At 65.1% G+C, this 111,405-nt stretch carries 115 protein-coding genes, 1 pseudogene and 1 riboswitch (2 of these 117 cut by a window edge); of the genes and pseudogenes, 61 read left to right on the top strand and 55 right to left on the bottom strand.

Translation table 11 applies throughout. The annotated features are described in order from the left end of the window. Positions 1–164, top strand: partial view of a DUF1127 domain-containing protein gene (locus tag QA642_RS18280; protein ID WP_283085872.1) — the 3' portion only. 73 nt of this gene lie to the left of the window's left edge; 164 of the gene's 237 nt are visible here — the last part of the coding sequence; its start codon lies off the left edge, out of view; the stop codon is at positions 162–164. A gap of 26 nt (positions 165–190) precedes the next feature. Here the strand turns inward: QA642_RS18280 and QA642_RS18285 are convergent, their stop codons facing one another. Genes QA642_RS18285 through QA642_RS18295 form a run of 3 tightly spaced genes read right to left on the bottom strand, consistent with a single transcriptional unit; the run spans position 191 to position 1,687 of the window. After that, entirely contained in the window at positions 191–652 is a 462-nt protein-coding gene (locus tag QA642_RS18285) for a hypothetical protein (RefSeq protein WP_283085873.1), read from the bottom strand. Between the two features lie 15 nt (positions 653–667). Beyond that, positions 668–1,093: a universal stress protein gene (locus tag QA642_RS18290; RefSeq protein ID WP_283085874.1), complete on the bottom strand. Its 426-nt coding sequence runs from the start codon at positions 1,091–1,093 to the stop codon at positions 668–670. A 57-nt stretch (positions 1,094–1,150) separates the two neighbouring features. Next, entirely contained in the window at positions 1,151–1,687 is a 537-nt protein-coding gene (locus tag QA642_RS18295) for a histidine phosphatase family protein (protein WP_283085875.1), read from the bottom strand. A gap of 195 nt (positions 1,688–1,882) precedes the next feature. On the opposite strand from QA642_RS18295, the gene QA642_RS18300 reads away from it, so the two are divergent. The 9 genes from QA642_RS18300 to QA642_RS18340 all read left to right on the top strand — a co-directional run bounded on the left by QA642_RS18300 (position 1,883) and on the right by QA642_RS18340 (position 15,608). Beyond that, complete coding sequence (locus QA642_RS18300; RefSeq protein WP_283085876.1) at positions 1,883–3,340, top strand: FAD-binding oxidoreductase; 1,458 nt, start codon at positions 1,883–1,885, stop codon at positions 3,338–3,340. 86 nt (positions 3,341–3,426) lie between these two features. Beyond that, positions 3,427–3,939 (top strand): peptide-methionine (R)-S-oxide reductase MsrB, encoded by a 513-nt coding sequence (gene msrB, locus QA642_RS18305; protein ID WP_283085877.1) that lies wholly within the window; start codon positions 3,427–3,429, stop codon positions 3,937–3,939. Between the two features lie 291 nt (positions 3,940–4,230). Continuing rightward, positions 4,231–6,528, top strand: a complete 2,298-nt coding sequence (locus QA642_RS18310) for a flagellar hook-basal body complex protein (protein WP_283085878.1) — start codon at positions 4,231–4,233, stop codon at positions 6,526–6,528. Between the two features lie 35 nt (positions 6,529–6,563). Further along, positions 6,564–8,447 (top strand): flagellar hook-associated protein FlgK, encoded by a 1,884-nt coding sequence (flgK, locus tag QA642_RS18315; protein ID WP_283085879.1) that lies wholly within the window; start codon positions 6,564–6,566, stop codon positions 8,445–8,447. Between the two features lie 20 nt (positions 8,448–8,467). Continuing rightward, positions 8,468–10,369, top strand: a complete 1,902-nt coding sequence (locus tag QA642_RS18320; RefSeq protein WP_283085880.1) for a flagellar protein — start codon at positions 8,468–8,470, stop codon at positions 10,367–10,369. Between the two features lie 71 nt (positions 10,370–10,440). Beyond that, positions 10,441–11,226, top strand: coding sequence for a hypothetical protein (locus QA642_RS18325; protein WP_283085881.1), 786 nt, complete (start codon positions 10,441–10,443; stop codon positions 11,224–11,226). Between the two features lie 10 nt (positions 11,227–11,236). After that, positions 11,237–12,859: a hypothetical protein gene (locus QA642_RS18330; protein WP_283085882.1), complete on the top strand. Its 1,623-nt coding sequence runs from the start codon at positions 11,237–11,239 to the stop codon at positions 12,857–12,859. A gap of 2 nt (positions 12,860–12,861) precedes the next feature. Next, entirely contained in the window at positions 12,862–14,115 is a 1,254-nt protein-coding gene (locus QA642_RS18335; protein WP_283085883.1) for a hypothetical protein, read from the top strand. Then, positions 14,112–15,608: an aspartate aminotransferase family protein gene (locus tag QA642_RS18340; protein WP_283085884.1), complete on the top strand. Its 1,497-nt coding sequence runs from the start codon at positions 14,112–14,114 to the stop codon at positions 15,606–15,608. The genes QA642_RS18335 and QA642_RS18340 overlap by 4 nt, the downstream gene beginning before the upstream one ends. A 70-nt stretch (positions 15,609–15,678) precedes the next feature. Here QA642_RS18340 and flbT read toward each other — a convergent pair whose 3' ends face one another. Then, positions 15,679–16,104: a flagellar biosynthesis repressor FlbT gene (gene flbT / locus QA642_RS18345; RefSeq protein ID WP_128932807.1), complete on the bottom strand. Its 426-nt coding sequence runs from the start codon at positions 16,102–16,104 to the stop codon at positions 15,679–15,681. A 323-nt stretch (positions 16,105–16,427) separates the two neighbouring features. Between flbT and QA642_RS18350 the strand changes: the two genes are divergently transcribed. The 4 genes from QA642_RS18350 to flaF all read left to right on the top strand — a co-directional run bounded on the left by QA642_RS18350 (position 16,428) and on the right by flaF (position 24,384). After that, positions 16,428–18,668 (top strand): DUF1522 domain-containing protein, encoded by a 2,241-nt coding sequence (locus QA642_RS18350; RefSeq protein ID WP_283085885.1) that lies wholly within the window; start codon positions 16,428–16,430, stop codon positions 18,666–18,668. Positions 18,669–19,000: 332 nt separating this feature from the next. Beyond that, positions 19,001–21,241, top strand: coding sequence for a DUF1522 domain-containing protein (locus QA642_RS18355; RefSeq protein WP_283085886.1), 2,241 nt, complete (start codon positions 19,001–19,003; stop codon positions 21,239–21,241). 242 nt (positions 21,242–21,483) lie between these two features. Further along, on the top strand, positions 21,484–23,724 hold the full coding sequence (locus QA642_RS18360; RefSeq protein WP_283085887.1) for a DUF1522 domain-containing protein: 2,241 nt from the start codon (positions 21,484–21,486) through the stop codon (positions 23,722–23,724). Positions 23,725–24,015: 291 nt separating this feature from the next. Then, positions 24,016–24,384: a flagellar biosynthesis regulator FlaF gene (gene flaF / locus QA642_RS18365; RefSeq protein WP_027560338.1), complete on the top strand. Its 369-nt coding sequence runs from the start codon at positions 24,016–24,018 to the stop codon at positions 24,382–24,384. 40 nt (positions 24,385–24,424) lie between these two features. Here the strand turns inward: flaF and QA642_RS18370 are convergent, their stop codons facing one another. From QA642_RS18370 to QA642_RS18385, 4 genes are all read right to left on the bottom strand, one after another. Next, a complete protein-coding gene (locus QA642_RS18370; protein ID WP_283085888.1) occupies positions 24,425–24,784 on the bottom strand; it encodes a hypothetical protein in 360 nt (119 codons plus the stop codon). A 159-nt stretch (positions 24,785–24,943) separates the two neighbouring features. After that, the gene (locus tag QA642_RS18375) at positions 24,944–25,441 is read right to left on the bottom strand and encodes a hypothetical protein (protein WP_283085889.1); all 498 of its coding nucleotides are present in this window, start codon (positions 25,439–25,441) and stop codon (positions 24,944–24,946) included. A gap of 11 nt (positions 25,442–25,452) precedes the next feature. Further along, on the bottom strand, positions 25,453–25,824 hold the full coding sequence (gene flgJ / locus QA642_RS18380; RefSeq protein WP_283085890.1) for a flagellar assembly peptidoglycan hydrolase FlgJ: 372 nt from the start codon (positions 25,822–25,824) through the stop codon (positions 25,453–25,455). Then, positions 25,824–26,948, bottom strand: a complete 1,125-nt coding sequence (locus QA642_RS18385) for a flagellar basal body P-ring protein FlgI (protein ID WP_283085891.1) — start codon at positions 26,946–26,948, stop codon at positions 25,824–25,826. Before QA642_RS18385 ends, flgJ begins: the two co-directional genes overlap by 1 nt. Positions 26,949–27,232: 284 nt before the next feature. Between QA642_RS18385 and QA642_RS18390 the strand changes: the two genes are divergently transcribed. Further along, on the top strand, positions 27,233–27,646 hold the full coding sequence (locus QA642_RS18390) for a flagellar assembly protein FliX (protein WP_283085892.1): 414 nt from the start codon (positions 27,233–27,235) through the stop codon (positions 27,644–27,646). Between the two features lie 196 nt (positions 27,647–27,842). On the opposite strand, the gene QA642_RS18395 is transcribed toward QA642_RS18390, so the two are convergent. Next, complete coding sequence (locus tag QA642_RS18395) at positions 27,843–28,214, bottom strand: helix-turn-helix domain-containing protein (RefSeq protein WP_283085893.1); 372 nt, start codon at positions 28,212–28,214, stop codon at positions 27,843–27,845. Positions 28,215–28,357: 143 nt separating this feature from the next. Here QA642_RS18395 and QA642_RS18400 point away from each other — a divergent pair, with 143 nt between their 5' ends. Beyond that, positions 28,358–28,969 (top strand): NAD(P)-dependent oxidoreductase, encoded by a 612-nt coding sequence (locus QA642_RS18400; protein ID WP_283085894.1) that lies wholly within the window; start codon positions 28,358–28,360, stop codon positions 28,967–28,969. A gap of 214 nt (positions 28,970–29,183) precedes the next feature. Next, on the top strand, positions 29,184–29,549 hold the full coding sequence (gene dksA, locus QA642_RS18405; protein ID WP_008554760.1) for an RNA polymerase-binding protein DksA: 366 nt from the start codon (positions 29,184–29,186) through the stop codon (positions 29,547–29,549). 284 nt (positions 29,550–29,833) lie between these two features. Here dksA and QA642_RS18410 read toward each other — a convergent pair whose 3' ends face one another. Then, positions 29,834–30,232 carry a helix-turn-helix domain-containing protein gene (locus QA642_RS18410; RefSeq protein ID WP_283085895.1) on the bottom strand — a complete coding sequence of 133 codons (399 nt, stop codon included), beginning with the start codon at positions 30,230–30,232 and terminating at the stop codon, positions 29,834–29,836. 94 nt (positions 30,233–30,326) lie between these two features. Here QA642_RS18410 and QA642_RS18415 point away from each other — a divergent pair, with 94 nt between their 5' ends. After that, the gene (locus QA642_RS18415; RefSeq protein WP_283085896.1) at positions 30,327–31,355 is read left to right on the top strand and encodes an aldehyde reductase; all 1,029 of its coding nucleotides are present in this window, start codon (positions 30,327–30,329) and stop codon (positions 31,353–31,355) included. An 81-nt stretch (positions 31,356–31,436) separates the two neighbouring features. Continuing rightward, complete coding sequence (locus QA642_RS18420) at positions 31,437–32,216, top strand: fumarylacetoacetate hydrolase family protein (protein WP_283085897.1); 780 nt, start codon at positions 31,437–31,439, stop codon at positions 32,214–32,216. A gap of 262 nt (positions 32,217–32,478) precedes the next feature. On the opposite strand, the gene flgH is transcribed toward QA642_RS18420, so the two are convergent. From flgH to flgF, 4 genes are read right to left on the bottom strand one after another with little or no spacing between them, the layout of a single operon-like run. Next, positions 32,479–33,240, bottom strand: coding sequence for a flagellar basal body L-ring protein FlgH (gene flgH, locus QA642_RS18425; RefSeq protein WP_283085898.1), 762 nt, complete (start codon positions 33,238–33,240; stop codon positions 32,479–32,481). Between the two features lie 3 nt (positions 33,241–33,243). After that, positions 33,244–34,383: a flagellar basal body P-ring formation chaperone FlgA gene (gene flgA, locus QA642_RS18430; protein WP_283085899.1), complete on the bottom strand. Its 1,140-nt coding sequence runs from the start codon at positions 34,381–34,383 to the stop codon at positions 33,244–33,246. A 10-nt stretch (positions 34,384–34,393) separates the two neighbouring features. Continuing rightward, complete coding sequence (flgG, locus tag QA642_RS18435) at positions 34,394–35,182, bottom strand: flagellar basal-body rod protein FlgG (RefSeq protein WP_283085900.1); 789 nt, start codon at positions 35,180–35,182, stop codon at positions 34,394–34,396. A gap of 16 nt (positions 35,183–35,198) precedes the next feature. Next, positions 35,199–35,960 (bottom strand): flagellar basal-body rod protein FlgF, encoded by a 762-nt coding sequence (gene flgF, locus QA642_RS18440; RefSeq protein ID WP_283085901.1) that lies wholly within the window; start codon positions 35,958–35,960, stop codon positions 35,199–35,201. 377 nt (positions 35,961–36,337) lie between these two features. On the opposite strand from flgF, the gene fliL reads away from it, so the two are divergent. The 6 genes from fliL to QA642_RS18470 all read left to right on the top strand — a co-directional run bounded on the left by fliL (position 36,338) and on the right by QA642_RS18470 (position 43,432). Next, complete coding sequence (fliL, locus tag QA642_RS18445) at positions 36,338–36,838, top strand: flagellar basal body-associated protein FliL (protein WP_027560323.1); 501 nt, start codon at positions 36,338–36,340, stop codon at positions 36,836–36,838. Between the two features lie 18 nt (positions 36,839–36,856). Then, positions 36,857–38,059 (top strand): flagellar motor switch protein FliM, encoded by a 1,203-nt coding sequence (gene fliM, locus QA642_RS18450; protein ID WP_027560322.1) that lies wholly within the window; start codon positions 36,857–36,859, stop codon positions 38,057–38,059. Then, positions 38,056–38,502 carry a DUF6468 domain-containing protein gene (locus QA642_RS18455; RefSeq protein ID WP_283085902.1) on the top strand — a complete coding sequence of 149 codons (447 nt, stop codon included), beginning with the start codon at positions 38,056–38,058 and terminating at the stop codon, positions 38,500–38,502. Before fliM ends, QA642_RS18455 begins: the two co-directional genes overlap by 4 nt. Before the next feature lie 9 nt (positions 38,503–38,511). After that, positions 38,512–39,273, top strand: a complete 762-nt coding sequence (locus QA642_RS18460) for a flagellar protein FlbB (RefSeq protein WP_283085903.1) — start codon at positions 38,512–38,514, stop codon at positions 39,271–39,273. A 103-nt stretch (positions 39,274–39,376) separates the two neighbouring features. Further along, positions 39,377–43,114: a tetratricopeptide repeat protein gene (locus tag QA642_RS18465; RefSeq protein ID WP_283085904.1), complete on the top strand. Its 3,738-nt coding sequence runs from the start codon at positions 39,377–39,379 to the stop codon at positions 43,112–43,114. 81 nt (positions 43,115–43,195) lie between these two features. Further along, positions 43,196–43,432: a hypothetical protein gene (locus QA642_RS18470; RefSeq protein ID WP_283085905.1), complete on the top strand. Its 237-nt coding sequence runs from the start codon at positions 43,196–43,198 to the stop codon at positions 43,430–43,432. Between the two features lie 206 nt (positions 43,433–43,638). On the opposite strand, the gene fliP is transcribed toward QA642_RS18470, so the two are convergent. Then, complete coding sequence (gene fliP, locus QA642_RS18475; protein ID WP_283085906.1) at positions 43,639–44,391, bottom strand: flagellar type III secretion system pore protein FliP; 753 nt, start codon at positions 44,389–44,391, stop codon at positions 43,639–43,641. Further along, positions 44,388–45,356, bottom strand: coding sequence for a flagellar biosynthetic protein FliO (locus QA642_RS18480; protein ID WP_283085907.1), 969 nt, complete (start codon positions 45,354–45,356; stop codon positions 44,388–44,390). The genes fliP and QA642_RS18480 overlap by 4 nt, the downstream gene beginning before the upstream one ends. 357 nt (positions 45,357–45,713) lie before the next feature. Between QA642_RS18480 and flgB the strand changes: the two genes are divergently transcribed. The 10 genes from flgB (at position 45,714) to QA642_RS18530 (ending at position 54,944) form a co-directional block, all read left to right on the top strand. Beyond that, on the top strand, positions 45,714–46,118 hold the full coding sequence (gene flgB, locus QA642_RS18485; protein WP_092213402.1) for a flagellar basal body rod protein FlgB: 405 nt from the start codon (positions 45,714–45,716) through the stop codon (positions 46,116–46,118). Positions 46,119–46,131: 13 nt separating this feature from the next. After that, complete coding sequence (gene flgC, locus QA642_RS18490; RefSeq protein ID WP_008142415.1) at positions 46,132–46,557, top strand: flagellar basal body rod protein FlgC; 426 nt, start codon at positions 46,132–46,134, stop codon at positions 46,555–46,557. A gap of 16 nt (positions 46,558–46,573) precedes the next feature. Continuing rightward, entirely contained in the window at positions 46,574–46,882 is a 309-nt protein-coding gene (fliE, locus tag QA642_RS18495; RefSeq protein WP_008142413.1) for a flagellar hook-basal body complex protein FliE, read from the top strand. Between the two features lie 128 nt (positions 46,883–47,010). Continuing rightward, the gene (gene fliQ, locus QA642_RS18500) at positions 47,011–47,274 is read left to right on the top strand and encodes a flagellar biosynthesis protein FliQ (protein WP_074123897.1); all 264 of its coding nucleotides are present in this window, start codon (positions 47,011–47,013) and stop codon (positions 47,272–47,274) included. Between the two features lie 17 nt (positions 47,275–47,291). After that, positions 47,292–48,062, top strand: a complete 771-nt coding sequence (fliR, locus tag QA642_RS18505) for a flagellar biosynthetic protein FliR (RefSeq protein WP_283085908.1) — start codon at positions 47,292–47,294, stop codon at positions 48,060–48,062. A gap of 7 nt (positions 48,063–48,069) precedes the next feature. Further along, positions 48,070–49,149, top strand: coding sequence for a flagellar biosynthesis protein FlhB (gene flhB, locus QA642_RS18510; RefSeq protein WP_283085909.1), 1,080 nt, complete (start codon positions 48,070–48,072; stop codon positions 49,147–49,149). Positions 49,150–49,303: 154 nt separating this feature from the next. Next, complete coding sequence (locus QA642_RS18515; RefSeq protein WP_283085910.1) at positions 49,304–51,892, top strand: cell cycle histidine kinase CckA; 2,589 nt, start codon at positions 49,304–49,306, stop codon at positions 51,890–51,892. A 324-nt stretch (positions 51,893–52,216) separates the two neighbouring features. Then, positions 52,217–53,224, top strand: a complete 1,008-nt coding sequence (locus QA642_RS18520) for a Tim44 domain-containing protein (protein WP_283085911.1) — start codon at positions 52,217–52,219, stop codon at positions 53,222–53,224. 145 nt (positions 53,225–53,369) lie between these two features. Then, positions 53,370–54,050, top strand: a complete 681-nt coding sequence (locus QA642_RS18525) for a lectin (protein WP_283085912.1) — start codon at positions 53,370–53,372, stop codon at positions 54,048–54,050. A 186-nt stretch (positions 54,051–54,236) separates the two neighbouring features. Beyond that, positions 54,237–54,944: a glutathione S-transferase gene (locus tag QA642_RS18530; protein WP_283085913.1), complete on the top strand. Its 708-nt coding sequence runs from the start codon at positions 54,237–54,239 to the stop codon at positions 54,942–54,944. 295 nt (positions 54,945–55,239) lie between these two features. On the opposite strand, the gene QA642_RS18535 is transcribed toward QA642_RS18530, so the two are convergent. The 5 genes from QA642_RS18535 to QA642_RS18555 form a co-directional block, all read right to left on the bottom strand. Next, positions 55,240–55,914 carry an isoprenylcysteine carboxylmethyltransferase family protein gene (locus QA642_RS18535; protein ID WP_283085914.1) on the bottom strand — a complete coding sequence of 225 codons (675 nt, stop codon included), beginning with the start codon at positions 55,912–55,914 and terminating at the stop codon, positions 55,240–55,242. A gap of 77 nt (positions 55,915–55,991) precedes the next feature. Continuing rightward, on the bottom strand, positions 55,992–57,083 hold the full coding sequence (locus QA642_RS18540; protein WP_283085915.1) for a helix-turn-helix transcriptional regulator: 1,092 nt from the start codon (positions 57,081–57,083) through the stop codon (positions 55,992–55,994). 20 nt (positions 57,084–57,103) lie between these two features. After that, positions 57,104–57,418: a hypothetical protein gene (locus tag QA642_RS18545; protein ID WP_283085916.1), complete on the bottom strand. Its 315-nt coding sequence runs from the start codon at positions 57,416–57,418 to the stop codon at positions 57,104–57,106. 98 nt (positions 57,419–57,516) lie between these two features. Further along, positions 57,517–57,690, bottom strand: a complete 174-nt coding sequence (locus tag QA642_RS18550) for a hypothetical protein (RefSeq protein ID WP_235545139.1) — start codon at positions 57,688–57,690, stop codon at positions 57,517–57,519. 262 nt (positions 57,691–57,952) lie between these two features. Further along, positions 57,953–58,426 carry a hypothetical protein gene (locus QA642_RS18555; protein WP_283085917.1) on the bottom strand — a complete coding sequence of 158 codons (474 nt, stop codon included), beginning with the start codon at positions 58,424–58,426 and terminating at the stop codon, positions 57,953–57,955. Positions 58,427–58,667: 241 nt separating this feature from the next. Between QA642_RS18555 and QA642_RS18560 the strand changes: the two genes are divergently transcribed. Beyond that, positions 58,668–60,323, top strand: a complete 1,656-nt coding sequence (locus QA642_RS18560) for a fumarate hydratase (protein WP_283085918.1) — start codon at positions 58,668–58,670, stop codon at positions 60,321–60,323. Between the two features lie 103 nt (positions 60,324–60,426). Here the strand turns inward: QA642_RS18560 and QA642_RS18565 are convergent, their stop codons facing one another. The 6 genes from QA642_RS18565 to QA642_RS18590 form a co-directional block, all read right to left on the bottom strand. Next, positions 60,427–61,347, bottom strand: coding sequence for an SH3 domain-containing protein (locus QA642_RS18565; protein WP_283085919.1), 921 nt, complete (start codon positions 61,345–61,347; stop codon positions 60,427–60,429). A gap of 16 nt (positions 61,348–61,363) precedes the next feature. Beyond that, complete coding sequence (locus QA642_RS18570; protein WP_092213418.1) at positions 61,364–61,660, bottom strand: hypothetical protein; 297 nt, start codon at positions 61,658–61,660, stop codon at positions 61,364–61,366. A gap of 106 nt (positions 61,661–61,766) precedes the next feature. Then, positions 61,767–62,321, bottom strand: a complete 555-nt coding sequence (locus QA642_RS18575) for a septation protein IspZ (protein WP_283085920.1) — start codon at positions 62,319–62,321, stop codon at positions 61,767–61,769. A 12-nt stretch (positions 62,322–62,333) separates the two neighbouring features. Further along, positions 62,334–62,909, bottom strand: a complete 576-nt coding sequence (locus QA642_RS18580) for a hypothetical protein (protein WP_283085921.1) — start codon at positions 62,907–62,909, stop codon at positions 62,334–62,336. A 76-nt stretch (positions 62,910–62,985) separates the two neighbouring features. Then, positions 62,986–63,249 (bottom strand): hypothetical protein, encoded by a 264-nt coding sequence (locus QA642_RS18585; RefSeq protein WP_283085922.1) that lies wholly within the window; start codon positions 63,247–63,249, stop codon positions 62,986–62,988. A 63-nt stretch (positions 63,250–63,312) separates the two neighbouring features. Continuing rightward, positions 63,313–64,710, bottom strand: coding sequence for a carotenoid oxygenase family protein (locus tag QA642_RS18590; RefSeq protein WP_283085923.1), 1,398 nt, complete (start codon positions 64,708–64,710; stop codon positions 63,313–63,315). Positions 64,711–64,816: 106 nt separating this feature from the next. Here QA642_RS18590 and QA642_RS18595 point away from each other — a divergent pair, with 106 nt between their 5' ends. Together QA642_RS18595 and QA642_RS18600 are read left to right on the top strand one after the other, a co-directional pair. Next, positions 64,817–65,560 (top strand): WHG domain-containing protein, encoded by a 744-nt coding sequence (locus tag QA642_RS18595; protein WP_283085924.1) that lies wholly within the window; start codon positions 64,817–64,819, stop codon positions 65,558–65,560. A 45-nt stretch (positions 65,561–65,605) separates the two neighbouring features. After that, on the top strand, positions 65,606–66,220 hold the full coding sequence (locus QA642_RS18600) for a DUF6321 domain-containing protein (RefSeq protein WP_283085925.1): 615 nt from the start codon (positions 65,606–65,608) through the stop codon (positions 66,218–66,220). A gap of 3 nt (positions 66,221–66,223) precedes the next feature. Here the strand turns inward: QA642_RS18600 and QA642_RS18605 are convergent, their stop codons facing one another. After that, positions 66,224–66,829, bottom strand: a complete 606-nt coding sequence (locus QA642_RS18605; protein ID WP_283085926.1) for a hypothetical protein — start codon at positions 66,827–66,829, stop codon at positions 66,224–66,226. Between the two features lie 156 nt (positions 66,830–66,985). On the opposite strand from QA642_RS18605, the gene QA642_RS18610 reads away from it, so the two are divergent. Then, on the top strand, positions 66,986–67,540 hold the full coding sequence (locus QA642_RS18610) for an SET domain-containing protein (protein ID WP_283085927.1): 555 nt from the start codon (positions 66,986–66,988) through the stop codon (positions 67,538–67,540). 163 nt (positions 67,541–67,703) lie between these two features. Here QA642_RS18610 and QA642_RS18615 read toward each other — a convergent pair whose 3' ends face one another. Both QA642_RS18615 and QA642_RS18620 read right to left on the bottom strand, forming a co-directional pair. Continuing rightward, positions 67,704–68,102 (bottom strand): hypothetical protein, encoded by a 399-nt coding sequence (locus QA642_RS18615; RefSeq protein WP_283085928.1) that lies wholly within the window; start codon positions 68,100–68,102, stop codon positions 67,704–67,706. A 37-nt stretch (positions 68,103–68,139) separates the two neighbouring features. Then, complete coding sequence (locus tag QA642_RS18620; RefSeq protein WP_283086922.1) at positions 68,140–68,370, bottom strand: hypothetical protein; 231 nt, start codon at positions 68,368–68,370, stop codon at positions 68,140–68,142. 101 nt (positions 68,371–68,471) lie between these two features. Here QA642_RS18620 and QA642_RS18625 point away from each other — a divergent pair, with 101 nt between their 5' ends. After that, positions 68,472–69,293: a helix-turn-helix transcriptional regulator gene (locus tag QA642_RS18625; RefSeq protein ID WP_283085929.1), complete on the top strand. Its 822-nt coding sequence runs from the start codon at positions 68,472–68,474 to the stop codon at positions 69,291–69,293. A gap of 80 nt (positions 69,294–69,373) precedes the next feature. Beyond that, positions 69,374–70,039, top strand: coding sequence for a DsbA family oxidoreductase (locus QA642_RS18630; RefSeq protein ID WP_283085930.1), 666 nt, complete (start codon positions 69,374–69,376; stop codon positions 70,037–70,039). Between the two features lie 5 nt (positions 70,040–70,044). On the opposite strand, the gene QA642_RS18635 is transcribed toward QA642_RS18630, so the two are convergent. Further along, entirely contained in the window at positions 70,045–71,214 is a 1,170-nt protein-coding gene (locus QA642_RS18635; protein WP_283085931.1) for a GNAT family N-acetyltransferase, read from the bottom strand. A 191-nt stretch (positions 71,215–71,405) separates the two neighbouring features. Between QA642_RS18635 and QA642_RS18640 the strand changes: the two genes are divergently transcribed. Further along, a complete protein-coding gene (locus QA642_RS18640; protein ID WP_283085932.1) occupies positions 71,406–71,834 on the top strand; it encodes a YeeE/YedE family protein in 429 nt (142 codons plus the stop codon). Positions 71,835–71,839: 5 nt separating this feature from the next. Next, positions 71,840–72,307 carry a DUF6691 family protein gene (locus QA642_RS18645; protein ID WP_283085933.1) on the top strand — a complete coding sequence of 156 codons (468 nt, stop codon included), beginning with the start codon at positions 71,840–71,842 and terminating at the stop codon, positions 72,305–72,307. Between the two features lie 57 nt (positions 72,308–72,364). On the opposite strand, the gene QA642_RS18650 is transcribed toward QA642_RS18645, so the two are convergent. The 4 genes from QA642_RS18650 to QA642_RS18665 form a co-directional block, all read right to left on the bottom strand. Continuing rightward, on the bottom strand, positions 72,365–72,688 hold the full coding sequence (locus QA642_RS18650) for a hypothetical protein (protein ID WP_283085934.1): 324 nt from the start codon (positions 72,686–72,688) through the stop codon (positions 72,365–72,367). A 117-nt stretch (positions 72,689–72,805) separates the two neighbouring features. Next, positions 72,806–73,276, bottom strand: coding sequence for a PaaI family thioesterase (locus tag QA642_RS18655; protein ID WP_283085935.1), 471 nt, complete (start codon positions 73,274–73,276; stop codon positions 72,806–72,808). 39 nt (positions 73,277–73,315) lie between these two features. Then, complete coding sequence (locus QA642_RS18660) at positions 73,316–73,873, bottom strand: Ada metal-binding domain-containing protein (RefSeq protein WP_283085936.1); 558 nt, start codon at positions 73,871–73,873, stop codon at positions 73,316–73,318. Positions 73,874–74,005: 132 nt separating this feature from the next. Then, the gene (locus QA642_RS18665; RefSeq protein ID WP_283085937.1) at positions 74,006–74,410 is read right to left on the bottom strand and encodes a hypothetical protein; all 405 of its coding nucleotides are present in this window, start codon (positions 74,408–74,410) and stop codon (positions 74,006–74,008) included. Between the two features lie 169 nt (positions 74,411–74,579). On the opposite strand from QA642_RS18665, the gene QA642_RS18670 reads away from it, so the two are divergent. Next, complete coding sequence (locus tag QA642_RS18670) at positions 74,580–74,810, top strand: hypothetical protein (RefSeq protein ID WP_283085938.1); 231 nt, start codon at positions 74,580–74,582, stop codon at positions 74,808–74,810. A 61-nt stretch (positions 74,811–74,871) separates the two neighbouring features. Then, positions 74,872–76,865, top strand: a pseudogene (locus tag QA642_RS18675) (pyrroloquinoline quinone-dependent dehydrogenase). A gap of 44 nt (positions 76,866–76,909) precedes the next feature. On the opposite strand, the gene QA642_RS18680 reads toward QA642_RS18675, so the two are convergent. Beyond that, positions 76,910–77,152: a PilZ domain-containing protein gene (locus QA642_RS18680; protein WP_283086923.1), complete on the bottom strand. Its 243-nt coding sequence runs from the start codon at positions 77,150–77,152 to the stop codon at positions 76,910–76,912. A 182-nt stretch (positions 77,153–77,334) separates the two neighbouring features. Between QA642_RS18680 and QA642_RS18685 the strand changes: the two genes are divergently transcribed. After that, positions 77,335–77,628 (top strand): HdeA family protein, encoded by a 294-nt coding sequence (locus tag QA642_RS18685; protein ID WP_283085939.1) that lies wholly within the window; start codon positions 77,335–77,337, stop codon positions 77,626–77,628. A gap of 115 nt (positions 77,629–77,743) precedes the next feature. Here QA642_RS18685 and QA642_RS18690 read toward each other — a convergent pair whose 3' ends face one another. Beyond that, on the bottom strand, positions 77,744–78,208 hold the full coding sequence (locus QA642_RS18690) for a PaaI family thioesterase (protein WP_283085940.1): 465 nt from the start codon (positions 78,206–78,208) through the stop codon (positions 77,744–77,746). A gap of 366 nt (positions 78,209–78,574) precedes the next feature. Here QA642_RS18690 and QA642_RS18695 point away from each other — a divergent pair, with 366 nt between their 5' ends. Continuing rightward, on the top strand, positions 78,575–78,874 hold the full coding sequence (locus QA642_RS18695) for a hypothetical protein (protein WP_283085941.1): 300 nt from the start codon (positions 78,575–78,577) through the stop codon (positions 78,872–78,874). Between the two features lie 107 nt (positions 78,875–78,981). Beyond that, positions 78,982–79,236 (top strand): hypothetical protein, encoded by a 255-nt coding sequence (locus QA642_RS18700; protein ID WP_283085942.1) that lies wholly within the window; start codon positions 78,982–78,984, stop codon positions 79,234–79,236. A 10-nt stretch (positions 79,237–79,246) separates the two neighbouring features. Here the strand turns inward: QA642_RS18700 and QA642_RS18705 are convergent, their stop codons facing one another. Continuing rightward, entirely contained in the window at positions 79,247–79,480 is a 234-nt protein-coding gene (locus tag QA642_RS18705; protein ID WP_283085943.1) for a hypothetical protein, read from the bottom strand. 199 nt (positions 79,481–79,679) lie between these two features. Beyond that, complete coding sequence (locus QA642_RS18710) at positions 79,680–79,868, bottom strand: hypothetical protein (protein WP_027560274.1); 189 nt, start codon at positions 79,866–79,868, stop codon at positions 79,680–79,682. Positions 79,869–80,185: 317 nt separating this feature from the next. Here QA642_RS18710 and QA642_RS18715 point away from each other — a divergent pair, with 317 nt between their 5' ends. Then, a complete protein-coding gene (locus QA642_RS18715) occupies positions 80,186–80,443 on the top strand; it encodes a DUF2798 domain-containing protein (RefSeq protein ID WP_283085944.1) in 258 nt (85 codons plus the stop codon). 780 nt (positions 80,444–81,223) lie between these two features. Here the strand turns inward: QA642_RS18715 and QA642_RS18720 are convergent. Both QA642_RS18720 and QA642_RS18725 read right to left on the bottom strand, forming a co-directional pair. After that, entirely contained in the window at positions 81,224–81,391 is a 168-nt protein-coding gene (locus QA642_RS18720; protein WP_283085945.1) for a hypothetical protein, read from the bottom strand. A 253-nt stretch (positions 81,392–81,644) separates the two neighbouring features. Beyond that, a complete protein-coding gene (locus QA642_RS18725) occupies positions 81,645–81,833 on the bottom strand; it encodes a hypothetical protein (protein ID WP_283085946.1) in 189 nt (62 codons plus the stop codon). A gap of 1,134 nt (positions 81,834–82,967) precedes the next feature. Here QA642_RS18725 and recA point away from each other — a divergent pair. Further along, on the top strand, positions 82,968–84,056 hold the full coding sequence (gene recA, locus QA642_RS18730; RefSeq protein ID WP_018642760.1) for a recombinase RecA: 1,089 nt from the start codon (positions 82,968–82,970) through the stop codon (positions 84,054–84,056). Positions 84,057–84,105: 49 nt separating this feature from the next. Continuing rightward, a complete protein-coding gene (locus tag QA642_RS18735) occupies positions 84,106–84,531 on the top strand; it encodes a hypothetical protein (protein ID WP_283085947.1) in 426 nt (141 codons plus the stop codon). 111 nt (positions 84,532–84,642) lie between these two features. Here the strand turns inward: QA642_RS18735 and gcvP are convergent, their stop codons facing one another. From gcvP to gcvT, 3 genes are all read right to left on the bottom strand, one after another. Further along, complete coding sequence (gene gcvP, locus QA642_RS18740; protein WP_283086924.1) at positions 84,643–87,507, bottom strand: aminomethyl-transferring glycine dehydrogenase; 2,865 nt, start codon at positions 87,505–87,507, stop codon at positions 84,643–84,645. A 183-nt stretch (positions 87,508–87,690) separates the two neighbouring features. Continuing rightward, positions 87,691–88,059: a glycine cleavage system protein GcvH gene (gene gcvH / locus QA642_RS18745; protein ID WP_283085948.1), complete on the bottom strand. Its 369-nt coding sequence runs from the start codon at positions 88,057–88,059 to the stop codon at positions 87,691–87,693. Between the two features lie 10 nt (positions 88,060–88,069). Beyond that, positions 88,070–89,215, bottom strand: a complete 1,146-nt coding sequence (gene gcvT, locus QA642_RS18750) for a glycine cleavage system aminomethyltransferase GcvT (protein ID WP_283085949.1) — start codon at positions 89,213–89,215, stop codon at positions 88,070–88,072. 146 nt (positions 89,216–89,361) lie between these two features. Next, positions 89,362–89,452: riboswitch (glycine riboswitch) on the bottom strand. A 223-nt stretch (positions 89,453–89,675) separates the two neighbouring features. On the opposite strand from gcvT, the gene alaS reads away from it, so the two are divergent. Both alaS and QA642_RS18760 read left to right on the top strand, forming a co-directional pair. Next, positions 89,676–92,354: an alanine--tRNA ligase gene (alaS, locus tag QA642_RS18755; RefSeq protein WP_283085950.1), complete on the top strand. Its 2,679-nt coding sequence runs from the start codon at positions 89,676–89,678 to the stop codon at positions 92,352–92,354. A gap of 5 nt (positions 92,355–92,359) precedes the next feature. After that, the gene (locus tag QA642_RS18760) at positions 92,360–93,586 is read left to right on the top strand and encodes a cyclic nucleotide-gated ion channel (RefSeq protein ID WP_283085951.1); all 1,227 of its coding nucleotides are present in this window, start codon (positions 92,360–92,362) and stop codon (positions 93,584–93,586) included. A 4-nt stretch (positions 93,587–93,590) separates the two neighbouring features. Here the strand turns inward: QA642_RS18760 and QA642_RS18765 are convergent, their stop codons facing one another. Further along, on the bottom strand, positions 93,591–94,091 hold the full coding sequence (locus QA642_RS18765) for a DUF3455 domain-containing protein (protein WP_283085952.1): 501 nt from the start codon (positions 94,089–94,091) through the stop codon (positions 93,591–93,593). A 98-nt stretch (positions 94,092–94,189) separates the two neighbouring features. Then, on the bottom strand, positions 94,190–95,404 hold the full coding sequence (locus QA642_RS18770; protein ID WP_235545178.1) for an NADP-dependent isocitrate dehydrogenase: 1,215 nt from the start codon (positions 95,402–95,404) through the stop codon (positions 94,190–94,192). A 340-nt stretch (positions 95,405–95,744) separates the two neighbouring features. Between QA642_RS18770 and QA642_RS18775 the strand changes: the two genes are divergently transcribed. Continuing rightward, positions 95,745–96,944, top strand: a complete 1,200-nt coding sequence (locus QA642_RS18775) for a TrmJ/YjtD family RNA methyltransferase (protein ID WP_283085953.1) — start codon at positions 95,745–95,747, stop codon at positions 96,942–96,944. Positions 96,945–97,097: 153 nt separating this feature from the next. Here QA642_RS18775 and QA642_RS18780 read toward each other — a convergent pair whose 3' ends face one another. Both QA642_RS18780 and QA642_RS18785 read right to left on the bottom strand, forming a co-directional pair. Further along, the gene (locus QA642_RS18780) at positions 97,098–97,481 is read right to left on the bottom strand and encodes a nuclear transport factor 2 family protein (RefSeq protein WP_283085954.1); all 384 of its coding nucleotides are present in this window, start codon (positions 97,479–97,481) and stop codon (positions 97,098–97,100) included. Between the two features lie 137 nt (positions 97,482–97,618). Then, positions 97,619–98,371, bottom strand: a complete 753-nt coding sequence (locus tag QA642_RS18785; protein ID WP_283085955.1) for a glucose 1-dehydrogenase — start codon at positions 98,369–98,371, stop codon at positions 97,619–97,621. 115 nt (positions 98,372–98,486) lie between these two features. On the opposite strand from QA642_RS18785, the gene QA642_RS18790 reads away from it, so the two are divergent. Continuing rightward, on the top strand, positions 98,487–99,380 hold the full coding sequence (locus QA642_RS18790; RefSeq protein WP_283085956.1) for a LysR substrate-binding domain-containing protein: 894 nt from the start codon (positions 98,487–98,489) through the stop codon (positions 99,378–99,380). A gap of 162 nt (positions 99,381–99,542) precedes the next feature. On the opposite strand, the gene QA642_RS18795 is transcribed toward QA642_RS18790, so the two are convergent. Genes QA642_RS18795 through mddA form a run of 3 tightly spaced genes read right to left on the bottom strand, consistent with a single transcriptional unit; the run spans position 99,543 to position 102,089 of the window. Next, positions 99,543–100,298, bottom strand: coding sequence for a hypothetical protein (locus tag QA642_RS18795; protein WP_283085957.1), 756 nt, complete (start codon positions 100,296–100,298; stop codon positions 99,543–99,545). 25 nt (positions 100,299–100,323) lie between these two features. Beyond that, positions 100,324–101,301, bottom strand: coding sequence for an NADPH:quinone oxidoreductase family protein (locus QA642_RS18800; protein WP_283085958.1), 978 nt, complete (start codon positions 101,299–101,301; stop codon positions 100,324–100,326). Next, positions 101,298–102,089: a methanethiol S-methyltransferase gene (gene mddA / locus QA642_RS18805; RefSeq protein ID WP_283085959.1), complete on the bottom strand. Its 792-nt coding sequence runs from the start codon at positions 102,087–102,089 to the stop codon at positions 101,298–101,300. The genes QA642_RS18800 and mddA overlap by 4 nt, the downstream gene beginning before the upstream one ends. Before the next feature lie 147 nt (positions 102,090–102,236). On the opposite strand from mddA, the gene QA642_RS18810 reads away from it, so the two are divergent. Together QA642_RS18810 and cynS are read left to right on the top strand one after the other, a co-directional pair. Further along, positions 102,237–103,808: an alpha/beta fold hydrolase gene (locus tag QA642_RS18810; protein WP_283085960.1), complete on the top strand. Its 1,572-nt coding sequence runs from the start codon at positions 102,237–102,239 to the stop codon at positions 103,806–103,808. Positions 103,809–103,879: 71 nt separating this feature from the next. Continuing rightward, positions 103,880–104,368 carry a cyanase gene (cynS, locus tag QA642_RS18815; RefSeq protein WP_142251064.1) on the top strand — a complete coding sequence of 163 codons (489 nt, stop codon included), beginning with the start codon at positions 103,880–103,882 and terminating at the stop codon, positions 104,366–104,368. Between the two features lie 201 nt (positions 104,369–104,569). Here cynS and purB read toward each other — a convergent pair whose 3' ends face one another. Further along, positions 104,570–106,009: an adenylosuccinate lyase gene (purB, locus tag QA642_RS18820; protein ID WP_349253856.1), complete on the bottom strand. Its 1,440-nt coding sequence runs from the start codon at positions 106,007–106,009 to the stop codon at positions 104,570–104,572. A 120-nt stretch (positions 106,010–106,129) separates the two neighbouring features. Continuing rightward, positions 106,130–106,942 carry an isocitrate lyase/phosphoenolpyruvate mutase family protein gene (locus QA642_RS18825; protein WP_283085962.1) on the bottom strand — a complete coding sequence of 271 codons (813 nt, stop codon included), beginning with the start codon at positions 106,940–106,942 and terminating at the stop codon, positions 106,130–106,132. 113 nt (positions 106,943–107,055) lie between these two features. On the opposite strand from QA642_RS18825, the gene QA642_RS18830 reads away from it, so the two are divergent. Then, positions 107,056–107,970, top strand: coding sequence for a LysR family transcriptional regulator (locus QA642_RS18830; RefSeq protein WP_283085963.1), 915 nt, complete (start codon positions 107,056–107,058; stop codon positions 107,968–107,970). Positions 107,971–108,119: 149 nt separating this feature from the next. Here QA642_RS18830 and QA642_RS18835 read toward each other — a convergent pair whose 3' ends face one another. Further along, the gene (locus QA642_RS18835) at positions 108,120–108,443 is read right to left on the bottom strand and encodes a DUF1476 domain-containing protein (protein WP_283085964.1); all 324 of its coding nucleotides are present in this window, start codon (positions 108,441–108,443) and stop codon (positions 108,120–108,122) included. A gap of 321 nt (positions 108,444–108,764) precedes the next feature. Between QA642_RS18835 and purC the strand changes: the two genes are divergently transcribed. Both purC and purS read left to right on the top strand, forming a co-directional pair. Next, on the top strand, positions 108,765–109,532 hold the full coding sequence (gene purC, locus QA642_RS18840; RefSeq protein ID WP_172782948.1) for a phosphoribosylaminoimidazolesuccinocarboxamide synthase: 768 nt from the start codon (positions 108,765–108,767) through the stop codon (positions 109,530–109,532). 13 nt (positions 109,533–109,545) lie between these two features. Continuing rightward, complete coding sequence (gene purS, locus QA642_RS18845; RefSeq protein WP_283085965.1) at positions 109,546–109,785, top strand: phosphoribosylformylglycinamidine synthase subunit PurS; 240 nt, start codon at positions 109,546–109,548, stop codon at positions 109,783–109,785. Positions 109,786–109,847: 62 nt separating this feature from the next. Here the strand turns inward: purS and QA642_RS18850 are convergent, their stop codons facing one another. Next, on the bottom strand, positions 109,848–110,864 hold the full coding sequence (locus QA642_RS18850; protein WP_283085966.1) for a magnesium and cobalt transport protein CorA: 1,017 nt from the start codon (positions 110,862–110,864) through the stop codon (positions 109,848–109,850). Positions 110,865–111,028: 164 nt separating this feature from the next. On the opposite strand from QA642_RS18850, the gene purQ reads away from it, so the two are divergent. Next, on the top strand, positions 111,029–111,405 hold the 5' portion of the coding sequence (gene purQ, locus QA642_RS18855; protein ID WP_283085967.1) for a phosphoribosylformylglycinamidine synthase subunit PurQ. 325 nt of this gene lie beyond the right edge of the window; the window shows 377 of its 702 coding nt (coding positions 1–377); its start codon is at positions 111,029–111,031; the stop codon falls past the right edge of the window.

A 111,405-nucleotide genomic window follows, 5' to 3' on the forward strand; every position in this document is an offset into this window, starting at 1 on the left:
CCAACGCCGCTTACGCGCTGTTCGACCGCCTGGAGCGCCGCTCCGCCGTCAAGACCCTGAACGAGCTCGACGACCGCGCCCTGCGCGACATCGGGATCAACCGCAGCCAGATCGAGGACGCGGTGCACGGGCAGGTCAAGGCCGAACTGACGCGGTATCTGTAAGCGCGGCTTCCAGATGACTTCGGGGCTCAGGCCATCGCGGCCTGATCCCACATCCCGCCGAAAGCTCGATCATCTTCGGGCTGGTTGGACTTGCGGCGACGCCTCGGCGCCGAACCCGCTCCGCGCCGCCGCCTGGGATCGATCCGCTGCATGCCGGTGCGAAGGCGCGCAAGCAGTACCGGGGCGCGCATCGCGGCCCGCTTCACGAGAAACGCGATCGTCGCGGCCCGGCTCAGTATGCTGAGCATCAGCACCACCGAGAAGATGTCGATATAGGCGACGAGGTCCCCGACCAGCATCAGCGCGGGAGGCAGCGGCACGCTGTGGTAATAGGCCAGCAGCAGGACGGCCACCGGGACGAGGGCCACCACCTTTCGCCAGGTCAGCCGGTCCAGCAGTGCCGCAAACTGCACGACCAGGATCTCCCACAACGCATCGCCGATCGCGAGCGGGATTTCATAGCTCCACTTGCGCCACAATTGCTTCACCGCATTGCTCCGCGTTCAGTGCCTCACCACCAGCACCGAGCACTTGGCGTAACGCACGACGTGCCCGGCATTGGAGCCGAGGAAATAGGTGCGCATCGCCGGCCGGTGCGAAGTCATGACGATGAGGTCGGCCTTCATCTGTGCGGCTTCCTCCAGGATCTCGTGATAGATGCCGCCCTGGCGGACCACGCTGGAGATGTGGGAGGGGTCGATGCCGGATTCGCGGGCGACGATGGCGAGCGCCTCTTCCGAGGTCTGGCGCTGCTGCTCGTCGAAATCGGCCGGGACGTATTCGGCGAGCATCACCGGCGTCATCGGCAGCACGTTGAGCAGCCGGACCGATCCGCTCCAGTTCTGCGACAGCGTTGTCGCGGTCGCGATCGCCGGCTTGGCGAGATCGGTGTCGGCGAGGTCGATGGGCACGAGGATGGACTTGAACATCTGCGCCTCCCTATGAACCAGGCTGGATCAACCGGTCGAGACGGCGCCCGCGCGTCTCTAGCCCGATCGAAGCAGCTTGGGGCTGACGAACAGCACCAGTTTGCCGCGGCGGTAGGCCACGTCGTTCCAATCCTTGACGTCAAAGTCGAAGATCGCAAGTCCCGCGGTGGGCAGATTGTCGGCAAGCGCCTTGGCGCTCGCGGGATCACCGCTGCCCATCAGCATCAGGGCGGTCTCATGCATGCCGGGATTGTGTCCGATCAGCAGCACACGCCTGGGGTCGGCGGGGGCGGTTGCAGTGCGAATGGATTCCAGGATCTGCGCGGGATCGGCGCCGTAGAGTTCCGGCAGGACCTCGATCTCAGGCGCCGCGACGCGGTCCTTCATCGCCTCCCAGGCGATGTCCCAGGTCTGCCTGGCACGGACGGCATGCGACACCAGCACGGTCTCGGGGAAGGGGGGATGCGCGGCGATCCAGTCGCCCATCTGGGCGGCGTCCTTGTGGCCGCGGTCGTCGAGCCGGCGGTCCTGGTCACGGCCGCTCGGCGCGTCAGTCTCTGTCTTGGCGTGACGCAGCAGCATCAAACGGCGCATGGCATTCTCGAATCGTTCCACGTCCAGAATAATCTACAGGCGCCCGTTGAGGACAAGGTGACAGGCGCCCGATCGGTCTTTAAAGCGCGACGAGCAATAGAACAAATCGTCATCACGATTTAAGTTGTTGTTTTGAACGTGATCTTTTCGGAAAACCGCTGCACACATGTCCGGATCATGCTCTAAGAAAACTGCATGAACGAGACTTTCACAAGCGTGTCCCAGCAGGAAGCCGGCTTTCGCGACCGAGTGCGGCTGTCGTTCGATCTCGATGCCGACATCTGCGTGATCGGGGCTGGGCTCGCCGGGCTCTCGATCGCGCTGGAGGCGGCCCGGCTCGGGGCCAGCGTCGCGGTGCTCGAGGGCCGCCATATCGGCTGGAACGCCTCCGGCAACCAACTCGGCACCGTGACGCCGGGCTTTGCCTTGCCGCTCACCGACCTGATCGAGCGGATCGGCTTCGAGGACGCCAGGGAATTGTGGACGCTGTCGAAGGAGGGCGCCGAGTTCGTCCGCGCCAACGCCAGCGAGGAGAACATGCCGGGCATCGGCCTCAGCGAGGGCGTGCTGGAGGTCTCCAATGTCGATGCGGGCGACCGGCTGATCAGCCGGTTGCAGATGCTGAATGAGGATTTCGACACCGAGGTCGAGGGCTGGCAGATCGATCGCGTCCGCGAGGCACTCAAGACCGATCGTTACTTCCACGGCGTGTACTATCCCAGGGCGTTCCAGGTCGACGGACGCAAGTATGTGAACGGCCTTGCGGCATTGGCGCGGCGGGCAGGGGCCCGCATCTTCGAGGACACGCCGGTGGTCAGCATCGATCATTCCGGCATCCGCAAGCGCATCGTCACACCGTCGGCGCGGCTGCGCGCGACCCACATCGTGCTCGCCGGCAACATCCATCTCGGCGCGCCCTTGCGGCGGCTGTCGGAGACGCTGCTGCCGGTCTGGCGCTATGCCGGCATCACCGCGCCGCTCGGCGAGCGCGTGCACGACATCGTCGCCTTCAAGGGATCGGTGATGGATTCCGACGGCGTCGACCATTTCCGGATCGTCGATGGCGACCGGCTGATGTGGGAGAGCCCGGAGACCACCTGGGCCGCGCGCCCGCAGCGCTTCACAGGCAGCGTCAAGCGGCGGATCCGCACCATCTTCCCCGCGCTCGGCGATGTCGAGATCACCGACATGTTCGGCGGCGCCACCGGCCAGACCGTGCACGGCATGCCGCAGATCGGCCAGTTGCGCAAAGGCCTGTGGGTGGCGAGCGGGTTCGGCCGCCACGGCATGAATACGTCGGCTATGGCCGGGCAGCTGATCGCGCGCAGCATCCTGTGGGGCGATGAACGCTGGAAGCTGTTCTCGCCGTTTGAACTGGTCTGGGCGGGCGGCGTGACCGGTCGTGTCGCGGGCCAATTGGTCGGGCTCTGGGGCAGGGCAAGTTCCGCCGCCGCGGGCTCACTCGCCCGCTACCGCGAGCGTGCCAGGGTCAAGGACCGGGAGCGCGAGGCCCGGCTGGCCGAAGCCAACCGCGCCGCCGGCACCGGTCCGCGCCGTCCGCCGCCGGGCGTGCGGCCTCGGCTGGCCCCGGTACCGAAACCTGCGCCGGAAGCCGTGGAACCGGCCCCGCAGGACGCCAGCGTCTCGCAATAACCCTGAGAAAAATTCCGCCCGGACGTGTAACGTCAGCCGTTAGAGCCCGTATCTCAGGGCGTGGACTCCCGCGCACGGAGAATGAGATGTTTGACCGCCGCATCCTGCTAACGACTGCCGCCGGCCTGTTCGGCCTTTCCGCCTTCCGCTGGCTGAGAGGATCCTCTGCCGAGGCCGGCGAGAAGGCCACGGAAAAGTTCGAGATCGAGAAGACGGAGGCCGAATGGCGCGCGCAGCTGACGCCGGAGCAATATGAGATCCTGCGCAATCACGGCACCGAGCGGCCGGGCTCCAGCCCGCTGCTGAAGGAGCACCGCAAAGGCATTTTCGCCTGCGCCGGCTGTGACCTGCCGTTGTTCGCGTCCGATACCAAGTTCGAGAGCGGCACGGGCTGGCCGAGCTTCTACCAGCCGATCGAAGGCAATGTCGGGAAGACCGAGGACCGCACCTACGGCATGCTGCGCACCGAGGTGCATTGCCGGCGCTGCGGCGGCCATCTCGGCCACGTCTTCGACGACGGTCCGAAGCCGACCGGTCTGCGCTACTGCATCGACGGTTTCGGGCTGGTTTTCCACCCGGCGGCGGCGTCGGCGACGTAGTGACTTGAGGTGTCATTCCGGAGCGATGCGTGAGCATCGAATCCGGAATCTCGAGATTCTCAGGTGCGCAATCGCGCACCAGAGTTCGGTCCTGCGGACCGCCCCGGAATGACGTCACGTCCCGGCAATTGTTGCCGGCCCGGCAATTGTGCCCCGGTCATCCGACCTGGGCTTGTCTATTTAAGTCATTGATTTCCTGAAGATACCCGCATTGGCATAGCCCTTGCGACTGTCTCTTCCGACTGCGGCCATGGTCGACCGGCCGCCGGGATCGGATTTGGAGACAAAGTTATGGGTATCTTCGATGCAATGAACACCTCGGTGGGTGGCCTGCAGGCGCAGTCCTTCGCGCTGCAGAACATTTCCGGCAACATCGCGAACTCATCCACCACCGGTTACAAGGGCATCGGGACCAGCTTTGTCGACCTCATTCCGGACGCCTCGGTGCCGAGCAAGCAGGTCGCGGGCGGCGTGACGGCCAACGCGAAAGCGACCATCACCACGCAAGGCACGATCTCGTCCTCGACCGTCGCGACCAACATGGCGATCACGGGCGACGGCTTCTTCTCGATCCAGAAGGCGACCGGCGTCGTCGACAACGTGCCGGTGTTCAGCGGTGTCACCTACTATACGCGCCGCGGCGATTTCCAGCTCAATGCCAACGGCAACCTCGTCAACGGCGCCGGCTATTACCTGATGGGCACCACGGTCGACCCCAAGACCGGCAATCCGACCGGCAACGTGGCGACGGTCCTGAAATTCCAGAACAACTTCATCCCGGCACAGGCGACGACCTCGATCCAGTACGCGGCGAACCTGCCGAGTACGCCGAGCACTGCGGCGAGCTCAACCGCGGCGGCCAAGACGCTGCTGGCGGCCGGCGGCCTGAACCCGTCCGATTTCGGAGCCAACCCGCTGCCGATCGGCACGCCGGCCCCGGGCTATACGAATGCGACGGTCTCTGGCGGCGCCGCGACCGGCAATCTGCGCTCGGCTTATACGTCGACGACTGGGGCGGGCTCGGTTGCGTTGCAGGACAACGCATCGGCGGTTGCAGGTACGGGCACCAAGCTCGATCCTTCCGCGGTCAACCATCTTGCCACGAGCATTCTCAACGCGCTCAGCAACGGTACGACCGGTACGACGCTGACTATCACCGGCGCCAGCGGCACCAACACGATTACCTTCGACCCCAATGTCACCACGATCACGTCGTCCGGAAACAGCACCACGATCGGATTGGCTCCGGGCAGCACCGCGAAGGTCTCTGATATCTTGAACGCGATCGCGACGGCCGCCGGCATCCCCGCCGCCAACGTGACTCTGAGCGCCAGCGGCAATATCCAGATCGCGACCGGCACCGCCACCGATGTGTCGGTCACCAGCGGCGCGGCGGCCACCGCGCTCGGCATCAGCACCGTCACGCGCGGCGGCAACGTGCTGTCGACGCCCGCGATCACCGCCTCCACCGTGCTGGGCGGCGCTGCGACCGCCGGCGGCGCCGAGGTGCTCTCCTCGGGCTTCGTGGCCAATGACACCATCACTGTCAATGGTCAGACTTTGACTTTCGTCTCGCCGCCTACTGTTCCCAGCGCCAGTCAGATCCTCACGACCGATAACATCGGGAACCTGCTCCAAAAGATCGACGCTCTTGTCGGTGCGTCGGGCTCATCGGTCAGCAGCAGCGGCGTGATCACGCTGAACACCGGTACCGGTAGCGCCACCCCCACTCTGTCGGTGTCTAGCAGTAACTCCGCCGCCTTCGCCGCGCTCGGCTTTACGTCGACCGTCACCAAGAATCGCGGCGGCGGCGGCACGATCGGCACGGGCACCGTGATGGGCGCCGATGTCGCGACCTTCACCAAAGAATCGATCAGCGGCGGTGCAGTGACCGCGTACAACGCGGCCGGCACGCCGGTGAACCTGCAATTGCGCTGGGCCAAGACCGACAGCGCGTCGCTGGGCAACGGTCACACTGATAGCTGGAACCTGTTCTACCAAACCGATCCCGCCGCAACGGGTGCGTCGCAGCCGGCTTGGGTGAACACCGGACAGACCTTCACCTTCGCCGCCGACGGCTCGCTGACCTCGCCGAGCGGCTCGGGCATCACCATCAACAATGTCAGCGTCAGTGGCCAGCAGCTCGGCTCTGTCGCCTTCAACATCTCCTCGGGAGGGCTGACACAATACGCCAGCACCAGCGGTGCGGTGACCATCAACACCATCACCCAGAACGGCTATGCCGCCGGTCAGCTCCGCTCCGTCGCCGTCAACAACAACGGCCTCGTGGTCGGCACCTTCTCCAACGGCCAGAACCTCGACCTCGCGCAGGTGTCGTTGTCGCACTTCAACGGCACCAACTACCTCAAAGCGCTCGACGGTGGCGCTTACGCCGTGACCGAGCAGTCGGGCCCTGCGATCGACGGCGCCTCGGGCACCATCAGCGGCTCGTCCCTGGAAGGCTCGAACACCGACATCGCCGACGAGTTCACCAAGCTGATCGTGACCCAGCAGGCCTATTCGGCCAACACCAAGGTGATCACGACGGCCAATTCGATGGTGCAGGACCTCCTGAACGTGTTGCGCTGATCGGCGCGTGACGTAACCAAAGGCGGTAAGTACACATGGGTTTGAGTTCAGCCCTTGCCAGTGCGATGAGCGGTCTGCGTGCCAACCAGGCCGCGCTCTCGATCGTCTCCTCGAACGTCGCCAATTCGCAGACGCCGGGTTACGTCGTCCAGACGGCGAACCAGATCGAGGTCACCACCGGCGACTTCGGCTCGACGGCGATGACGACCGGCGTGAGCCGGGAGCTCGACACCTATGTGCTGAACCAGCTGCGAACCGAGACCGGTGGCAGCGGTTACGCCGATCAGATGGCCAACATCCTGAAGCAGCTTCAGAGTGTCTATGGCACGCCCGGTAACAACGGCACGCTCGAAACAGCGCTGAACAAATTCACCACGGCGCTGCAGGCGCTGTCGACGAGCTCGGGCGCCTCGTCGGCACAGACCGTTGCGCTGGGTGCGGCGCAGGCGCTGGCGCAGCAACTCAACGTCACCACCAAGGGCATCCAATCGCTGCGCTCCAACGTCGAGCAGGATCTCGGCACCTCGGCGCAGGCCGCCAACGCGGCGATGCAGAAGGTCGCCGACATCAACACCAAGCTCCAGGGCCTGTCGGCTAACGATCCCTCCGCCGCGACGCTGATGGACCAGCGCGATCAGGCGATCAACACGCTGTCGAAATATGTCGACGTCCGCGTCACCACCGACGGTTCGAACCAGGCCAACATCTACACCACCACCGGCATCCAGCTCGTCGGCGCCGGGCTCGCCTCGCAATTCTCCTTTGCCTCCGCCGGCGCGCTGTCGGCGACCTCGCTCTACAACAGCGATCCCACCAAGTCCGGCGTCGGTGCGTTCAACATCAGGCTGCCGAACGGCTCGCAGATCGACGCCGTCGCCAACAACGTGGTCTCCTCGGGCCAGATCGCGGCCGACCTGAAGCTGCGCGACCAGACGCTGGTGCAGGCGCAGACCCAGCTCGACCAGCTTGCGGCGACGATGTCGAGCGCGCTGTCCGACAAGACCGCGGCCGGCAGCAAGGTCTCGGGCCCGCCGGCCGGGTTCGACCTGGACCTTGCCGGTGCGCAAGCAGGCAATACGGTCAACATCACCTATACCGACACCGCGACCAACACCCAGCGCCAGATCACGCTCGTCAACGTGACCGATCCGGCGGCGCTGCCGCTCCAGAACGCCACCAACGCCAACCCGATGCAGGTGGGCGTCAACTTCTCCGGCGGCATGGGTGCGATCGCCGCCGCGCTCAACACCGCGCTGTCGGGCTCGCATCTGTCGTTCTCCGCCGCGCCGTCGCCGGCGACCGCGACGACGCTGCGGGTCACCGACGACAACACCGGCCTTTCCAAGATCAATTCGGCCTCGACGTCCAAGACGATGTCGTCGCTGGCCTCCGGCAATCCGCAACTGGCGCTGTTCACCGACGGCGGGCAGGCGCTCTACACCGGCGCGATCACCGCATCGGGCTCGCAGATGACCGGCCTCGCCGGGCGCATCGCCGTGAACACGCAGGTGGTCGCCGATCCGACCAAGCTGTCGGTCTACAACACCTCGCCGGTGACGCCCCCGGGCGACACCACGCGTTCGGACTATCTCTATTCGCAGCTCACCAATGCGGTGTTCTCCTATTCGCCGACGACCGGCCTCGGCTCTGCCAACCAGCCCTTCACCGGCAGCGTCTCGAACTACCTCCAGCAGTTCCTGAGCATCCAGGCCAACGCCTCGACCCAGGCGACCCAGCTCCAGCAGGGCCAGAGCGTCGTGGTCTCGACGCTGCAGGCCAAGTTCGACTCGACCTCCAGCGTCAATTTGGACTCGGAGATGTCGAACTTGATCCAGCTCCAAAATGCCTATGCCGCCAACGCCCACGTTATGTCGGTGGTGCAGAGCATGATGAACACTTTGATCCAGGCTCAAGCGTAACCAGTACAGGGCTCTGAAACATGTCGATCAGCAGCATAAACTACTCCTCGTCGATCCTCGGCTCGCAGATCCGCAACATCAACCAGCAGCTCACCGACCTGTCGACGCAGCTCTCGACCGGCAAGCTGTCGCAGAATTATTCCGGCATGGGCACCAACGAGGGATTTGCGATCGCCGGGCGCTCGCAGCTCTCCAACATCGCCGCCTATACCGACACGATCACCAACGTCAACGTCAACATCAACCTCGCCAATACCGCGCTGCAGTCGCTGACGACGATTCGCACCAACACCAAGACGGGTTCGGCCAGCACGGCGCAGGATCTCAACGTCAACGGACAGACGGTGGCGCAGAACACGGCCGCAGCCCAGTTCGGCTCGATGGTCGGCGTGCTGAACACGCAGTCGGGCAACCGCTATCTGTTTTCCGGGACCGCGTACAACACCCAGCCGGTCGCCAATGCCGGGGACATCATCAACGGCACCACGACGCAGGCCGGCTTCAAGACCGTCATGGCGGAGCGCCAGGCCGCCGACCTCGGCGCCAACGGCATGGGGCGCCTGGTGCAGACGCAGCCGACGCCGAGCTCGGTGAAGGTGTCGGAAGACGCCGCCGGGTCGCCGTTCGGGCTCAAGGTCAAGGCGGTGTCCTCGACGCTGACAGGGGCGACCGTCACCGGCCCGAGTGGCTCGCCGGTGTCGTTCTCGGTCGATCTCAACGGCGTCAATCCGAACAACGGCGACAAGCTGAGCGTCCAGTTCACGCTGCCGGACGGCACCACCGAGCAGATCGACCTGACCGCGTCCACGGCGACGCCGACGCCGCTCGGCAGTTTCGCGATCGATGCGAGCGTCCCGGTCAACCCGAACAATACCGCGACCAATCTCAACACGGCGCTGAACACCGCGATCAAGAAGCTTGCCAACACGTCGCTGGTGGCGGCGTCCGCCGTGACCGCGGGTGACAATTTCTTCAACACGGCAAGCTCGGCGACCGGGACGACTGCGGTCACCAATCAAGTCGCCCCGCCAGCTTCGAACATCGCCACGGGCGCGACGGCGCTGTCCGGCGCAAGTGGATCGGACTCCATCACGCCGGGCTTCTCCGCCGGGGACACCATCACCGTCAACGGCACCACGCTCACTTTCGTCAACTCGGGCGCGACCGGCAACCAGCTCAATGTGACCGACAGCATCCAGACGCTGATGAGCAAGATCGACGCGATCACGGGCACCTCCAAGCCGTCGACGATTCATGGCGGCGTGATCACGATCAACACCAACGATGCGGCGAGCCTGAACATCACGGGCTCGACCCCGGGCGCGACCGCCGCGCTTGGCTCGCTCGGTTTCAGCACGACGCCCGTGACCGCCACGCAGCCGCCGCTACGCGTTGGCTCCTCGCCCGCGAGCTCGGCCACCACGCTGGTGAACGGCTCGGCCAACACCGTGAAATGGTACCAAGGCAATGACGGACCGGGCTCGGCGCGCTCGACCGCGGTCGCGCGCGTCGACGATTCCGTCACGGTGCAGTATGGCGCGCAGGCGAACGAGGACGCGATCCGCCGGCAGTTGCAGGCGATTGCCGTGTTCGGCACGTTTTCGACGACCCCGGGCGGGCAGTATTCCGGCGGGCAGGTCGCCGCGCTGAGCCTGCGCACGACCCAGGCGCTGACCCAGCAGCCCGGCCAGCAGCGCATCGAGGATATCCAGACCGACATTGCGATGGCCCAGAACACGATGAAGGACGCGACCACGCGCCAGACCCAGGCCAAGGCGCAGCTGCAGTCCATCATCGACCAGGCGGAGTCGGCCCCGCAGGACCAGGTGGCGAGCGAGCTCCTGGCGCTCCAGAACGCCCTCCAGGCGTCCTATCAGGTGACCTCGAAGCTCGCCCAGCTCTCGCTCGTCAAGTTCCTGTAAGGATGCGTTAAGGCATCGTTAACCATGCCTCTTTACCTCTTGGTGAGGATTGGAGCGGGGCAAAGCGGCCGATGTCGGACAGGATGCAGCTGGTGGTGGCGACGCCGTGCTTCGGCGGGCAGGTCTCGAGCATCTATGCGAGCTCGATCTTCGCGCTCCAGCGCGCCGTGCACGGCATGTCCAATCTCGACCTCAAGGTGCACATGCGCGACGGCGACGCGCTGATCACGCGCGCGCGCGCCAATCTGGTCGCGATGTTCCTGGACGATCCCAAAGCGACGCATTTCCTGTTCATCGACGCCGACATCGGCTTCAAGCCGGAGCAGGTGTTCCGGCTGATGGAGTGCGGCGCGGACGTCGTCGCCGGCTGCTATCCGATCAAGCGGGTCAACTGGAACAAGGCGAAACGCGCGATCGAGGCCCGCCGCACTGATGTGCCGGCCGCCTCGCTCGACTACGTGCTCGAGGTCGAGGACCCCGACCGCATCGTGGTCGTCAACGGCTTCACGCGCGTGCGCTATGCCGGCACCGGTTTCCTGATGATCCGCCGCCACGTGCTGGAAGCGATGTGCCGCCATCCGGCCTACGCAAACTTGCAATTCTTCCGCGAGCATTCGCACGATGCGCTGGCGGCGAGCCAGAACCGGTTCGCGCTGTTCGAATGCATGATTGATCGGGCGACCGGCACTTATCTCTCGGAAGACTTCGCCTTCTGCAAGCGCTGGACCGATATCGGCGGCGAGATCTGGGCCGACATCCAGAGCTCGCTCGACCATGTCGGGCCCTCGGTGTTCCACGGCGACATCGCCTCGCAATTCGCAGCCGCGCCCGCGGCGGCAGCGGCCGACGCGGCGTGAGCCTTTCGGGATGAGCACCGGCGCATCCCGTCTGTCAGCTTCGGAACGCGCGCCCGACGGCGGCTCGCGCTACCGTCTGCGCGATCTCTTCACGCCATTGGACACGCTGCTGGTCTGCGGCGGAGACCCGCGCCTTGCGCTCGATCCCAGGGATGGCGTCAACGCCTATGGCTGTGCGGCCTCGCCCGAGCCGGAGACCTGGAATTTCGCGTCCTCGACCGCATCGACGATCTCGCAAGCGGCTTATGACCGCGCCGCGCTGGCGCGCGAAGAGCTGATGCACAGGTGCCTGTTCGACGAGGTCGAAATCGCCTTCGACGCGCGCTGTGAGGGCATGCGCGAGGAACTGCGCGGCCATCTCCAGCTCTCGCCGCGGGTCGACGTCGTATTCTCGCCCTCCGGCACGGACTCCCAGCTCCACGCGCTGTTCCTGGCGAGCGCGGTGCTCGGCGCCTCGCCGGTGACGATCGTGGTCGGCACGGATCAGACCGGCAGCGGCACGGTTCATACCGCGCGCGGACATCATTTCAGCTCGATGACGGCGAGCGGCGTTGCGGTGCGCAAGGACGCCGCGGTCGCGGGTCTTGCCGGCGACAGCATCGCGGTGCCGCTGCTGGATGCCGCCTCCGGCATCGCGATGCGCGCGGATGCGGACGCTGCGGTGATGCGTGCCATCGAGACCAGCCTCGCGCAAGGCCGCTGCGTTCTCCTGCAAATCATGGATTCGTCAAAACTCGGCTGGCGCGCGCCGAGTGCTGCCTGCCTCGATGAGATCGCGCGGCGCTGGCCGCGCAAGGTACAGGTGGTCGTCGATGCCTGTCAGGCGCGGCTCGGCCGCCGCCGGCTGCGCTGCTATCTCGACCGCGGCTACATGGTGTTGATGACCGGTTCGAAATTTTTCGGCGGACCCGCCTTCAGCGGCGCGCTGCTGGTGCCAAAAGGCCTGTCGCGGTCGATCGACCGGATCGGCGCGATCGCGCCGGGCATTTTCGACTATGCCGGCCGCTGCGACTGGCCGACGGCCTGGACGGCGCTGCGCTCTCGGTTCGAGCGTCGGCCGAATTTCGGTCAGTGGCTGCGCTGGGAAGCCGCGCTGGCCGAGATCGGCCGCTACTACGCTGTCCCCGGGGCATTCCGCGCCAGGGCGCTGGCCGAGCTTGCCGCCGGCATCGACAGCATGCTCGCGCTGTCGCCGTCGCTGCGTGCCATTTCCGTGGCGACCGAGAAGGCCGGTGCGGATGACGAGGAATTCGCCCGCGCCACGATCTTTCCGTTCACGCTGCTGCGAGACGGCAAACCTGTCTCGCTCGCCGAGACCGGCGCCGTTCATCGGTTGCTGGCGTGCGACATGAGCGAGGAGCTCGGCGGCAGCGCGGCGGATCGGCAGGTCGCCGCACAACGCTGTCTGGTCGGCCAGCCGGTCCGGCTGGAGCGACAGGGCGAGGCGCCGCAGGCCGCGTTGCGGCTGTGCGTCGGCGCGCGGCTCGTCGCCGAAGCCTGGTCGGCGGATGCCGCGCAGGCGCAACGCAATTTGCAGCATGTGCTCGATCGCATCGCCCACGTCCTGGTGAAGATCGAACTGCTGCTTGACCGTGCCACGGCTGCGCCGGGGAAGTTTGTGCTCGAGGTCTGAAGATGCTGCATCCTGTTTCCGCGCCTGATAGCGTGACCACGCCGAACTATTCCGACCGCATCGGCTTTGCGCAGTTGACGCGGCGGGCCTTCGAGGGCGGCGATCTGCATCCGCTGCGCGAGCATCTGCTGGCGCGGATCGCGGAGGGAACGGCGGAGGCGGGGGAGGGCCTCGATCTGTCGCTGATTGCCCAGCTTCTCGGCGAGAAGGAGGCCGGGCTCGTGATCCAGACCGAGGTGCTCGCCTTCCACCAATTGTTTCGCACGCCGTGCGCGGTTGCCAAGCCGCGCCTGCGCGTGCTCGCGCTCGCCGCCGATATCGACATGGGCGGCAACACCCCGATCGAATTCCTGCTCGAGGGCTCCGACATCGAGCTGCTGACGCTGTATGTGGTCCACGGAGTCGGTCTGCCCGAGACGTTGCCTGATCACGACGTCGCCATCGTGGTCGCTTCCGATTCCGAGGAATGCCGCGAGGCGCTCGCCGTCATCGCAGCGGCCGCGCCGCGCTGGCCGCGGCCTTTGCTCAATCGCCCCGAGCTGATTGGCAATCTCGATCGCGACAAGCTCTATCGGTTGCTGGCTGATATCCCGGGTCTCGATATTCCCGTGACCGCCAACGCGACCCGTGCGCAATTGACGGCTCTCTCGGAGGGGCGGATCGCTTGCACGGAGATTACGGGCGAACTGCACTTTCCAATGATAGTACGGCCGCGCGGGACGCACGCCGGCGTCGGGCTTGCGAAGATGGACGATGCGGCTGCGCTCGAAGCCTATCTTGTCGAGCGGCAAGAACAGGACTTTTTCGTCGCGCGTTTCGTCAACTACGCGAGTCCCGACGGGCTCTTTCGCAAGATCCGGCTCACGATGGTCGACGGCAAGCCTTATGCCTGCCACATGGCGATCGCCGATCGCTGGGATATCTGGTATCTCAACGCCTACATGGCGTTCAGCGAGGAGAAGCGCGCTGAAGAGGCCGTCTTCATGCAGGACTTCGATCACGCGTTCGCGGCGCGCCACAAGAAGGCGCTCGACGAGATGAGCAAGCGCGTCGGCCTTGACTATTTCATCCTCGATTGCGCCGAGAACCGCGATGGCGAGCTCTTGGTCTTCGAGGCCGACAACACCGCCGTCGTGCACAACATGGATCCGCCGGCCGTGTTTCCCTACAAGCCGCCGCAGATGCGCAAGATCTTCGCCGCGTTCACCGCGATGCTGTCGCGGCACGCCAAGGCCGGCGCGGAGAGCGCAGCATGAACGAGATCATCCGCAACACGCAGAGCTCCGTCACGAACGGCTCGCTCGATCCGCAGGACTGGAGCGAATTCCGCGCGCTCGCCCATCGCATGCTCGACGAGACCATCGACGGCATCGCCAACATCCGCTCGCGGCCGGTGTGGCAGCCGATCCCCGACGGCGTCCGCGCGGCCTTGAAGAGCGACGTGCCGCGCGGGGCGAGCGAGCTCGCCGAGGTCTATCGCGAATTCGCAGAGCATGTCGCCCCCTATGCGACGGGCAACGTCCATCCCGGCTTCATGGGCTGGGTGCATGGCGGCGGCACCGCGGTCGGCATGCTCGCGGAGATGCTCGCGGCCGGCCTCAACGCCAATCTCGGCGGGCGCGACCACATGCCGATCGAGGTCGAGCGCCAGATCGTCGGTTGGATGCGCAGCCTGTTCGCCTTCCCGGACAGCGCGAGCGGCATCTTCGTCACGGGCACGTCGATGGCCAATCTGATGGCGGTGCTGGTGGCACGCACGGCTGCGCTCGGCACGCTGGCGCGGCAGCACGGCATCGGCAATGACGGCGCGCTGCTCGCCGCCTATACCTCGCGGGCCGCGCATGGCTGCGTCTCGCGGGCGATGGACATCGCCGGGCTCGGCGCCGATGCACTGCGCAAGGTCGATGTCGACGTCGATCATCGCATCGACGTCGCCGCGCTGCGCGCGCAGATTGCCGCGGACCGCGAGATCGGTTTCAAGCCGTTCCTCGTCGTCGCCTCTGCCGGCACGGTCGATATCGGCGCGATCGACGACCTCAGGGCTGTCGCGCAGCTCTGCCGCGAGGAAGGCATCTGGTTTCACGTCGACGGCGCCTTCGGTGCGCTCGCGATCCTCTCGCCCGAGCTCGCGCCACTGCTCGGCGGCATCGAGCTCGCCGATTCCATCGCGCTCGATTTCCACAAATGGGGGCAGGTGCCTTACGACGCTGGCTTCCTGCTGGTCCGTGATGGCGAGCAGCATCGGCAGGCCTTTGCGCAGCCGGCGGCCTATCTCAGCCGCGAGGCGAGGGGGCTTGCAGCGGGCACGGTCTGGCCCTGCGATCTCGGCCCCGACCTGTCGCGCGGCTTCCGCGCGCTGAAGACCTGGTTCACGCTGAAGACGTTCGGCACCGATCGCCTCGGCGCGGTGATCGCGCGAAGCTGTGCGCTGGCAAAATATCTCGAGGCGCGCATTCTGGCCGAGCCGCGGCTGGAATTGCTGGCGCCGGTGAATCTCAACATCGTCTGCTTCCGCTATCGCGCAGGCGACGCGGTCAACCGCGAGGTTGTCGCCGACATTCAGGAGTCCGGCATCGCGGCGCCGTCGAGCACGACGCTGGATGGCAAGTTCGCGATCCGCGCGGCGATCGCCAATCATCGCACCGAAGAGACCGACATCGATGCGCTGGTTGCGGCCGTGCTCAAGTTCGGCGCGCAGCGCAGCGGCGGCGTGACCGAGGTCGAGGCGCCGCCGCTCGCGGCGCAGTGACATCTTGCTCTCAAAAACAAAACGCCCCGGACCTAGTCCGGGGCGTTTTGTTTTCAGATGCGCGAAGCGCTCAAGCGGCCGAACTGACGTCGCCGTTCGGATGAGTGGCTTTGTACTGATCGCGCAGCTTGTCTTCATAGGCGATCAGCTTGCGGGCCTCCTTGAGGGCTCGGTAGAGGTCGCCGCTCATGATGTTGTTGTTGATGCCCTCGATGATCGGCCAGGAGCTCGGCACCGCGGTGACGATGTCACGCACGAGGTTGAAGTAGGTGCCGTGCTGGGTCTGCGGATCCGGCGAGATGTACATCAGCTGGACCGCCAGATAGACGAGCTTGGCGGGGGTGTCGGCGGTCTCCGGCGTGAGGATGTCGCGCTCGCGCAGGATCGGCACGTTCTCGCCGTCGATCAGAAGACGGGCGCGCTGGTCCGTGTTGGTGATTACGGAGTTGCCGACGATGATGCGTTCGTGCGGTTTGAGCTCGACCTTGAGAGCCATGCCTGTTCTCCATCAACCCTTTTGTAACGAGCGGCGCGCGTCCCAGTGAATGACAACCGCCAGCTCTGATTTGGGTCCAATCCTTGCCGAATGTGGTTAACGGGTCGTAAAGATTCGCGGTCGTGTAAAATAATATAACGAGGTCAATGGCTTGAACGATCGAAAAGACCTCCGCTGCAACCGTGCGGAAATGCGTTTTGGGTACGACGCGGACAAACCGGCGGTTTCATTTCACGGATTGTTAGAGGCTCGGAGGCACCGTCCGCCCGTCGTTTGATCAATTTCGGTCAAGCAGGACGCGTAGCTACCAGAAAGGTAACAGTATGTCCGGTATCGTTCTCTCCTCCTCGGTTCGTCAGAACCTGCTCTCCCTCCAGTCCACCGCCGACCTCCTCGCCACCACCCAGTCGCGTCTGTCGACCGGCAAGAAGGTGAACTCGGCGCTGGATAACCCCACCAACTTCTTCACCGCCCAGTCGCTCGACAACCGCGCCAGCGACATCAACAATCTGCTCGATGGCATCGCCAACGGCGTGCAGGTGCTGCAGGCTGCCAACACCGGCATCACCTCGCTGCAGAAGCTGCTGGACTCCGCGAAGTCGATTGCCAACCAGGCGCTGCAGACCACGGTCGGCTATTCGACCAAGTCGAACGTCTCGACCACGATTGCTGGCGCGACGGCCTCCGACCTGCGCGGCACCACGACCTACACCAGCACGACCGCGCTCTCGAACGTGGTGTTCGACGGTAGTGCGGGCGGTACCACCGTTGCGTCCGGAACAACCACGCTCGGCGGCGGGTCCGCTTCGCTGGTCGGATCCGCGGCGCCTGACGGTGCAGGAACTGCGGCCAAACTGGCTACGACCCTTACGCTCGCCGGCACCCCCTCAGCGACGACCATTGCCGCCAAGGGCGCGCCTTCGGACGGCGAGACGTTGACGGTCGATGGCCACACGATCACCTTCAAGGCGGCCGACGTTCCGACCGCGGCGCCCTCAGGCTCGAACAAGGTCGGCAACATCGTTACGGACGGCAACGGAAACTCTACCGTCTACACGGGTGCCACGGGTGCGACCGGCACGGTGCAGGACCTGCTCAATGCGATCGATCTGGCGACCGGAGCTGGGAAACTTAACGGCGCTGGTAATGCCGTCGTCGCCGGCTCGGGCACTTTGGCTTCCGTTAGCGCAGGTGGTGTTCTTACCCTCACGACTGGTACCGGTGCTGATCTCAGCATCAGTGGCCGGGCCGACCTCCTGAAGGCCCTAGGCCTGACCGGGGCAGGGGGCAGCGGTAGCGTGACTGTGACCCAGGCGCGCTCAACCGCCTCAGGCACACTCGGCACTTTGATCCAGGACGGCTCGACGCTGAACGTGGATGGCAAGACGATCACGTTCTCGAACGCGGTGACGCCCACCACAGTCGCAACGGGCTCCACCCTGGTCGGCAATTTGGTCACGGATGGAAACGGCAACTCGACCGTTTACCTTCAGGCCGGCAACATCAACGACGTTCTGAACGCCATCGATCTTGCGACCGGTGTGCAGACCGTCAAGACGGCGGGTGCTTCCGGTGCCCTGCAGACGACCGCAGGCGCCAAGAACTCGTCGATCGTGGCCGGCGCGCTCAACCTCTCGACCGGTGCGAACGCGGACCTGTCGATCACCGGCACCAAGAATGCGCTGTCGGCGCTCGGCCTGACCGGCTCCACCGGCACCGGCACCGCCTTCACGGCGAGCCGTTCCGCGGCGTCGGGTGGCATCTCCGGCAAGACCTTGACCTTCAGCTCCTTCAACGGCGGCGCGGCGGTCAACGTCACCTTCGGTGATGGCACCGGCGGCACGGTCAAGACGCTCGATCAGCTGAACACGCAGCTGCAGGCCAACAACCTGACGGCCACGATCGATGCCAACGGCCTGCTCACGGTCGCGGCCACCAACGACTATGCGTCCTCGACGATCGGATCCGCCACCGCTGGCGGTACCATCGGCGGCACGATCACTTCGACCCTGACCTGGTCGAACGCGACCGCGCCGGTTGCTGATGCTGTTGCCCAGGCCACCCGTACCAACCTGGTGTCCCAGTACAACAACATCATGACGCAGATCGACACGACCTCGCTGGACGCGTCGTTCAACGGTGTCAACCTGCTCAACGGCGACCAGCTCAAGCTGGTGTTCGACGAGACCGGCAAGTCCAACCTCAGCATCACCGGCGTGACCTTCAACTCGAAGGGTCTGGGTCTGGCCGGCCTGGTGCAGGGCACCGACTTCATCGACAACGCCGCGACCAACAAGGTGCTGACCAAGCTGAACACGGCCTCGAGCACGCTGCGCTCGGAAGCCTCGACGCTCGGTTCGAACCTCTCCGTCGTGCAGGTGCGTCAGGACTTCAACAAGAACCTGATCAACGTGCTGCAGACCGGCTCGTCCAACCTGACGCTGGCCGACACCAACGAGGAAGCGGCCAATAGCCAGGCGCTGTCGACCCGCCAGTCGATCGCGGTTTCCGCGCTGTCGCTGGCCAACCAGTCGCAGCAGAGCGTGCTCCAGCTGCTCCGCTAATAAGCGGCTGACATCGCAATCAAGTCATGGCGGCGGGGCTTCGGCCCCGCCGCTTTCTTTTTGCCTTTTTGCGCAGCCGATCGAGAGGTGGTCTGGCGGCTCTGAAAAAGTAACCGTTGGTTATGGTTAACAGGGAGCAAACGCCGAAAAAGCATGAGGAGTTTCAGGTCGATCGTCACCGATCTTGACCCGCTCTCTGAGCCTTATGGTGAACCGGCGCTTACGGCTCGTGAGAAGGTTTCACCCTTTGTTAGCCATGTCCGCGCAGGCTGTGCCCGTCACTCGATCCGAAGCGATCGAACGAAGACGCGTAAACCAGAAGGGTAAGAGTTATGTCCGGTATTGTTCTCTCTGCGTCGGTTCGCCAGAACCTGCTCTCTCTCCAGTCCACCGCCGACCTCCTCGCCACCACCCAGTCGCGTCTGTCGACCGGCAAGAAGGTGAACACGGCACTGGATAACCCCACCAACTTCTTCACGGCACAGTCGCTCGACAACCGCGCCAGCGACATCAACAACCTGCTCGATGGCATTGCCAACGGCGTGCAGGTGCTCCAGGCTGCCAACACCGGCATCACCTCGCTCTCGAAGCTGCTGGACTCCGCCAAGTCGATCGCCAACCAGGCGCTGCAGACCACGGTCGGCTATTCGACCAAGTCGAACGTCTCGACCACGATTGCTGGCGCGACGGCCTCCGACCTGCGCGGCACCACGACCTACACCAGCACGACCGCGCTCTCGAACGTGGTGTTCGACGGTAGTGCGGGCGGTACCACCGTTGCGTCCGGAACAACCACGCTCGGCGGCGGGTCCGCTTCGCTGGTCGGATCCGCGGCGCCTGACGGTGCAGGAACTGCGGCCAAACTGGCTACGACCCTTACGCTCGCCGGCACCCCCTCAGCGACAACCATTGCCGCCAAGGGCGCGCCTTCGGACGGCGAGACGTTGACGGTCGATGGCCACACGATCACCTTCAAGGCGGCCGACGTTCCGACCGCGGCGCCCTCCGGCTCGAACAAGGTCGGCAACATCGTTACGGACGGCAACGGAAACTCTACCGTCTACACGGGTGCCACGGGTGCGACCGGCACGGTGCAGGACCTGCTCAATGCGATCGATCTGGCGACCGGAGCTGGGAAACTTAACGGCGCTGGTAATGCCGTCGTCGCCGGCTCGGGCACTTTGGCTTCCGTTAGCGCAGGTGGTGTTCTTACCCTCACGACTGGTACCGGTGCTGATCTCAGCATCAGTGGCCGGGCCGACCTCCTGAAGGCCCTAGGCCTGACCGGGGCAGGGGGCAGCGGTAGCGTGACTGTGACCCAGGCGCGCTCAACCGCCGCAGGCACACTCGGCACTTTGATCAAGGACGGCTCGACGCTGAACGTGGATGGCAAGACGATCACGTTCTCGAACGCGGTGACGCCCACCACAGTCGCAACGGGCTCCACCCTGGTCGGCAATTTGGTCACGGATGGAAACGGCAACTCGACCGTTTACCTTCAGTCCGGCAACATCAACGACGTTCTGAACGCCATCGATATTGCGACCGGTGTGCAGACCGTCAAGACGGCGGGTGCTTCCGGTGCCCTGCAGACGACCGCAGGCGCCAAGAACTCGTCGATCGTGGCCGGCGCGCTCAACCTCTCGACCGGTGCGAATGCGGACCTGTCGATCACAGGTTCGGGCAACGCATTGTCGGCGCTCGGCCTGACCGGCTCCACCGGCACCGGCACCGCCTTCACGGCGAGCCGCGCCGCATCGGCCGGCGGTGTCTCGGGCAAGACCTTGACCTTCTCCTCCTTCAACGGCGGCACGGCGGTCAACGTCACGTTCGGTGATGGCACCGGCGGCACGGTCAAGACGCTCGATCAGCTGAACACGCAGCTGCAGGCGAACAACCTGTCGGCCACGATCGACGCCAACGGCCTGCTCACGATCTCGGCGACCAACGACTATGCGTCCTCGACGATCGGATCGGTCATCGCTGGTGGCACGATCGGTGGCACGATTACGACCTCACTGACCTGGACCAACGCGACGACACCGACTGTTGACCCGGTTGCCCAGGCGACCCGTTCCAACCTGGTGTCCCAGTACAACAACATCATGTCGCAGATCGACACGACCTCGGTCGACTCGTCCTTCAACGGCGTGAACCTCTTGAACGGCGACCAGCTCAAGCTGGTGTTCGACGAGACCGGCAAGTCGAGCCTGAACATCACCGGCGTGACCTTCAACTCGAAGGGTCTGGGTCTGGCCGGCCTGGTGCAGGGTGTCGATTTCATCGACAACTCCGCGACCAACAGGGTGCTGGCCAAGCTGAACGCAGCCTCGAGCACGCTGCGCTCGGAAGCCTCGACGCTGGGTTCGAACCTCTCGGTGGTGCAGGTGCGTCAGGACTTCAACAAGAACCTGATCAACGTGCTGCAGACCGGCTCGTCCAACCTGACGCTCGCCGACACCAACGAGGAAGCGGCCAACAGCCAGGCGCTGTCGACCCGCCAGTCGATCGCGGTCTCCGCGCTGTCGCTGGCCAACCAGTCGCAGCAGAGCGTGCTCCAGCTGCTCCGCTAGTAAGCATCTGAAATCACGGAACTAAAACCGGCGGCGGGGCTTCGGCCCCGCCGCTTTTTTCGTTCGTGCAAGGGCTCGATGGAGCCCGTGTTCCGGGCCGGGAAGGGCGCTAACCCGGCATTAACCCTATCCCTTAAGTCGCCGTTAACCATACTTTAAAGGACAGCCCCTAAAACTCGACAAAAGCCCGCTTTCCAGATCGGCGAGCCCGATTCGTATCCGGTTCAAAAGGAAGACCGCCAATGTCCAACATCGTTCTCTCGGCGTCAGTTCGCCAGAACCTGTTGTCGCTGCAATCAACGGCCGACCTGCTCGCCACCACCCAGTCCCGACTGTCGACCGGCAAGAAGGTCAACACGGCGCTGGACAATCCGACCAACTTCTTCACAGCGCAGGGGCTGGACAACCGGGCGAGCGACATCAGCAATCTGCTCGACGGCATCAACAACGGTGTGCAGGTGCTTCAGGCGGCCAACACCGGCATCACCTCGCTGCAGAAGCTGATCGACAGCGCCAAGTCGATCGCCAACCAGGCGCTCCAGACCACGGTTGGCTACTCGACCAAGTCGAACATCTCGACCACGATCCCCGGCGCGACGCCGGCGGATCTGCGCGGCACCACGAGCTACACCTATGCGACGGCGACCGGCAACGTCGTCACCAACGGCACGGGCGGCGGTACGACTCCGATCACCGCTGCCACCACGCTCGGTGGCGTTTCGCAACCCCTGACCGGTAACGCCGCTCCCGACGGCGCGGGCACCGCAAATAGCCTTGCGCCGAATCTCAAATTGCTCGGTACGCCGAGCGCCGCCACCATCGCGGCGAACGGCGCGCCATCCGACGGCGATGTGCTGATTGTCGACGGCAAGACCATCACCTTCAGGGCCGGCGCAGCCCCTGCGGTCGCCAACGTTCCCGCCGGCTCCGGCAAGAACAACAACGTCGTCACCGACGGTAATGGCAACTCCACGGTTTACCTCGGAACAGCCGCCGCGCCGGCTGCCAACGTCCAGGACGTGATGGACGCGATCGATCTTGCAAGCGGCGTGCAGACCGCGGCGATCACGGGCGGCACCGCAACGCTGTCGACCTCCTCGGGCGCCAATGCCGCCATCGCCGGCGGCCAGCTCACCCTCACCACCGGCACCGGCGCCGATCTCAGCATCACAGGCAAGGCCGACTTCCTCAAGGCGCTGGGCCTGACCACCGCGACCGGCTCCGGCAATGTCAACGTGACCAAGGCGCGTCTGACCGCCCCGGCCACGCTGGGCACGCTGGTTCAGGATGGCTCCACGCTCAACGTCGACGGCAAGACAGTCACGTTCAAGAACGCGGCCGTCCCTGCTGCCGCGCCGACGGGGTCGACCAAGATCGGCAACATCGTGACCGACAACAACGGCAACTCCACCGTCTATCTGCAGGGCGCAACCGTTCAGGATTCGCTCAACGCGGTCGACCTGGCATCGGGCGCCGGCATCGTCAGCGCGGGCGCCGTGGTCGCGGCGAGCGGTTCATCGCTGTCCTCGGTCGTCAACGGCGCTCTCAAGCTCAGCACCGGTACCAACGCGGATCTGTCGATCACAGGGACGGGCAACGCGCTGTCCGCCTTCGGTCTGACCGGCGCGACCGGCACCGCAACCGCTTTCACCGCGGGGCGCGCGCCGGGACCGGGCAGCATCTCGGGCAAGACCTTGACCTTCACCTCCTTCAACGGAGGCAAGCCGGTCAACGTCACCTTCGGTGACGGCACCAACGGCACGGTCAAGACGCTCGACCAGCTCAACAACCAGCTTCAGGCCAACCACCTGACGGCGACGATCGACGCCAACGGCGTGCTCACGATCACCACCGTCAACGAATACGCGTCTTCGACGCTCGGCTCTGTGATCGCCGGCGGCGTCGTCGGCGGCACGATCACCGGCACGGTTGCCTTCACCACCGCGCAGCCGCCGATCCAGGATCCCGTGGCGCAGACGGCGCGCTCCAATCTGGTCAACCAGTTCAACAACATCCTGGCGCAGATCGACACCACCTCGCAGGACGCTTCGTTCAACGGCGTCAACCTGCTCAACGGCGACACGCTGAAGCTCGTCTTCAACGAGACGGGCAGCTCGACGCTCAGCATCAACGGCGTGGTGTTCAACGCGGCCGGCCTCGGCCTCAGCAACCTCGTCAACGGCGTCGACTTCATCGACAACGGTGCGACCAACAAGGTGCTGGCGAGCCTGAATGCGGCCTCGAGCACGCTGCGCTCGGAAGGGTCCGCGCTTGGCTCGAACCTCTCGATCGTGCAGGTGCGTCAGGACTTCTCGAAGAACCTGATCAACGTGCTGCAAACCGGCTCCTCCAACCTGACGCTCGCCGACACCAACGAGGAAGCGGCCAACAGCCAGGCGCTGTCGACCCGTCAGTCGATCGCAGTGTCCGCGCTGTCGCTTGCCAACCAGTCGCAGCAGAGCGTGCTGCAGCTGCTCCGCTAGTTTCGCGGCGCAAGAAATTGAATCTGAACGTCGCGGCGGGGCTGATGCTCCGCCGTTTTTATGGAGATCGCTAAGGCAGGATTAGCCGAGATCGATGCGCATCGTGCGAAGCGTGTTTACAGCGCGCATGTGCACATCTAGCTTCGCGATGACGAAGGACTCCGTGACCCGTAATAGTGCGGAGGGCTTCCAAGCAGACACGTAAGCAAATCTTAAGCGGTGCTGCCTAGGGTTGGGAAAGAAATCCTTAAGCGCGTTCAACGGGCTAGGTAAACCTCCAAGGTGTGATTGATGTCGAATTCCGCTGCCTCGGCTTACGCGCGTGTCGCAACGACCACTGCCTCTCCCCGGGACATCGAAGCGCAAACCCTGCTGAAGGCCGCCAACAAGCTTCAGGATGCCGTCAACAGCGCCGATCCGCTCAGCGAGCAGACCATGCAGGCGCTGATGTTCAATCGGAAGCTCTGGACGATCTTCCTCAGCGAGGCGATGCGCGACACCAATCCGCAACCGCTCGACGTCCGGCAGAAGATCGCCAACATCAGCGTGTTCGTGCTGAGCCAGACCGCCGCGCTCCAGATGAGCCCGCAGTTCGATCACTTCCGCCCGCTGATCGAGATCAACCGCAACATTGCCGCCGGCCTGTCCGGCCGTCCGTGAGGACGTGACGGCGTCGGCTATCGCCGACAGCCTGAGCCTGTCAGGCGCTGAGGTCCGTATTGAGCGGACGCGAGGGCTGGGCCTTCAGATCCTCCGCATGGAAATAGGCCCGCCGGCGCAGCATCGCCTCGTCGGGGAACTGGTTGACCACTGCGTCGGTCTTCTCGTTGACCACCTGAAAAACGAACGAGGCAGCCGCCTGGTCGAACACGACCTGGCGCGAGATGTTCTGATTGTTCGGAAGATCATTGCGCACGGCCGCGCTGGTATCGCTCGCGGCGACCGTCTGGCTCACCGGCAAATCAGTTTGCACGGCCTCGTTCGCCGCCGAATTCGACGTCGGGACGATCTGCGCGGGGGCCGGGATCCCCACCGGCCGGATGCTGAAATCTGTACTCATGGCAGCCTCCTGGTTGCCTTGCGTGAGTCAAATCCCAACCCCTCTCAATACGCAACCATGGAACACCAGGATTGAAGACCTGGTAAGCAAACGTGCCTAACCGCGCGACGATATTGCCGCGCGGTTTTTCGTAAAATTGTCGGTTGTTGTTGCGCGCGCTCAGAGCGAGCGGCTGACCGCGAGCGGCGTGATGTGGCGCGGGCCGGGAGCGGCGCGGCGCCCTGCGGCTGTATAGGTGTTCGGGACGTTGCGCTTCTGGATCTCGGCATTGACGCCGCGCACGACGCTCTCGGAGACCGCATGTGCGGTCGCAAGCACCGTGAGATTGACCTGGAGCATGGCGCGGAACGCATCGTGGTGGCGATGCAGCGTCGAGAGCAGCTCGGGCGCGGATTTGGCGAGCTGGGCCTGGTTCGCCTTGAGGTCGCTGACGGCGCCGACATAATTGCGCGACAGCTCTTGCTTCCTGCTCTCGAGCGTCATCGCTTCGCGCACCTGGCCGGCACGGACGAGCTCGGTCTCGCGTTCGATCAGGCCGAGCAGGGCGTTCATCGCATCCATCAGATTCTCGGCGAGCTTGCGCGCTTCGGCGCTGCCGGGCGCGGTGTTCGGGCGCTGAGCTTGCATCGGCTGACGTGCGGCGGTGAACTGGTTCATCTCGTTTGACCTTATGCCGTGCGGATGGTTTTCGCCTGCTGCATGATCAGGGTGCGGTAGACCTCGGTGGCGACACCGACGCCGCCGGCCTTGGCGAAGTTCTTGGAATATTGCTCGGTCAGCATCGAGCGCCACACCCCGGTGCCCGGCGTGTCGCCGAACGGGCCTTCGCCCTTCAGGCCCGAGGTCATCTGCGAGAACATGCTGTTGAGGAACATCGCCTCGAAATCGGTGGCGGTCTTCTGCGCCTTGGCCTGCTGCTGCGGCGAGACCTTCTGCAGCGCGGCGGCGAGTTCGAAGTCGGGGCGGCCGTCGCGGCTCTCGACGGAGAAGGCCGGGGAGTACGTGGTGAGCTGCGGGGTCTTGATCGTGCTCGTCTGCATCACATCACCTCGATGTCGGCTTCGATCGCGCCGGCGGCCTTGATCGCCTGGAGGATGCTGATGAGATCGCGCGGGCCGATGCCGAGGCCGTTGAGGCCGTCGACGAGCTGCTGGAGCGAGACGCCGTCCTTGACGAGGGCGAGCTTCCTGCCGTCCTCGGTGACGGAAACGCTGCTGCGCGGCGCGACCACGGTGCGGCCGCGCGATAGCGGGTTGGGCTGGCTGACCTGCGGGCTTTCCGAGATCGTGACCGTGAGGTTGCCCTGCGCTACCGCGACGGTGGCGACGCGGACGTCGCGGCCCATCACGATGATGCCGCTGCGTTCGTCGATGATGATCTTGGCCGCGAGATCCGGGTCGACCTGGAGCTGCTCGATCTCGGTGAGAAAGGCGACGACGTTGCCCTTGAACTCCGGCGGGATCGAAAGCTGTACCGTCGAGGGATCGATCGGCTCGGCGGTCTTGACGCCGAGATAGTCGTTGATCGCTGCTGCGATCCGCTTGGCGGTGGTGAAGTCGGCATTGCGCAGCGCCAGGCGCACGTTCGGCAGCCGGTTGAGCGCGAACTCGATCTCGCGCTCGATGATGGCGCCGTTGGCGATGCGGCCCACGGTCGGCACGCCGCGCACGATCTTTGCAGCTTCGCCCTCGGCCTGGAAGCCGGAGATCGCAAGCGAGCCCTGTGCCACCGCATAGACGTTGCCGTCGGCACCGAGCAGGGGGGTGACGAGGAGGGTGCCGCCCTGGAGGTTCTTGGCATCGCCGAGCGCGGAGACGGTGACGTCCATGCGCGTGCCCTGCGTGGCGAAGGCCGGCAGATTGCCCGTGACCATCACCGCGGCGACGTTGCCGGTGCGGATGGTGGCGCCGCGGATGTTGACGCCCATGCGCTCGAGCATCGCTTGCAGCGACTGCTTGGTGAAGGGGATGTTGTTGAGCGTGTCGCCGGTGCCGTTGAGGCCGACGACGAGGCCGTAGCCGATGAGCTGGTTCTGCCGCACGCCTTCGATGTTGGCGAGGTCCTTGATGCGCGAGGTCGCAGCCGCCGAACTGACCGACAGCGCCAGCGCCGACAGCGCGGCGCAGGCCGCCCCAACAATCCTCACCCAACGAACGCCTGGCATCCTCTGCTCCCCAAGGCCCCTCTAAAAGCCTCCTCAAATCGAAGGACCTTCTGCGACACTCCCATGACGAGCTGGTCCGTCGCTTTCCTTGCGAGCGTTGTGCCAACCCAGGGCAGTGGAACTAGATCGCTGAATAGGTTGAATAAATCTGTTTCGACCGGCGTCAGCGGCCGTTGTCCCTGAGGAGCGAAACTGCCGTGTGGCGGCAGATTTTGCCGGGCTGTTTACGACCCGTTAACCATAAAACAGCGAAGGTGAGGCATCGATCACCCGGATTGCTTCCGATGCGCATCTATGGACCGAACGGCACCACGCTTGGAGCGCCGGCCAGCCAGGCCAGGCGAACGAGTTCGGGCACCTTCGTGCTGCCCGACACCTCGTCGGCGCAGGAGACGCGGAGTGCCGCCGCACCGAAGGCCGCCGCCAATATCGACGCGCTGATCGCACTGCAAGGCATCGAGGAGGATCCGGTCGAGCGTCGCAAGCGCTCGGTCGCCCGCGGCAAGACTGCGCTCGACGTGCTCGACGATCTCAAGATGGGGCTTCTCTCCGGTAATCTCGACGGGTCCACCGTGATGCGTCTGCGCGATGCGGCGGCGAATTTGAAATCGTCGTCCGGCGACGCCGGTCTCGATGCCGTGCTTGCCGAGATCGAGCTGCGCGTCGAGGTCGAACTGGCCAAGGCCGGGCAGGCCTGACCGTTATCCGTCACCCCCGCGCAACGGCGAAGCCGTTGTCGCCTGAGGTGGCCGCTTCTTCAGCGGCCCTCGAAGGGCGACGGCCCGGCTGAAGCATCTCGGCCGTACATCCTTCGAGGCTCCCGGCGTGATGCGTTGCATCGCGCCACTCGCACCTCAGGATAACGGGACTTCTATAAGCGTTTTTCACACGCGCCTACGCCGCTTCATCCTTCAGCTGCGCGTCGTAGCGGCGCTGGGCGGCGAGCACGTCTTTCAGATTCTGTTCGGCCCAATCACGCAGCGGATCGACCGCGGCGGCGAGAGTAATGCCGAGCTGCGTGATCGAATACTCGACCGTCACCGGCACGGTCGCGATGGCGTGGCGCCTGATCAGGCCGTCGCGTTCGAGCGATTTGAGAACCTGGCTCAGCATCTTCTGCGAAATGCCTTCAATCGTCCGGCGCAACTGATTGAAACGCATCGGCTCCTCGCGCAGCAGCAACAGGATCAGCACCGCCCATTTGTCGCCGACGCGATCGAGGATCCGGCGCGTGGGGCAGTTCGCTGCATAGACGTCGGGTTTCATCGTCGGGGTCCTCAACTCGATTTCCGTTCCGGCGGTTACGCGGGTTACTCCGGCGTAATCAGGTAAGCACAAAGTGCTCTCTTAACACCAGCATTCTTTGCGATATCTAGTCACCGATAGTTACTAAAGCAAAGGAGTCTCCCATGAAAATCGCAGTCGCCGGCGCCTCGGGCCGGGCCGGATCGGACATCACCAAGGAACTGTCCCGCCGCGGCCACGCGGTCACGGCCATCGCCCGCAATCCCGAGAAGATCGCGGTCCTGCCCAACGTCACGCCCATCAAGGGCGACGTGCTCGACCAGGCCGGCCTCGCCACGCTGTGGGCAGGGCATGACGTCGCTGTCAGTTCCGTGCACTTCCTCGCCAGCGACCCGCTCAAGCTGATCGGCGCAGCGAAGCAGTCCGGCGTGGGCCGTTACCTCGTCGTCGGTGGCGCCGGCAGCCTGGAGGTCGCTCCTGGCGTGAAGCTAGTCACAACCCCCGGTTTTCCGGCCCAGTACAAGGCCGAGGCCGAAAAGGGTTCCGAGTTCCTGGACCTGCTGCGGCAGGAGAAGGACCTGAACTGGACCTTCATCTCGCCGTCGGCGCTGTTCGTCGAGGGGGAGCGCACGGGCAAGTTCCGGCTCGGGACCGATCAGCTTCTCGCAGATGCGAACGGGAAAAGCTGGATCACCTTCGCCGACTACGCCATTGCGCTCGCGGACGAGATCGAGCGCCCAGCCCATCTGAGGCAGCGCTTCACGGTCGGCTACTAGGCCTTCGGCCGCTTCCACGCCCTGCAGGATAAACCTTCCTGTGCAAGGGCTTGGGAGCGGCGCCTGGGCGATCAGGACAATATTGTCTGTCACAGGAGGCCACTATATAAGGCCCGGCTCAACGGACCCGTTTCCGTTGCGAGTCGTTGCTTAGACAGATAGGCCGCCCTTGGAAAAGTTGAAAAACTACCGACCGACCGAAAAAGAGCCTTTCATGAACGACCGGCAGAAGGAGTACTTCCGTTTGAAGCTCCTCGCCTGGAAGGATGAGATCCTCAAAGAGTCCAAGCTCACCCTGCAAGCCTTGCAGGAGGAGAACGTCAACCACCCCGATCTTGCCGATCGGGCATCGTCCGAAACCGACCGCGCCATCGAACTCCGTGCCCGCGACCGCCAGCGCAAGTTGATCGCCAAGATCGACGCCGCGCTCCAGCGCATCGAGGACAACACCTACGGCTATTGCGAGGACACCGGCGAACCGATCTCTTTGAAGCGGCTCGAAGCCCGGCCCATCGCGACGCTCTCGGTGGAAGCGCAGGAGCGCCACGAGAAACGCGAGAAGGTCTACCGCGACGAATAGAGTCCGAGCCGCAGAGTTGCGGCTCTTTGATTTTGGGACGCAAGGCGCCGTTTCGCGCCGGGATCAGCATTTTGCCTGTCGCCTGCGGCCGCGCGCTTCAACGCGCGAGCGCAATCGCGAAAAGTGAATCGTGATCAATGGGCTAGAGTCGATTCCTCCGAGCTCACGTGAGTTCGGATGAGAAACAGCCTTCACTTCAGGTGGGGGAAGATTTTGCGAGTCGCATCAACGGGATCGACTCGAAGATTGCGCCGCTGATCGATCTGCATCACGCATCGCTGCAATCAGGCCTGTCGCGACGCCGCAAGGCGCGCGTCGCCATAGAGTCTGGACCAGCTCAATATTTCCTTAAACGCCGGCAATAGGCCGTAAGCCGCATCCGTCAGCTCGTACTCGACCCTTAAGGGTTTTCCCGCAAAGACGGTGCGTGACACGAGACCGTCCTGCTCGAGCTCGCGCAGTTGCGTCGTCAGCATGTGCTGGGTGATGCCGCCGATCGATCGCCGCAACGCACCGAAACGAACCGTGCCGTTCATCAGCGCGAACAGGATCTCCAGCTTCCACTTGCCGCCGAGGGCATGGATGGCCCGCTTGAAGTCGGCGAGCAAAGCAGGGTCCGGGCTGCAATCGCAGTGGCCGTCGCAAACGCTGGTCAGGTTTTCCATACCGGTCTCGAAATCCATTCTACTTGTTCCCTTCCGAGATAGTGACCAGATGCGGACCTGGCAGGGCCATGGCGAACCAATTCGCCGGCCGGCGCAACGAGGGAATTTGGCAATGAGCACTGTTCTGGTCACCGGCGGCTCGGGCTTTGTCGGAGTCCATGTCGTCCTGCAATTGATGGCGACCGGCCATACGGTGCGGACGACGGTGCGCCGGCCGGACCGACGGGACGACGTGCTGGCGATGCTCCGCGAGGGCGGGGCGGCAGCGCCGGAGAGCCTGTCCTTCTTCACCGCCGACCTCACCGCGGACGACGGTTGGCGCGAGGCCGTCGCCGGCTGCGATTACGTGCTTCATGTCGCCTCGCCCCTGTCGACCAGTGTTCCCAAGGACGAGAACGAGATGATCATCCCCGCCCGCGACGGCACGCTGCGGGTGCTGCGCGCGGCGCGCGAGGCCGGCGTCAAGCGGGTCGTCATCACCTCTTCGCTGGGTGCGATCGGCTACGGCCATCCGCCACGCGAAAAACCGTTCGACGAGACCGACTGGACCAATCTCACAGGCAGCGACGTGCAGCCCTACATCAAGTCCAAGACCCTGGCCGAGCGGGCGGCCTGGGATTTCGTCGCGCGCGAGGGCGGCGGGCTCGAACTGTCGGTGGTCAATCCCGCGGGCATTTTTGGTCCCGTGCTGGGGCCGGACTTCTCCGGCTCGATCGAGATCGTGAAATCGCTGCTCGACGGCGCCATGCCGGCGGTGCCGCGGGTCTATTTTGGCGTGGTCGATGGGCGCGACGTCGCCGATTTGCACCTGCGGGCGATGACGGCGCCCGAAGCGAAGGGCGAGCGCTTCATCGCGGTCTCCGGCGAGACGATGTCGATCCTGGACATCGGCAAGGTATTGCGGCGGGAACTCGGACCGCGGGCGCGGCGGGTTCCGCGGCTCCAGGCCCCGGACTGGCTGGTGCGGCTGGCGGCAACCCGGGTCCCGCTGCTGCGCGCCGTGGTTCCGATGCTTGGACGTGTCAGGCATTCCACCAGCGCCAAGGCGAGGTCGGTGCTGGGCTGGCAGCCCCGCTCGAACGACGAGGCGATCCTCGCCACAGCCGAAAGCCTGATCCGGCTCGACCTGGTCAAGGGTTGAGGTCGCCCGGGCACGCTTGTCACGCCACGGCGGGGATGCTGAAGTGCCGTCCTCGATTGGGTAGCGTGGGAGACGGCGCCGATGGACAAGATTCTCGCAGGCGCAAAGGCGATCGCGCTGGCGCGCCGCAACCATGCGCCGCTCGCGGCGCTGGAGCGTCCTCCAGCCGACGAGGCCGAGGGCTACCGGGTCCAGCGGGCGCTGCACGATCTGCTGCTGCCGCATGTCGGGCCGCTGGTCGGCTACAAGATCGGCTGCACCAGCCAGGTGATGCAGGACTATATCGGCATCCCGCACCCTTGCGGCGGCGGCGTGTTCGAGAAGGGTGTGCATGACAGCGGCGCGAAGCTCGCCGCCAAAGATTATGTCCGCGTCGGCGTCGAATGCGAGATCGCGGTGCGGCTGCAGCGCGACCTCGCCGCCGGCGAGGCGCCGTTCACGGCCGAATGGGTCGGCGAGGCGGTCGAGGCCTATCAACCCGCGATCGAGATCGTCGACGACCGCTATGTGAAGTGGGAAACGATGGGCGCGCCAACGCTGATCGCCGACGACTTCTTCGCCGCCGGCTGCGTGCTCGGCGAGGCGGTGCCGCGCTCGTCGGTGCCGGACTTGAAAGCGGTCAAGGGCCGCGCCATCGTCAACGGCGAAGAGGTCAGCCACGGCACCGGCGCCGACGTGCTCGGCCATCCCCACAACGCGCTCGCCTGGCTCGCCAACCATCTCGCCGCGGAAGGCAAGGGTTTGCATGCGGGGCAGCTCGTTCTGACCGGAAGCCTCGTGAAGACGCTGTGGCTGAAAGCCGGCGACAAGGTGCGGATGGAGCTGGATGGGCTGGGCGTGGTGGAGGCGGAGTTTACGTGAGCTCTCCGCGTCCTCATTGCGAGGAGCGAAGCGACGAAGCAATCCAGAGTCCTTCCGCGGCGGCAGTCTGGATTGCTTCGCTGCGCTCGCAATGACGGAGTGCGGGGCCTGCGGCGTCGCTACAATTGCGCGGACCTGATGCGCTGATACAGCCGCTCGCCAAAAACACATGCGGCCCTCGCCAGGGGAGCTAGCGAGGGCCGCGTAGTACACCGTCGTTCGCGCCTAGGTTCGCGAACACGATGTGGGAGCTCGGGAGAGATTAGAAGGGCAGCAGCACGTCCATGACTTGCTGGCCGTAGCGCGGCTGCTGCACGTCCGTGATCTGGCCGCGGCCGCCATAGGCGATGCGGGCTTGTGCGATCTTCGTGGAGTCGATGGTGTTGTCGCTCTGGATGTCTTCGGGGCGGACGATGCCTGCGACCACGAGCTCGCGGATCTCGTAGTTGACGCGGATCTCCTGCTTGCCTTCCACCACGAGGTTGCCGTTCGGCAGCACCTGGGTGACCACCGCGGCGACGTTGGTCTGCAGGGCTTCCGTGCGGTTGACCGAGCCTTTGCCGTCGCTGGAGGCGGTGGAGTCGGCGGTGAGGATGCGGCCCGGCAGGATCTTGTGCGCCTGCGTGATGGTCTGCGCGCCGATGAAGTCGCTGATGCCCGAATTTTCCGAGTTGGTGCGGCTGCGCTGGGTCTCGTTGGCAATGTTGGCCTTGTCGGTGATGTTCACGGTCACGGTGAGCAGGTCGCCGATCTGGTGGGCGCGCTGGTCCTTGAAGAAGGCGCGGCTGCCGTTGCGCCACAGCGAGTTCGGATTGTAGGAGGCGACTTCCGGCTTCGGCATCGGCATCTGCACCGGCTTGTAGCCGGGCTGCGTCGTCGGATTGTCGATCGCGGACAATTTCGGCTGCTCGCCGATCTGCGACAGGCGGTCGATCGAAGAGCAGCCGCCCAGCGCGCTGGCTGCCAGCAGCAGGGCGGAGATCGCGATGCGACGAAGACGGGAAGCCGAACTGAACGAGGACATGACTTACTCTGACTTGGCTGGAGCTTGCGAGACGCGAGTTTGCGGGATCTGGGCTTGTGCGATCTGAGCCTGCGATGCGGGGGCCTGGACCAGGTTCCGGACCAGAGCTGCAGTGTCGACGGGTGCGGGCGCTTCGTCCCGCTTCAGCGAGGAGGTCTGCTCGACCGCAGGCGCCATCGGCGCGGACTGGCTGGCACCCTGGACCGTCACCTGGCCGCGGCCGGTGACGATTCCGGTCAGGGTGCGCTTGGTCTGGAGGTTGAGGACGCTGACGATGTCGCCCTCGGCGCCGCTCTCGATCGCCTTGCCGCGGGTGGTGAGATAGATCCCGGGGACCTGGTAGATGACGGTGACGCTCTGGTCGCGCTGCACGAAGTCGGGCTTGACGATGTCGGCGACGCGGATCGGCGTGCCCGCGCGCATCGGCCGGCGCAGCTGCATGCCGATGGTGCGTTCGCGCGAGGCAGGCTCGCCGGTGACTTCCGCCTTGGGCCGGCGTTCCAGCGAGATGTCGGAGGATTTGAGCAGGTCGGCGCGATCGATGTCGCGCGTCAGCACGGCCACTTCCACCGTCTCGATCGCGGTGCCGGTGAAGCGCAGCTTGGTCGGCGTGGAATTGCTGTCGTTGCTGACTTCGAAGGCGATGTCGAAACGGCCGCTGCGAGCGTCGTAGCGCGTCGCCACCGGCTGGAGCGCGCCGGTGCTCGAGGCATCCAGCCGCATGTCGGAGACGCCGCGGTCGAAGGTGACCGCGATGTTGGCGGCATCCCCAAGGCCGAAGCGGCGCTCGAGCGCGGAGGCGACCGCGGTCTCGAGATCCTTGCTCGCGAGCGTGCGGGCGAGGCGGGTGACCTGGACCTCCTTGATGTCGCCGGTCATCACGCCGATCACCTGCTTGGCGCGGAGCACGCTCAGCACCTGGGCGACCGGCAGCGCACCGGTGGTGCCGAGATCGGGCGAGCGGTAGACCGGGGTCAGCGCGGTCGAGCCGGCATTGTCGATGAGGTCGCCGACCCGCACCACGTCCGAGGTCACGGTGACGCTGGCGCGCAGCGTCGGCGCGGCAATGACGTCGTCGGCGGCTTGCGCCGGCAGGGCCAGCACCAGCAGGGCGGAGATCGTGGCGAGTGTGGTGCGGATCATCGTCATCACCTCAGCGGAACAGCGCCGTGGTCGATTGCATCATCTGGTCGGCGGCGCTGATGACCTTGGCGTTCATCTCGTAGGCGCGCTGCGCGGCAATCAGGTCGCTCATCTCCGAGACGACGTCGACATTGGCCTGCTCCAGGCTGCCTTGCGTGATCTTGCCGTAACCCTCGGCGTTCGCGGTGCCGTCCTGCGGCGGACCGGAGGAGGGCGTCTCGGTGAACTGATTGCTGCCGACCGGCTGAAGGCCGGCCTTGTTGATGAACCGGGTGAGGCCGATCTGGCCGAGCACGGTCGAGGTTGACGAGCCCGGCAGCGTCACCGAGACCTGGCCCTGCTCGTTGACGGCGAGGCCCGAGGCATTTTGCGGGATCGTGATCGTCGGCTGCACCGGGTTGCCCTGCGCGGTGACGACGCGGCCCTGATTGTCCATCTGGAAGGTGCCGTCGCGGGTGTACTGGTAGGTGCCGTCGGGCATCAGGATCTTGAAGAAGCCATCGCCCGAGACCGCGAGGTCGAGATCGTTGCCGGTCTGCGACAGCGTTCCTTGCGTCATGCTGCGCGGCGTGCCGACGGTCTTGACGCCGCCGCCAATGTCGACGCCGACAGGCACGATGGTGCCCTGGTCGGAGGCCTGCGCGCCGACGCGGCGGACGTGCTCGTAGATCAGGTCCTGGAACGCCGCGGTCTGCTTCTTGAAGCCGGTGGTGCGGAGGTTGGCGATGTTGTTGGAGATCACCTGAACGTTGAGTTCCTGTGCCGCCATTCCGGTCGCTGCGGTGTGAAGCGCCTGCATGTCAGTTCTCTCCTAATCAGGCCGGAACGTCGGCGAGCTTCTCGATCGCCGATTTGTGGAGGTCGCTTTGCTGCTGCAGCAGGTTGGCGATGGCGGTGTAGCTGCGCATGACCTCGACCATGCGGCTCATCTCGCCGACCGCATTCACGTTCGACTTCTCGATGTAGCCCTGCTGCGCGGTGGACTTGGTGTCGGCCTGCTGGGTCGCGGAGCCGGCGTCGTAGAGGTTGGCGCCGAGCTTGGTCAGCTTGGCCGGATCGTCGAACGACACCATGCGGATCTTGCCGCGGATCGAGTCGGTCTTGGCGGTGCCCTCGAGCACGGTGATGGTGCCGTCGGGCGCGATGTTGATGTCGTGGTCGGTCGGCTGGAACGTGATCGGGCCGCCGGTGCCGAGCACGAGGTTGCCGTCGGAGGTGACGAGCTGGCCGGTGCTGCTGAGCGTGAATTTGCCGTCGCGGGTGTAGCGCTCGGCGCCGTTGGCTTGCACCGCGAAGAACGCGTTGCCGGAGATCGCCACGTCGAGCGGGTTCTTGGTCTCCTCCATCGCCCCCTGGCCGACGTCGCGGAAGGTGCCGCGGTCCTGCACATAGGAGACGCGGCGGTCGGAGCCGATGAAATTGTCCTCGCGCGCGTTCGAGTTGAGGTACTCCTCGAACAGCGAATGGTCGGCCTTGAAGCCGTTGGTGTTGGCATTGGCGACGTTGTTGGCGATGACATCCATCTGCCGTTCCAACGTCATCTGCCGCGACAGGCCGATCAGAAGCGCGTTCTGCATCGGAAATCTCCCCTGAGTGGGCCTGCCACCTCGCTCTCCCAAGCGCCTTGGCGGACCCGTGAACGAGACTGTCGGGTTCTCCCAAACCTTCGGTCTCGCCACTCTCTTAGCGAAAGCCGTGCCAACCTGAAAAGATATTAAATTTCAATGGATTGTCGATTTTTCGAGGGCGCCGGCGGCCGGCAGAAAGGTTCTGTTAGCCATGTTTGCCCGGCAGATTTTTCCTAGCAGAGGGCCAATCGAAAGGTTCCGTTAACCATTATTACCGTAGCGTTTGCGCGTAAGAGGAGCGCATTGCGCTGGGGCATTTGTATCGCGTCACTGTCTGCCAGGAGACTTCGCTCTTTCGATTCCTTTGAGAGATGAGCCGGGCGACCATGGCAGAGAATGAAGCGGAAGGCGGCGCAGCCACTGAGGGCGCAGAAGCCGCTCCGCCGAAGAACAAGCTGAAGCTCATCATCATGGCCGTCGGCCTGCTCGCCGTCCTCGGCGGTGGGGCCGCGACCTGGTTCTTCTTCTTCCGCCATGGCGAGGACGAGCATCACGCCGAGGCGGCGCCGCCGCCCAAGCCCCCGGCGTTCGTCGACGTCCCCGATATGATGGTCAACCTTGCCGGCGCGCCGGGCGAGCGCGTGCAATATCTGCGGCTCAAGATCGTGCTGGAGCTGAAGGAAGAGAAGCAGATCGAGGCGATCAAGCCGACGATGCCGCGCGTCACCGACATCTTCCAGACCTATGTGCGCGAACTGCGCCCCTCCGACCTCAACGGCTCCGCCGGCATCTTCCGCCTCAAGGAAGAGCTGACCAAGCGCGTCAACGCGGCGGTCGCGCCGATCCAGGTCAGCGCGGTGCTGTTCAAGGAAGTCGTGGTCCAGTGAGGGTAATGGGCTAGCGCCATGGCCGGCAACGAGCAGATGGACCAGGATGCGATTGCCGCCCAATGGGAGGCGTCGCTCGATTCCGAGGATCCCGCGGAAGCCGCGAAGGCTGCTGCTGAAAACGAGCTATCGGAGACCATGGCCCTGCAATGGGCGGCCATGGTCGAGGACGGCAGCCGCGATCTCGGCACCGGCAAGAACTCCGGCGAGCGGGTGCTGTCGCAGGAGGAGATCGACAATCTCCTCGGCTTCACCGTCGGCGACGTCACACTCGACGACCATTCCGGCATCCGCGCGATCATCGATTCGGCGATGGTCTCCTACGAGCGTCTGCCGATGCTCGAAATCGTCTTCGACCGCCTGGTGCGGCTGTTGACGACGTCCTTGCGCAATTTCACCTCCGACAACGTCGAAGTCTCGCTCGACCGCATCACCTCGGTGCGCTTCGGCGACTACATGAACTCGATACCGCTGCCGGCCGTGCTCTCGGTGTTCAAGGCCGAGGAGTGGGAAAACTTCGGCATGGCGACGGTCGATTCCAACCTGATCTACTCGATGATCGACGTGCTGCTCGGTGGCCGCCGCGGCACCAGCCAGCTCCGCATCGAGGGCCGGCCCTACACCACGATCGAGACCGAACTCGTCAAGCGGCTGGTCGAGGTGGTGCTGGCCGATGCCGAGCAGGCGTTTCGGCCGCTGTCGCCGGTGACCTTCACGATCGACCGGCTCGAGACCAATCCGCGCTTTGCCGCGATCAGCCGTCCCGCCAACGCCGCGATCCTGGTGCGCCTGCGCATCGACATGGAAGACCGCGGCGGCAATATCGAGCTGCTGCTGCCTTACGCCACCATCGAACCCATCAGGGGCGTGCTGCTCCAGATGTTCATGGGCGAAAAGTTCGGCCGCGACCCGATCTGGGAGGGCCATTTCGCCACCGAGATCGTGCAGGCCGAGATCGCCGTCGATGCCGTGCTCTACGAGGCCGACATTCCGCTCAAGCAGCTGATGCGGCTCAAAGTCGGCGACACCCTGCCGCTGGACATGCGGGCCGATGCCAACGTGACCGTGCGCTGCGGCGACGTCACCCTGACCGAGGGGCGGATGGGCCGGGTCGGCGACCGCGTCGCGATCCGCGTGACGAAACCCTTGCGCAAGCCAAGTACGACACTTGCGATGTTCGAGAAGGTGGACGAGCAGAACAAGATGATGGAGGCCCCATGAACCACTCCCTGGGAATGGCGATCGAGACGCTGGTGGCGATCCTGCTGATGCTCACGATCGGCTACTGCATCCTGCTCAACAAGCGCCTGACGCGCCTGAAGGCCGACGAGCATTCGCTGAAGGCGGTCATCGCCGAGCTGATCACCGCGACCGAGATCGCCGAGCGCGCGATCGGCGGGCTGAAGCTCGCCGTGCGCGACGTCAACGAGAACCTCGGCAGCCAGCTCGCCGCGGCGACGCAAATGTCCGACCAGCTCTACAAGCAGCTCGGCGAGGCCGACAACGTGGTGCGGCGCCTGTCCAAGATCGCGATCGCTGCGCGCCCCGCCACCACTCCGGAAACGGCCGCAGCGCCCGCAGCCAGGCCCGCCTCGGCGAAGGCGGTGGCGGCCGCGGCCGAAGCCTTCTCCGAGCGCCGCCGATCCAACGGCCTTGCCGCATGAAGTCAGGGTATGAAGTCCTTTCGTAACATCCGCGTCATTCCGGTCGTCCTGGTTGCCGTCGCAGGTCTCGCCACGCTGAAGGTGGCGGGCCTGGCGATCAACGGCGGCTATGTGTTCGACTACCAGCCGAACCCGACCAAGAAATCCTGGGCGCAGGAGAATCTGAACTTCCCGACCGGCCGCGAGGACCCCGACATCACCGGCTCGACCCATGGCGCGCCGAAGGAGGCGCCCAAGCCCGCCGCGCCCGAGACCAAGCCCGAAGGCACCGTGGTCAAGGTGGAGGAAGCCCAGCCGCAGGTCTCGGCCTCCGAGCGCGCGATCCTCGAGCGCCTGCAGGCGCGCCGCCAGGAGATCGAGGCCCGCCAGCGCGAGATCGACATCCGCGAGAGCCTGCTCAAGTCGGCCGAGAAGCGCATCGAGAACAAGGTCGAGGAGATGAAGGCGGTGGAGACCCGCATCTCCGCCACGCAGGCCGAGCAGAAGGCCGCCGAAGCCCAGCGCATGAAGGGTCTCGTGACCATGTATGAGGGCATGAAGCCCAAGGATGCCGCGCGGGTGTTCGACCGGCTGGAGATGGGCGTATTGATCGAGATCGCCTCGGCCATCGCGCCGCGCAAGATGTCGGACATCCTCGGATTGATGTCGCCGGAAGCCGCCGAGCGGCTGACGGTCGAGATGGCCCGAAGAGCCAATGGCAGCGGCGATCTCTCCGCCTCGGCCGGCGACCTGCCCAAGATCGAGGGCAAGCCGACGCAAAAGCCGAATTGAGGGCTCATACTTAAGAAGTCCTTAATTGGCAAAACCTACATTCGAAGGCAGGGGCCGGCCCTAGCGCCGGCGTGGATCGTCGAAGCCGGAAGACATGCCGCCAATGGCGCGAGAGGCTGGATTGTTGTCGCGAGCCCGCGCTCTGGCGCAGGGGCTGTCGCGTCATGTCCGCAAGGCGCCTCTGCTGGCGGCCTGCCTGATGGTCGGTTTCGGTGGCTCGGCCCGGGCCGCCGATCCGATCCGCGGCGAGGCGACCTTCTCGGCCGGCGGCGGCTTTGCCCGTCTCGTGATCAAGCTCGGCGAGGACGTTCCCTCCGAGGTGACGACCGCGGGCTCCATCCTCATCGTCCGCTTCGACCGGCCGGTCGACGTTCCCGTCGACCGCGTGCCGGAAGGCGCGCCTGATTACGTCAATTCCGCCCGGCGCGATCCTGATGGCGGCGCCATCCGCCTGTCGCTGGCGCGGCGCGTCACCGTCAACACCATGAATGCCGGCGAGCGCACCTTCATCGACCTCCTGCCGGAGGGCTGGAAGGGACCGCCGCCGAGCCTGCCGATGGACGTGGTCAAGGAGCTCGCCGAGCGCGCGCGCGTGGCCGAACGCGCGCTGCGTGCGCAGCGGGCCGCGGCCGAGAGCAAGAAGCGTCCGCAGATCCGCGTGCGCGCCTCGGTGCAGCCGACCTTCGTCCGCTTCGTGTTCGAGATGCCCGACGGCGTCGGTGTCTCCTCCGTGCTCAACGAGCAGAAGCTCACGCTCGCCTTCAACGCCAACCTGAATTTCGATCTCGCGGATGCCGTCGTCGCGGCGCCGCCGAACGTCGCCTCGATCAAGCAGAAGGCCGATATCGACCAGACCAATGTCGAGATCGCGCTGATCGGCGATTCCGACGTGCACTCCTTCCGCGACGACAAGAATTACGTCGTCGACATCTCGTTCCAGCCGGAGAAGGGCAAGACCGCGGCGACGGCCGAGTCCGTGATCGCGCAGGCCAAGCCCGCGGCCCAAGGCCATGGACCTGCGCCTGCGCCTGAAAAGCCTGTGGCCGAGAAGAAGGACGCCCATCGCGAGATCACGCCGCCGACTTCGGAGACGATCGCGCGAGAAGCCAAGATCGAGGTGAAGCCCGAGGTGAAGCCGGAAGCGCCCGCCGCGATGCCGCCCGTCGAAGCGCCGAAGCCGGTGCCGGCTCCCGCGGCTGAGGCAGCGCACGCTGCGGAAGCGCCCAAGGAGACCGTCAAGGAGATCGTGAAGGAGGCTCCGAAGCCCACGCCACCCGTCGCCGAAGCTCCAGCCGCGCCCGCAAAGGCGGAGGTTATCGAAGCGCCCAAGGAGGTCGCGAAGGAGCCGGCCAAGGAATCCGTGAAGGCTGTACCTGCCGAGGCGCCCCCGCAGCCGGCGATTGCCAGCGTCGATGCGCGCCGCGACAGCGACGGCCTGCGCGTGACGTTCCCGATTCAGGTCGCAACGGCTGCGGCGGCGTTCCGTCGTGGCGACACGGTCTGGCTGGTGTTCGACACGCCGAAGCCGATCGATGTCGAGGCGATCCGCACCAGGGGCGGCGCGATGATCGGCGAGGTCGGCCGCGTGCCGCTCGACAAGGGGCAGGCGGTCCGCATCCGTCTCACTCGGCCGCTGGTCTACTCGCTGACCAGCGAGGAAGTCGGCAAGGAGACCAACTGGCTGCTCACACTCGCCGACAAGATCCAGGCGACGCCGTTGCCACTGTTGATGTCGCGCAACATCACCGATCCCGCGCTCGCCAACATCGCGATTCCCTTCGCCAATCCGGGCCTTCTGCACAAGCTGACCGATCCCGACGCCGGCGACACGCTGTATGTCGTCACCGCGCAGCGGCCGGTGCGCGGCTTCATCAAGCGGCAGGACCTCGTCGATCTGTCGCTGCTGGAATCCGCGCACGGCATCGCGATCCGTCCGAACTCCGACGAGGTCGGCGTCGAGGTCGGGTCCGACAAGGTCATCCTCGGCAAGAAGGGCGGATTGACGCTGTCGCCCGTCGACATCTCGGCCGAGCGGGCGCCGACCGCGGTGCGCCCGATCTTCAGCCCCGAGGGTTGGCGCAAGGGCCAGTCGGAGAATTTCTGGACGCGCCAGAGCGATCTGGTCACGGCGATCTCGGCGGTCGAGCCGGCGCAGCGTTCGCTGCCGCGACTCGACCTCGCGCAGTTCTACATGTCGCGCGCCATGTACCACGAAGCCAAGTCCGTGACCGACATGATGCTGAGCGATCCCCTCAACAAGGAGGAGAGCAGCGCGCTGATCATGCATGCGATCGCGAGCATCCTGATCGGCCGGCCGGCGCAGGGTCTGAAGGACCTCGCCAATCCCGTGATCGGCAACAGCCACGATTCCCAGCTCTGGAAAGCGCTCGCCTATGCGCGCCAGGGCAAATGGGCGGACGCCCGCGAGAAATTCAAGAACGTCGAGTTCGCCATCGCCTCGCTGCCGCTCGACATCCAGCGCATCGTGACGATGGACGCGATGCGCGCCGCGCTCGAAGTGAAGGACTATGCCGGCGCCTCCAAACGCCGCGGCGAGATCGAGGTGGTCGGTGTGCCGCCCGAGGCGGCGCCCGGCTTTGCCGTGTTGCGGGGCCGGCTCGCCGAGGCGCTCGGCCACGACAAGGACGCGCTCGACGACTACAAATTCGCGGTGGCCTCGAACGACCGCCAGGGGGCGGCCGAGGCCAAGCAGCTGGAAGTGGCGCTGCGCCAGAAGCGCGACGAGATCAGCAAGGAAGACGCGCTGCGCGATCTCGAGACGCTGTCGATGACCTGGCGCGGTGACTCGATCGAGGTCAAGACGCTCCAGATGCTGTCGAAGATGTATGCCGAGAACGGGCGCTATCGGGACGCGCTCGCCGCGGCGCGTACCGCAACGAAGCTCCAGCCGAATGCGGAAGCCTCGCGGCAGGCGCAGGACCTCGCCTCCGACCTGTTCACGCAGATATTCCTGGGACCCAAAGGCGACGAGCTGCCGCCGGTCGAGGCGCTCGGGATGTTCTACGAGTTCCGCGAGCTGACGCCGATCGGCCGTCGCGGCGACGAACTGATCCGCCGGCTCGCCGACCGTCTCGCCTCGATCGACCTGCTCGATCAGGCTGCCGAGCTGCTGCAATATCAGGTCGACCACCGCCTCGAGGGGGCCGCGCGTGCGCAGGTCGCCGCGCGCCTCTCCATGATCTATCTCGCCAACCGCAAGCCCGACATGGCGATCACGGCGCTGCGCGCGAGCCGCATCAGCGATCTTTCCGGCGAGCTGCGGCAGCAGCGGCTACTGTTGGAAGCGCGGGCGCAGAGCGACGTCGGCCGCCACGATCTCGCGCTCGACATCGTCTCCAACGTCTCCGGGCGCGAGGTGCTGCGCCTGCGCTCCGACATCTTCTGGGCGGCGCGGCGCTGGCGCGAGTCTGCCGAGCAGATCGAGCTCTATTACGGCGACCGCTTCCGCGACTTCAAGCCGCTCAATGCGGTGGAGAAGAGCGACATCATTCGCGCCGCCGTCGGTTATGCGCTTGCCGACGATTCCATCGGCCTGTCGCGCTTCCGCGAGAAATACGCACCGCTGATGAGCGAGAGCGCCGACCGCGTCGCTTTCGACATCGCCAGCAAGCCGGCCGCGGCCTCCAGTGCCGAATTCGCCGAGGTCGCCAAGTTAGCTGCCAGCGTCGACACGCTCGACGGTTTCCTGCGCGAGATGAAGCAGCGCTTCCCGGACGCCACCGCCCGCGCGCCGGCCGCGCCGCAGGCCCATGACGAGACCGACCACACCGGCTCGCTGCCCACGATCCCGGTCGTGCGGCAGATCAAGATGACGCGGTAGGAACCCTGCTACGTCTCGGCCTCTCGACAGGTGCCGCGCAAGGCGGCAACCTGTACCCCTTCATGCCGGGAGAGCGTCGAAATGAGCAAGCCTGCCAAGACCGAAGCCGAACTCATCGCCATGGCGCGGGCCGAGCTGAAGGCCCATGCCGATGGCCCGGACGACCTCGCCATCTCCATCGTCCGCGACGGCGACAGCTGGGAGTTCCGCGTCGACGCCGACCAGGCCACACGAGACCGGCCGGGCTTCCCCGAAAGCGTCGCCATGCTGGTGCAGATCGGCGATCACCTCAGCAAGCAGTATGATGTGAAGGGGTAGGGAACGGCTGTCATAGCGCCTCGCGCGAAGCGCGGCCCGGGGCGCTGCCTCTCCGTCATTGCGAGCGCAGCGAAGCAATCCAGTCTGTCTCCGCGCAAAGACTCTGGATTGCTTCGTCGCAAGAGCTCCTCGCAATGACGGGGAGAGGACAGCGACAATTACTGAATCTGAGAGGACGCGTCGCTGTTGGCTCAGCAGATCTCCCACTATCCCCCGTAACTCTGCACAAGGCTTCCCGCGACCAGCGACCAGCCGTCGACCAGCACGAAGAAGATCAGCTTGAACGGCAGCGAGATCGTCGCCGGCGGCAGCATCATCATGCCCATCGACATCAGCACCGAAGCGACGACGAGGTCGATGATCAGGAACGGGAGAAACAGCAGGAAGCCAATCTCGAAGGCGCGTTTCAGCTCGGAGATCATGAAGGCGGGGATGAGGATGCGAAGTGCGAGCTCGTCCGGGGTGGCAGGCGGCGGTTCGCCGGAGAGATCCAGGAACAGCTTGAGGTCCTTCTCGCGCACGTTCTTCTGCATGAAGCCGCGCAAGGGGACGGAGGCGCGCTGAAGCGCGTCCTCGACGCTGACCTGGTTGGCGACGAGCGGGCGGATGCCCTCGTCGTAGGATTTCTGCAGCACCGGCCCCATCACGAAGAAGGTGAGGAACATCGCCAGCGCAATGATCACGGAGTTCGGCGGCGCGGTCGCCGTGCCCATCGCGGTGCGCAGCAGCGACAGCACCACCACGATGCGCGTGAACGACGTCATCATGATCAGGATCGACGGCGCGATCGACAGCACCGTGAGCAGCGCGATCAGCTGGATCGCGCGTTCGGTGACGCCGCCGCCCTGGCCGCCGAGATTGATGCTGATGTCCTGCGCATGGGCAGGCATCGCGAGCGAAGCCGCGCCGATCAGGACAGAAAGAAAAACAACTCTACGCGGGAGGGCCGGCAGCCTCACGAAGACGGCTTCGGACGGCCGAGCAGGGAGGCCATCTCGTCTTCGAGATTCTCAAAGCTGGTCTTCTCCGCGGCCGGCTTTGGCGGCGGTGCCGATGGCGCCGGCGGCTCTATGCGGGCTGCGCGCGGCGCCGCCGCGGGCGGCTCGGGCGCAACCGGAGGCGCGGCCGTCTCGCCGGCCGGGCGGCGCAGCGCAGCTTCAAGACGCTGCGCCATCTCGGCGAGATTCTGCTCGGCGCTCGAGGGCGCAGCAGCGGGGGCCGGCGGCAGAACGGGCGGCGCCTGCGGCACGGGCGGCGGCGGTGCGGCCGGGCGCTCGGCGCGCACCGGCGGCACCTTTACGGGCTCGCCCTGGCGCGGCGGACGCGGCATCAGCGGCGGCTCATTGCGGGCAATGCGTGGCGGGAGCGGCTCGGGACGCGACTCGCGCTCGGGGCGCGGCGCGATCGGCTCCGGCGGAAAGCCGGGCAACGACGGCTCGCTGCGGCGCTCGGCCAAAGCGGGCGCGGGCCGGCGCACTTCGTCGGCGAAGGACGGGCGCGCGGGCCGCGGCGGCGGCTCGGGCATTTGCGGCTCGGGATGATCGAGCAGTTCGGGCCGCGGAGCCTCATCGGCCCAGCCGCCGGCATCCGGCATCGGGGCGAGGCGCGGCGGTTCGGCGGCGTTGGAACGCTGCGGGAGCTGGTCGCGGCCCGGGGCGGCACGAACGATGTTGGGCTCGACGACGATGTCGGTCGGGCCGCCGATCATCAGGAGATGCTCGACATTGTCGCGCCGGACCAGCACCAGGCGGCGCCGGCCGTCGACCGCGGCAGCATCGATCACGGCGAGCCGGGGCATCCTGCCGCGCTGGGTGTTGGCGCCGAGCCGGTTACCGGCGAATCGGCGCACCAGCCAAGCAGCGACGCCGATCAACGCCAGAACGACGATGAACGCGAGGATGAAGGTGATAGGGCTGCCTTGCATACTTGTCCCCGACAAATGGCGCTTTTCTTGCGCCCATGGTCAGATGCGCCAACCACCGGCGTACGATGCCCCAAAACTGCGATCTCTTAACGTCCTACGGCAAGTTTTGCCGTCCCCAAGTCTTATTAACCTATGAATCGCCCGATCCAAAACGACTTCTTGGCCTGTGCACGCCCGCCAAGCGGTTGGGTTAATGCCACTTTTGGGAACGTAGAATCACGGGGCGCCAAATTTGTGTCCCGGCAAGGACAAGCGAGCGTCATGCGTTCCCGGCATCCTTAACCACCTGTTAACCATACAGGCGGCAAATTCTGCCTAGCTTCGGACACAGGTCCGACGGCGGAAGGAGCCGCAACGATGTCCATCAACGACCTCCCGGTGCTGTCGGCGCTTCGCACCAAGATGCAGTGGCATCAGGAGCGCCAGCGCGTCCTGTCCGAGAACGTCTCCAACTCCGACACCCCCAAATTCCGGCCGCGTGACCTGGTCGAGCCGAAGCTCGACAAATCCGGCGCGGTGACCGGCTCGATGGGCCCGCTGGCGATGACCGTGACCAGCGCCTCGCACATGACGCCGTCGGGCGCGGCCTCCAGCTTCGACCAAAACAAGAATGCGGGCTTCGAGACCCGTCCCGCGGGCAATGCCGTCAATCTCGAAGAGGAGATGATGAAGGCCGCCAGCAACCAGATGGATTACGCGGCGGCGACCTCGCTCTATTCGAAGAGCCTGCATCTGCTCAAGACCGCGATCGGCAAGGGTTAGGCTGGGGTAGATCATGGCGAATGACAGCAGCGACTTTGCCCGCTCGATGGCGATCGCGACCTCCGGCCTGCGGGCGCAGGCCGGGCGCATGCGGGTGATCTCGGAAAACATCGCGAACGCGGACTCGACCTCGCAGAGTGCAGGCGGCGATCCCTACCGGCGCAAGGTGCCGACCTTCTCCTCCGCGCTCGATCGGACGCTCGACGCCCAGGTCGTCACCCTCGGCAAGATCAAGCCCGACCAGTCCAACTTCCGCGTCAAGTATGAGCCGAACAATCCGGCGGCGGATGCCACCGGCAACGTCAAATATCCCAACGTGAACTCGGTGGTCGAGATGACCGACATGCGCGATGCGCAGCGGTCCTACGAGGCCAATCTCAACATCATCAGTGCGACGCGCCGGATGATCCAGCGCACGCTCGACATCCTCAAGAGCTGAACAGGACATTTGAGCCATGGCATCACCGACAATCGCCGCCAATGCCTACGCCAACCTCGCCCGCGTGCTGGAGAACAGCGGCGCCGGCAAGGGCAGCGAAGCGAGCGGGCAGTCCTTTGCTTCGCTGCTGAAAGACGCGGTCGGCAGCGTCATGGAGTCCGGCCGCAAGTCCGACGCGCAGACGGTGGCGATGGCCGCCGGCAAGGCCAACGTGATGGACGTGGTGACGGCGGTCGCCGACACCGACGTTGCGGTGTCCACGCTGGTCTCGGTCCGCGACCGCGTGATCGCCGCGTATGAAGACATCATGAAGATGCCGATCTGACGGTTGTCATTCCGGGGCGCGCGTAGCGCGAGCCCGGAATCCATAACCACGATCTGGAGTATGGATTCCGGGCTCTCGCTGCGCGAGCCCCGGAATGACGAAAAATAACTCACTGTGAGAAATCCAAAATGACCGGACCCGAAACCCTCGACGTCGCGCGTGATGCGATCTGGACCATCGTGATCGTGTCCTCGCCGCTGATGCTGGTCGGCCTCGTGGTCGGCGTCATCGTGTCGCTGTTCCAGGCGCTGACGCAGATCCAGGAGCAGACGCTGATCTACGTGCCGAAGATCCTCGCGATCTTTGCCACGATGTTATTAGCGCTTCCATTCATGGCCGACTCGCTCCACGCCCACATGCTGCGGATCTCGTCGCGAATCATCGGCGGCTGAGGCACAATGCGCCCGTCATGCGCATCGACGTCTCGCTGCTGCCGGCGCTCGCCGCGTCCTTCATGCTCGCCTTCGCCCGGGTCGGTGCGATGGTGATGCTGTTGCCAGGCCTCGGCGAGACCAACATCCCGACGCGCATAAAATTGTCGATCGCGCTGCTGCTCACGCTGATCATCCTGCCGTTGCACCGCAATGCCTATCATGTCGACATGGGTTCGCTGGCGCCGCTTCTGGTGCTGATGCTGCATGAGATCGTGATCGGCATCGTGCTGGGCGCGACCGCGCGCGTGACGCTGTCGGCCCTTCAAGTCGCCGGCTCCGTGATTGCGCAGCAGATGGGGCTCGGCTTCGTCACCTCGGTCGATCCGACGCAGGGGCAGCAGGGCGTTCTGGTCGGCAACTTCCTGACCATGCTCGGCGTTACGCTGCTGTTTGCCACCGACAGCCATCACCTCGTGATCGCGGCGCTGAACGACAGCTACACGATCTTCTCGCCGGGCGAGACGATGTCGAGCGGTGACGTCGCTTCGCTGGCGACGCGCGCCTTCGCCGCCGCGTTCCGCCTGGGCTTGCAGCTCTCCGGGCCGTTCCTGGTGTTCGGCCTCGTCTTCAACATCGGGCTCGGTGTGCTGGCGCGGCTGATGCCGCAAATGCAGGTCTATTTCGTCGGCGTGCCGCTGTCGATCTTCGCGGGCTTCCTGGTGCTCGCCGTGGTGCTCACCGCGATGATGGGTACGTATCTGGATTACTTCATCGGTGTCATGCACCAGATGATGCCGCTCAAATAGGTGATCGATGGCGGAAGACAACGATCCCGAAAGTAAAACAGAAGACCCGACACAAAAGCGCCTCGAGGAGGCGCTCGAACGCGGCGACGTTGCGAAAAGCCAGGAGATCAACACCTGGTTCATGATCGCGGGCGGCACGCTTGTGGTCTCGACCTTTTCGGGATCGGTCGGCAGCGGGCTGGTGACGCCGATGCGCAATCTGCTCGCCAATTCCTGGATGATCAAGACCGACGGCGGGAACCTGCTCGCGCTGATGCAGCAGATCGAGATCGCCGTGCTCGCGGCGGTCGGCGTGCCGCTCTTGATGCTGGTGCTGGCGGCGATTGCCGGCAACATGCTCCAGCACCGTCTGGTGTGGTCGGCCGAATCCCTCAAGCCGAAGTTCAGCAAGCTTTCGCCCGCCGAGGGCTTGAAGCGCATCTTCGGCAAGCAGGCGGCGGCGAACTTCCTCAAGGGCCTCGGCAAACTCGTCGTGCTCGGCGCGGTTATGACCATAGTCCTATGGCCGGAGCGGCATCGCATGGAGGCGATGGTCAAGCTCGATCCGGCCGCCATGCTGGGCGCTACCACCAGCATGACCATCCATCTGCTCGGCGCGGTGGTCGCGGCGCTCGCGATCATCGCGATCGGCGACTATTTCTTCCAGTATCGCAGCTGGTTCCAGCGGCAGAAGATGTCGCTCCAGGAGATCAAGGAAGAGTTCAAGCAGTCCGAAGGCGACCCGCACATCAAGGGCAAGCTCAGGCAATTGCGCCAGCAGCGCTCCAAGAAGCGCATGATGGCGGCGGTTCCCAAGGCCTCCGTGATCATCACCAACCCGACCCACTATTCGGTGGCGCTGTCCTACGAGCGCGGCATGTCGGCGCCGATCTGCGTCGCCAAGGGCGTCGACAACCTCGCTTTCAAGATCCGGGAGATCGCGCGCGAGCACGACATCCCGATCGTCGAGAACGTGCCGCTGGCCCGTGCGCTCTACGCCACCGTCGATATCGACCAGGAAATCCCGACCGAGCACTACCATGCGGTCGCCGAAGTCATTGGTTACGTCATGCGGCTGAAGCGTGGATTCGGCGCCGGGCGGGGATAAAACACCCGAAAAGTACCGGAAATGGCCGTAATCTGGGAATCAGCGTACCTTTCGCCCCTGCTGCCCTTGCGCCTGCGGGTCCGATTGAGGCAGGGAAGGCCCCGTGCGCGCGATGGCGCGTTGATTCTCTGCCGACAGGCTGCGCCGGCTTGATATGACTGCTGAGACCGACCACGACCTCACACGCGAGCCCGTTGCGGCGCACGAGCCGTCGCCGCGCTCGGGCAGCATTGCGCTGGTGCTGCTGGTGGCCGCCGGTCTCGTCGCGGTCGCCGTCGGGTTGATGACGCTCGGGCGCGCGCAGGCGCAGCCTTACATCCTCGGCATCCTCGCCGTGCTGGCGATGGTCGGCCTGTTCAACCTGTTCGCCTTCGCCGCCGGCATCATCCGCTTCGCCGACCGTAGTCTGGACGATCCCATCATCGGCCGCATCTCCGATCATGCCTTCGATGGCCTCGCCGTGACCGATCCGCGCGGCCACGTGGTCTATTCCAATGCGGCCTATCTGACGTTGACGGGCGCCGTCGGCCCGCAGGACGTGCGGCCCGTCGAGCGCGTCTTCATCGGCAACCCCGACGTCTCCGAGGCCGTGTTCCGCCTGCTCAAAGCCGCCCGCGAAGGCAAGCGGCAGCAGGAAGAAGTGCGCATCTCCGGCCACGAGGGCAGCCAGGGCCGTTGGCTGCGGATGCGCGTGCGCCCGCTCGGCGGCGGCAAGCGCGAGGCCAAATACGCGGTGTGGTCGATCGCCGACATCACCCGCGACCGCGAGCGCCAGGAGGACGTGTTCCAGGAGCTCCAGCACGCAATCGAATATCTCGACCACGCGCCTTGCGGCTTCTTCTCGGTCAATCCGGCCGGCGAGCTCGCCTATGTCAACGCGACGCTGGCGAACTGGCTCGACTACGACCTCGCCGAGATCGGTTCCGGCGGCCTGAAGCTCACCGACATCGTCTCCGGCGACGGCGCCTCGCTGCTCACCGCGATCGTGGCGGTTCCAGGCGAGGTGAAGACCGAGGTCTTCGACATCGACCTGCGCATGCGCACTGGCAAGACCATGCCGGTGCGGCTCTACCACAAGCTCGCCTTCGGCGCCGACGGCGCGCCGGGGCCGTCGCGCACGCTCGTCATCAGCCGCGCCCGCGACGAGCGCAGCGATCCTGATCGGGCCGCCGAAGTGCGCTTCATGCGCTTCTTCGACCACACGCCGATGGCGATCGCCACCGTCGATCGCGCCGGCAATGTCGTGCGGGCGAACGCGCGCTACGCCAAGCTCGGCCAGGCGCTCGGCCTCGACAGCGCCTCCAAGTCGATCTTCCGCGCGGTCAATTCGCGCGACCGCCAGCTTCTGATCGCGGCCATCAACCAGGCCGCCGACGGCCAGGCCGACGTCGCGCCGGTCGAGGTCGCGCTGGAAGGCACCAAGGAGCGCTGGGGCCAGTTCTTCGTCACGCCGGTGGACGCTGCCGAGAACGAGGCGGAAGCGGCCATCGTGCACATGCTCGAGACCACCGAGCGGCGTGCGCTGGAGAACCAGATCAACCAGTCGCAGAAGATGGAGACGGTCGGGCAGCTCGCCGGCGGCATCGCGCACGACTTCAACAACGTGCTGTCCGCCATCATGATGGCGAACGACTTCCTGCTGAACGCGCACAAGCCGACCGATCCGTCGTTCCAGGATATCATGCAGATCAAGCAGAACGCGACGCGCGCCGCCACATTGGTGCGGCAGCTGCTGGCGTTCTCGCGGCGGCAGACGCTGCGACCGCAGGTTCTCGACCTCGGCGATGCGCTCTCCGACCTCGCCATGCTGCTGCGCCGGCTGATCGGCGAGAAGGTCAAGCACGAGACCATCCACGGCCGCGACCTCTGGCCGGTCAAGGTCGACGTCTCCCAGTTCGAGCAGGTCATCGTCAACCTCGCGGTGAACGCGCGCGACGCCATGCCCGACGGCGGCAAGCTGATCATCCGCACCGCCAACGTCACCGCCGAGGAAGCGGCCAAGCTCGCCTACAAGGGCATGCCGGCCGCGGACTATGTGCGGATCGAGGTCGCCGACACCGGCACCGGCATTCCCGCCGACATCCGCGACAAGATCTTCGAGCCGTTCTTCTCGACGAAAGAGGTGGGCAAAGGTACCGGCCTTGGCCTCTCCACCGTCTACGGCATCGTCAAGCAGACCGGCGGCTTCATTTATGTGGACTCGGAGCCGGGGCAGGGCACCTCGTTCCACATCTTCCTGCCGCGCCATCATCCCGAGGCCGAGGTGCAGGTCGAGCAGCCGGCGGCAACGGCCGTCAGCGCCACCAATGGCGCTGCGAAGGAGGCCGCGCCCGCGGCGGCGGAGGCAAAGCCGCGCACCGATCTCACCGGGCAGGGAACCATCCTTCTCGTCGAGGACGAAGAGGGCCTGCGTGCGCTCAACGCCCGCGGCCTGCGCTCGCGCGGCTACACCGTGGTCGAGGCCGAGAACGGCGTCGAGGCCATGGAGGTGCTGGACGAGCAGAGCGGCGCGATCGATCTCGTCGTCTCCGACGTCGTGATGCCGGAGATGGACGGCCCGACGCTGCTCAAGGCCATGCGCGAGAAGAATCCCGACATCAAATTCATCTTCGTCTCCGGCTACGCCGAGGACGCCTTCGAGAAGAGCCTGCCCGAGGGCCAGCAGTTCGATTTCCTGCCAAAGCCGTTCACCCTCAGCCAGCTCGTGGCGGCGGTGAAGGAGACGATGACGAAGCAGGGGTGAGGGCGCGCCATAACGCTTGCCGTCATTGCGAGGAGCGAAGCGACGAAGCAATCCAGACTGTCTCCGTGGAAAGATTCTGGATTGCGTCGTCGCGAGAGCTTCTCGCAATGACGGAGGAGAGAGTTCGTCCGCACTCACGGGCAAAAGCGGAATTCACCCCGTTAAGCCGGTGGTAACCCGCGACCACGGTTCCCCCGCGCCACCCCGGCAAACCCCCGCCAAATATGGGCTTTTGCCACATCCCCGCGACTGAGGGCCGCAGCTGCGGGTTCCGAAACCGTCTTCACTTTTCGGGAAGTCTGCCCATCTTATGGCCACGTCCCCATGCCGGGGATTTGGGAAACGCACATGAATTTCTCGCAACGCTCCCGCAGTCTCTTCAAGACGATCGCCGTCGTGCTGGCGCTTGCGCTGCCGACCGCGCTCGCCATCTCGTCTGCCGACGCGCGCGTCGGCGGTGGCATGTCGTCGGGGTCGCGCGGCTCGCGGACCTATTCGGCGCCGCCGTCGACCACGACCGCGCCGGGCTCGACCTCGCAGTTCAACCGCACCTACACCCAGCCGGGCGCAGGGATGAATTCGGCCGCGCCGGCGCGTGGCGGCCTGTTCGGCCGCGGCGGCGGCTTCCTCGGCGGCCTTGCGGCCGGCTTCCTCGGCGCAGGCCTGCTCGGCATGCTGTTCGGCGGCGGCCTGTTCGGCGGCCTCGGCGGCCTGTCCTCGATCCTCGGCCTGATCATCCAGATCGTGCTCGTGGTGTTCGTGGTGCGGCTGGCGATGTCGTGGTGGCAGCGCCGTCACAGCCCGCAGGCGGCCTACGCCAATGCTGACGCAAGTGCCGGTCCGGGACCCCAGACGAACTATCGCAGCGGCCTCGGCGGGGGACTGGGAGGTGGTCTCGGCGGCTTCGGCTTCGGCGCCAACAACGCACCGCTCGAGATCAAGCCTGACGACTATGAGGCGTTCGAGCGCCTGCTCGGCGAGATCCAGACCGCCTGGTCGAACGAGGACGTGGCCAAGCTGCACACGCTCGCGACGCCCGAGATGGTCTCCTATTTCGAGCAGGACCTTGCCCAGAACCGCGCGCGCAACGCGGTGAACAAGGTCAGCAACGTGAAGCTGCTCCAGGGCGACCTCGCGGAAGCCTGGCGCGAAGGAGAGACCGAGTACGCCACGGTGGCGCTGCGCTTCGCGCTGACCGACAAGACGCTGGACCGCAACACCGGCGCGATCGTTGCCGGCAGCGAGCAGCCGGGCGAGGCGACCGAAATCTGGACCTTCGCCCGTCGTCCGGGCGGCGGCTGGGAATTGTCAGCGATCCAGCAGACCAACTGATTGCGGACGAGATGAGAAACCAGGGCGTCGTGCTCCAGCACGGCGCCCTTTTCTTTTGGGCGTCTCGCAGCGCGGCATCGGAATAAGCGGGCGCGGCTCGGGTTGAAATCAGGCGGCGAACCAAAAACAGTCCTGGGAGGACAAGATGATCCGTATCGAGAGATCCGTGACGATTTCAGGGCTCGCGCTCGCGCTGGCCTTGCTCGCGGCGCAATCAGTGCACGCGCAGTCAGCTGATATGACATTCTTCGTGACCTCCAGCGGCCCGGGCAAGGGCGCCGATCTTGGCGGCCTGGAAGGAGCCGATGCGCAGTGCGCGAGGCTCGCTCAGGCCGCCGGCGCCGGTGCCAAGACCTGGCGCGCCTATCTCTCGACGCAGGCCGCCGACGGCAAGCCGGCCGTCAACGCCCGTGATCGCATCGGCAAGGGACCGTGGCAGAATGCCAAGGGCACGGTCATCGCCAAGGACGTTGCCGACCTGCATGGTCCGGCCAACAATCTCACCAAGCAGACGGCACTCAGCGAGAAGGGTGAGGTCAACAACGGTGCTGGCGATACGCCGAACCGGCACGACATCCTCACGGGAACGCAACCCGACGGCACGGCGTTTGCGGCCGGCGACGACAAGACCTGCAAGAACTGGACGTCGAGCACGCAAGGCACGGCGGTCGTCGGCCATGCCGATCGTAAGGGCCTGCGCGACGACGAGCCGTCAAAGTCCTGGAACAGCTCTCACCCCTCGCGCGGTCCCGATGGCGGCTGCTCGCAGGCCGATCTGAAGAGCACCGGCGGTGACGGGCTGCTGTATTGCTTCGCGGCGAATTGAGGCCTCGTCATTGCGAGGAGCGAAGCGACGAAGCAATCCACACTGTCTCCGCGGAAAGACTCCGGATTGCATCGCTTCGCTCGCAATGACAGTGTGCTGGTGCCGTCGCCGTTCCGTCCAACCCTGACGGAACCTTCCGCCGCATGCTACATTGGTCCGATCGCCCCCACGCTCACGGACCCTCCCATGAAATACGAGCTCTACTACTGGCCCGAGATCCAGGGCCGCGGCGAATATGTGCGGCTGGCGCTGGAGGAGGCGGGGGCCGCTTACGTCGACGTCGCGCGGGGACCGCGCGGCACAAGTGCGATGATGAAGATGATGGACGCGGATGGCGGGACGCCGCCCTTTGCCCCGCCATTCCTGAAGGCCGGCAAGCTTGTCATCGGCCAGACCGCGAACATCCTGCTCTATCTCGGCAGCCGCCACGGCCTCGCGCCGAAGACAGAAGCAGGCCGGCTCTGGGTGCATCAGCTTCAACTCACGATCACCGATCTCGTGGTCGAGATCCACGACACCCATCATCCGCTCGGGCCGTCGATGTACTACGAGGACCAGAAGGCGCCAGCGAAGAAGCGCACCGTCGACTTCTGGGACGAGCGCGTTCCGAAATATCTCGGCTATTTCGAGCAGCTGCTCGCCGGCAACGGTGGCGCTTACGTTACGGGGCGCCGGCTGACTTATGTCGATCTCTCGCTGTTCCAGATCGTCGCCGGGCTGCGCTACGCGTTTCCGAAGCGCATGAAGACGTTCGAGACGGATATTCCGGGCCTCGTCGGCCTGCACGACCGCATCGCCATGCGGCCGAACATCAAAGCCTATCTCGCAAGCGAACGCCGCATTCCCTTCAACGAGCAGGGCATCTTCCGCCGCTACCGCGAGCTCGACAATTAGCCGGTCCGGACGGAGGCTGGCGGCAGCCCCCGTTCCGGACCGGCCGTTTCGGGCGCGATCATTCGCCCGAAAACCTGATGGTTTCCAGCAAATTGCGAGCGCTCGTGACCAGGCCGCTGGCTCGAATCATCGGGTGCGAGGTCGTGCTCGTCGGGACAGGGCGGCTTGCAGAACATTGTCGCGTCTCCCGTTGTGTGGGTGCGCGTTTCCTCTAGCGAGGTTCGCATCCGGCGACGTCAGTCGATCGGAGGAGGGCAGCGTTTTTCCGTGCAGAGCGCAGTGGCGTGATGCGCGCTCACCACACGCCCGGCAGCAAACGGTAGCGCACTCGTGCCGTATAGTCGGCATAGCCCGGCAGGCCCTCGCGCAGCGTGCGCTCCTCGATGCCGATGCGGACCGCAAACAGCGAGAGGAAGAGCGGCACCATCGCAAGTCCCCACCACGAGCCAAGCAGCAGCGGAAGGCCCACGAAGAACAGGACCATGCCGCTGTACATGGGATGGCGCACATGGGCGTATGGACCGGTCGAGATCACCCGCTGTGCGCGCTCGGCTTGCAGCTTCACCACGGGCGCTGCGAACGAGTTCTCGCGGAACACTGACATCGTGAACAGCATGCAGAGCACGAACAGCACGAAACCGAGGACCTGCAAGGCCATCGGCATGTCGGACCAAAGCGAACGCCGGTCGAGCCCCATCACGACCAGCCAGGCCAGCATCGCCGCGATAAGGGCGGCGACGAAGGCCTTGTCGGCCGGCGGCTGGTCCTTCTGGATGACCGGACGAAGGCGCTCCGCCAGCAGCGCCGGATCGAGCCGGTAGAGCCACCAGCCACAGAGCGGGCCGATCAGGGCGGAGGTGACGAGGAACACCCAGGCCGAAGGCCAGTGCAAGGTCCCGGCGCAAGCGAACAGCAACGCACCCATCGCGACGGTGAAAATCATGTTCTGCAACAGCAGTCGGGCGATCATGCTCGATCCGGCTCCATCCCAGGCTGTTATATAGAGATTTTTTCCGGCCAACATGCGGCCGACGCGACGGGCCGGCATCAGATCTTGATGGGCGGTGTAAAGGCCGCGATGAGCCGAACCAGATCCGCCTGCCGTTTGGTGCCGGTCTTGGTGAAGATCCGGGTGAGATGGGTCTTGATGGTCGTTTCGGCGATGCCCATGCTTCTGGCCACGTCAGGAACCCCACCGATTTCGACGATGGCGAGGAAGACACGCAGTTCGGTCGGCGTCAGCTTGAACAGCTTGCGGATGAGGTCGGGCGCGACGATCGTATCGATCGCTGCCTTACTGACGAACAGGACGGCGCAGGCCTCATAGCTGGCCCCGAACGTTTGCCGGCGCCCGGCGGTGAGCGGCAAGAGATGCCCGACATAATGCGAGCCGTCGCGGGCCGTCAGATGCAGCGAGATGCTCGCGCTCGTCGTCGCCCCGTCGCCGACAGCGGTCCCCGCCAGCGCTTGCCGCACCACACGATCGGCATTCAGGTCTGAGGTCACGAGCCGGCCGCGAACAGAGCGAAGCACGTCGGCGCCATCGAGAAGCTCCCGCGCGCTTTCATTGGAGTGGGTGATATTTCCGTTGGCATCGAACAGCAGGACGGCGGTTCGCAGGGCGTCGAGCGTCCGGGCCGACGCTGTCCCCAATGTGTTCTGCTGCTCCAGTTTCTGCCTCACGAGCATGGCGCGCTGCATGTGCGGAGTCAGGTGGGAGATCACCTGATACATCCTGCGATCGACGGCACCTCCGGCCTTCATGATCGAGAGGCGGGATATCCCGTCGGCGGACTTGTCGAGCAGGATATTGGCGGCGTCCTCGAGACCCTGCGGCCGGGTCCATTCGTTGTAGAACGTTGTCGTCCGGAATTCGTCGACATCGATCCAGTCCCGGATCGTCTGGATCTGGCCAACCGGCGCGTGGAGCACGCCGCGCGACGGATCGAATGGTTCGTAGGTTTCGATGTAGGACTGAATATAGGCGGGCTCGACACCGACGGCGTGCGAGATCACGGCCTCGCCGCCGGCTCCGATCCGGACCAAGCCGCCGCTCTGGCCGCCCGCCAGATCGACGATGCTGCCAAGCGTGGTCGTCCACCGGGAATCGTCGAGCGAGGCATCGTAGATGTCCGTCACCAGCGAGAGCAGCTTGTCATTCAGTTCCATTGGTTTGCAGTTCCATTGGCTTGTCCCGTGGGCGCCTGGACCGGCTCGTCGGTCTCGCAGATGAGCACGCCGGATGCGGAATTTTGATGAGCCGGATCACACTTGATGTGACTGAGCAGGTGCCCCCTCGGTTCAGCGCCGCCTTTGCGGATGCTGAACGAGGTCGGCCGGGTGCCGGCGGCGAGGAGGGCGGACGTGGCGAGGAACAGCCGGGCCGGCGGCCAATGGAGGTTGCGGCGGACGACAACAGCGCGCGCCACGGCGATGAAGAGGATCGTGTTCTGCTGCGTGGGCCGCGGGGTCAACCGCGCAGGATATTGACCCGGCTATCCCGCGAAGGTGCGGCCGGACGCACGAAAGGCCCGATCGACCGGATCGGGCGTTTCAACTTGGGAAGGACTGATCAGGCGAGCTGATCGATCCGCGTGCCCTGGCCCGGCGGCAGCGGCGCGGGCGGCTGCGGCTTGTAGGTCGGGTCGGTGTCTTGGGTCTTGGTCTGGTCGTCCTGCTGCTTGGTCGTGTCGTAGCTCGGCACCACGATCGCGATCGGCGGCGGCGCAACGGTCGAAACGCTCATCCACAAATCCTCACACATGGAAACAATTGACCCTGCCCCGGCAGGAGCGAAATTTCCTTCAAGGCAATTGTTAAAATGCGAGGGAATGGTGTGGCGAGGACTGCTGTCGTCGTCCGCTCGCTGTGCGATTTCGAAGAACGTGAACTCTCTCATCCGTCATTGCGAGCGCAGCGAAGCAATCCAGAATCCCTCCGCGGGATGAGTCTGGATTGCTTCGCTCCGCTCGCAATGACGGAGTATGTGGAAAGAGCGAGCGCCCCTTCTACTCGTCTTTGCCGCGCGTGATCGCGATCGACGCATCCGTCTTGGTGCGGGTGCATTCCATGTTGAGCCGCCGGTAGCGCATCGTGATCTTGTCGCCGCGCAAGAGGCCCATCCGCTTCAGGCAGCGTGTCGCGCCGGTCGTGGTGTCGTCCTTGGTCACGGTGAAGACGATCGCCGCCATTGACCCGACCACATTAAAGAACTCCGGCGTCGGCTTGCGGTCGCCCTTGGCATAGAGCTCGATCGAATATTTGTCGCCGCGACAGCCCACCGACAGCTCCTTGGCCGAGGGATGCGTCAGGTACACGATGTTGCCGGCACGGAAATTCACCTTGAGCCGATCGATCTGGTTCGCCAGCTCCTTGGCGCTGTCGTCGCACCGGTCGGCGCGCGCGGGCGAGGCGAGGGTCACAAGGCCGGTGATGGCGGCGGCGACGAGGATCGCGCCGCGGATGTTCAGTTTGAAAATCATGATGAAAAGCCCCTGAGGGCGCGCATTCAACCTTCGTCGCGCCCGGAGCGCAAGGGGTGCACCCAGGTCTTCCCGAGCATCATGATGGCCACGCTGCACTGCTGACGTCGCTGGAAAGGATGTCAGGCTGCCGAATCCGGATGCCCCGGCCGCGCCGGAACGCCTTCCCTTTGCGGCAAAAAAGCTTAGAACGCTTCTATGCTAGGGCCCGCCAGGGCTCCAAAACCCCGAGATTTGCCCCATGAACGCTCCCACCGCCTTCCCCGACCAGTCAAAGCCCGTCCCGCCCTACAAGCACACGCCGCTGTTTCCGCTCGGCAAGGACGAGACGCCCTACAAGAAGATTTCGTCCGAGGGCGTCAGGGTCGAGAAGGTTCTGGGGAAGGACATGCTGGTGGTGTCGCGCGAGGCGCTGCGGGCGCTGTCGGAGGCGGCTTTTGGCGACATCAATCATTATCTGCGGCCGGGACACCTGAAGCAGCTCCGCTCGATCCTCGAAGACAGCGAGGCGAGTCCGAACGACAAGTTCGTCGCGCTGGACTTTTTGAAGAACGCCAACATCGCGGCCGGCGGCGTGCTGCCGATGTGCCAGGACACGGGCACCGCGATCATCATGGGCAAGAAAGGCTGCAACGTCATCACCGACGGTGACGACGAGGCGGCGCTGTCGGAAGGCGCGCGCGATGCGTACTTGCGCCGCAACCTGCGCTACTCGCAGGTGGCTCCGCTCTCGATGTACGAGGAGAAGAACACCGCCAACAACATGCCGGCGCAGTGCGAGATCTACGCCGAGGGCGACGACGCCTACAAGTTCATGTTCATGGCGAAGGGCGGCGGCTCCGCCAACAAGAGTTTTCTGTTCCAGGCGACGCCTTCCGTCCTGACCAAGGACCGGCTGCTCGCTTTCCTGAAGGAGAAGATTCTCACACTCGGTACCGCCGCGTGCCCGCCTTACCACCTCGCCATCGTGATCGGCGGCACCTCGGCCGAGCTCTGCATGAAGACGGTGAAGCTCGCCTCCGCCCGTTATCTCGACGCGCTGCCGACCCACGGCTCGCCTGACGGCAACGCTTTCCGCGACGTCGAGATGGAGAAGGAAATCCACAAGATGACGCAGTCGCTCGGCGTCGGCGCGCAGTTCGGCGGAAAATATTTCTGCCACGACGTGCGCGTGATCCGCATGCCGCGTCATGGCGCATCGCTGCCGATCGGGCTTGGCGTGTCCTGCTCGGCCGATCGCCAGGTGCTGGGCAAGATCACCAAGGACGGCATCTATCTCGAGGAGCTCGAGCACAACCCGGCGCAGTATCTGCCGCAGGTCGAGCAGTCGCTCGGCGGCGAGGTCGTCAAGATCGACCTCAACCAGCCGATGAAGGACATTTTGGCGACGTTCTCGAAATATCCGATCAAGACCCGCGTCTCGATGACCGGCACCATGATCGTCGCGCGCGACTCTGCGCATGCCAAGTTGCGCGAGCGGCTGGAGAAGGGCGAGCCGCTGCCTGACTATTTCAAGAACCATCCGGTCTATTACGCCGGTCCCGCCAAGACGCCCGAGGGCTACGCCTCCGGCGCGTTCGGTCCGACCACTGCGGGCCGCATGGATTCTTTCGTCGACCAGTTCCAGGCCGCCGGCGGCTCGATGGTGATGGTCGCCAAGGGCAACCGGGCCCCGGCCGTGCGCGAGGCCTGCAAGAAGTATGGCGGCTTCTATCTCGGCTCGATCGGGGGTGCCGCGGCGAACCTCGCCGAGCACTGCATCAAGAAGGTCGAGGTGCTCGAATATCCCGAGCTCGGCATGGAAGCGATCTGGCGCATCGAAGTCGTCGACTTCCCGGCGTTCATCATCATCGATGACAAGGGGAATGACTTCTTCAAGGAGTTGAATCTGGGCTGAACTGTCATGGCCGGGCTTGACCCGGCCATCCATCGCTCTCTTCAAGCAAGATGGATACGCGGGTCAAGCCCGCGTATGACGAGATGCATTATCGGCGAAGCCGCTAGCTGCAATTCGTGACCTGGTTGGAGCACAGCGCGCGCCACCAGCCGCGGACGCCGTCGTAGCTCTCGACGAGGCCCCAGGCGCCGCTGCACGCCATGAGCCGCTTCGGTCCGCCGTCGCCGTCAATCGGGCCGCCAAGCTCGTGCTGAGCTGGCATCCATTTGGCGTCGACGAAAGGTGCCTGAAACAGCCCGCCCGCGCGCGTGTAGCCATTGGCGTAATTCGCGCCGACCTTGTTCGACGCGACCCAGCCGCGGCCCGCATAGGGTTTTGGCGCGCTGCGCGGATATCGCGTCTCGTCCTCGTAGTCCTTGCCCGGGGGCCTCGCGCCTTCGATCAGGAACCAGCCGTCCCTGAAGCCGACGATGCGGAATTCGGTGAGCCAGCCGCCGTCGGGCGTGTTCTCGGCGCCGCCGAGCTTGAGCCGATAGGGCGGCGGCAGCGTGCCGAGCATGCGCGCTTTCACTGAAGGTTCAGCCCGCACGTTGAGACCGCTCGGGTCCTTGTCGATGGACCAGGCGCCGAGATCGCACGGCTCGGTACCTTCGGGCAGGCTGGCGCGTTTTGCGGCGAGATCGGCGTGCAGTTTTGCGAAGTCGGCGTCGTCGTTGTCAGGAGCCGGCTCGGTGCGCGGCTTCAACGCGGCCGAGATCGCGCGTGTCGCATCCGCCGTCAACGTGACGACGAGGACCTGGCGTGCGGCGAACACGCTTGCCGGTGTCTTCGGATCGTTTGATGTCGCCGGATAGACCGCGAGATAGCCGGTCGCGCCTTCGGTGCGGTAGGCGAGGCCCGCGACATAACCTGCCGGCACCATGGCGAGCGCGCTTGCGCGCCACGCTGGTTCGGTGTCATCCGCGCGCGCCGCAAGTGTCGCGACACACAGGATCGTTGCCGCGATGAGACAGAGCGCACGCATGGATGCAGCGCGGTCTTTACGCCCGCGCGCCGGTGAACGGGAAGCTGCCCATCGGGCCGATGCCCATTTCGCCGCTCATGCTGTCGCCGGATACCTTTCCGATGAACTCGAGGGTCAACGGCATTGGATTGGTGATCGAGACCTTCCAGTTGATGGCATCGCCGCTGATGGTGCCGTCGAAAATCTCGGCAGAATTACCATCGGCGCCCTGCGTGCCCGTCAGCGTGCCGCCGGAGCTCAGCAGGGTCAGCGTCGCCTGCCGCTCGCCCATCGGCGTCGTCATGGTCAGATTCCAGTTGCCGTCTACGGCCATTCCCGTCTCCCGAACAGATCCCGGCGGGCCGCGACGATCCGCGGCCAGTCCTGGGCGAGCCTATAGCCCAACTCGCAGCTCCTGCCTAACCCCGCATTGGAGGCATTTAGGCGCGGGCGGCCGCACGGCGGCGGCTGGTGACGATGAGCCTGAGAACCACATACTGCACGGCAAAGGCCAGGATCTTGGCGCCGCCCGCGACCACCGTGATGTAGAACGCCCACAGCTTCAGATCGCCGGTCGAAGCTACGAAGATCATGCCGGCGCCGATCGCGAACATCAGCGCCGCCCAGGCATAGCCCGCGGCCGTCACATATTCCGGAACGGTCTCGACCACGATCGGCGGCATGTAGCGCAGCATCCAGCCGCGTTTGAGCATGATGGCGCCGATCGCGAAATGCGCGATCGAGGGCTTTGCCAGCATGAAGCGGGGATCGTTGGTCAAAAGCGTGACCGTGCCCAGCACGACGACGAGAGCGAGGCTCGCATAGGTCATGTAGTTCAGCTGCTGCCCCTTGATCCGGGCGTAGATCACCTGCGCGACCGCGCCGGCGATCGCCACCGACGTCGCCAGGATGACATTGTCGGTGATGAGGTAGATGACCAGGAAGACGATCGCGGAGAGGAAGTCGGAGGCGAGGCGGGCGAATACGTCCTTCATCGTTGGTCCTGTTCAGCGAGGGGCGGGCAGTGTGCCGGACGGCGTACCGTACTTGATCTCGCGATACTCGGGATACCACTTTGTGAAGTAGATCGCGCTGTTGCGGGCGGCGAAGGCCACCGCAAGGCTCGACCAGAGCGGCAGACCGGGGATGTAGAGCAGTACGAGATTGGCAGCCGCCATCAGCAGCGTGGCCGCGGTCCAGGCGCCGGTGATGACGTAATTGGCGTAGCGGAAGCCGGGCATCGCCGCGGTCTCGGCCGGGACCGATTCAAGCGCGTATTGCAGCGTGAAGGGACGGCGGACCAGCATCGAGCCGAGCGAGATGACGAAAATGCCGATGTCGACCGACAGTTTGACACCGAGCGTGCCAAGCGCGGGATCGAGCAGCGCCAGATAGAGGCCGATTGCGGCGAACAGGATTGCCGAGCCCAGGGCGAGGATCTTCACCGAGCGGCCGCGCGCCACATCGATCGCGACAGTGGCGAGGCAGATCGCGGAGGCCGCGAAGACGCTGACCGCGGCCGATGTCACCAGCATGAGGAAGGTGAAAGCGCCGTAGGGCGCGAGGATCAGGAAAATCGCCATGGGCCGCCTCGGTCAAGTCGATCTTTACGGTGTAAAGATCAATAGTTCAGGAGCGACGGCGGGTCAAGTAAAATCTTTACAGTGTCAAAATGGTGTAAGTGACTTCCAAAAAGTGAAGCGCTGCAACTGCTTGGTCGGACGCCTCGTCGGCCAATTCCGCCCAGGGCAGGCGCGAGAGGATCGGCAGCGCGGAGGCGACCAAAACGCCCACGCCGAGCACGATGCCGCCGTTGAAGATGGCATGGTCCCGTTGCCGCAGGCGGATCATCCAGAATGCCAGCGCGGCGCAGGCCATAGCGAGGATGACCAGACAGACCGCGGTCATCGTGGGCAAGTGCATGGGAAACTCCTCTTTCCGTCGTTCCGGGCTCGCCACTTCGTCGCGCCCCGGAATGACCGGGCGCTACGCCGCTCCCACCCAGTTGCCGTGAAAGCCATCGGGCACGCGGTGGCCGAGCTGCACCAGCGCGACGGGCCCCACCTCGATATCGGTCGCGTTGAACACAGCGAGGTCGCTGCGGTTCTCCCGCGCCCGCCAGACCACGGCGAGCAGCCAGCCGTCGCCCTCGGGTGCATCTTTCGAGCGTTCGACGAACACCGGCTCGGAGATGGTATCGCCAGTGGGCAGCAGATAGTGGCCGAGCCGCCGGCCGTGCCCGTCGACATGGACGATGCCCGACAGCGCGCCGAACATCGGCAGTTTTGGATTGGCGCAGGCGTACCAGCCGTGACGGCTCTTCAGCCCGGCGTGGCGATCGTCGATGCGCGGGAATTCGCCGGTGAGATCGTCGAGATAAGTCTGCCGGAAGCGGTCGGTATTCCCTGAGAGATCGAACGTCCAGCGGCAATGGCGGGCGCGCGATTTCTCGGGATCGGTCGGCCGGCCGTCGGGATGCGGAAACAACGGCGCCTCCTCGAACTGCATGACGTCGGCGATGATGCGGTTCTCCTCTTCCCACGCGTTCATCACGTGGAAGACGTAGCAGGCTTCAGCCCGGAACCAGACGATGTCCTTGGCGGTGCCGCTGCGCTTCATCACGCCGACATAGGCGCCCTTGTCCGGCTCCCACGCATAAGGCGGCCGTCCGCTCATCGCGCGCTCCATGCTGCCGGTGATGGGCAGGATCGGAAACAGCACATGATTCGCGGTGACGATGAAGTCGTGCACCATGCTGGCATACGGCGCCTCGAACCGTTCGAAGCGCGTTGCCTTGCCGGAGGCATCGATCGATCCATAGGAGAGGGCAGGCGTCAGCGGTCCCGCGGCGTTGTAGCCGAAGAACACGAGCTCGCCGGTGACGGGATCGACCTTCGGATGCGCGGTGAAGCTGCCGGCGACGCGGCCCTGGTAGTTGTGATAGCCACGCGTTGCCAGCGTGCCCGGCTCGATCTCGGTCGGCAGATGCGCTTCTTCCAGCGCAAGCAGCTTGCCGGCATGGAAGATGATGTTGGTGTTGGCGACGCCGCCGTCGATGAGGTTTGCGGGCGCATCCGGCAGCTTGCGGCCGAAGCCGCCGAACAGCGCGCGGCCGGCGTCGTGCTCGGCGAGCCATTTCGGCGTGCGGACCCAGCGGTTGCGATAGCTGGCGCGGCCGTTCTCGAGGTGGAAAGCGTGCAGCATGCCGTCGCCGACGAACCAGTGCGCGCCGGGAGAATCGAACTGCGGATTGGGCCCGTTGCGATAAAGCGTGCCGTTCAGCTCGCGCGGCAATTCGCCGACGATCTTGAGGGAGGGCGCGTCGGCCTCGAATGGAATCGGGCCGAGGTTGTGGCGGCGCTCGGCGATAGCGTCCTGCTGCACGGCGTATCCCTCCTTATCTTTACATCGTCAAGATCGAATAAAGCCGAACGCGGTTTCCGTCAAGTGAAATCTTTACACTGTCAATATTGCGTCATATAGCTTGCAAATGGCCAAGAGCGACACCAAGAGCGACACCAAGGGCGAGACCGCGCGTCACCCACGTGCCCCCAGAAGAACAACGTCGACCGCGGCGTCGCGCCCTGCGCGCCGCCCAGCGAGTGCGAAAACCGAGACGCCGTATCATCACGGCGCCCTGCGCGAGGCGCTGCTCGAGGCCGCCGAACGGGTGCTGGAGCGCGACGGGCTTGCCGGCCTGACATTGCGCGCGGTGGCGCGCGAGGCGGGCGTCTCGCATGCCGCGCCGACGCATCATTTCGGCGATCTCACCGGTCTCGTCAGCGAGCTCGCCGCCGTCGGCTTCCGCCAGTTCAACGCGGCGATGTCCTCGTCGTGCAACGCCGCCGCCACGCCGCTCGAGCGCGCGCTGGCGCGGCCGAAAGCCTACGTGGCCTATGCACAGGCGCATCCCGGCATGTACGGCATCATGTTCCGCACCGAGCGGCTCGATTATTCCAGACCGTCGCTGCACGAGGCGGCCGAGGCTTCGTTTGCCGGACTCGCCAATGCCATCGGCGCGATGCGGCAGGAGCAGATCAGCGGCGATGCACTGACGCTGAACCAGGGCGCCGCGATCGCGCGCGCCTGGTCGGTGGTGCACGGTTTCACCATGCTGCTGCTCGACGGCCGGCTCGAAGATATTTTGCAGCGGCTGCCCGAGGGGACGACGGCCGAGCGGCTGCTCGAAGCTATGCTGACTGCGCCCATCCAGGGCAAGCCGCCTGGTCCCTGATCGAGGGGCGAGGCAACCCTTGCCGTGGTCAGGCGTTGACGCCGCATGGCAAGATCACCGCGCGCTCCCTGGAAACGCACCAATCCGCGCAAGCGCGCGGGCAAGACATCCAAGCATCTCACGCCCGCGCAGAAATCGGCGGCGAAGGCGCGCGCCCGCCGCGCCGGCCGCCGCTATCCCAACCTCGTGGACAACATGCGCATGGCTGCGAAGAAGACTTCCAAATCCTCGAAGGCGAAGACGTCAGCAAAGAAAAAATCAACGAAGAAGAGCCGCAAGCGCACCACGAAAGAGGCGGCAAAGTCCTCGCCCAAGCGCAAGCCGCCGGCACGGGAAAAGGATCCGCGCGGCGGCCTGACCGCGGCCGGCCGCAAGGCGTTTGCGCGCAAGCAGGGCGCTCACTTGCGGCCGGGCGTCACCAAGAAAGAATCCGAGATGACACCGCAGGAGATGCGGCGGAAGGGCAGCTGGGCGGTGCGGTTCTATGGCCGCGCGAAACTGCCGCCGCTGGTCGATGCCAAGGGCGAGCCGACCCGTCACGCGCTCTCGGCGCATGCCTGGGGCGAGCCCGTGCCGAAGACGGTGGCGGCGGCACGGCGCATCGCGGCAAAGGGCGAGCGCCTGCTGGCGCGCTATCGCCGCGCCAGGGCCAAGGGCTAGCGTCTAGCGCATCGTTGCGAGCTCGACGGCGCGGCCGCGATTGCCGATGATCTTCACCTCGTCCTTGCCGCAAGTGAAGCTGCGGGCGAATTCGTCGGCGGCCTTGCGCGCCAGCTCGTTGGCGTCGGGATTGGCGATCGCATCGACATAGGCGACATGGCAGACCGGCCCCGGCGGCAGCCGCGTCACGACCAGCATGGCCTTGGTGTTCGGCCGTCCCTTCTTGTCGGGATCGTTGTTGTCGGCAATGTGCCAGCGCTGGATGATCGCAAACGGCTTTGTCCCCGCGGCGCGCCATTCGACGGTGGTCTCGGATGAATTGAACGGGCCGAACCAGGTCTGTGCCGCCGGTTCCTCCGCCGCCATCTTGCGGCTGCGGCCGAACGAGACGATCTCGCGCAGATCGTCCTCGGCGATCAGCACGATCAGGCCGCCTTTGCCCGGGCAGACCCGCGTCGTGCTGCCGTCGAGCTCGCTGGGCTTGCCGATCTGGCGGCAGGTCTTAGGCGCGGTCGAGGTGTAGGTGCTGCCCAGGGATTGGGCGGCGGCACTCTCCAGGCCGGTGCACGTCAGCAACACAGCGATGCATGCGGTGGTCGTGCGGATCATGGCGAAACCTCGAGACAGGCGGAACTCATCCCATCAGACGTCTTGATTGTGGGCAAGGTTCGAACAAGGTCGTGAGACAACTGACAGCGCCGCGGAATCGTTCTAGAAGAGCGGCTTCGCTTCGGCTCATCCGGCCGCGTCCTCGTTCTTTTGATCATGCCAGCCACATCGTCGAACAAATCCTATCGCGTCGGCCGCTCCAAGACCGGACTCGGCCTCTTCGCCACCAAACCGATCAAGAAGGGAACCCGGATCATCCGTTATTTCGGACCGATCCTGGACTCGCGGATTCCCGAGCAGGACGACATCGAGAACAAATATCTGTTCGAGCTCAACGGCCGCTGGACCATCGACGGCTCGGTGCGCAAGAATCTGGCGCGCTACATCAATCATTCCTGCCGGCCCAACGCCGAGTCCGACGTCCGGCCGCGCGAGCGCAAGGTGTTCATCCGTGCCATCAAGAACATCGAGCCCGGCGACGAGATCAACTACGATTACGGCACCGACTATTTCAAGGCCTATCTGAAGCCGATCGGCTGCAAATGCACCTCCTGCGAGAACAAGCGCAAGAAGCTGCGCGCCGAGGCGCGGGCCGAACGCGCCAAGGTGAAGGCGCGCACGGAAGCCAAGGCCAAGAAGGCGCCCGCCAAGGGCGTCAAAAAGAAGAAGCTGAACGGTCACGCGTTCGGCAAGGCCCGCGCGCAGGCGTAGCGCAAGCTCGTTCGTCCAGCTCAGGTGTCATGCCCCGGCCTTGACCGGGGCATCCAATACGCCGCACGACCTCCGCATACGACTACGGCCTCTGGAATACTGGGTCGCCCGGTCCAGTGCGCAATTGCGCACAAGCCGGGCGACGACAGTCGCGGATGTGGCCTCACGCCGCCACGGCACTCCCGCTCTTCCGCAATCCCACATATTGCAGCTCGGCGAACACGCCGGTTGCGATCGCCTGCGCCACGACCATGAGCTCGCCGGCAAGGTTCGGCGACACCGTGCCCGAGAGCAGCAGCGCGATGCTGGCGACCGTCCAGGCCGCGTTGCCGATCACGACCAGCAGCACGAGCGGCTTTGCAAGGCAGGCGCGCGAGGCGAGCCAGCCGACCAGCGCGGTGTAGGCGATCAGGAACAGGCCGGTCTCGCGCAGCAGTGCTTCGGGCAAGTTGAACAGCGAGGCAAACGCGCCTGCGCCGAAGGTGAAGCCGAGGGCGGCGATGCTGCTGAAGACGGCGTCGGCGAGCAGGGCGCGGCGCAGGAAGGTGGATGCGTCGATCATCGTAGGTCTCCTTGGCTGGTTGGGCTCGGGGTGGAATTCAGTGCAGCCCGCGCCACCAGGCGCGGAGCAGGCGGGCGATACGGAACGGGCAGAGGCTCCTGCCGATGCCGTGCTCGAAGGCGACAACCTGCGCGACGACATAGTCGCCGGTCGAATGCACCAGCGGCTCCGGCATGTTGAGGCTGCGCGCCAGCATGCGGGTGGCGAGCGCGATCGCCCAGGGCAGAACGTGGTCCGCAACGGTCCGGTAGAGCAGCAGCGCGATCATGGTCATCTCCTGTTGCGACCGAAGATGCGCGCGCCCGCGCCCCAATTCGATTACCTCGCGGGTAATGGAAGGGGTGAAATCCGCATGCTAGGTTTCTGGTCATGAACGCACACGCATCCACGGCACAGGCCGAACGCAGCCAGCCGGTCCATATCGGCGATCATTTGCGCGAATGGCGGCAGCGCCGCCGGATGAGCCAGCTCGATCTGGCGGGCGAGGCCGAAGTCTCGGCGCGGCACTTGAGCTTTGTCGAGACCGGGCGCGCTGCGCCCTCGCGCGAGATGGTCTTGAAGCTCGCAGAGCGTCTCGACGTGCCCTTGCGCGAACGCAACGTCCTGCTGGTCGCCGCCGGCTACGCGCCGGCCTTCCCGCAGCGCCCGCTGGAGGACCCCGCCTTGAAATCGGCCCGCCAGGCGATCGACCTCGTCCTCAAAGCGCATGAGCCCAATCCGGCGCTGGCAGTCGACCGGCATTGGAACCTGGTCTCCGCCAATCGCATGGTCGCGCCGCTGCTCGACGGCATCCCGCAGCGGCTGCTCGGCCAGCCCTTCAACGTACTGAGGCTCGCCTTTCATCCCGAGGCGCTGGCACCGCGCACGGTCAATCTCGCGGAATGGTGCGGACATCTGCTGGAGCGGCTGCACCGGCAATGCGAGGCGACGGCCGATCCTGAGCTGATCAAGCTCTACAACGATCTCAAGAGCTATCCCATTCCAGCGCGCTCGGCGCCGTTGCCCAGCGATACCGTCGCGATCCCCTTCAAGCTGCGCCACGATGGAGAGATACTAAGTTTCTTCTCCACCACCATGGTGTTCGGCACGCCCGTGGACATCACCCTGTCCGAGCTGGCGCTGGAGACGTTCTTCCCGGCGGATGAACGCACGGCCGAGCGGCTCAAGCAGATGGCCGCAGCCATGTCCTAGCGCTATATCCGGCGCCCTTGCCTCAGGGCGGGTTCGGCTTATCTTGGGGCAAACCGCACCGCCCGAAGGAGGCGCCTGACATGAGCACGCTCAAACCGCTCCAGATCGATGTCGTCTCCGACGTGGTGTGCCCGTGGTGCTATATCGGGAAGCACCGGATCGAGAGCGCGCTCGCGCTCGTGCCTGACGTTCCCGTCAAGCTCAATTTCCGTCCGTTCTTCCTCAATCCCTGGGTGCCGCGCGAGGGCATCAGCCGCGAGGCCTATCTCACCCAGAAGTTCGGCTCCGTCGAAGCGTACAAGGGCATTGCCGGGCGCGTCGTCGCGGCGGCCAGCGAGGAGGGCCTCGTCTACAAGCCAGAGCTGGTGGCGCGGCAGCCCAACACGACCGATTGCCATCGCCTGATCCTCTGGGCCGAGGCGATCGGCAAGGCGCCCGAGATGAAGCAGCGCCTGATGGAGCTGTACTTCCGCGACGGCGGCGATCTCACCGATGTCAACGTGCTGGTGCAGGCGGCCGCCGATATCGGCCTCGACGCCGACGATGTGCGCAGGCGCCTTTCCACCGACGAGGACGTTGCGCGCGTCTCTGCCGACGCGCAGGAGGCTGCCGAGAAGGGCATCTCGGGCGTGCCGACTTACGTTTTCGCGCAGAAGTACGCCGTCTCCGGCGCGCAGGATCCGAACCTGCTCGCTCGGGCCATCCGCCAGGTCTCGGAAGAGATCAACGCGCAGGCGGCGGAGTAGCTGGCCTATTTGCGGAGCAGGCGAACTGCGCGGCGCGCCGCCGCGTAGGCGGCGCCGTGCGCTGCGAGCGCTCCGTGAACGAGCGCCACAACCGGATCGTTTCGCCGCAGCGGGATCAGCACGTCACCGATCGCGAAGCGTCCGCGCCAGATCGGATTGATCATGGGATGGTCGGCACTCGCGGTGGAATCCGCACTCGCAATGGCTGGATCGGCGCAGAGATGGCGGGTGAGGTCGAGCGTGAGCTGCACGCCCGGCGAATATTTTGCAAAGCGCTCGTCGATGCCGAGCTTGAAGAAGAAGGCGCGGTCCTGGTGACGCAGCACGATGCCGGCGGCCACCGGTGTCGTGCCGGCGCTCAAGGTGACGATCTCGCATTGCGCGGTCTCGGCGAGCGCGGGCACTGCGCGGCGGATGAAGGTTGCATCGCCCGCATGCTGGACCAGCGCGGTGCCGCGCTGGCCTTTCCAGCCGCTGGCTTCGAGCTGCAAGAACGTTTCGAGCGCGCGCCTGATTTCGTCCGGCTTGCGCGCGACTTCGAAGGCGACGGGCCCATGCTCTTCCAGACGATGACGCTGGCGGCGCAGCTCCTTGAGCTTCTTGGTGCCGAGCGCCTCGTGCAGCAGCGTCTCGCCATCCTGCGTCGCATCGAGGCTGGCGCGGATGTAGGAATTGAGCACACGCGGCTTCAGGCCGTCGTCATCCAGAACCTGCTTGAGCGACGTCATCGCCGCGCCGTCGAGCGCGACGTCGTTCAGCACGAGCGCATGTGCGCCGGCCTCGCGCGCCTGCTGCAACAGACGCGTGGCCGCCTCGATCGGGACGTCGCGGTCGATCAGCGGGCTGCACAGCGTGCCATAGGGATGCGCGCTCACCAGCGCGGGCAGGGGGATCTTCAGAGCGCGCCAGAGCGAGATCACCGGCATCAGCCCGATCAGCCGCACTGAGGATCCTTCATATGCGGCAAGCGCGGAGGCATCGGTGCGGCCGCGCGCACTTGCGCTGACGGCGAGCTCCCAGGCTGGCAGGTAATATCCGTTCGGCTCGACTGCGCGCTGTGCCAGCGCGCGCCATTGGCTGGCGTCAATCGCGGTGAGCGGGACACGCGCGCGCACGGCCGCGGCATGCTTGGCCGATGCCGGCTTGATCGCAGCCTCATGCGCGATGTCGACCACGTCCCGTCGTCCCCGTTCACGCGGGCCAAGCCCGTGTTACGTGGATATGCTTAGCGCAAAGATTGGAAAATACGGTTGGGACGCCGCTTCAATTCGAGTGGTAATATTAACACCTCGTTGAGCATCCGGGCGGACGATCGCCGGCCGTACCGATGGATGCGCAAGGATCGCTCTTGCCCCGGAGGATCACCATGATCGCCACACCTTTCACACCTTTTGCATCGCTCCTTGGCGGCGCGCTGATCGGTCTTTCCGCCGTGCTTCTGATGTGGACGACGGGGCGGATCGCCGGGGTCAGCGGCATCGCGGCGCGGCTGTTTCCGCCTTATGAGGACCGCGAGTTCGCCGGCCGGCTCGCCTTCGTCGCAGGCCTCGTCGCCGCACCACTCCTGGTTCTGCTCGTGACCGGACGCCTGCCGGCGCAAACGATCGCTGCGACAACGCCGGTGCTGATCATCGCGGGATTGCTCGTGGGCTTCGGCTCGGTGTGGGGCAGCGGCTGCACGTCCGGCCATGGCGTCTGCGGCCTGTCGCGGCTGTCGGTGCGCTCGCTGGTTGCGACACTCACCTTCATGGCGACGGGCGTCGCTACCGTCTTCGTGATCCGTCACTGGAGCTGACGACGATGACAATCCTCGTTCAATTCGTGATCGGGCTCATCTTCGGCCTCGGCCTCATCATCTCCGGCATGTCGAACCCGGCGAAGGTGCTGAACTTCCTGGACGTCGGCGGCATCCCCGCGGGCACTTGGGACGCCAGCCTCGCCTTCGTGATGGCCGGTGCGGTCGCAGTGACCTTCATCGGCTTCAGCCGTGTCTTGAGGCTCGCTCGTCCGTTTTTCGCTGAACGCTTCTACGTTCCGACGCGAAGGGACATTGATACGAAAATTGTTGTGGGACCCGCGATCTTCGGCATCGGCTGGGGATTGGCAGGCTTCTGCCCCGGTCCGGCCCTCACCGCGCTCGGATTTGGTTCGCGGTCGGCTTCCGTCTTCGTCGCTGCGATGTGCGCGGGGATGGTGCTCGCGCGCTTCATCGCGAACCTTCCGTCGACGGCGCGCATCGCCGCGCCGACTGATCCGCTCGAAACCTGACATGGACGGGACCGGGCAAGCTGTCTCGCCCGGTCCCGCCCATCATCGTTTCATCGATTACCAGCGATCGCCGATGCCGACGCTGACGCCCGGCGCGCGAATGCCGACGCCGCCACGCGGACCATCGTCCCAGTCGCGATAGGTGCGGCGCTCATAATAGCGCTCACGCGGCATCCTGGCGTAGGAGTCGCGCACGACCACGCGCGCTCCGCCATGGGTGCGATAGCAGTTGCCGGCATCGTCGCAGACGAGACGCACTTCCTGGATCAGATCCGGGCTGGCGTATTCGCTGGTCGTATAGATGTCAGCGGCCTTTGCGCCGCTTGCCGCTGCCAGGGCTCCGACACCAGCCAGCAGTGCAATCGTAAACGTCCTCATCATGTCCTCCTCCAAAGCTGCCCTTGGCGGTAACAAGAAGGGGAGGCGGGGATCGTTCCGGCCGCGCTGCAGGATTTTCCCGGAACTGGATTTGCGGTGCCGTCGAAGTTCCCTGCGATGTCAACTCGGGAAGATGAGGCAGGTTGTGCTGCCATGGGCGAGCAGTCGGCCTTTGGCATCCGTCACACGTCCGTCGGCCGTCCCAACGCGACGGCCACAGTTCAGGACCTTGCCTTCGACTCTGATCTGACCGGTTTCCGGCGTGATGGGCCGCACCAGAGAAATCTTGAACTCGAGCGTCGTCTGGCTGATTCCCTTGTCGAGCATCGATTGGATGGCCAGTCCCATGCTGCTGTCGAGCAAAGTGGCAGTCAGTCCGCCATGCACGGTTCCAGCCGGGTTGAGATGTGCATCGGTCGGCGTCAGCGCGATGACGACGCGGCCGCTCTCCGCCTCGACCACCTCATAGCCGAGCGTCCCTGCGATCGTGTTGAGAGGCAGTGTCCCATCGGCAAGGCCCCGGACGAATTCAAGCCCGCTCATCTGCTTCTGCCGTTCGGCGCTGACCGTCCCGTAAGTCCTGGTCGCCATGCTGTTCTCCTTGCGCTCAATGAGTCTCGATCGGTGGCGCTACGGTTTCTTTCGGAATGCCGATGGTGGACGACCATAAAGCCGCGTAAACGCCGTGCTCATCCGCCGCGTGCTGGAAAAACCGGATCGCTCTGCCACCACCGAGATCGGAAGATCGCCGGCATCGAGCAGGCGCTTGGCGCGCTGCACGCGCAGCGACTGCGCCACTTGCAGCGGGGATGCGTCGAGGTGCCGGACGAACAGACGCGCCAGGTGACGCGTACCGACTCCCAATCGTTCGGCAAGACGTTCCACGCCGCCTCGATCGAGCTCGCCGTCTGCGATGAGAGACAGCGCGCGTTCGACGGTCGTCCGGGTGCCTTTCCATGCGGGGCAGAATGGAGCTGTCTCGGGGCGGCACCGAAGACAGGGGCGAAAGCCGGCATGCTCGGCCGCGGCTGCACTGCGATAGAAGGTCACGTTGCGGGCGAGCGGGGTCCGGGCCGGGCAGACCGGACGGCAATACACGCCGGTGGTCCTGACGGCGACAAAGATCACGCCGTCCGCTGTTGCATCGCGGCGGCGGAGCGCTTCGTAGTGCGTGTCGAAGTCGAGCATGGAGTCGCTATAGCGGCCACACTTTCGCAACGCGAGTCCGGCGCGATGACCAGGTCTGAAAGCGACCGAAACCGCCGGGTCTGGATTGTATGGATGGCGAAGCCTATGGCCGACGCGATCGTCGATAGTCGGTCAGATCGGCTCGTATGTCTCGGTCCCGCAGATGTCGTCGGCCTCCGCGCGCCGGCGATCGACGACCTTTCCGTTTGATATCGTCACGATGTAAGTCTGCACGCCGAGCGCCGTGCCGGTCGCCGAGGTGAGCTCCGCACGGACGCAGGCGGTCCAGCCGGATCCTCGCACCTGATGATGTGGCGGGGCGACATGCACCTCGCGCGGATAGGAGGTGTTGAGGAAGACCACGTCGATCTGCTCGCGTACCAGGCGCTTGATGTCGGGGGGCGGCTCGGGCGCGGGCAGCTCGGCTTCCTTCATGCGCATGAACTCGGGCACGGGCGCCCGGCTGTCGGCGAAGCCACAGGCACCGAGCGCGAGCGCGCCGGCGAGCAGCGCCGCATGAGCAATGATCCGCAACATCCCTGGAGGTCCCCCGCGGGCCAAGAGATAGGGACGAATGCGTTCCGGCGAAGTCCCGGCCGATCAAGATTTGCTGAAGGCCAGTTTTGCTGAAGACCCGGCCCCCGCGGCATTGGCTATTACGGGATTGCAGGCTAGTTTGTACCCCCAGAGGTGGGGGATTGCTCCAATGAGGATTTTGGTCATTGCGGCCGCCGTGCTGGCACTGACGGCTGTCTCGGCCGAGGCGCAGGGCCGCGTCAGAGGTCAGCCCAATGACGGCGGCCAGAAGGCGGACAACAAGCCCAAGGTCGACGAGAAGGCCTACAAGGCCGCGCTCGAGCGCATTCCGGAGCCCAAGGAGAAGTATGACCCGTGGGGCGGGGCTCGCCCCACTGAGCCCGCCAAGAAGCCGAAATAAAGCGAGGCGGGCGATGCGTTTGCTCACCCGCCTGGATATCGCCGTCGCGCTCATTACGCTCATGTTTACCGCGCCGCCGTGCTGGGCTTGGGAGAGCTGGGGCGGCGATGCCGGCGGCTCGCGCTTCTCGCCATTGCGACAGATCACGCCCGACAATGTCGGCGAACTCATCCGCGCCTTCGAATATCACACCGGCGATCTCGCTGCGCGCGCGCCCGAGGTGATGCGGCGAACCAAATTCGAGGCGACGCCGCTGTTTCGTCGAGGACAGCCTGATCTTCTGCTCGCCCTTCAACGAGGTGATCGCCCTCGATCCCGGCACGGGTGCGCAGAAATGGCGCTATGATCCGAAGATCGCGACCAATCAGCGTCCTGCCAATCGCTATGTCTGCCGCGGTGTCACCTCGTGGATCGACGATCAGGCGCCGCCGGATGCCGCCTGCCGATCGCGCATCTTCATGGGCACCAACGATGTCCGCCTGATCGCGCTCGATGCGAAGACCGGCATTCCCTGCGCCGGTTTCGGCAAGGGCGGAGAGATCAAGCTCGATATCGGCATGCGGCTGGATTGGCCGGGCGAATTCCAGATCACTTCGCCACCGGCGGTTGGCCGCGGTGTCGTCGTTGTCGGCTCCTCGATCGCGGACAACAGCCGCGTCGATGCGCCGAGCGGGAAGGTGCGCGCGTTCGATGCGCGGAGCGGCGAAGCGCGCTGGACTTTCGAGCCGCTCCAGCGCGACGGCATCGAAGCCGGCCACGCCAATGTCTGGGCGCCGATGTCGGTCGACGAGACGCGCGGGCTGGTTTTCCTGCCGACGACCTCGCCGTCGCCGGATTTTTGGGGCGGCAAGCGGCCGGGCAACAACGAGCACGCCAATTCGGTCGTTGCGCTGCGCATCGAGACCGGTGAGCTCGTATGGGCATTCCAGACCGTGCATCACGACGTCTGGGATTACGACCTGGCGGCGCAGCCGACGCTCGCGCGCCTCGACACCGGTGAGGGCCAGCGCGACGTCGTGATCCAGCCGACCAAGCACGGCTTTGTGTTCGTGCTCGACCGCGACACCGGCAAGCCGGTCTGGCCGGTCGAGGAGCGCGCGGTGCCGCAGGGCGGCGCCGAAGGCGAAGGATTGTCGCCGACGCAGCCGTTCCCGACGCATGTGCCGGCGCTGACGTCGCAAACGATCTCGACCGATGATGTGCTCTCGCTCATGCCTGGATTGCCCCACTCGTCTTGCGAACGGCAGTTCGCAGAGGCGCGCAACGAGGGGCTGTTCACACCGCCTTCGGTGCAGGGCACGCTGGAATTTCCGTTCACCGGCGGCGGGGTGAACTGGGGCAGCGCGGCGTTCGACCCGGCTGGTCAGATCCTCTATGTCAACACCAGCCGCGCCGTCCATCTCATCAAGCTGATCCCGCGCGCGGAGGCGGCCGGATTCAATCCGCCGCCTGGACATGACTTCGGCCGGCAGCGCGGCGCGCCATTTGCGATGTCGCGCGCGATGGTGACCTCGCCGCTCGGTCTGCTCTGTAACAAGCCGCCATGGGGCGAGATGGTCGCGGTCGATCTGAGGGGTGGAAAAATCCTCTGGCGCTCGACGGTCGGCACCACCGAGGATCTTGCGCCGTTGGGCATGCCGCTGCCTTGGGGCGCGCCGCTCCTCAACGGACCCGCCGTCACCGCTGGCAGTCTCGTCTTCACCGGCGCGATGGATGCGTATCTGCGGGCTTTCGACGCGCTCAGCGGCAGGGAGCTCTGGCAGGGCCGGCTGCCGGTGCCCGGCGTCGCCAATCCCATGACCTAATCTCTGGAAGGGCGAGCAATATGTTGCGATCGGCGCCGGCGGCCATTCCGAGGCGGGCACCTCGATCGGCGACAGCGTCGTTGCGTTTCGGCTGGCGCGGCCCGGCGAGGCGCCATCGCTATGGTCGCGCACGATCGATCGTCCGGGCGGACGATTCGTTGCGGCATCCTCGGCGCTCGCGCTCGCAATCATCGCGCTCGTGATTGCGGGCCTGCGCTGGCGTCGCCGCTATCGTATCAGGCACTCGTAACGGCGTTGTGCATGCGATGCGAACGTTCGTTCACATCGCGCGAATTATTGAACGAAAGCGAGGCCGACGCGCCGGTCGCTGCGCCATACGGGGCGGCAATTCCGCACGAAATTGTCGCGCGCGATCGAGAGCGTGAATGATTGCGGCAGTGTGACGGGTGAATCGAGGTCGATCGCCGCGCCGCCTTCAGACATGTTTCGCACCGTGCACGCGATGCCGCTGCTTTCAAAGGTGATGGTCCCACCCTTGAAGACACGGTGACGCTGCGCTGCACGTTTCTCGATCATCCGCATTAATCCATAACGACGATTGTGAAATAGCGCATAGAAATTGCGTTGATCTAAACTCAATACTGGCGCTACTTGTGCAACGCTTCAGACTTCGTTTACGACGTTGAAGCGGTGAGTCACTTCCCGCCGACTTGTCCCACAAGCCTTTCCTTTATGGCGTTACGCCGATGGAGATTCCGATGAAGACTACGCTTTCGATCCTGTTCGCCGCAGCATTCGCGCTGACATCGATGCCCGCCCACGCCGTCAAGTGGGACCTCTCGACCATGACCTGCAAGCAATTCCTCGACAGCGGCGAAGACAACATCGCGGTCGTGCTGACCTGGATGGACGGCTGGTACAAGGGCGACGAGGACAACGCGATCATCGACACCGAAGTCTTCATTGAGAACGCCAAGAAATTCGGCGCCTATTGCGGAAAGAATCCGACCGTCAGCGTCGTCACCGCGGCCGACGAGATCCTCGGCAAGTAATTCTTGAAGTGTGCCGATCGAAGCGCGGATGCAATCGCGCTTCGGCGGATGCGAACGTGATGGAGAGCCGCGACGCGCCTTGCGCTCACGCGGCTCTCTTTTTTTCGGCTGATGCTCAGCCAGGCAACATCGCGAACGCGCTCGACACCATTGCGACCTGCTTGTTGTCGGTGGCCGAGAGCAGCGTGACGCGGCCAAAGCTCATGGTGCGCCCGAGCCGCACCACGCGCGCATCGGCCAGCACATCCGAGGAGGAGACCGCGCGCATGAAATGCGTGGTCTGGTCGACCGTCGTCATCGGACGATAGCCGCGATTGGCGGCGAGGTTCGCGATCACCATCGCGGTGTCGGCGAGCGCCATCAGCGCCTGGCCGCAGACCACGCCGCCGTTGCGGCACAGCCGCTCCGAGAACGGCATGCGCAGCAGCGCGCCGGGCTGCCAGTCCGGCACGTCTGCCGGCTGGATGTGCTCGATGCGCTCGACGGCGAGGTTGAGATCCTGGATCCAGGGTGCAAAGACCTCGCCGAGGATGCGTCTCGCATCAGCGATGCCGAATCCGGCTTCTGGCTGCGTTTGCATTGCTGTCGTGTCCTCCATTGTTGCCGGATGTTTCGAACCATTCTGCGCGGATCGGCGCGGCAAAGTCACCCGGTCCGGCGCCGGCCCCGTCGGCTTGAAAATGCCCGACTTCGGCCGATATGATAGCTCGCTTGGGAGCGGGTGGATGGTGTTGCGTCGGTGTGTCCTCGTGTTTTCGCTGTTGGCGCTTGGCCTCGTGTTGGACGGCTGCACCAGATGCGGCCCGATCTGGGACGATTGGCTGCATACGCCGAACTCGTGCCGGTCGGACCGGCTCTAGCGCGCCATTCGGCCCCGAGCGGGCTGTTGACAGGGATGACGAGGCGCGGTTGATCCGCCTCTGATTGGATGATCGAGGAGTGAGTGATGAAGTTTTTCCGTATGGCGGCGGTGCTGCTGGCCGTGGCGGCGGGACCGGCCTACGCGCAAATGCCCAATCTCAACCTGCTGCAGGACGGCCCGAGCAAGACCCCCGAGGAGAAAGCCGCGGATGCCGAGCGTGAGAAGGCCTACAAGGAAACGCTGAAGAAGATTCCGGACGCCAAGTCGTCCAGTGATCCCTGGGGCGGCATGCGCTCCGATCCGCCGAAGCAGCCGGCGGCGCCGAAGGCCTCTGCGGCAACCGGCGCGCCGAAGAAGAGCAAGAGCGGCACCGCAGCCAACTGACCGCAGCGCCCGTCGGAGGCCGCAACGACGCCTCCGCAACAGGACTCCTTTTCAGGCGGCCCGCTCCCTACATTGAGCCCGTCAGTATTGCGTAGAGGAGGGCGGACATGGCCGACCGGCCGCGGGATCTCGCCGAACGGATGGCGCGCCGTCGCAAGACCGGCGGCAAGCCGGGCGCGACCACCGGCGACGGCTATCTGCGCGAGACCTTCACCCTGCCGCGCCCGGCGGCGCGGGCGAGGGCGGAGGCCTTCTTCGCCCGCTACCCCAAGGCCGGCTATATGAGCGCCGTCGAGACCTGGCGGGAGCTGCCCGGCGGCGACATCGAATTCACCATGCGGCGGCTGCCGAGCGCGGATTAGGGGCGGGGCGCTACTCGAGGGTTTCCGCGACGATGCGGATCCGGAACACGGGCTCCTTGGCCTCGTCGAGCAACTCCATGTCCCATTCGGAGTTTTGCTGGAGCTTGCGGGCGATGCCGGCCGCCATGTCGGCGCAGACGCTGGTCATCTCCCTCCAGGCCGAATCGCGATCGGTAAATTCCGTCGCCTGGTCCGCACAGCCGGAATAGCGGCCGTTCCGGATTCGAAAGAAGTAGAGCGGCATGGCTGGCACCGATCGCGCGTGACGGCCCCGCCCCCCAAGGCCATGGGCGCGCAGTGCAGTCCCAAACCATCCGCAGATCAATTCCGGGCGGCTACGGAATAGGCCCCGTCGGACCCGATGGCTTGCTTGGGGCGCGACGGGATCGCGCTGCCTTCGCTCAAGCCGTCTTGTTCAAGCGGTCTTGCTCAAGCCGTCTTGCTTAAGCCGTCTTGCGCCCAATCGCCTTCAGCTCCCGATCAATGCGCAGCTGCACCCGCCGGATCGCCAGCAGATCGATCTTGGTCTCGGTCTTGCCGGTCTTGACCTGCTCGCCGATCCGGAACTGCCACTGCCAGACCCCGGGGATTGCCGTCTTGGCGACGGTGAACTCGACGCCCCTGTGATTCATGGCCACCTCCCACGATTCACCCTCATCACATGCCCAAACATGTTGGGCGTGTTAATATTCCCGCGACAAGCGAAATCTGACGATAAGCCCCGGGAAGTTCACGCTATCCCGAGAACGCGCGCGCTCCGAAACAAGCGAAATCGAATTCCGAAAGATGCCCTGCGCGAGCGCCGGTACTCCGTGGTTCTCCGACCATGAACAGAGTTCCGCGCGCGACACGGATCGACGCCGGCGCGCATCGAGGCGCCATGCGAGCGACGGCATGTGCCTTGCTTCGCCTCATGACGGCAAGCAACATGCAACGATGTGGGCACCTCATGCTCGGCATTCCCCGCCGCTACAGTCATTTCGTCTTCGGCGTAATTCAGTCCGGCCTGACCTCGTTGATCGCGGCCGGGATCGCCAGCTTTCCCGCGGCAAGCACAATGCTCTTCCTGCAGCACTGGACGCTGTCGTGGCTGGTCGCATGGGCCGCGATGCTGCCGATTGTGCTGCTGGCCGCGCCCGCGATCCGCGCCTTCTCGCTGCGCCTGACGCGGGAGGAGACCGCCGCGCGCACCGGCAGGCAGGCATGAAAAAACCCGCTTGGGGAGAGCCAAGCGGGTCGAAGGTTATTGGAGGCTGAGGTGCTGGGCTGCAACACCATAGCCCGACGACCCTAGCGGCCTCAGCTTACGGCAGCCTGACATTCCGGTCGCTCCGGTGCCCCCGCAAACAGAAAACCCCGCTCGGGGTCGAGCGGGGTCATCGACTGTATGGAGGCCCGGTGTTGGTCCACCGGGCGCGACGAAATTAGGAGAGTCGGCTTACAGGCGCCTGACGGCCGTCGCGAAAGCTTGCGCGCCACGAAGCCGCAGACTGGCCCCGCACAGGTCCCAATTTGGCCATCCGATCGCACAACTGGAGCCACACCCGCGGGCGAGATTCCACTGCTTCGGCGATGCCATGGGGGAAACGTGGCGCGCCGAGAACGGGGTGGCATCATGGATAACGTAGAGCGGTCATTTGCCGCCGCGACGGCGGCTGGCTTCGTGGTGCTGGTGATCGGCATCGCGCTGCTGATGCTGCTATAGGCGGCGTCAGGCGCGCGGAAAGCGGGTCCGAGTCATCGGGCCCGCTCGGTGGCGGCTTTCAAAAGCTGAAAACAACCCCATGCACAGTAGGGCGCTGGGAAATTTCGCTGCGCAATCAATGACCTAATGTAGGTGTCTAGATACCCTTAGTGCGGTTTCGCCGCCGCAAGCAAGACGGTCGGTCGCCCGGCTGGCACGGGCGCGGTCAGCCGCGCCGGGAGGGCCCGTCAGCTCCGAAGCCGGTTGCCAAACAGGGCCTGACCAAACAGGTCCTGGCGCGGCCTAGTGGACCTTGATCTCGTGCAGGGGAAGGCGGAGCTCGGCGGCGCGCTCCTCGCGGTCCTTCTTGCGGAACTCGTTTTCCTTGCGCTCGAACTTCGCCATCTCCTCGAGCGCCGCCGCGAGGAAATGATTGCGCCTCGTCGCATCGTGGTGCGTGTCTTCGGTCATGACAGAGCTCCCCGCTGTAGCGGCCCCGTCCCGACAAAGCCGGTAACCGCGCAAAGGTTCGGTGCCGCAGGATTGCGGATTTATGACGGCGATCGGCGGCTGTGTCTTTGCTGCGCATCAGCTTCAAGAGCGGCACGGCAAGATTGAATCTGCCGTCAGGCCCAAAGAAAGGTTGCCAACGGGATGGCCGCGCGATGAGATCCGCTCGAATGTCCTAAAGCGCGATGACGATTCATCCAAATCTCATCGCGCTTTAGTGGCAGGGCTTGCCCAGCATCTGCGCGTAGCGGCTGTGGCAGCCGTCGTGCAACTGCCACCGCTTCGTGATTTTGACACCGACCTTCGGAGCGCCCGACGACATCGGACCGCACGACGTGTGGGCGTAGGCCGCCGAGCCGGCGAACACGGCCAGCGCGAGCGCGATCTTGATCATCGACTTCATTGTCTCCTCCTGAGATTGTCTACGTCTCGTAGCGCTACGAATTAAAGCGCTACAAATTGTAGCATTTAAATGCAAGCTCCCAGCGCGTCACGCCCGGCGCTTCAACCTGCGGAGCAGGGCACCTCAAAATTCAACTTCGGGAGGCTCGAGGACCATGATTTATGGTGCTGTCCCAATCAGGACGCCGACAAATCGAATTGGGACAGCGGAAGCTTGGGCGAAATAAAAACGCCGCCCGCTTAAATTGAGCGCGGGCGGCGGCTTTCCAGCCCCGGGTGGGAATGAGCAATTTCCCGGTGATGAATAGTGTGCACAACCTATGCCAAGGTTTTGTGTCACGTGGCGGGACATCGCTGAGGTGGATTTAGGACGTTCGCACACCGCAAAAATCAACTTAGGACACCGAGGGTCAAATACGGACAGCCCTCGATCTCTGGTGCTGTCCTAATGTGAGGCGCAAGAAGCGGCTTAAGCCAACGGTTGAACGATACCGGCCGAAGTTCGCTGACGAGGAATGAAAGAGGCCGCCAACTGAGGCGGCCTTACTCCTCGTCCTCTCTTTCTGGCAGCGGATGCAATCTGTTCCCGAGAAAGGTGCTGGGGATGGGTAGCCGGAGCAGCTCCAGCGAGTATCTGCAAATCTGCTGCGTGCGCTCGATTTCTGTGGCGATTAGTGCGGTCTGAACGGCGATTTTGTGAGAATAGTCCGACATAGCGGCACTCCCTGGTAGCAGGCGGGAGCGCTCTCGGTCTCTCAGCCACCGACGCCTACGGGCAGAGCCTCGGCCGGTGATGCATGTAAACTGCCACGGGTTGCATCGGTTTAAAATTGAATTTAGGGGCGAAAAGCCGACTGAGGCGGCCTCTGGCGCAAACTGCGCATCCATTCGGCCTAGTCTGTTCGAGGCAAGAACAGAAGAACAGGGGCCATGAACAGAACTAGGCCCGCCGCGAACAAATTAGGACACCGCAAAATTCAACTTAGGACACTGGGGCTTAAATACGGACAGTACCCGATCTCTGAAAAGAACATATTGCGAACAGAGAACAGACAGTGTACATTGCTTTTATCGCCGAGCGCCTCGCCAATCGTTTGTCCCACACGCGAATCCTCGCCATAAGGAGCACGACCCAATGTCCGCCACTGCCCTGCGTATCGTCGAAGGATCTTCCATGGACAAGAGTAAAGCCCTGGCCGCCGCGCTCTCCCAGATCGAGCGCCAATTCGGCAAGGGATCGGTGATGAAGCTGGGCAAGAACGACCGGTCCATGGACATCGAGGCGGTGTCCTCCGGCTCGCTCGGGCTCGATATCGCGCTCGGCATCGGCGGTCTGCCCAAGGGGCGCATCGTCGAGATCTACGGGCCGGAATCCTCGGGCAAGACCACGCTGGCGCTGCACACGGTGGCGGAAGCGCAAAAGAAGGGCGGCATCTGCGCCTTCATCGACGCCGAGCACGCGCTCGACCCGGTCTATGCCCGCAAGCTGGGCGTCAACATCGACGAACTCCTGATCTCGCAGCCCGACACTGGCGAGCAGGCGCTGGAAATCTGCGACACGCTGGTGCGCTCGGGTGCGGTGGACGTGCTGGTGGTCGATTCGGTCGCGGCCCTGGTGCCGAAGGCCGAGCTCGAAGGCGAGATGGGCGATGCGCTGCCGGGCCTGCAGGCACGTCTGATGAGCCAGGCGCTGCGCAAGCTGACCGCCTCCATCAACAAGTCCAACACCATGGTGATCTTCATCAACCAGATCCGCATGAAGATCGGTGTGATGTACGGCTCGCCCGAAACCACGACCGGCGGCAACGCGCTGAAGTTCTACGCCTCCGTCCGCCTCGACATCCGCCGCATCGGCGCGATCAAGGAGCGCGACGAAGTGGTCGGCAACACCACGCGCGTCAAGGTGGTGAAGAACAAGCTGGCGCCGCCCTTCAAGCAGGTCGAGTTCGACATCATGTACGGCGAGGGCGTTTCCAAGATGGGCGAGATCCTCGATCTCGGCGTCAAGGCCGGCATCGTCGAGAAGTCGGGCGCCTGGTTCTCCTATGACAGCCAGCGCCTCGGCCAGGGCCGCGAGAACTCGAAAGCGTTCTTGAAGGCCAACCCCGACATCACCGCCAAGATCGAGACCTCGATCCGCCAGAACTCCGGCCTGATCTCCGAGCAGATTTTGGCCGGCACGCCTGAGAGCGACGCCGACGGCGAGGAGCCGGCGGAGGAATAAGCCTTACCGCGAAAAGTTTTCGCGAGGAGCGGGCACTGAGGACGTTGAGTTGCCGACGTCTTCGGTGCCCGTTTCGTTTGGTGGTACAAGAGATATCGGATCAGTTGTTGAGCCCGGGATCGCTGTGAGTTGGAATCAATCCGAGGTCATTGCCGCTCGCCGGATCATTATTGAGACGGCGAAAAGCATACTTTCCGGAAGCGTGTCTCCGGTAGAAGGTGCCAGGGCAATCGCAAGGCACAGCTTCAAGGCCCGTCTTGAAGACGATTCCGATGTCTTGCCCTTCGTTGGAATTGCTTCGGAGACCGAGGCCTTGCCGCTGGGACGCGAAAGGGGGCACTGGCAAGCGAGTGAGCTCGCGGAACTCCAGGGAAAGATTGATGAATCCCAAGCCTGGGCACTCACGGTCGCGGGCACCCACTGCCAGAGCCTTGTGGCCCGGTCGGAAAGCCTGATGCTTTGGCCCGACGGCTAGGATCGTAGGGTGGGCAAAGGCGCGCAAGCGCCGTGCCCACCATCTTTCACCGTCTGCAAAGGTGGTGGGCACGCTTGCGTTTTGCCCACCCTGCGAGACCTCCGTCGCGTCTTACTCCGCAGCTTCCGCGTAATCGCTCACCGGCGGGCACGAGCACACCAGATTGCGGTCGCCATAGACGTTGTCGACGCGGCCGACCGGGCACCAATACTTGTCAGTACGCGAGACCCCGTCGGGGAAGCAGCCTTCGCTGCGGGTGTAGGCGCGCTTCCAGTCGTCATCCGCGATGTCGTGCACGGTGTGCGGAGCGTGGCGCAGCGGCGAGGCTTCGATCTTGAAGCGGCCGGCTTCGACCTCGGCGATCTCTCTCCGGATCGCGATCATGGCATCGCAGAAGCGATCCAGCTCCGCCTTGGATTCCGATTCGGTCGGCTCGATCATCAGCGTGCCCGGCACCGGAAAACTCATGGTCGGGGCATGGAAGCCATAGTCGATCAGGCGTTTTGCGATGTCGTCGACGGTGACGCCGCTCGTCGTCTTCAGCGGCCGGGGATCGACGATGCACTCATGCGCGACGCGGCCCTTGGCGTTCTTGTAGAGCACCGGGAAGTGCGGATCGAGGCGCGCCGAGATGTAATTGGCGTTGAGGATCGCGATCTCGGTCGCGCGCTTCAGGCCTTCGCCCCCCATCATCAGGATGTAGATGTAGGAGATGGTCAGGATCGAGGCCGAGCCGAACGGCGCGGCCGAGACCGGGCCGACCGGAGCTTCAGCCTGCGTCGCCGGATGACCCGGCAGGAACGGCGCAAGATGCGCCTTGACGCCGATCGGACCCATGCCGGGGCCGCCGCCGCCATGCGGGATGCAGAAGGTCTTGTGCAGATTGAGATGGCTGACGTCGGCGCCGTAATCGCCGGGCCTGCTAAGGCCGACCTGCGCGTTGAGGTTGGCACCGTCGAGATACACCTGGCCACCATGGCCGTGCACGATGTCGCAGATCTCGCGAATGTGCTCCTCGAACACGCCGTGGGTCGAGGGATAGGTGATCATCACAGCGGCGAGGTCGTTCGAATGCTTCTCCGCCTTGGCGCGGAGATCGTTGACGTCGACGTCGCCGTTCTTCTCGCAGGCGACCACCACCACGTCCATGCCGACCATCGCCGCCGAGGCCGGGTTGGTGCCGTGGGCGGAGGAAGGGATCAGGCAGATCTTGCGATGGCTCTCTCCGCGTGCGGCGTGATAGCCGCGGATCGCAAGCAGGCCGGCATATTCGCCCTGCGCGCCGGAGTTCGGCTGGAGCGAGATCGCGTCATAGCCGGTGATGTCGCACAGCCATTTTTCCAGCCTTGCGAACAGCGCATGATAGCCGGCCGCCTGCTCGCGCGGCACGAACGGGTGCAGCGAGCCGAATTCCGGCCAGGTCAGCGGCATCATCTCGGTGGTCGCGTTCAGCTTCATCGTGCAGGAGCCGAGCGGGATCATGGCGCGGTCGAGCGCGAGGTCGCGGTCCGAGAGCTTGCGCATGTAGCGCAGCATCTCGGTCTCCGAGCGATGCGCGTGGAAGACGGGATGGGTGAGGAAGTCGGTCGTGCGCTTCAGCGCCTCCGGCAGCGCCTCGCGCGTGGTGGCGTCGATCTCGGCATAGCCGAGCGTGCCGCCGAAGGCGCGCCAGACGGCTTCCACCGTCGCGGGCGTCGTGGTCTCGTCGAGCGCGATGCGCAAGTTAGTCTCGCTGACGCCGAGATTGATCTTCTCAGCTGCTGCGCGCGCGATGATCTCGGCGCGCTTGGCGCCGGCATCGACGCTGAGCGTGTCGAAGAAATTCTCCGACTGCAGCGTAAAGCCGAGCTTGCGCAGGCCCGCCGCGAGCACGGCGGTGCGGCGATGCACGTTGCGTGCGATCTGCGTCAGGCCCTCGGGGCCGTGATAGACCGCGTACATCGAGGCGATCACGGCGAGCAGCACCTGTGCGGTGCAGATGTTGGAGGTCGCCTTCTCGCGGCGGATGTGCTGCTCGCGGGTCTGCAGCGCCAGGCGATAGGCCGGTGCCCCGCGCGAATCCACGGAGAGGCCGACGATGCGGCCGGGCAGCGAGCGCTTCAGCGCATCGCGCACCGCCATATAGGCCGCGTGCGGTCCGCCATAACCCATCGGCACGCCAAAGCGCTGCGCCGAGCCGATTGCGATGTCGGCCCCGAGCTCGCCCGGCGAGGCGAGCAGGGTGAGCGCGAGCAGATCAGCGGCAACGATCGCGAGCGCGCCCTTGGCCTTCAGCGCTGCGATTGCGGGCCGGAGGTCGCGCACGGCGCCCGAAGAGCCCGGATATTGCAGCAGCGCGCCGAGCACGTCCGCCTTGTCGAGATCGGCGAGGGGATCGCCGACGATCAGATTCCAGCCGAGCGGCTCGGCGCGGGTGCGCATCACAGCGAGCGTCTGCGGATGCACGTCCTTGTCGACGAAGAAGGCTTTGGCCTTGACCTGCGAGTGCCGCTCCGCGAGCGCCATGGCTTCGGCCGCGGCGGTCGCCTCATCGAGCAGCGAGGCGTTGGCGACGTCGAGCCCGGTGAGGTCGCAGATCATGGTCTGGAAGTTGAGCAGCGCCTCCAGCCGGCCCTGGCTGATCTCGGGCTGATAGGGCGTGTAGGCGGTGTACCAGGCCGGATTCTCCAGGATGTTGCGCTGAATCACCGCCGGCAGGATCGTGCCGGAATAGCCCTGGCCGATCAGCGAGGTGAAGACCTGGTTCTGTCGGCCAAGCTCGGTCATGTGCGCGATCGCCTCGGTCTCGCTGAGCGGCTTGCCGAGATCGAGCGGGGCGGCCTGCCGGATCGAGGCCGGCAACGTCTCCGCCATCAGCGCATCGATGCTTTTGGCGCTGACGGCTTCAAGCATGGCGGTGACGTCGCGCGCCGAGGGGCCGATGTGGCGGCGAACGAAGGTGGCGGTGTCGCCGTTGGATTTGCGGTGCGCGGTCATCATGGGTCCTCGCTTAGATGTCGTTGTCGCCGTCATGCCCCGCCTAGTGCGCAATTGCGCACGGGGGCGGGGCATCCAATAAACGCAGGCGTTCGTGATTGAGCCGATGGGCCGCGGCGTACTGGGTCGCCCGCCTTCGCGGGCGATGACAGTGAGTGTGGGGAGGCGGCTCGGGTCATATCCTCACGCCGTATGTGCCTTGTAGGCGGCTTCATCCATGAGGCCGCCGAGCTCGCCCTTGTCGGCAATCTTGATCTTGAAGAACCACGCCTTACCTTGCGCGTCCGAGTTCACCAGCGCCGGCTCGGCGGCGAGCGCGTCGTTGGTCGCGAGCACTTCGCCGGAGATTGGCGCGTAGACGTCGGAGGCGGCCTTCACGGATTCCACGACGGCGGCGGCTTCGGTCTTCTTCAACGCGCGGCCGACCTTGGGCAATTCGACGAACACGACGTCGCCGAGCTGCTGCTGCGCGTAATCGGTGATGCCGACGGTGGCGACATCGCCGTCGATTGCGAGCCATTCGTGGTCGGAGGTGTACAGCGTCGTGGTCATTGTCTTGTCCTCAGCGTTTGTAGGTGTTTTTCACGAAGGGCATGGCGGCGACTTGCAGCGGCAATCGCTGGCCGCGCACCTCGGCGAAGAGCTTTGTGTCGAGCGCGCTCAGGGCGGCGGGCACATAGCCCATCGCCACCGGCCCATTCAGGCTCGGGCCGAAGCCGCCGGAGGTGACTTTTCCAATGGGCTCGCCGCCCGCATCGTCCGCAAACAGCAGCGCGCCCTCGCGCACCGGCGCGCGGCCCTCGGCGCGCAAGCCGACGCGGCGGCGGGATGCGCCGTGATCGAAATGTGCAAGAATCTTTTCAGCACCGGGAAAGCCGCCGGCGCGCGCACCGCCGCTGCGGCGGCTCTTCTGCACCGACCATTCCAGCGCGGCTTCGACCGGCGTGGTCGCGGTGTCGATGTCGTGGCCGTAGAGGCAGAGCCCGGCTTCCAGCCGCAGGCTGTCGCGCGCGCCAAGGCCGATCGGCATCACGTCGGGGTTTTCCAGAAGTGTTTTGGCGAGACGTTCGGCGTCGGCCGCGGGCACCGAAATCTCGAACCCGTCCTCACCGGTATAGCCCGAGCGCGAGACGAAGCAGGCGAGGCCGGCGACCTCATGCGGGCCGGCATCCATGAACTTCATGGCGGGCGCCGCTGCACATAATTTCGCCAGCGCGGCCTCCGCCTTCGGGCCCTGCAGCGCGATCAGCGCGCGGTCTTCAAGCGAATCGATGATGCAGTCGCCCGAGAGATGCGCGCGCAGATGCGCCTCGTCCGCGTCCTTGCAGGCGGCGTTGACGACCAGGAACAGGTGGTCGCCGAAATTGGCGACCATGAGATCGTCGAGAATCCCGCCGTCTTCATTGGTGAACTGGGCGTAGCGCTGCCGGCCCGGCGCGATCGCCACGATATCCTGCGGCACCAGCCGTTCCAGCGCGCGGGCGGCGTCCTCGACCCTCCCGGATTTCGGCCGAAGCGCGATCTGGCCCATATGGGAGACATCGAACAGGCCTGCGGCGGATCGGGTCTGGAGGTGCTCCTTCAGAACGCCCGCGGGGTACTGCACGGGCATGTCATAGCCCGCGAACGGCACCATCTTGCCGCCAAGCGACACGTGAAGGTCGTAAAGGGGGGTACGTTTCAGGGAGTTCTTGTCTGACGCAAGCATCACAGGGGCCCTCGGCGGTTCCCCGGGGACGATTCCCCGAGACAAACCAGTCGAAGCCCCATCTGTCGCTGTGCCTGAGAGTATTATCCCGTCGGCGGACGCCATCCGGGCCTTACGCCCGCCAGCGCCTCTTTCCAGATGTCGTCAAAGCCACGCGGTCCTTTTGCCTGAGAGTTTCCGGGGCGGTTGCTCCTTCGGCGCCGGCTACCAGATGCCGGTCTCTCCCGACGTGGCCGTACGATACAGATGGGTAGAGACCACAGGCCGGCCAAGCCTGTCAACGCGCACCTGGCGGCTTTCAACGGGATTACGCGCCTGCGGCAACCCACTGATCTCTCTGCACAGTTTCTGGACAGCGAAGCTTGCCTTGTCTAAAAGCGCTTTGGCCCGCAGATATCAGCCCAAATCGATAGGTTTGGATGGCGGATCGGCGGGTCCAAGCACACCCGATTGGATGAACATGAGCGGCGTCAACGAGATCAGGTCGACCTTTCTGAACTTCTTTGCCGAGAACGGCCACGAGATCGTGTCGTCCTCGCCATTGGTGCCGCGCAACGATCCGACGTTGATGTTCACCAATGCCGGCATGGTGCAGTTCAAGAACGTCTTCACCGGGGTGGAGAAGCGGCCCTATCAGCGCGCCACCACGTCGCAGAAATGCGTGCGCGCCGGCGGCAAGCACAACGACCTCGACAATGTCGGCTACACCGCGCGCCATCTCACCTTCTTCGAGATGCTCGGCAACTTCTCGTTCGGCGACTATTTCAAGGAACGCGCGATCGAGCTCGCCTGGAAGCTCATCACTGGGGAATTCGGGCTGAAGAAGGACAAGCTGCTCGTCACCGTCTACCACACCGACGACGAGGCGCACGGGCTCTGGAAGAAGATCGCCGGCTTCTCCGACGACCGCATCATCCGCATCCCGACCTCCGACAATTTCTGGGCGATGGGCGACACCGGCCCGTGCGGGCCGTGCTCGGAGATCTTCATCGATCGCGGCGACCATATCTGGGGTGGCCCTCCCGGTTCTCCTGAGGAGGACGGCGACCGCTTCCTCGAATTCTGGAACCTCGTGTTCATGCAATACGAGCAGGTGACGAAGGAGGAGCGCGTTGATCTGCCGCGTCCCTCGATCGACACCGGCATGGGCCTCGAGCGCATGGCCTGCATCATGCAGGGCGTCGACAGCGTGTTCGAGACCGACCTGTTCCGTCATTTGATCGATGCGACATCGTCGGCGCTCGGCACCGGGCCGAACGAGCGGACCGTCGCCTCGTTCCGCGTCATCGCCGACCATTTGCGTTCGTCCGCCTTCCTGGTCGCGGACGGCGTGCTGCCCTCGAACGAGGGCCGCGGCTATGTGCTGCGCCGGATCATGCGCCGCGCGATGCGCCATGCGCAGCTGCTGGGCGCCAAGGAGCCGCTGATGCATCGGCTGGTCTGGGCGCTGGTGCGCGAGATGGGCCAGGCCTATCCCGACCTGATGCGCGCGGAGAATCTGATCGAGGAGACGCTGCGTCTCGAAGAGACCCGCTTCCGCAAGACTCTTTCGCGTGGCCTCGCCATCCTGGACGAGAAGAGCGCGGGCCTGAAAAAGGGCGACATGTTCGACGGCGACGTCGCCTTCACGCTGTACGACACCTATGGCTTCCCGCTCGACCTGACCCAGGACGCGCTGAAGTCGCGTGGCATCGGCGTCGATCAGGCCGCGTTCACCGACGCGATGGAGCGCCAGAAGGCCAAGGCGCGCGAGTCCTGGAAGGGTTCGGGTGAGGCTGCTTCCGAAGCGATCTGGTTCCCGCTGCGCGAAAAGCTCGGAGCCACCGAATTCCTGGGCTATGAAACCGAGAGCGCCGAAGGCGTGGTGTCCGCGCTGGTCAAGGACGGCCAGGAAGTCGCCAGCCTCAAGGCCGGCGAGACGGGTTCGATCGTGCTGAACCAGACGCCGTTCTATGCGGAGTCCGGCGGCCAGGTCGGCGATACCGGCGTGCTGACGGGCGAGGGCGGCCTAAAATTCCGCGTCACCGACACGCAGAAGAAGCTCGGCGATTTCTTCGTGCATGTCGGCACCGTCGAGAGCGGCGAGGTGAAGGTCGGCACCGCGCTCCAGCTCGAGGTGGATCATTCGCGCCGCTCCTCGATCCGCGCGCATCACTCGGCGACGCATCTCATCCATGAGGCGCTGCGCCAGGTGCTCGGCGATCATATCGCCCAGCGCGGCTCGATGGTCGCGCCGGACCGGCTGCGCTTCGACTTCGTGCATCCGAAGCCGATCACGGCGGAAGAGCTTGCCCGCGTCGAGGACATCGCCAACGACGTGGTGCTGGAGAACGACGAGGTCACCACCCGCGTCATGGGCGTTGACGAGGCCCGTGAGGCCGGAGCACGCGCGCTGTTCGGCGAGAAGTATGGCGACGAGGTTCGCGTCGTCTCCATGGGCAGGACCGCGCGCGAGCGCGGCGCCAATGCGCTCGGCTGGTCGGTCGAGCTCTGCGGCGGCACGCATGTCAGGCGCACCGGCGACATCGGCCTGATCACGCTGACCAGTGAGAGCGCGGTCGCCTCCGGCGTGCGCCGCATCGAGGCGCTGACCGGCAATTATGCGCGCAAGCACGCCAACGACACCATGGCGCTGGCGAAGACCGCGGCGAACGAGCTGCGCACCTCGCTCGACGACGTCCCGGCGCGCATCGCCGCGCTGATGGAGGAGCGCAAGAAGCTCGAGCGCGAGCTCTCCGACGCCCGCAAGAAGCTCGCGATGGGCGGTGGCGCATCGAGCGGCGATGGCGCAGCGGCAAGCGTGCGCGAGGCCGGCGGCGTCAAGCTGATGGCGCGCGCGGTCGAAGGCATCGAGATGAAGGATCTCAAGAGCCTTGCCGACGACGGCAAGAAGCAGATCGGCTCCGGCGTGGTTGCGATCGTCGGCGTCACCGAGGACGGCAAGGCCGGTGTCGTGGTCGGCGTCACCGCCGACCTCACCGCGCGCTTCAACGCGGTCAACTTGGTGCGCGTTGCCTCCGAAGCCCTCGGCGGCAAGGGTGGCGGCGGCCGGCCCGACATGGCCCAGGCCGGAGGCCCCGACGGCGCCAAGGCGACCGAGGCGCTAGCTGCGATCGAAAAAGCGATGGGGGCTGCGTAAAGCCCATGCGCCTCGTTCCGCGAGGACGTGGGCCTTCCGATCCCGATCTGAGGGATCGCCTCTACGAATTGCTGGAGCACGATCCCTTGGCCTATTCGGTCGGATCGCGCTTCATCCAGCTCATCATCGGCGTCATCGTGCTCAACCTCGCCGCGATGATTTTGGCCTCGGTGCCGGAGCTGGACGCGCGGTTCGACACGCTGTTCAGCGCGATCGCCGTCTTCGCCGTGATCGTGTTCGCGCTCGAATATCTGGCGCGGCTGTGGACCGTGGCAGGGCACACCCAGCGCGAGGGCTCGGCGCTGTCCGACCGGCTCTCTTATGCCTTCTCCGCGCTCGGCATCATCGACCTCATGGCGTTTCTCCCCGCAGCGGTCGTGCTTGCCACCGGCCGGCACGCGACGCTGGCCGGGCTCGGCGTGCTGCCGTTCTTCAAGCTGATCCGCTATTCGCCGGCGATGCGCTCGCTGCTCGCGGCCGTGCATGCCGAGCGTCGGGCGCTGATCGGCTGCGTCGTCATCCTGTTCGGTGTGGTCCTGACCTTCGCCTCGCTGCTCTACGCCGTCGAGCGCGACGTGCAGCCGGGCAAGCTCGGCACCATTCCGGATGCGATGTGGTGGGCGATCGTGACGCTCGGCACCGTCGGCTATGGCGACGTCGTGCCGGTGACGCCGCTCGGCAAATTCATCTCGGTGTTCGCGATCATCTCGGGCTTTGCCATGATCGCGCTGCCGGTCGCGATCATCTCCTCGGCGTTCGCGGAAGAGGTGAGGCGGCGCGATTTCGTCGTCACCTGGGGCATGCTGGCGCGGGTGCCGCTGTTCTCGCATCTGTCCGCCGCGGAGATCGCCGACATCATGCGCCTGTTGCGGGCCCGCACCATCGAGCAGGGCGAGGTGCTGGTGCGGCGAGGCGACGTCGCCTCGTCGATGTATTTCATCACCGCCGGCGAGGTCGAGATCGCGCTGCCGAGCCAGCAGGTGCGGCTCGGCGACGGCACCTTCTTCGGCGAGATTGCGCTGCTGCACAAAACCAAACGCAGCGGCACGGTGACGGCGACGCGCAAGACGCGGCTGCTGCTGCTCGACGCCCAGGATTTTCACGCCCTGATCGCGCGCATGCCGACGCTCGCCGCCCATGTCCACGAAACCGCGAAGGCGCGGCTGGAGGAGACCGGCGATCTTGCCGCGGCGGAGCTGGCGCAGGCGGAGCCCGAGGATACCGACCGTTAAGCGGTCAGCCCTTCTTCAGGAAAACATAGTCGGCCGAATAGGGCGCGCTCTTGAACTCGCCGGCCTTGTCGCAGGCGCCGTCGAGCTTGCCGCCGTGGGTGTTGATGCGCTGCACCGTAGTGACGGGCGTGAGGACGCCATCGCCGCGGCGGGAGGCGACCTCCAGCTTCAGCCAGGGAATATCGGCAGCGGTTGTGCCCGGCGCATTGCCGATGGCCTTGCCGACCACCGCGCTGCCGTCCGCGTGCTCCCAGCTCGGGCCGGCATAGTGGCGGCCGATGGTTTTGCCCTCGGAGAGCAGCGTCGCGATCGGCTCGCGGAAGGCCCAGGCGAGCTTGCCGTCGGCGGCCGCCTTGCACTCATAGACCTGCGCGCCCTCGGCGTGGACGCTGAGCACGACGCTCTCGCCCGGTGCGGCGATGGCTTCGGGGAGGGTCTCTGCGGCGGCGACCGGTCCGATCACGACCGCGAGCAGCATTGTGGGGGCAGCAATCTTGATGAACATGGGTGTCTCCGCGAAAGCTCTCAAAAAACAAACGGGCCGCGCATTGGCGCGGCCCGCGATGATGTCTGGCCCAGTCGGGCGAAATTGCGGATGGCAGCTTAGGCCGCCAGCGCCTTCGTCAGGTTTTCCGCGACCTTGTCGAGGAAGCCGGTGGTCGAGAGCCAGCGCTGGTCGGCGCCGACCAGCAGCGCGAGGTCCTTGGTCATGTAGCCGGCCTCGACGGTGTCGACGCAGACCTTCTCGAGGGTCGCGGCGAACTTGGCGAGCTCGGCATTGTTGTCGAGCTTGGCGCGGTGCGACAAGCCACGGGTCCAGGCGAAGATCGACGCGATCGAGTTGGTCGAGGTCTCCTTGCCCTTCTGGTGCTCGCGGTAGTGGCGGGTCACCGTGCCGTGGGCTGCTTCCGCTTCCACGGTCTTGCCGTCGGGGGTGAGCAGCACCGAGGTCATCAGGCCGAGCGAGCCGTAGCCCTGCGCGACGGTGTCGGACTGCACGTCGCCGTCGTAGTTCTTACAGGCCCAGACATAGCCGCCGGACCACTTCAGCGCCGAGGCCACCATGTCGTCGATCAGGCGGTGCTCGTAGGTCAGGCCCTTGGCGTCGAACTCCTTCTTGAACTCCTTGTCGAAGATCTCCTGGAAGATGTCCTTGAAGCGGCCGTCATAGACCTTGAGGATGGTGTTCTTGGTCGAGAGATAGACCGGGTAGCCGCGCAGCAGGCCGTAGTTGAAGGAGGCGCGGGCGAAGTCGATGATGGAGTCGTCGAGATTGTACATCTCCATGGCGACGCCGGCGCCCGGAGCCTTGAACACTTCCTTCTCGATCACGGTGCCGTCCTCGCCGACGAACTTCAGCGAGAGGGTGCCCTTGCCCGGGAACTTGATGTCGGTGGCGCGGTACTGGTCGCCATAGGCGTGGCGGCCGATGATGATCGGCTTGGTCCAGCCGGGAACGAGGCGCGGCACGTTCTTGCAGATGATCGGCTCGCGGAAGATCACGCCGCCGAGGATGTTGCGGATGGTGCCGTTCGGCGACTTCCACATCTGCTTGAGGTTGAACTCCTTCACCCGGGCCTCGTCCGGGGTGATGGTGGCGCACTTGACGCCGACGCCGACCTTCTTGATCGCCTCGGCGGCGTCGATGGTGACCTGATCGTTGGTGTGGTCGCGGTACTCCATGCCCAGGTCGAAATACAGCAGCTCGACGTCAAGGAACGGGTTGATCAGCTTGTCCTTGATGTACTGCCAGATGATCCGGGTCATCTCGTCGCCATCGAGTTCGACGACGGGATTGGATACCTTGATTTTTGCCATGATCGGGGAAGCCTCTTGGGAACGGCGCTTGTGGCGCGCCAACGTGAATATCCGCCGCCTCTTAGCACCGGACCGCGGCGGGCGAAAGCCAAGGGATTATGCACTTTTAGCTCATCCAGCTTGCCCAGATGGGGGGCGGGGAGCGGCCCTGGCGTGGGGGCGGGCCTCAGCCTTCAGAAGAGATTCAAAAGTCGAATCCAACCCGTTATTTCCCTTGAGAATTTTGTCAGGACAGGCAAACGACAGGCTGACGGCCATGGCCGGCCCCGCGGCCGGCCTTGAATCTATTCCTGAGAGCGCCTTGCCAAGGCCTTGAGAGACAGTGTGAAAGCGAAGCGAGATGTCGGGGACTGACAAGAGCAAGACGGGCCTTTCCCTCGACGGTCCCATCGTCATCCTGGTCGAGCCGCAGCTCGGCGAAAACATCGGCATGGCCGCGCGTGCCATGGGCAACTTCGCCCTGAGCCGCTTGCGCATCGTCAACCCCAGGGACGGCTGGCCCAACATCGCGGCACAGCGGGCCGCCGCGGGCGCCGACTATATTTTGGAAAAGGTCGAATTGTTCGACACCGTGGAGCAGGCGGTCGCCGATATCGACTTGCTGTTTGCCACCACCGCGCGCCCCCACGACCAGGCCAAGCCCGTGGTCGGGCCGGAGGCCGCAGCCAGCGAGATCGCCGGGCACGTTGCGACCGGCGGCAAGGCCGGCATCCTCTTCGGCCGGGAGCGTTGGGGCCTCACCAACGAGGAGGTCGGGCTCTCCAACCGCATCATCACCTTCCCGGTCAATCCGGGCTTTGCCTCGCTCAACCTCGCCCAGGCCGTGCTGCTGATCGGCTATGAATGGTTCAAGCGGGCCACATCCGGCGAGCTGCCGCATGCGATGCCGGAACGGTCCGAGCGCGCCTCGCAGCACCAGATCCAGGCCTTCTTCGAGAACCTGGTGCGCGAGCTCGACAAGGTCGAGTTCCTGCGGCCGGCCGAGAAGCGCGACACCATGCTGGTGAACCTGCGCAACATCTTCACCCGCATGGACCCGACCAAGCAGGACATGCACACCCTGCATGGAGTCGTCATGGCGATCGCCGAGGGACGCAAGGGCCCGGCCAAGGGCGGCGTGCTCGACGGCGAGCAGGCGACGCGCCTGCGTGCGCTGCTCGCCGAGCATGGCCAGGGCGGCGGCGTGCCCGACAGCGGCTCGACCGTGCGCGGCCTCGCCCGCCTGCTCCGCCGCAACCCCACCGATGCCGAGCGCCTGCTCTGGCAGGCCCTGACCCGCGACCGCCGCTTCGCAGGTGGGTTCAAGCGCCAGACCCCTGTGGGGCGCCACATCCCGGATTTTGTTTCCTTCCCGCACCGGATCGCGATCGAGCTGGTCAACCCGGGCGAGGGCGAGACCATCGCGGCTGATCGTGCGTCAAGGCGGAGCTGGCTCGAGGCGCGCGACTATCGGGTGATCGACATTCGCGCGGCGGACGTGGAGCGTGATCTCGAGGCGGAGCTGGTGCGGCTGCAGGGGATGGTGGAGCCAAGCGCGTAGGTCTCGTCGAGCACAGGTCTCGTAGGGTGGGCAAAGCGAAGCGTGCCCACCATCTCGATCAATCAGGCCGAGACAGGAGTCGTGGGCACGGCGCTGCGCGCCTTTGCCCACCCTACGAGATCCGCTCGGCTAATCCACCCTACGAACGCTCCGTCACTTCCCTGGTTGGTCGAGGAACACATAAAGCGCAGCGATCCTGCCATCCTCCACGATGATGACATCCCAACCGGTGTAGTCGGGTGCCTCGCCGCGGGGACCCGATTCCCAAGCCAGTCGTCCGGCGTTGTGAAGCGCCTGCGGCTCGCTCGTCGGCGTGTAGACGAAGTGGGGATGCGTGGCGCGCAGATCGCCGGCGAATTTGCCGATCGCGTCGCGGCCGACGATAACGCCTGGCGGGACGTACAGAGTGGCGTTCTCGGTCCATAGCTCGTCGATGGCGGTGCGGCGACGCTCTGCGTCGCCCTCGCCGAAAACTTCCTGGAGGTTGCGGTGAAGCAGTTCGTGGATGCGATCCGCTGATGCATTGGGTTGAGTCATAGTTGTCTCCAAATTCCACTGGCCTCGCAGGGTGGGTAAAGCGAAGCGTGCCCACGTCGCTCGGCCGATTGATTGAGGTTTGAATTGGTGGGCACGGCGCGTTGCGCCTTTGCCCACCCTGCGAACTACGAACGACGTCAGATCTGAGTCTGACCACCGTCGACGAAGAGCTCGACACCATTGACGAAGCTTGCCTCGTCCGAGGCGAGGAACAGCACGGCCTTGGCGATCTCCTCGGGCTGCCCGATGCGGCCGACCGGGATGAGCCCGGCGAGTTGGGTCTTGGTGCCTTCCGCTTGCTCACCGCCGCCGAACAGATGATTCAGTCCGTGTGTCTCGGTGACGCCGGGGCTAACAGCGTTGACGCGGATGTGCCGGTCCTTCAGGTCGAGGATCCAGTTGCGCGCGAAGTTGCGCACGGCGGCCTTGGTTGCGGAATAGACGCTGAAAGCCGGCGTACCCGAGATGCTCGTGGTCGACGCATTCAGCACGATGGATGCGCCTTCGCGGAGCAACGGCAATGCCTTCTGAACCGTGAAGAGGACGCCCTTCACGTTGGTGTCGAACGTGCGCTGATAGTGCTCCTCGGTGATGGCACCGAGTGGTGCGAACTCACCGCCGCCGGCATTGGCGAAGATCACGTCGATCTGCTGGTGCTTCTTCTGAACGGCGTCGTAGAGCCGGTCGATGTCGGCGAGGTTGGCCATATCGCCCCGCACGCCGGTCACGCGGCTACCGATCGACTTCACCGCTGCATCCAGCGCGTCCTGGCGGCGGCCGGTGATGAACACCGCGGCGCCCTCGGCTGCGAAGGCCTTTGCGGTCGCAAGGCCGATGCCGCTCGTGCCGCCGGTCACCACCACGACCTTGTTGTTGAACCTGTTCGTCATCGTCCGTCTCCTTCGAAAGCATGTGGCGAAAGCGCCGTTGCCCGTCGTAGATGTAAATAGAACGATGATGCGGCCAGACGCCGGATTTGGTACGCATCGTTCTATGAAAAGAACGATGAAGGCTGATTTGAATGACTTTGCCTATTTTGCCGAGGTGGTGGGCCATGGCGGCTTCGCTGCTGCCGGGCGGGCCTTGCGCGAGCCCAAGTCCAAGCTCAGCAGGCGGATTGCCGGGCTGGAGGAGCGCCTGGGGCTGCGCCTGATCGAGCGATCGAGCCGACGCTTCCGCGTCACCGAAGTCGGGCAAGCCTTTTACGAGCGCTGTCGCGCGATCCTGGCTGAAGCCGAGCAGGCCGAGGCGCTGGTGGCGCAAGCGCAGGCCGAGCCTCACGGTCGCATCCGTTTCAGCTGCCCGACCGGCATGGTTGCGGAGATCTCCGCGCTCATTTCGAGCTTCCTGATCCGCTATCCCAAGGTGCGCCTGCAGCTCGTCGCCGTCGACCGGCCCGTCGACCTGATTGACGAACGGATTGATGTGACCTTGCGCGTGCGGTCCGAGCTCACGGGCGATGCAGCGCTGACGATGCGGTCGCTCGGCACGTCCACGCGAATCCTTGTCGCGAGCCCCCAGCTGGCAAGCCGGTTGCGTGCCCTCGATGACCTGGCCGCGGTTCCGACGCTGGCGACGTCGGATGAGGACACTCTGGTCGAATGGCATCTGCAGACCGACGATGGGCAGGCCCGCGTCCTCACGCACGAACCACGAATGGGATGCGGCGACTTCGGCGCTGTACGAGACGCGGCGGTTGCCGGCCTCGGCGTTGCGCTGTTGCCCGATCACATCTGCCGGGACGCGCTGGGCCAGGGTAAGCTCATCCGCGTGTTGCCGGAATGGCGCGGCCACCGTGGCATGGTGCATCTCGTCTTCACGACGCGACGCGGCCTGCCTCGGGCCGTTCGCGCGCTGATTGATCATCTCGCGGCGGGATTTTCCAAGACGCTGGTGTGATGGCAATGCCTCGTCTTTGCGCTAAAGCGCGATGAGATCAGGATGAATCGTCATCGCGCTTTAGCTTGTTGTTTGCGCATGATCTTTTCGGAAAACCGCTACGCACTTTTCCGGATCATGCTTTCGCGGACAGCGCTGTGCGCAACCGCAGACCAATCCGCCCTACGAAGCTCGTCCCAGCAGCACGTCGCGCTCCACTGCAATCCATGTCGTCCGGGCGAGGGCCAGCAACGTCCCGGCTTCATCATAGAGCGCGGCGTCGGCGGTGCGCTTGCGGCCGTCGCGGCCGGTTGGCCAGGCCGTGATGATGCAGGGGGCGCCGGGGCGCGGGCGGGCTTCGATGCGGGCCGACATCCGGCCCAGCAGGAGTGGAGTCTTGTCGTAGCTGCCGCTCTGCGGATTGCAATTGCAGGCAAAGCCGGTGGGACAATCGAGCGCCGACCAGAGAAATTCCGGCGCGACCAGGCCGTCCTCGGCGGCGAGGTTCGGATCGGGCGTCCAGGTTGCCGCGAGAACGGCGTTCTGCGCACGACGCTTGAGTGGCCCGGTGAAGATGCGCAGGCCATCGCCCTGCGCTCGCGCGGGACCGCAGACGAAACAGTTCGGCAGCGGATGCTCGTACGGCTCGAACAGCGTCAGCAATTCGGCGGCGCGTGCTTCCCGCAAGCTGGCCGTCTCGAGCTGCGCGAGCTCGACACTCGCCGCGCGCCCGGTCGCAATGACCTTGGCGCCATCACGAAGCTCCCAAGCGCCATCCTCGGCGGCGACTGCATCGAGCGGCGTGTCCAGCGGAGGCGGCGCGCGCAGTGTGATCTCCGCCGCCCCCGGAATGTGGCGGGCTAGCCTGCCGCAGACATAGCCGCCATTGCCGGAGTTCGGAGGGCCGCAGAAGCGCCTGGCGATGATGATCTCGGTCACGTCTGTTGCCGTTCCCCCGCGCATTCTACCTGATCTTGAGCACAATTCGTCCCTGAACCGTCCGGTCGGCCACGGCGCGCATGGCGTTGCCGGCCTCTTCCAAAGGGAGGATGCGGTCGATATGCGGGCGGATTTGTCCGTCGGCCAGCAGTTGCATCAGCGCGTCGTTCATGCGCGCGGCTAGATCCGGAAATTTCTCGGCCCAGGCGCCGGCAAAGACGCCGATGATGGAATAGTTCCTCAGCAGCGGCAGGTTCATCGGGATGGACGGAATCTCGCCGCCGGTGAAGCCGATCGGCATCAGTCGGCCGCCCCATTTCATCAGCCGGGCCATCTGCTCGAAGATTGCGCCGCCGACATTGTCGAAGCCGACATCGATGCCGTCTCCTGATGTGATCGATTTGAGCCGGTCGCGAAGATCCTCGCTGCGATAGTTGATCACATCGTCGGCACCATAACCGCGCACCAGCACCGCCTTGTCATCGGCGCCGACACCTGCGATGACGCGGAGGCCCAGATGGCGGCCGAGGTCGACGGCGGCGAGTCCAACCCCGCCGGCCGCACCGCTGACGAAAACGGTTTCGCCGCGATGCGCCCGCGCCCGCTCGACCAGTGCGTAATGGGCCGTGCCGTAATTGTGCAGCACCGTCGCCGCGGTTTCGAAAGCAACGCCATCGGGCAGGCGCACGCTCTTCGATTCCTTCGCAGTCATCCGTTCGGCGTAGCCGCCGGTCCAGTTGCTGCAGGCCACGCGGTCGCCGGGTACGAATGTCGCGACCTTCTCGCCGACGGCGACGACGACACCGGATGCCTCCGTACCGGGCACGAACGGCGTCGGCGGCCGCATCTGGTAGAGGCCCGAGACCAGCAACTGGTCCATGAAGCTGACCGAGGCCGCGTGGACGTCGATCAGGATCTCGTCCCCGGCGGGCTTCGGCTCGTCGATCTCACCGACGCGCAAATCGCCGGGGCCGGTGAAGGAGCTGCAGAGAACGGCTTTCATTGCGGTGCTCCGACAGCGCGAGATGACTGGCGATCGTCGGCCCGGCGGCGCGCGAACAGGCGCGGCACCAGCATGGGAACGCGCCGGCGATATTGCTGATAGGTCTCTCCGAACTCCGCGATCAGGTCCCGCTCCTCGAACTGCAGCGCGATCAGGATGTAGGCGGTGTTGGCGATCGCGAACAGCAGATGGCCTGCGGTCATCGCGGGCGTGGCCCAGAACGCGAGCAGGAAGCCAAGCATCAGCGGATGCCGGACGATTTTGTAGAGCAGGGGCGTCTTGAAGGTTTGAGCCGATATCTCGGAACCCCTCAGCACGGAGAAAGCCTGACGCAGGCCGAACAGATCGAAATGATCGATCATGTAGCTCGAGGCGAACACGATCACCCAGCCGAGCCAGTGCACGCCGGTCAGCAGCCACGCTGCAACTCCGCTGGCCTGCCAGACCGGTGCCGGGATCGGGCGCCACTGCCAGAACAGCAGCAGCAGGATCAGGCTGGAGAGCAGCACATAGGTGCTGCGCTGGCAGGCCGCGGGAAGGAATTTGACCAACCATCGCTTGAAGGCCGGCCGCGCCATGACGCTGTGCTGGATCGCAAACAGGCTCATCAGCAGCAGATTGACGACGATGGCCTCGCTCAGATGGGTGGGGCTGCCGACGTCGATCGACTTGTCGATCGATTTGGGCACGACATAATTGCCGACGAAACCGGGGGCGTAGAGAAATGAAACCGTGAATACGCCATAGCTCACGATGGCGTAGAGCAGGATTGCGAGGCGTGCGAACATGGTTTTTCCTGTTGTGCCGGTGGCAGCGCTGCCGCATGGAGGAGCCTGAACTACTCGCGGGCGGTCAGGCTCGATCTGGCCTGACTGCTATCGCCGGACCGTCCCCTGTGAGTCCCCTTGGGACGCTGGCCGGGAAAGAGGTTTTCCATGACGGCCTTCTCGCTGGGGACGTTCGGGTTCCCTAGGGTTTACGCCGACGGCCGCCCGATCAAGCTGGCCTTGCGCAAGGGGCTTGCGCTGCTGGTCTTTCTCGCCGAGGCCAAAAGTGCCGTTGCGCGGGACGTGATCGCTACGCTGCTATGGCGGGAGACGCCCCGCGAGACCGGCCTTGCGCGATTGCGGCGCCTGCTTCACCGCATCGAGCTCACGCTCGGCAAACCGGTTTTCGAGACCGACCGCACCAGCTTGCGTGTGTCTCCAGACGTCGAGCTCAAGCTCGATTCGCAATTGTTCGAAAGCGCCTGCGATCGCGGTGACTTCGAAGCGGCGTGCCGGATCTATCGCGGCGATTTCCTCGCAGGTTTCTCGCCGGACGATTCGCCTGAATTCGACGATTGGGCGTTCTATCGCCGGGAGGCGCTGCGAGGGCGGCTGGTGCATGCGCTGGAGCGCCTGGTGCAGGACAAGAATGCCGCCGGCGACCATTCTGCCGCGACGGCATTTGCAGGACGCCTGGTCGAGCTCGATCCGCTCAGCGAAGTCTACGGCCGGCATCTGATCCGCAGCCTGCTGCTGGCCGGTGACCGCAGCGCCGCGGAGCGGCATCATGTGGCGCTGACGCAGCGACTGCGCGACGAGCTCGGGGTCGCGCCGGAAGCCGAGACCGAGGCGCTTCTCAGTCCGGCCGCGGCGCCACATGCCGTTCCGGCGACACGCTATGTCAAGGGCGCTGGCGTGCATCTGGCGTATCAGACTTACGGAAGCGGTCCGCTCGATATCCTGGTCATGCCGGGCTTCGTGTCGCATGTGGAGCGCGTCTGGGAGCATCCCGCGAGCCGGACGTTTCTGGCGTCATTGATGAGGCTTGGGCGGCTCATCATTTTCGATCGTCGCGGCATCGGACTGTCCGACCGGGTCGGATCGGCCCCCGGCATCGAACTCACGGCGGAAGATATCGGCACCGTGCTGCGGGCGGCGGACTCGCGTCACGTGGTGCTGTTTGGCGCATCCGAATGCGGGCCGGCCTGCATCAAATTCGCGGTCGATGAACCGCGGCTCGTGGCCGGCCTCATCCTGTTCGGCGCGCTGGCCAAAGGCTGCTGGTCACAGGACTATCCGCATGCGCTCCGCGCCAGCCAGTATGATGTCTGGAGCAAGCACCTCATCGCGGAATGGGGCGGCCCGGTGGGCATCGAGACCTTCGCGCCGAGCCTTGCCGACGATCCCCAGGCGCGCGCGTGGTGGGCCGGGCTGCTGCGCGCGGCCTCCAGCCCCGGCGGGATCTCGGCGGTGCTGGATGCGTTTCGCGACGCCGATGTGCGGCACTTGTTGCCACAGGTGGCCGTGCCGACGCTGGTGCTGCACCGGCGCGGCGATCGGGCCGTGCGGATCGCAGCGGGGCGCGATATCGCGAGCCGGATCAGGAACGCGCAATTCGTCGAGCTGGAGGGCCATGATCACTGGTTCTTTGCGGGGGATCAGCGGCCGGTGCTGGCGGCGATCAGGCGGTTTACGGAGGATTTGGCGAAGCGAGGCGAGGGTGCCGGTGTGAGGCGCTAGCCTGATTTATTGGCACGTTTCGTGCCTCCGAAAGCGGCAGACGACACAGTGCCTAGCCAAGGAGACCCGGCATGAAACGCGAAGACCTCACCGAAAAGCTGCTCGACATCAAGCGCGAGAAGGGCTGGAGCTGGAAACACATCTGCGAGAAGATCGGCGGCTACTCCGAAGTTCTGATTGTTGGCGCGATCCTCGGTCAGATGAAACTGACAAAACCGCAGGCGGCGAATGCCGGCGAGCTGTTCGGGCTGTCGAAGGCGGAAGTTGCGATGCTCAACGAGGTGCCGATGCGCGGCACCGGCACGCCGATGCCGCCGACCGATCCCTTGATCTACCGCTTCTACGAGATGGTGATGGTGAACGGTCCGGCCTGGAAGGCGCTGATCGAGGAAGAATTCGGCGACGGCATCATGTCGGCGATCGACTTCGACATGGCCATGGAGCGCGTCGCCAATCCGAAGGGCGACCGGGTCAAGATCACCATGAGCGGAAAATTCCTGCCGTACAAATATTACGGCGCCAGCGGCAACGTGCCGGAATACGGATTTAAGGAGGAGTGAGGCCTCGCCTAGCGCGCCGACGGAGGTGTGATCCCTCCCCCCTTGTGGGGGAGGGCTAGGGAGAGGGGTAGCCCAGGAATAGGTGCTGGTTGTTGACGATGCGCAGATGTGGGTGCGTGACGGATAAAGTCCCCGTGTTGCACCCCTCTTCCTGACCCTCCCCCGCAAGGGGGGAGGGAACGGAGAGACTACCGTTGTTGGCTACAAAATCGCGCCCGGCGTGTAGCTGGCCGCTACAGGCTTCGCCTTTGCCAGCGCGTCGACCTGCTCGGCGAAGTGATCGACCTGCGCGCCGGCATCGCCGGAATTGGCGCGGCCGTGATCGAGCACGCGCTGCAGCTCGGCTTCGCTGAGGCCGAGACGCTGATCGGCGGCGAGACGCTGCAAGAGATCGTTCTGCACGATCTTGCCGGTGCGCAGGTCGCGGATGGCCGCGACCGCATGCTCCTTGATCGCCTCGTGCGCGCCTTCGCGCCCCGCGCCCTTCTTCACCGCTTCCATCATCACCGTGGTGGTCAGCAGGAAGGGCAGATAGCGGTTGAGCTCGGTCGCGACGACGGCGTCAAAAATCTCCATCTGGTCGAGCACCGAGAGCAGGGTCTCGAGCAGGCCGTCCATGGCGAGGAAGGCATCGGGCAGCATCACGCGGCGGACCACGGAGCAGGAGACGTCGCCCTCGTTCCACTGGTCGCCGGACAGGCCGGCGGCCATCGCGAGATAGCCCTTCAGCACCACGTGCAGGCCGTTGATGCGCTCGCAGGAGCGGCTGTTCATCTTGTGTGGCATCGCGGAGGAGCCGACCTGGCCCTTGGCAAACCCTTCGCTGGCGAGCTCATGGCCCGCCATCAGGCGCAGCGTCTTGGCGAAGCTGCCGGGGCCGCTGGCGAGATCGACGAGCACGCTGACCGCGCGGAAATCGAGGCTGCGCGGATAGACTTGGCCGACGGCATCGAAGCTCTTTGGCAGGCCGAGATGCTTGAGGATCTGCTGCTCGAGCGCGCGGGCCTTGCCGGCATCGCCGTTGAACAGGGTGATCTGGTCGAGCCGCGTGCCGACCGCGCCCTTCAGGCCGCGCGCGGGATAGGTGTTCAGCACGTTGACGAGGCTCTGATGCGCCAGCAGCATCTCCTCGCCGAACATGGCGATGCGCTTGCCGAGCGTGGTGACCTGGGCGGCGACGTTGTGCGTGCGTGCCGTGAACGGCATGTCGCGGAACTGCTTTGCGTGTTTCGCAAAGCGAATGAGGGTGGCGATGCTCTTGGTCTCGATCAGCTGCAGCCCGCGATAGACCTGGAGCTGCTCGACGTTCTCGGTGAGGTCGCGGCTGGTCATGCCCTTGTGCAGGTGCTCGTGACCGGCGAGATCGCAGAACTCCTCGATGCGCGCCTTGACGTCGTGGCGGGTGATGCGCTCGCGGCGCATGATGGAGCCGAGGTCGACTTGGTCCTTCACGCGCTCGTAGGCCTCGATCACGCCATCCGGCACCGGGATGCCGAGATCGCGCTGACCCTTCAGTACGGCGATCCAGTAGTCGCGTTCGAGGCGGACCTTGCCTTCGCCGCTCCAGATGGCGCGCATGGCGGGCGAGGCATAGCGTTCGGCGAGGACGTTCGAGATTTGATCCTGAGGCATGCCGCTCATTTGGCATTGCCGGGGGCCGACTGCAAGTCGCGAGCCGGCCCCGGGGCGCCGGCATGGCCCATCCGTCCACATTCCCTGCCGGACCGAGGCGATGCGGCTGTTCCGCGCCGGCCGGGGCGGTCAGCCAAACGCTGCCCGCACCTCCTTGATCGGGGCCATTTCGCGGACGTAGGTAAACGCGCCCCGATCCTTCATTTCGCGGGCGCAATTGAGGAACGCCGCCAGCGCAACGCGGGCCATGGCGCCGCCCACGCTGATGCGCTTGACGCCGGCGGCGGCAATCTGCTCGACGGTCAGCGTCGGATCGGCGAAGCCCATCACCAGGTTGAAGGGCTTTTTGACCGACGAGGCCACGGTGCGGATGGTCTCGATGTCGTGGACCCCCGGCGAATACAGCACGTCGGCACCGGCGGCCTCGAAGGCCTGCAGCCGCCGGATCGTGTCGTCGAGATCGCTGTTGCCCTTCAGCAGGTTCTCGGCGCGGGCCGTCAGCGTGAATGGGAAGGGGAGCGCGCGTGCCGCCTCGACGGCGGCCTGCACGCGTTCGACCGCGAGCTGGAAATCGTAGATTGGCTTGCGCGGATCGCCGGTAAAATCCTCGATCGAGCCGCCGACGCACCCGGCCTCCGCCGCGCGCGTGATGGCCCTGGCCGCGGTCTTCGGATCGTCGGCGCCACAGTTTTCGAGGTCGGCATTGACGGGAAGATCGGTCGCCTCGGCGATGATCCGGCAGTTTTCAAGGATGGCGTCGAGGCCGACGGTCGTGCTGCCGAGGGTATTGGCAAGGCCAAGGCTCGTCGTCGCCAGCGCCTCGAACCCCATCGACGCCAGCAGTTTTGCGGTGCCGGCATCCCAGGGGTTCGGGATGATGAAGGCGCCGGGGCGCTGATGCAATTCGCGAAATCGTGCTGCCTTGTCGGCCTGGGTGCGCATGGGGGCTCCTGTCGGTCTTCGTGTCGCGCAGCAGCAATAGGATGGTTTCGCCCATCAGCCAAATTTGTTATTTCTTTCGATATCATCAGCTTTTTGCATGAGGTCAGGTCGGCATGGACAGCGACGCCCTGAACACGTTCCTGGTGGTGCACCGGCGCGGCGGCATCTCGAACGCTGCAAAGGCGCTGCATCGCTCGCAGCCGGCGATCTCGCGGCGCATCGCGCTTCTCGAGCAGGAGCTCGGCGTGCCGCTGTTCGAGCGGGTCGCGGGCAAGACCCGGCTCAGCGATGCCGGCCGCGTCATGGTGCCCTATGCCGAGCGGGCGGTGGCAGCGGCGGAGGACGCCGAGAACGCGGTGCGCGCGCTGCTGCGCGACAGCGCCGGGCCGGTGTCGCTGGCGGTGACCGGCACGCTCGCGGGCAGCAGGCTCTCCCGGGTGCTCAAGCGCTTCGTCGCCCGGCATCCGGATGTGGCGCTGACGCTGCGTACGGCGACCAGCGCCGAGGTCTCTGATCTGATCCGGCGCGGGGAGGCGACCATCGGCCTGCGCTACGATCGCGACCGCTCGGCCGATCTGGATTGCGAGTTGCTGTTTGCCGAGCCGCTGCAGGTGGTGTGCGCGCCGGATCATCCGCTGGCGGGCAAGCGGGTGGCGAAGCTCGCCGATCTCGGCGACGAGAAATGGATCGCCTTTCCGGAAGTGCCGGGCCGCCGTGAGATCACGGCCTCACACGTCTTCGCGCTGTTCCAGAGCGCAGGGCTCGGCGAGATCGAATGGACGGCGGTCGACAGCCTCACCGCGCAGAAGCGCCTGGTCGACGCCGGGTTCGGGATCGCGTTGCTGTCACAGAGCAACGCGGCAGAAGAATTGGGGTCGGGTGCGATCGCGACGATTCGCGTCGGCAATCTCACCGCACGTCATGACGTCGTCGCGGTTGTCAGGCGCGGCGGTTTCCTCAGTGCCGCTTCGCGGCGTCTGCTGGAGATCATCCGGCGGGAGTTTTCGAGCAAGCGCGTGGCGAGGTAGCGAAGAGAGCTGCTGTCTTCGCCACGCGTCGCTGGTCGATCTAAAGCATGATCCGGAAAAGTGCGCAGCGGTTTTCCGAAAAGATCATGCTCAAACAACAACCTAAAGCGCGATGACGATTCATCCTCATCTCATCGCGCTTTAGCGGGCTATGTCCCGGCCTTCACCTCGGCGGCCGCGACCGCGAGCAGCTCGCTCATCTTGGCGCGAATCGCCTGTTCGGTGACGGCGACGTTCTTGGCGGCGAAATCGCCCATGACCTTGCGCAGGACGTCGCCATCGCCGGCCTCCTCGAAATCGGCCGCGACGACCTCCTTGGCATAGGCCGTGGCGGCCTCGCCGGTGATTCCGAGCTTTTCGGCCGCCCACAGCCCGAGCAGCCGGTTGCGGCGGGCTTCCGCCTTGAATTTCTGCTCCTCGTCGAGGGCGAACTTCTTCTCAAAGCCTTCCTGGCGCTTGTTGATTTCGCTCATGCCTCTTCCAATTCCTTTGGCTTTCCGGGCCCGGTCCGCCTCGTTGCGAGGGCCCAGGCGCATGCCTAGATAGAGGGCAGGAATCGGCAAAACAACGAGCCGTTAAGCCGCAGGCAAGGCGGTATAAGTCAGCGTCGGATGGGCCGGATCGATTGTGCTGGGACAGCCAATCGGATAGGTTGCCTGAAGGCTTGGTTCCCCTTCTGTTTCCAAGGGTTGCAGACGGGTTCCCGGCCGTTCACGGCAGCTCCGCTGTGGGTCGTAACCTGGTAACCGGAGCACACCAAATACATGGATTTCAACAAAACACGGTACATCCCCATGAGCCGTCGGCGTCGCATTTATGAAGGCAAGGCAAAGGTTCTTTACGAAGGCCCGGAGCCCGGCACCCTGATCCAGCACTTCAAGGATGACGCCACAGCGTTCAATGCGAAGAAGCATCAGGTGATCGAGGGCAAGGGTGTCCTCAACAACCGGATCTCGGAGTACCTGTTTCAGCACCTCAATGACATCGGGGTGCCGACCCATTTCATCCGCCGCCTCAACATGCGCGAACAGCTGATTCGCGAGGTCGAGATCGTGCCCCTCGAAGTGGTGGTGCGGAACGTCGCCGCCGGCTCGCTGTCGCAGCGCCTCGGCATCGAGGAGGGCACCCAGCTGCCGCGCTCGATCATCGAGTTCTATTACAAGAACGACCAGCTCAACGACCCCATGGTGTCGGAAGAGCACATCACCGCGTTCGGCTGGGCGACGCCCCAGGAGATCGACGACATCATGGCGCTTGCCATTCGCGTCAACGATTTCCTCACCGGCCTCTTCCTCGGCATCGGCATCCGCCTCGTCGATTTCAAGATGGAGTGCGGCCGGCTGTTCGAGAACGAGATGATGCGTATCATCGTCGCCGACGAGATCTCGCCGGATAGCTGCCGTCTGTGGGACATCAAGTCGAACGAGAAGCTCGACAAGGACCGTTTCCGCAGGGATCTCGGTGGCCTGCTCGAGGCCTACACGGAAGTTGCAAAGCGTCTCGGCATCCTCATGGAGAACGAGCGTCCGCAGGGCACGGGTCCCGTGCTGGTGAAGAGCTAAGAGGGATATGGACGTGAAGGCACGTGTCACCGTTACCCTGAAGACGGGTATTCTCGATCCGCAGGGCAAGGCCATCGAAGGCGCGCTGAAGTCGCTCGGCGTCGACGGCGTCGCCAGCGTCCGCCAGGGCAAGGTGTTCGACATCGAGCTCGCCGGCGTCGACAAGGCCAAGGCGCAAGCCGCGCTGAAGGAGGCCGCCGACAAGCTCTTGGCGAACACCGTGATCGAGAACTATCGGGTCGAAATCGTATAAGTCTGCGTGCGGCCGTAGCCCGGATTGCGCTTCGCTCCATCCGGGCTACGAAGCAGCTCGCCTCACAGCCACCCGACGCGGCGAAAGCGCCAGTACAGGCCGGCGCAGGCGAGCGCCATCAGCCCCATGACGACGAAGTAGCTGTATTCCCATTGCAGCTCGGGAATGTATTTGAAGTTCATCCCGTAGATGCCCGCGACGGCGGTCGGGACGGCAAGGATCGCGAGCCAGGAGGCGAGCCTCTTCGAGACCACTGTCTCCTGCGCCTGGCCGACCAGGAGGCTCGCTTCGAACGCGAAGGCCAGCACCTCGCGCATGGAATCGATGCGCTCCTGGATGTTCCTGACGTGGTCGGTAACGTCGCGGAACAGGGGCTGCATCGCCTGCCGCACCATCGACAGCTCGTCGTGCTCGAGCCGGCGGCAGACCTCCACCAGCGGTCCGATCGCGTTGCGGAGCCGCAGCAGGTCACGGCGCAGCATGTAGAGCCGCTCGATCTGCGCCCTGGTGATCGCGTGGGCGAGCACGTCGTCCTCGATGCCCTCGACCTCTTCGTGAATGCTCTCCAGCACGGGCGAGTAATTATCGACGATGAAATCGAGAATGGCATAGAGGATGTAGTCCTCGCCGCGGGCGAGCGCCCGCGGGCAGCTTTCGCAGCGTTCGCGCACCGGCGTGTAGGATGTCGAGGCGCCGTGGCGCACCGAGACCAGATAGCCGTCGCCGACGAAGATGTGGGTCTCGCCGAAGGCGATGCGGCCTTCGATCAGTTGCGCGGTGCGCGCCACGATGAACAGGGCCTCGCCATATTGCTCGATCTTGGGCCGCTGATGGGCGTGGTTGGCGTCCTCGATCGCGAGCTCGTGCAGGTCGAACTGCTTTTGCACCGCGCCGAGCAGGGCCATGTCGGGCTCATGCAGCCCGATCCAGACTACATGGCCCGGCTTGGCCCGCCAGCTCGAGGCCTCGCTGATGGCGATATTGGCCACACGCCGGCCGTCGACATAGGCGCCGGCAGCGACGACGCCCTCGGTCGACACCGGTTCGGCAGGAGAGGCGGGCCGCGACGGGACATTCATGGCATCCATCCCGGGCAAGATCGTTGGCAGACACGCCGTTCTATGGCCTGTGTACAAGGCCATCAGGCAAGGCTAGCACTGGTAAAATCCCCGTCAAATGGCTATGTCTCTTCACGAATTGGCCCTTCGGCCAGCCCGATTCCCAGCACCGCCGGAACCCGAACATGAAAGCCGCCATCCTCGTCTTTCCCGGAATCAACCGTGAGCGCGACATGGCGCGCGCCTTGAGGCTGATCTCCGGCAGCGAGCCCGCGATGGTGTGGCACGCCGAGACGTCGCTGCCATCAGGCACCGATCTCGTGGTAGTGCCGGGCGGCTTCTCCTACGGCGATTATCTGCGCTGCGGCGCGATCGCGGCGCGCGCGCCGGTGATGGACGCGGTGCGCGATTACGCGGGCAAGGGCGGGCTCGTGCTCGGCGTCTGCAACGGTTTCCAGATCCTCTGCGAGTCCGGCCTGCTGCCGGGCGTGCTGATGCGCAATGCGCGGCTGAAATTCATCTGCAAGGACGTGCATCTGCGCGTCGAGCGTTCCGACACGCC

The sequence above is a fragment of the Bradyrhizobium sp. CB2312 genome (assembly GCF_029714425.1).
In the GTDB taxonomy this organism is placed as follows: Bacteria; Pseudomonadota; Alphaproteobacteria; order Rhizobiales; family Xanthobacteraceae; genus Bradyrhizobium.

Bases quoted from the DNA above. Each gene is read 5' to 3' on its own strand.
- QA642_RS18700 (WP_283085942.1), top strand. From the start codon at position 78,982: ATGGCCGACCGGCCGCGGGATCTCGCCGAACGGATGGCGCGCCGTCGC.
- flgK (WP_283085879.1), top strand. From the start codon at position 6,564: ATGGGTTTGAGTTCAGCCCTTGCCAGTGCGATGAGCGGTCTGCGTGCC.
- flgF (WP_283085901.1), bottom strand. From the start codon at position 35,960: ATGCAGAACGCGCTTCTGATCGGCCTGTCGCGGCAGATGACGTTGGAA.
- QA642_RS18355 (WP_283085886.1), top strand. From the start codon at position 19,001: ATGTCCGGTATTGTTCTCTCTGCGTCGGTTCGCCAGAACCTGCTCTCT.
- QA642_RS18785 (WP_283085955.1), bottom strand. From the start codon at position 98,371: ATGACGAACAGGTTCAACAACAAGGTCGTGGTGGTGACCGGCGGCACG.
- fliE (WP_008142413.1), top strand. From the start codon at position 46,574: ATGGCATCACCGACAATCGCCGCCAATGCCTACGCCAACCTCGCCCGC.
- QA642_RS18710 (WP_027560274.1), bottom strand. From the start codon at position 79,868: ATGAATCACAGGGGCGTCGAGTTCACCGTCGCCAAGACGGCAATCCCC.
- QA642_RS18835 (WP_283085964.1), bottom strand. From the start codon at position 108,443: ATGAGCGAAATCAACAAGCGCCAGGAAGGCTTTGAGAAGAAGTTCGCC.
- QA642_RS18725 (WP_283085946.1), bottom strand. From the start codon at position 81,833: ATGAAGTCGATGATCAAGATCGCGCTCGCGCTGGCCGTGTTCGCCGGC.
- QA642_RS18290 (WP_283085874.1), bottom strand. From the start codon at position 1,093: ATGTTCAAGTCCATCCTCGTGCCCATCGACCTCGCCGACACCGATCTC.
- QA642_RS18715 (WP_283085944.1), top strand. From the start codon at position 80,186: ATGCTCGGCATTCCCCGCCGCTACAGTCATTTCGTCTTCGGCGTAATT.
- flgH (WP_283085898.1), bottom strand. From the start codon at position 33,240: ATGTCCTCGTTCAGTTCGGCTTCCCGTCTTCGTCGCATCGCGATCTCC.
- QA642_RS18685 (WP_283085939.1), top strand. From the start codon at position 77,335: ATGAAGACTACGCTTTCGATCCTGTTCGCCGCAGCATTCGCGCTGACA.
- QA642_RS18605 (WP_283085926.1), bottom strand. From the start codon at position 66,829: ATGATCCGCACGACCACCGCATGCATCGCTGTGTTGCTGACGTGCACC.
- QA642_RS18665 (WP_283085937.1), bottom strand. From the start codon at position 74,410: ATGTTGCGGATCATTGCTCATGCGGCGCTGCTCGCCGGCGCGCTCGCG.
- QA642_RS18520 (WP_283085911.1), top strand. From the start codon at position 52,217: ATGCCGGGGATTTGGGAAACGCACATGAATTTCTCGCAACGCTCCCGC.
- QA642_RS18690 (WP_283085940.1), bottom strand. From the start codon at position 78,208: ATGCAAACGCAGCCAGAAGCCGGATTCGGCATCGCTGATGCGAGACGC.
- QA642_RS18830 (WP_283085963.1), top strand. From the start codon at position 107,056: ATGGACAGCGACGCCCTGAACACGTTCCTGGTGGTGCACCGGCGCGGC.
- flhB (WP_283085909.1), top strand. From the start codon at position 48,070: ATGGCGGAAGACAACGATCCCGAAAGTAAAACAGAAGACCCGACACAA.
- gcvT (WP_283085949.1), bottom strand. From the start codon at position 89,215: ATGCTTGCGTCAGACAAGAACTCCCTGAAACGTACCCCCCTTTACGAC.
- QA642_RS18610 (WP_283085927.1), top strand. From the start codon at position 66,986: ATGCCAGCCACATCGTCGAACAAATCCTATCGCGTCGGCCGCTCCAAG.
- QA642_RS18415 (WP_283085896.1), top strand. From the start codon at position 30,327: ATGAGCACTGTTCTGGTCACCGGCGGCTCGGGCTTTGTCGGAGTCCAT.
- QA642_RS18800 (WP_283085958.1), bottom strand. From the start codon at position 101,301: ATGAAAGCCGTTCTCTGCAGCTCCTTCACCGGCCCCGGCGATTTGCGC.
- QA642_RS18630 (WP_283085930.1), top strand. From the start codon at position 69,374: ATGAGCACGCTCAAACCGCTCCAGATCGATGTCGTCTCCGACGTGGTG.
- QA642_RS18810 (WP_283085960.1), top strand. From the start codon at position 102,237: ATGACGGCCTTCTCGCTGGGGACGTTCGGGTTCCCTAGGGTTTACGCC.
- QA642_RS18550 (WP_235545139.1), bottom strand. From the start codon at position 57,690: ATGAGCGTTTCGACCGTTGCGCCGCCGCCGATCGCGATCGTGGTGCCG.
- QA642_RS18400 (WP_283085894.1), top strand. From the start codon at position 28,358: ATGAAAATCGCAGTCGCCGGCGCCTCGGGCCGGGCCGGATCGGACATC.
- fliQ (WP_074123897.1), top strand. From the start codon at position 47,011: ATGACCGGACCCGAAACCCTCGACGTCGCGCGTGATGCGATCTGGACC.
- QA642_RS18620 (WP_283086922.1), bottom strand. From the start codon at position 68,370: ATGATCGCGCTGCTGCTCTACCGGACCGTTGCGGACCACGTTCTGCCC.
- QA642_RS18765 (WP_283085952.1), bottom strand. From the start codon at position 94,091: ATGTTCATCAAGATTGCTGCCCCCACAATGCTGCTCGCGGTCGTGATC.
- QA642_RS18370 (WP_283085888.1), bottom strand. From the start codon at position 24,784: ATGAGTACAGATTTCAGCATCCGGCCGGTGGGGATCCCGGCCCCCGCG.
- QA642_RS18375 (WP_283085889.1), bottom strand. From the start codon at position 25,441: ATGAACCAGTTCACCGCCGCACGTCAGCCGATGCAAGCTCAGCGCCCG.
- QA642_RS18340 (WP_283085884.1), top strand. From the start codon at position 14,112: ATGAACGAGATCATCCGCAACACGCAGAGCTCCGTCACGAACGGCTCG.
- QA642_RS18695 (WP_283085941.1), top strand. From the start codon at position 78,575: ATGAAGTTTTTCCGTATGGCGGCGGTGCTGCTGGCCGTGGCGGCGGGA.
- QA642_RS18580 (WP_283085921.1), bottom strand. From the start codon at position 62,909: ATGGCGATTTTCCTGATCCTCGCGCCCTACGGCGCTTTCACCTTCCTC.
- flgG (WP_283085900.1), bottom strand. From the start codon at position 35,182: ATGCAGGCGCTTCACACCGCAGCGACCGGAATGGCGGCACAGGAACTC.
- QA642_RS18455 (WP_283085902.1), top strand. From the start codon at position 38,056: ATGAACCACTCCCTGGGAATGGCGATCGAGACGCTGGTGGCGATCCTG.
- QA642_RS18515 (WP_283085910.1), top strand. From the start codon at position 49,304: ATGACTGCTGAGACCGACCACGACCTCACACGCGAGCCCGTTGCGGCG.
- QA642_RS18585 (WP_283085922.1), bottom strand. From the start codon at position 63,249: ATGCACTTGCCCACGATGACCGCGGTCTGTCTGGTCATCCTCGCTATG.
- QA642_RS18560 (WP_283085918.1), top strand. From the start codon at position 58,668: ATGAACGCTCCCACCGCCTTCCCCGACCAGTCAAAGCCCGTCCCGCCC.
- QA642_RS18420 (WP_283085897.1), top strand. From the start codon at position 31,437: ATGGACAAGATTCTCGCAGGCGCAAAGGCGATCGCGCTGGCGCGCCGC.
- QA642_RS18350 (WP_283085885.1), top strand. From the start codon at position 16,428: ATGTCCGGTATCGTTCTCTCCTCCTCGGTTCGTCAGAACCTGCTCTCC.
- QA642_RS18530 (WP_283085913.1), top strand. From the start codon at position 54,237: ATGAAATACGAGCTCTACTACTGGCCCGAGATCCAGGGCCGCGGCGAA.
- flbT (WP_128932807.1), bottom strand. From the start codon at position 16,104: ATGGCTCTCAAGGTCGAGCTCAAACCGCACGAACGCATCATCGTCGGC.
- purC (WP_172782948.1), top strand. From the start codon at position 108,765: ATGAGCCGTCGGCGTCGCATTTATGAAGGCAAGGCAAAGGTTCTTTAC.
- flgA (WP_283085899.1), bottom strand. From the start codon at position 34,383: ATGATCCGCACCACACTCGCCACGATCTCCGCCCTGCTGGTGCTGGCC.
- QA642_RS18770 (WP_235545178.1), bottom strand. From the start codon at position 95,404: ATGGCAAAAATCAAGGTATCCAATCCCGTCGTCGAACTCGATGGCGAC.
- gcvP (WP_283086924.1), bottom strand. From the start codon at position 87,507: ATGACCGCGCACCGCAAATCCAACGGCGACACCGCCACCTTCGTTCGC.
- QA642_RS18525 (WP_283085912.1), top strand. From the start codon at position 53,370: ATGATCCGTATCGAGAGATCCGTGACGATTTCAGGGCTCGCGCTCGCG.
- QA642_RS18790 (WP_283085956.1), top strand. From the start codon at position 98,487: ATGAAGGCTGATTTGAATGACTTTGCCTATTTTGCCGAGGTGGTGGGC.
- QA642_RS18335 (WP_283085883.1), top strand. From the start codon at position 12,862: ATGCTGCATCCTGTTTCCGCGCCTGATAGCGTGACCACGCCGAACTAT.
- fliM (WP_027560322.1), top strand. From the start codon at position 36,857: ATGGCCGGCAACGAGCAGATGGACCAGGATGCGATTGCCGCCCAATGG.
- flgB (WP_092213402.1), top strand. From the start codon at position 45,714: ATGTCCATCAACGACCTCCCGGTGCTGTCGGCGCTTCGCACCAAGATG.
- flgC (WP_008142415.1), top strand. From the start codon at position 46,132: ATGGCGAATGACAGCAGCGACTTTGCCCGCTCGATGGCGATCGCGACC.
- QA642_RS18720 (WP_283085945.1), bottom strand. From the start codon at position 81,391: ATGACCGAAGACACGCACCACGATGCGACGAGGCGCAATCATTTCCTC.
- QA642_RS18775 (WP_283085953.1), top strand. From the start codon at position 95,745: ATGTCGGGGACTGACAAGAGCAAGACGGGCCTTTCCCTCGACGGTCCC.
- flgJ (WP_283085890.1), bottom strand. From the start codon at position 25,824: ATGCAGACGAGCACGATCAAGACCCCGCAGCTCACCACGTACTCCCCG.
- QA642_RS18295 (WP_283085875.1), bottom strand. From the start codon at position 1,687: ATGCGCCGTTTGATGCTGCTGCGTCACGCCAAGACAGAGACTGACGCG.
- QA642_RS18600 (WP_283085925.1), top strand. From the start codon at position 65,606: ATGGCAAGATCACCGCGCGCTCCCTGGAAACGCACCAATCCGCGCAAG.
- QA642_RS18575 (WP_283085920.1), bottom strand. From the start codon at position 62,321: ATGAAGGACGTATTCGCCCGCCTCGCCTCCGACTTCCTCTCCGCGATC.
- fliL (WP_027560323.1), top strand. From the start codon at position 36,338: ATGGCAGAGAATGAAGCGGAAGGCGGCGCAGCCACTGAGGGCGCAGAA.
- dksA (WP_008554760.1), top strand. From the start codon at position 29,184: ATGAACGACCGGCAGAAGGAGTACTTCCGTTTGAAGCTCCTCGCCTGG.
- QA642_RS18390 (WP_283085892.1), top strand. From the start codon at position 27,233: ATGCGCATCTATGGACCGAACGGCACCACGCTTGGAGCGCCGGCCAGC.
- QA642_RS18645 (WP_283085933.1), top strand. From the start codon at position 71,840: ATGACAATCCTCGTTCAATTCGTGATCGGGCTCATCTTCGGCCTCGGC.
- QA642_RS18850 (WP_283085966.1), bottom strand. From the start codon at position 110,864: ATGAATGTCCCGTCGCGGCCCGCCTCTCCTGCCGAACCGGTGTCGACC.
- QA642_RS18680 (WP_283086923.1), bottom strand. From the start codon at position 77,152: ATGATCGAGAAACGTGCAGCGCAGCGTCACCGTGTCTTCAAGGGTGGG.
- QA642_RS18535 (WP_283085914.1), bottom strand. From the start codon at position 55,914: ATGATCGCCCGACTGCTGTTGCAGAACATGATTTTCACCGTCGCGATG.
- mddA (WP_283085959.1), bottom strand. From the start codon at position 102,089: ATGTTCGCACGCCTCGCAATCCTGCTCTACGCCATCGTGAGCTATGGC.
- QA642_RS18385 (WP_283085891.1), bottom strand. From the start codon at position 26,948: ATGCCAGGCGTTCGTTGGGTGAGGATTGTTGGGGCGGCCTGCGCCGCG.
- QA642_RS18465 (WP_283085904.1), top strand. From the start codon at position 39,377: ATGGCGCGAGAGGCTGGATTGTTGTCGCGAGCCCGCGCTCTGGCGCAG.
- gcvH (WP_283085948.1), bottom strand. From the start codon at position 88,059: ATGACCACGACGCTGTACACCTCCGACCACGAATGGCTCGCAATCGAC.
- QA642_RS18310 (WP_283085878.1), top strand. From the start codon at position 4,231: ATGGGTATCTTCGATGCAATGAACACCTCGGTGGGTGGCCTGCAGGCG.
- QA642_RS18650 (WP_283085934.1), bottom strand. From the start codon at position 72,688: ATGATGAGGACGTTTACGATTGCACTGCTGGCTGGTGTCGGAGCCCTG.
- alaS (WP_283085950.1), top strand. From the start codon at position 89,676: ATGAGCGGCGTCAACGAGATCAGGTCGACCTTTCTGAACTTCTTTGCC.
- QA642_RS18360 (WP_283085887.1), top strand. From the start codon at position 21,484: ATGTCCAACATCGTTCTCTCGGCGTCAGTTCGCCAGAACCTGTTGTCG.
- QA642_RS18615 (WP_283085928.1), bottom strand. From the start codon at position 68,102: ATGATCGACGCATCCACCTTCCTGCGCCGCGCCCTGCTCGCCGACGCC.
- QA642_RS18825 (WP_283085962.1), bottom strand. From the start codon at position 106,942: ATGCGCACCCAGGCCGACAAGGCAGCACGATTTCGCGAATTGCATCAG.
- QA642_RS18330 (WP_283085882.1), top strand. From the start codon at position 11,237: ATGAGCACCGGCGCATCCCGTCTGTCAGCTTCGGAACGCGCGCCCGAC.
- QA642_RS18660 (WP_283085936.1), bottom strand. From the start codon at position 73,873: ATGCTCGACTTCGACACGCACTACGAAGCGCTCCGCCGCCGCGATGCA.
- QA642_RS18670 (WP_283085938.1), top strand. From the start codon at position 74,580: ATGAGGATTTTGGTCATTGCGGCCGCCGTGCTGGCACTGACGGCTGTC.
- QA642_RS18705 (WP_283085943.1), bottom strand. From the start codon at position 79,480: ATGCCGCTCTACTTCTTTCGAATCCGGAACGGCCGCTATTCCGGCTGT.
- fliR (WP_283085908.1), top strand. From the start codon at position 47,292: ATGCGCATCGACGTCTCGCTGCTGCCGGCGCTCGCCGCGTCCTTCATG.
- QA642_RS18780 (WP_283085954.1), bottom strand. From the start codon at position 97,481: ATGACTCAACCCAATGCATCAGCGGATCGCATCCACGAACTGCTTCAC.
- QA642_RS18565 (WP_283085919.1), bottom strand. From the start codon at position 61,347: ATGCGTGCGCTCTGTCTCATCGCGGCAACGATCCTGTGTGTCGCGACA.
- purB (WP_349253856.1), bottom strand. From the start codon at position 106,009: ATGAGCGGCATGCCTCAGGATCAAATCTCGAACGTCCTCGCCGAACGC.
- QA642_RS18470 (WP_283085905.1), top strand. From the start codon at position 43,196: ATGAGCAAGCCTGCCAAGACCGAAGCCGAACTCATCGCCATGGCGCGG.
- QA642_RS18760 (WP_283085951.1), top strand. From the start codon at position 92,360: ATGCGCCTCGTTCCGCGAGGACGTGGGCCTTCCGATCCCGATCTGAGG.
- cynS (WP_142251064.1), top strand. From the start codon at position 103,880: ATGAAACGCGAAGACCTCACCGAAAAGCTGCTCGACATCAAGCGCGAG.
- QA642_RS18300 (WP_283085876.1), top strand. From the start codon at position 1,883: ATGAACGAGACTTTCACAAGCGTGTCCCAGCAGGAAGCCGGCTTTCGC.
- QA642_RS18655 (WP_283085935.1), bottom strand. From the start codon at position 73,276: ATGGCGACCAGGACTTACGGGACGGTCAGCGCCGAACGGCAGAAGCAG.
- QA642_RS18325 (WP_283085881.1), top strand. From the start codon at position 10,441: ATGTCGGACAGGATGCAGCTGGTGGTGGCGACGCCGTGCTTCGGCGGG.
- QA642_RS18395 (WP_283085893.1), bottom strand. From the start codon at position 28,214: ATGAAACCCGACGTCTATGCAGCGAACTGCCCCACGCGCCGGATCCTC.
- QA642_RS18320 (WP_283085880.1), top strand. From the start codon at position 8,468: ATGTCGATCAGCAGCATAAACTACTCCTCGTCGATCCTCGGCTCGCAG.
- QA642_RS18555 (WP_283085917.1), bottom strand. From the start codon at position 58,426: ATGATTTTCAAACTGAACATCCGCGGCGCGATCCTCGTCGCCGCCGCC.
- QA642_RS18570 (WP_092213418.1), bottom strand. From the start codon at position 61,660: ATGGCCGTAGACGGCAACTGGAATCTGACCATGACGACGCCGATGGGC.
- QA642_RS18410 (WP_283085895.1), bottom strand. From the start codon at position 30,232: ATGGATTTCGAGACCGGTATGGAAAACCTGACCAGCGTTTGCGACGGC.
- msrB (WP_283085877.1), top strand. From the start codon at position 3,427: ATGTTTGACCGCCGCATCCTGCTAACGACTGCCGCCGGCCTGTTCGGC.
- QA642_RS18460 (WP_283085903.1), top strand. From the start codon at position 38,512: ATGAAGTCCTTTCGTAACATCCGCGTCATTCCGGTCGTCCTGGTTGCC.
- QA642_RS18640 (WP_283085932.1), top strand. From the start codon at position 71,406: ATGATCGCCACACCTTTCACACCTTTTGCATCGCTCCTTGGCGGCGCG.
- QA642_RS18595 (WP_283085924.1), top strand. From the start codon at position 64,817: ATGGCCAAGAGCGACACCAAGAGCGACACCAAGGGCGAGACCGCGCGT.
- flaF (WP_027560338.1), top strand. From the start codon at position 24,016: ATGTCGAATTCCGCTGCCTCGGCTTACGCGCGTGTCGCAACGACCACT.
- recA (WP_018642760.1), top strand. From the start codon at position 82,968: ATGTCCGCCACTGCCCTGCGTATCGTCGAAGGATCTTCCATGGACAAG.
- QA642_RS18625 (WP_283085929.1), top strand. From the start codon at position 68,472: ATGAACGCACACGCATCCACGGCACAGGCCGAACGCAGCCAGCCGGTC.
- QA642_RS18480 (WP_283085907.1), bottom strand. From the start codon at position 45,356: ATGCAAGGCAGCCCTATCACCTTCATCCTCGCGTTCATCGTCGTTCTG.